106 protein-coding genes (2 of these 106 running past the window's edge) are annotated in these 112,820 nt (G+C 67.0%); 59 read left to right on the top strand and 47 right to left on the bottom strand.

The features are described from left to right. Positions 1 to 308, top strand: the end of a protein-coding gene (gene ubiA, locus DWA33_RS08120) for a 4-hydroxybenzoate octaprenyltransferase (protein WP_114357584.1). The gene continues 643 nt to the left of window position 1, outside the view; only the last 308 of its 951 coding nucleotides appear in the window; the start codon falls outside the window, past its left edge; it ends in the stop codon at positions 306 to 308. A gap of 37 nt (positions 309 to 345) precedes the next feature. On the opposite strand, the gene DWA33_RS08125 is transcribed toward ubiA, so the two are convergent. Further along, complete coding sequence (locus DWA33_RS08125; RefSeq protein ID WP_114357585.1) at positions 346 to 870, bottom strand: DUF6101 family protein; 525 nt, start codon at positions 868 to 870, stop codon at positions 346 to 348. 299 nt (positions 871 to 1,169) lie between these two features. On the opposite strand from DWA33_RS08125, the gene DWA33_RS08130 reads away from it, so the two are divergent. The 5 genes from DWA33_RS08130 to lpxK all read left to right on the top strand — a co-directional run bounded on the left by DWA33_RS08130 (position 1,170) and on the right by lpxK (position 6,044). Continuing rightward, complete coding sequence (locus DWA33_RS08130; protein WP_114357586.1) at positions 1,170 to 2,567, top strand: TldD/PmbA family protein; 1,398 nt, start codon at positions 1,170 to 1,172, stop codon at positions 2,565 to 2,567. Continuing rightward, the gene (locus DWA33_RS08135; protein ID WP_114357587.1) at positions 2,554 to 3,369 is read left to right on the top strand and encodes a 3'(2'),5'-bisphosphate nucleotidase CysQ; all 816 of its coding nucleotides are present in this window, start codon (positions 2,554 to 2,556) and stop codon (positions 3,367 to 3,369) included. Before DWA33_RS08130 ends, DWA33_RS08135 begins: the two co-directional genes overlap by 14 nt. 37 nt (positions 3,370 to 3,406) lie before the next feature. Beyond that, positions 3,407 to 3,655, top strand: a complete 249-nt coding sequence (locus tag DWA33_RS08140) for a DUF4170 domain-containing protein (protein ID WP_114357588.1) — start codon at positions 3,407 to 3,409, stop codon at positions 3,653 to 3,655. 69 nt (positions 3,656 to 3,724) lie between these two features. Further along, on the top strand, positions 3,725 to 5,029 hold the full coding sequence (locus DWA33_RS08145; protein WP_114357589.1) for a 3-deoxy-D-manno-octulosonic acid transferase: 1,305 nt from the start codon (positions 3,725 to 3,727) through the stop codon (positions 5,027 to 5,029). Beyond that, a complete protein-coding gene (gene lpxK / locus DWA33_RS08150; RefSeq protein ID WP_114357590.1) occupies positions 5,022 to 6,044 on the top strand; it encodes a tetraacyldisaccharide 4'-kinase in 1,023 nt (340 codons plus the stop codon). Before DWA33_RS08145 ends, lpxK begins: the two co-directional genes overlap by 8 nt. A 7-nt stretch (positions 6,045 to 6,051) precedes the next feature. On the opposite strand, the gene DWA33_RS08155 is transcribed toward lpxK, so the two are convergent. Both DWA33_RS08155 and xseA read right to left on the bottom strand, forming a co-directional pair. After that, on the bottom strand, positions 6,052 to 6,279 hold the full coding sequence (locus DWA33_RS08155; RefSeq protein WP_114357591.1) for a DUF2093 domain-containing protein: 228 nt from the start codon (positions 6,277 to 6,279) through the stop codon (positions 6,052 to 6,054). A gap of 147 nt (positions 6,280 to 6,426) precedes the next feature. Beyond that, positions 6,427 to 8,037 carry an exodeoxyribonuclease VII large subunit gene (gene xseA, locus DWA33_RS08160; protein WP_114357592.1) on the bottom strand — a complete coding sequence of 537 codons (1,611 nt, stop codon included), beginning with the start codon at positions 8,035 to 8,037 and terminating at the stop codon, positions 6,427 to 6,429. Positions 8,038 to 8,217: 180 nt separating this feature from the next. On the opposite strand from xseA, the gene purD reads away from it, so the two are divergent. Together purD and DWA33_RS08170 are read left to right on the top strand one after the other, a co-directional pair. After that, on the top strand, positions 8,218 to 9,501 hold the full coding sequence (purD, locus tag DWA33_RS08165) for a phosphoribosylamine--glycine ligase (protein WP_114357593.1): 1,284 nt from the start codon (positions 8,218 to 8,220) through the stop codon (positions 9,499 to 9,501). A 192-nt stretch (positions 9,502 to 9,693) separates the two neighbouring features. Next, the gene (locus DWA33_RS08170) at positions 9,694 to 10,602 is read left to right on the top strand and encodes an alpha/beta fold hydrolase (RefSeq protein ID WP_114357594.1); all 909 of its coding nucleotides are present in this window, start codon (positions 9,694 to 9,696) and stop codon (positions 10,600 to 10,602) included. Here DWA33_RS08170 and DWA33_RS08175 read toward each other — a convergent pair. Continuing rightward, positions 10,586 to 11,032: a nucleoside deaminase gene (locus tag DWA33_RS08175; protein ID WP_114357595.1), complete on the bottom strand. Its 447-nt coding sequence runs from the start codon at positions 11,030 to 11,032 to the stop codon at positions 10,586 to 10,588. The two genes, DWA33_RS08170 and DWA33_RS08175, sit on opposite strands and share 17 nt — an antisense overlap. 166 nt (positions 11,033 to 11,198) lie before the next feature. On the opposite strand from DWA33_RS08175, the gene DWA33_RS08180 reads away from it, so the two are divergent. Beyond that, positions 11,199 to 13,340: a pseudouridine synthase gene (locus DWA33_RS08180; protein ID WP_114357596.1), complete on the top strand. Its 2,142-nt coding sequence runs from the start codon at positions 11,199 to 11,201 to the stop codon at positions 13,338 to 13,340. A gap of 171 nt (positions 13,341 to 13,511) precedes the next feature. Further along, positions 13,512 to 14,093, top strand: a complete 582-nt coding sequence (gene rsmD, locus DWA33_RS08190) for a 16S rRNA (guanine(966)-N(2))-methyltransferase RsmD (protein WP_283808602.1) — start codon at positions 13,512 to 13,514, stop codon at positions 14,091 to 14,093. A 144-nt stretch (positions 14,094 to 14,237) separates the two neighbouring features. Here the strand turns inward: rsmD and prmB are convergent, their stop codons facing one another. The 5 genes from prmB to uvrC form a co-directional block, all read right to left on the bottom strand. Then, positions 14,238 to 15,260, bottom strand: coding sequence for a 50S ribosomal protein L3 N(5)-glutamine methyltransferase (gene prmB / locus DWA33_RS08195; protein WP_114357598.1), 1,023 nt, complete (start codon positions 15,258 to 15,260; stop codon positions 14,238 to 14,240). Next, entirely contained in the window at positions 15,260 to 15,730 is a 471-nt protein-coding gene (locus DWA33_RS08200) for a molybdenum cofactor biosynthesis protein MoaE (RefSeq protein WP_114357599.1), read from the bottom strand. The genes prmB and DWA33_RS08200 overlap by 1 nt, the downstream gene beginning before the upstream one ends. 26 nt (positions 15,731 to 15,756) lie before the next feature. Continuing rightward, complete coding sequence (gene moaD, locus DWA33_RS08205) at positions 15,757 to 16,008, bottom strand: molybdopterin converting factor subunit 1 (protein ID WP_114357600.1); 252 nt, start codon at positions 16,006 to 16,008, stop codon at positions 15,757 to 15,759. Then, a complete protein-coding gene (gene pgsA, locus DWA33_RS08210; RefSeq protein WP_110788075.1) occupies positions 16,005 to 16,631 on the bottom strand; it encodes a CDP-diacylglycerol--glycerol-3-phosphate 3-phosphatidyltransferase in 627 nt (208 codons plus the stop codon). Before pgsA ends, moaD begins: the two co-directional genes overlap by 4 nt. Before the next feature lie 137 nt (positions 16,632 to 16,768). Further along, positions 16,769 to 18,835 carry an excinuclease ABC subunit UvrC gene (gene uvrC / locus DWA33_RS08215; RefSeq protein ID WP_114357601.1) on the bottom strand — a complete coding sequence of 689 codons (2,067 nt, stop codon included), beginning with the start codon at positions 18,833 to 18,835 and terminating at the stop codon, positions 16,769 to 16,771. Positions 18,836 to 19,147: 312 nt separating this feature from the next. Here uvrC and DWA33_RS08220 point away from each other — a divergent pair, with 312 nt between their 5' ends. Continuing rightward, complete coding sequence (locus DWA33_RS08220; protein ID WP_114357602.1) at positions 19,148 to 19,771, top strand: outer membrane protein; 624 nt, start codon at positions 19,148 to 19,150, stop codon at positions 19,769 to 19,771. 284 nt (positions 19,772 to 20,055) lie between these two features. Here the strand turns inward: DWA33_RS08220 and DWA33_RS08225 are convergent, their stop codons facing one another. Together DWA33_RS08225 and DWA33_RS08230 are read right to left on the bottom strand one after the other, a co-directional pair. Further along, positions 20,056 to 20,268, bottom strand: a complete 213-nt coding sequence (locus tag DWA33_RS08225; RefSeq protein ID WP_013501119.1) for a cold-shock protein — start codon at positions 20,266 to 20,268, stop codon at positions 20,056 to 20,058. A gap of 272 nt (positions 20,269 to 20,540) precedes the next feature. Next, positions 20,541 to 21,398, bottom strand: coding sequence for a 23S rRNA (adenine(2030)-N(6))-methyltransferase RlmJ (locus DWA33_RS08230; protein WP_114357603.1), 858 nt, complete (start codon positions 21,396 to 21,398; stop codon positions 20,541 to 20,543). A gap of 431 nt (positions 21,399 to 21,829) precedes the next feature. On the opposite strand from DWA33_RS08230, the gene DWA33_RS08235 reads away from it, so the two are divergent. Beyond that, positions 21,830 to 22,225 (top strand): response regulator, encoded by a 396-nt coding sequence (locus DWA33_RS08235; RefSeq protein ID WP_011156739.1) that lies wholly within the window; start codon positions 21,830 to 21,832, stop codon positions 22,223 to 22,225. A gap of 81 nt (positions 22,226 to 22,306) precedes the next feature. On the opposite strand, the gene DWA33_RS08240 is transcribed toward DWA33_RS08235, so the two are convergent. The 3 genes from DWA33_RS08240 to hisS all read right to left on the bottom strand — a co-directional run bounded on the left by DWA33_RS08240 (position 22,307) and on the right by hisS (position 24,745). Further along, positions 22,307 to 22,702: a thioesterase family protein gene (locus DWA33_RS08240; RefSeq protein ID WP_114357604.1), complete on the bottom strand. Its 396-nt coding sequence runs from the start codon at positions 22,700 to 22,702 to the stop codon at positions 22,307 to 22,309. 170 nt (positions 22,703 to 22,872) lie between these two features. Then, positions 22,873 to 23,076, bottom strand: a complete 204-nt coding sequence (locus tag DWA33_RS08245) for a tautomerase family protein (RefSeq protein WP_114357605.1) — start codon at positions 23,074 to 23,076, stop codon at positions 22,873 to 22,875. A 139-nt stretch (positions 23,077 to 23,215) separates the two neighbouring features. After that, the gene (gene hisS, locus DWA33_RS08250; RefSeq protein WP_114357709.1) at positions 23,216 to 24,745 is read right to left on the bottom strand and encodes a histidine--tRNA ligase; all 1,530 of its coding nucleotides are present in this window, start codon (positions 24,743 to 24,745) and stop codon (positions 23,216 to 23,218) included. A 214-nt stretch (positions 24,746 to 24,959) separates the two neighbouring features. Here hisS and aptA point away from each other — a divergent pair, with 214 nt between their 5' ends. From aptA to DWA33_RS08265, 3 genes are all read left to right on the top strand, one after another. Further along, positions 24,960 to 26,306, top strand: coding sequence for an omega-aminotransferase AptA (gene aptA, locus DWA33_RS08255; protein ID WP_114357606.1), 1,347 nt, complete (start codon positions 24,960 to 24,962; stop codon positions 26,304 to 26,306). An 86-nt stretch (positions 26,307 to 26,392) separates the two neighbouring features. Then, entirely contained in the window at positions 26,393 to 27,913 is a 1,521-nt protein-coding gene (locus tag DWA33_RS08260) for an EAL domain-containing protein (protein ID WP_114357607.1), read from the top strand. A gap of 12 nt (positions 27,914 to 27,925) precedes the next feature. After that, complete coding sequence (locus DWA33_RS08265) at positions 27,926 to 28,780, top strand: TIGR01459 family HAD-type hydrolase (protein ID WP_114357608.1); 855 nt, start codon at positions 27,926 to 27,928, stop codon at positions 28,778 to 28,780. A 31-nt stretch (positions 28,781 to 28,811) separates the two neighbouring features. Here DWA33_RS08265 and DWA33_RS08270 read toward each other — a convergent pair whose 3' ends face one another. The 4 genes from DWA33_RS08270 to DWA33_RS08285 all read right to left on the bottom strand — a co-directional run bounded on the left by DWA33_RS08270 (position 28,812) and on the right by DWA33_RS08285 (position 35,841). Continuing rightward, entirely contained in the window at positions 28,812 to 30,875 is a 2,064-nt protein-coding gene (locus DWA33_RS08270) for a hypothetical protein (RefSeq protein WP_114357609.1), read from the bottom strand. A gap of 204 nt (positions 30,876 to 31,079) precedes the next feature. After that, on the bottom strand, positions 31,080 to 33,905 hold the full coding sequence (locus DWA33_RS08275; protein ID WP_114357610.1) for a DUF4159 domain-containing protein: 2,826 nt from the start codon (positions 33,903 to 33,905) through the stop codon (positions 31,080 to 31,082). After that, complete coding sequence (locus tag DWA33_RS08280; RefSeq protein WP_114357611.1) at positions 33,902 to 34,837, bottom strand: DUF58 domain-containing protein; 936 nt, start codon at positions 34,835 to 34,837, stop codon at positions 33,902 to 33,904. The genes DWA33_RS08275 and DWA33_RS08280 overlap by 4 nt, the downstream gene beginning before the upstream one ends. Further along, a complete protein-coding gene (locus tag DWA33_RS08285; RefSeq protein WP_114357710.1) occupies positions 34,837 to 35,841 on the bottom strand; it encodes an AAA family ATPase in 1,005 nt (334 codons plus the stop codon). The genes DWA33_RS08280 and DWA33_RS08285 overlap by 1 nt, the downstream gene beginning before the upstream one ends. A 244-nt stretch (positions 35,842 to 36,085) precedes the next feature. Between DWA33_RS08285 and DWA33_RS08290 the strand changes: the two genes are divergently transcribed. From DWA33_RS08290 to DWA33_RS08305, 4 genes are read left to right on the top strand one after another with little or no spacing between them, the layout of a single operon-like run. Next, the gene (locus tag DWA33_RS08290; RefSeq protein WP_114357612.1) at positions 36,086 to 36,697 is read left to right on the top strand and encodes a DUF1285 domain-containing protein; all 612 of its coding nucleotides are present in this window, start codon (positions 36,086 to 36,088) and stop codon (positions 36,695 to 36,697) included. Positions 36,698 to 36,705: 8 nt separating this feature from the next. Continuing rightward, positions 36,706 to 37,371 (top strand): CoA pyrophosphatase, encoded by a 666-nt coding sequence (locus tag DWA33_RS08295; protein WP_181902390.1) that lies wholly within the window; start codon positions 36,706 to 36,708, stop codon positions 37,369 to 37,371. Beyond that, a complete protein-coding gene (locus DWA33_RS08300) occupies positions 37,368 to 37,631 on the top strand; it encodes a DUF6111 family protein (RefSeq protein WP_114357614.1) in 264 nt (87 codons plus the stop codon). The genes DWA33_RS08295 and DWA33_RS08300 overlap by 4 nt, the downstream gene beginning before the upstream one ends. Beyond that, entirely contained in the window at positions 37,628 to 38,884 is a 1,257-nt protein-coding gene (locus DWA33_RS08305) for a CCA tRNA nucleotidyltransferase (RefSeq protein ID WP_114357615.1), read from the top strand. The genes DWA33_RS08300 and DWA33_RS08305 overlap by 4 nt, the downstream gene beginning before the upstream one ends. Positions 38,885 to 39,014: 130 nt before the next feature. On the opposite strand, the gene DWA33_RS08310 is transcribed toward DWA33_RS08305, so the two are convergent. The 3 genes from DWA33_RS08310 to DWA33_RS08320 form a co-directional block, all read right to left on the bottom strand. Then, positions 39,015 to 39,242 (bottom strand): YodC family protein, encoded by a 228-nt coding sequence (locus tag DWA33_RS08310; RefSeq protein ID WP_114357616.1) that lies wholly within the window; start codon positions 39,240 to 39,242, stop codon positions 39,015 to 39,017. Positions 39,243 to 39,330: 88 nt separating this feature from the next. Then, on the bottom strand, positions 39,331 to 39,963 hold the full coding sequence (gene queE / locus DWA33_RS08315) for a 7-carboxy-7-deazaguanine synthase (protein ID WP_114357617.1): 633 nt from the start codon (positions 39,961 to 39,963) through the stop codon (positions 39,331 to 39,333). Beyond that, on the bottom strand, positions 39,960 to 40,430 hold the full coding sequence (locus DWA33_RS08320) for a tRNA (cytidine(34)-2'-O)-methyltransferase (RefSeq protein WP_114357618.1): 471 nt from the start codon (positions 40,428 to 40,430) through the stop codon (positions 39,960 to 39,962). The genes queE and DWA33_RS08320 overlap by 4 nt, the downstream gene beginning before the upstream one ends. Before the next feature lie 274 nt (positions 40,431 to 40,704). On the opposite strand from DWA33_RS08320, the gene petA reads away from it, so the two are divergent. The 3 genes from petA to DWA33_RS08335 all read left to right on the top strand — a co-directional run bounded on the left by petA (position 40,705) and on the right by DWA33_RS08335 (position 44,171). Beyond that, complete coding sequence (gene petA / locus DWA33_RS08325) at positions 40,705 to 41,232, top strand: ubiquinol-cytochrome c reductase iron-sulfur subunit (RefSeq protein ID WP_114357711.1); 528 nt, start codon at positions 40,705 to 40,707, stop codon at positions 41,230 to 41,232. Positions 41,233 to 41,272: 40 nt separating this feature from the next. Further along, complete coding sequence (locus DWA33_RS08330; protein WP_114357619.1) at positions 41,273 to 43,342, top strand: cytochrome c1; 2,070 nt, start codon at positions 41,273 to 41,275, stop codon at positions 43,340 to 43,342. Between the two features lie 154 nt (positions 43,343 to 43,496). Then, complete coding sequence (locus DWA33_RS08335) at positions 43,497 to 44,171, top strand: dienelactone hydrolase family protein (RefSeq protein ID WP_114357620.1); 675 nt, start codon at positions 43,497 to 43,499, stop codon at positions 44,169 to 44,171. A 72-nt stretch (positions 44,172 to 44,243) separates the two neighbouring features. Here the strand turns inward: DWA33_RS08335 and DWA33_RS25125 are convergent, their stop codons facing one another. From DWA33_RS25125 to pdxH, 3 genes are read right to left on the bottom strand one after another with little or no spacing between them, the layout of a single operon-like run. Next, a complete protein-coding gene (locus DWA33_RS25125; RefSeq protein ID WP_167443151.1) occupies positions 44,244 to 44,603 on the bottom strand; it encodes a hypothetical protein in 360 nt (119 codons plus the stop codon). A 37-nt stretch (positions 44,604 to 44,640) separates the two neighbouring features. Further along, on the bottom strand, positions 44,641 to 45,417 hold the full coding sequence (locus DWA33_RS08345; RefSeq protein ID WP_114357622.1) for an SDR family NAD(P)-dependent oxidoreductase: 777 nt from the start codon (positions 45,415 to 45,417) through the stop codon (positions 44,641 to 44,643). Continuing rightward, the gene (pdxH, locus tag DWA33_RS08350; RefSeq protein ID WP_114357623.1) at positions 45,414 to 46,052 is read right to left on the bottom strand and encodes a pyridoxamine 5'-phosphate oxidase; all 639 of its coding nucleotides are present in this window, start codon (positions 46,050 to 46,052) and stop codon (positions 45,414 to 45,416) included. The genes DWA33_RS08345 and pdxH overlap by 4 nt, the downstream gene beginning before the upstream one ends. Positions 46,053 to 46,175: 123 nt before the next feature. Here pdxH and DWA33_RS08355 point away from each other — a divergent pair, with 123 nt between their 5' ends. From DWA33_RS08355 to DWA33_RS08385, 6 genes are all read left to right on the top strand, one after another. Continuing rightward, positions 46,176 to 46,586, top strand: coding sequence for an RT0821/Lpp0805 family surface protein (locus tag DWA33_RS08355; RefSeq protein WP_114357624.1), 411 nt, complete (start codon positions 46,176 to 46,178; stop codon positions 46,584 to 46,586). 116 nt (positions 46,587 to 46,702) lie between these two features. After that, complete coding sequence (locus DWA33_RS08360; protein ID WP_114357625.1) at positions 46,703 to 47,683, top strand: DnaJ C-terminal domain-containing protein; 981 nt, start codon at positions 46,703 to 46,705, stop codon at positions 47,681 to 47,683. A 387-nt stretch (positions 47,684 to 48,070) separates the two neighbouring features. After that, positions 48,071 to 48,892 carry an enoyl-ACP reductase FabI gene (gene fabI, locus DWA33_RS08370; protein WP_107343349.1) on the top strand — a complete coding sequence of 274 codons (822 nt, stop codon included), beginning with the start codon at positions 48,071 to 48,073 and terminating at the stop codon, positions 48,890 to 48,892. Between the two features lie 97 nt (positions 48,893 to 48,989). Next, positions 48,990 to 49,583: a histidine phosphatase family protein gene (locus tag DWA33_RS08375; protein WP_114357627.1), complete on the top strand. Its 594-nt coding sequence runs from the start codon at positions 48,990 to 48,992 to the stop codon at positions 49,581 to 49,583. Positions 49,584 to 49,693: 110 nt separating this feature from the next. Further along, complete coding sequence (gene aroC, locus DWA33_RS08380; protein ID WP_114357628.1) at positions 49,694 to 50,782, top strand: chorismate synthase; 1,089 nt, start codon at positions 49,694 to 49,696, stop codon at positions 50,780 to 50,782. Between the two features lie 109 nt (positions 50,783 to 50,891). After that, positions 50,892 to 52,091 carry an adenylate/guanylate cyclase domain-containing protein gene (locus DWA33_RS08385; RefSeq protein WP_114357629.1) on the top strand — a complete coding sequence of 400 codons (1,200 nt, stop codon included), beginning with the start codon at positions 50,892 to 50,894 and terminating at the stop codon, positions 52,089 to 52,091. A 176-nt stretch (positions 52,092 to 52,267) separates the two neighbouring features. Here DWA33_RS08385 and clpS read toward each other — a convergent pair whose 3' ends face one another. After that, the gene (gene clpS / locus DWA33_RS08390; RefSeq protein WP_114357630.1) at positions 52,268 to 52,573 is read right to left on the bottom strand and encodes an ATP-dependent Clp protease adapter ClpS; all 306 of its coding nucleotides are present in this window, start codon (positions 52,571 to 52,573) and stop codon (positions 52,268 to 52,270) included. A gap of 203 nt (positions 52,574 to 52,776) precedes the next feature. On the opposite strand from clpS, the gene DWA33_RS08395 reads away from it, so the two are divergent. Next, a complete protein-coding gene (locus tag DWA33_RS08395; protein WP_114357631.1) occupies positions 52,777 to 53,616 on the top strand; it encodes a DUF1194 domain-containing protein in 840 nt (279 codons plus the stop codon). 116 nt (positions 53,617 to 53,732) lie between these two features. On the opposite strand, the gene DWA33_RS08400 is transcribed toward DWA33_RS08395, so the two are convergent. The 10 genes from DWA33_RS08400 to DWA33_RS08445 all read right to left on the bottom strand — a co-directional run bounded on the left by DWA33_RS08400 (position 53,733) and on the right by DWA33_RS08445 (position 66,765). Continuing rightward, positions 53,733 to 55,136: a carotenoid oxygenase family protein gene (locus DWA33_RS08400; RefSeq protein ID WP_114357632.1), complete on the bottom strand. Its 1,404-nt coding sequence runs from the start codon at positions 55,134 to 55,136 to the stop codon at positions 53,733 to 53,735. Between the two features lie 37 nt (positions 55,137 to 55,173). After that, a complete protein-coding gene (locus tag DWA33_RS08405) occupies positions 55,174 to 56,550 on the bottom strand; it encodes a vWA domain-containing protein (protein WP_114357712.1) in 1,377 nt (458 codons plus the stop codon). Beyond that, complete coding sequence (locus DWA33_RS08410) at positions 56,543 to 57,652, bottom strand: AAA family ATPase (protein ID WP_114357633.1); 1,110 nt, start codon at positions 57,650 to 57,652, stop codon at positions 56,543 to 56,545. The genes DWA33_RS08405 and DWA33_RS08410 overlap by 8 nt, the downstream gene beginning before the upstream one ends. Before the next feature lie 18 nt (positions 57,653 to 57,670). Further along, complete coding sequence (locus tag DWA33_RS08415) at positions 57,671 to 58,714, bottom strand: hypothetical protein (protein ID WP_114357634.1); 1,044 nt, start codon at positions 58,712 to 58,714, stop codon at positions 57,671 to 57,673. A 174-nt stretch (positions 58,715 to 58,888) separates the two neighbouring features. Beyond that, complete coding sequence (locus DWA33_RS08420) at positions 58,889 to 59,884, bottom strand: alpha/beta fold hydrolase (RefSeq protein ID WP_114357635.1); 996 nt, start codon at positions 59,882 to 59,884, stop codon at positions 58,889 to 58,891. A 237-nt stretch (positions 59,885 to 60,121) separates the two neighbouring features. After that, complete coding sequence (locus DWA33_RS08425; RefSeq protein WP_114357636.1) at positions 60,122 to 61,627, bottom strand: M81 family metallopeptidase; 1,506 nt, start codon at positions 61,625 to 61,627, stop codon at positions 60,122 to 60,124. A 127-nt stretch (positions 61,628 to 61,754) separates the two neighbouring features. Continuing rightward, positions 61,755 to 63,407, bottom strand: coding sequence for an ABC transporter ATP-binding protein (locus DWA33_RS08430; RefSeq protein ID WP_114357637.1), 1,653 nt, complete (start codon positions 63,405 to 63,407; stop codon positions 61,755 to 61,757). A 223-nt stretch (positions 63,408 to 63,630) separates the two neighbouring features. Next, complete coding sequence (locus tag DWA33_RS08435) at positions 63,631 to 64,521, bottom strand: ABC transporter permease (protein ID WP_114357638.1); 891 nt, start codon at positions 64,519 to 64,521, stop codon at positions 63,631 to 63,633. Positions 64,522 to 64,534: 13 nt separating this feature from the next. Next, on the bottom strand, positions 64,535 to 65,476 hold the full coding sequence (locus tag DWA33_RS08440) for an ABC transporter permease (protein ID WP_114357639.1): 942 nt from the start codon (positions 65,474 to 65,476) through the stop codon (positions 64,535 to 64,537). Positions 65,477 to 65,634: 158 nt separating this feature from the next. Next, entirely contained in the window at positions 65,635 to 66,765 is a 1,131-nt protein-coding gene (locus DWA33_RS08445) for a M20/M25/M40 family metallo-hydrolase (protein ID WP_114357640.1), read from the bottom strand. A 252-nt stretch (positions 66,766 to 67,017) separates the two neighbouring features. Here DWA33_RS08445 and DWA33_RS08450 point away from each other — a divergent pair, with 252 nt between their 5' ends. Further along, entirely contained in the window at positions 67,018 to 68,631 is a 1,614-nt protein-coding gene (locus tag DWA33_RS08450; RefSeq protein WP_114357641.1) for an ABC transporter substrate-binding protein, read from the top strand. 222 nt (positions 68,632 to 68,853) lie between these two features. Here the strand turns inward: DWA33_RS08450 and DWA33_RS08455 are convergent, their stop codons facing one another. Next, positions 68,854 to 69,495, bottom strand: a complete 642-nt coding sequence (locus tag DWA33_RS08455) for a hypothetical protein (protein ID WP_114357642.1) — start codon at positions 69,493 to 69,495, stop codon at positions 68,854 to 68,856. A gap of 473 nt (positions 69,496 to 69,968) precedes the next feature. On the opposite strand from DWA33_RS08455, the gene DWA33_RS08460 reads away from it, so the two are divergent. Beyond that, on the top strand, positions 69,969 to 70,985 hold the full coding sequence (locus tag DWA33_RS08460) for a CBS domain-containing protein (protein ID WP_114357643.1): 1,017 nt from the start codon (positions 69,969 to 69,971) through the stop codon (positions 70,983 to 70,985). A gap of 19 nt (positions 70,986 to 71,004) precedes the next feature. On the opposite strand, the gene DWA33_RS08465 is transcribed toward DWA33_RS08460, so the two are convergent. The 3 genes from DWA33_RS08465 to DWA33_RS08475 form a co-directional block, all read right to left on the bottom strand. Continuing rightward, entirely contained in the window at positions 71,005 to 71,796 is a 792-nt protein-coding gene (locus DWA33_RS08465; protein ID WP_114357644.1) for a hypothetical protein, read from the bottom strand. Positions 71,797 to 71,824: 28 nt separating this feature from the next. Then, positions 71,825 to 72,760 carry a CHAD domain-containing protein gene (locus DWA33_RS08470; protein ID WP_244601230.1) on the bottom strand — a complete coding sequence of 312 codons (936 nt, stop codon included), beginning with the start codon at positions 72,758 to 72,760 and terminating at the stop codon, positions 71,825 to 71,827. Positions 72,761 to 72,873: 113 nt separating this feature from the next. Next, positions 72,874 to 73,197: an immunoglobulin domain-containing protein gene (locus DWA33_RS08475; RefSeq protein ID WP_167443152.1), complete on the bottom strand. Its 324-nt coding sequence runs from the start codon at positions 73,195 to 73,197 to the stop codon at positions 72,874 to 72,876. 260 nt (positions 73,198 to 73,457) lie between these two features. Here DWA33_RS08475 and iorA point away from each other — a divergent pair, with 260 nt between their 5' ends. From iorA to DWA33_RS08505, 6 genes are all read left to right on the top strand, one after another. Further along, a complete protein-coding gene (iorA, locus tag DWA33_RS08480; protein ID WP_114357645.1) occupies positions 73,458 to 75,281 on the top strand; it encodes an indolepyruvate ferredoxin oxidoreductase subunit alpha in 1,824 nt (607 codons plus the stop codon). Continuing rightward, a complete protein-coding gene (locus DWA33_RS08485) occupies positions 75,278 to 76,222 on the top strand; it encodes a 2-oxoacid:acceptor oxidoreductase family protein (protein WP_114357646.1) in 945 nt (314 codons plus the stop codon). Before iorA ends, DWA33_RS08485 begins: the two co-directional genes overlap by 4 nt. Further along, entirely contained in the window at positions 76,219 to 77,382 is a 1,164-nt protein-coding gene (locus tag DWA33_RS08490; protein WP_114357647.1) for a 2-oxoacid:acceptor oxidoreductase subunit alpha, read from the top strand. The genes DWA33_RS08485 and DWA33_RS08490 overlap by 4 nt, the downstream gene beginning before the upstream one ends. Position 77,383: 1 nt before the next feature. After that, a complete protein-coding gene (locus tag DWA33_RS08495) occupies positions 77,384 to 78,214 on the top strand; it encodes a 2-oxoacid:ferredoxin oxidoreductase subunit beta (RefSeq protein WP_114357648.1) in 831 nt (276 codons plus the stop codon). 14 nt (positions 78,215 to 78,228) lie between these two features. Then, on the top strand, positions 78,229 to 78,792 hold the full coding sequence (locus tag DWA33_RS08500) for a 2-oxoacid:acceptor oxidoreductase family protein (protein WP_114357649.1): 564 nt from the start codon (positions 78,229 to 78,231) through the stop codon (positions 78,790 to 78,792). Between the two features lie 275 nt (positions 78,793 to 79,067). Beyond that, entirely contained in the window at positions 79,068 to 80,402 is a 1,335-nt protein-coding gene (locus DWA33_RS08505; RefSeq protein WP_114357650.1) for a phenylacetate--CoA ligase family protein, read from the top strand. Positions 80,403 to 80,468: 66 nt separating this feature from the next. Here the strand turns inward: DWA33_RS08505 and DWA33_RS08510 are convergent, their stop codons facing one another. The 3 genes from DWA33_RS08510 to DWA33_RS08520 are packed head-to-tail and all read right to left on the bottom strand — an operon-like array spanning position 80,469 to position 83,672. Further along, entirely contained in the window at positions 80,469 to 81,665 is a 1,197-nt protein-coding gene (locus DWA33_RS08510) for an acyl-CoA dehydrogenase family protein (RefSeq protein ID WP_114357651.1), read from the bottom strand. 18 nt (positions 81,666 to 81,683) lie between these two features. Then, the gene (locus tag DWA33_RS08515; protein ID WP_114357652.1) at positions 81,684 to 82,820 is read right to left on the bottom strand and encodes an acyl-CoA dehydrogenase family protein; all 1,137 of its coding nucleotides are present in this window, start codon (positions 82,818 to 82,820) and stop codon (positions 81,684 to 81,686) included. Between the two features lie 3 nt (positions 82,821 to 82,823). After that, positions 82,824 to 83,672, bottom strand: a complete 849-nt coding sequence (locus DWA33_RS08520; protein ID WP_114357653.1) for an enoyl-CoA hydratase — start codon at positions 83,670 to 83,672, stop codon at positions 82,824 to 82,826. A 325-nt stretch (positions 83,673 to 83,997) separates the two neighbouring features. Here DWA33_RS08520 and exbB point away from each other — a divergent pair, with 325 nt between their 5' ends. From exbB to DWA33_RS08535, 3 genes are read left to right on the top strand one after another with little or no spacing between them, the layout of a single operon-like run. Further along, positions 83,998 to 84,798, top strand: coding sequence for a tonB-system energizer ExbB (exbB, locus tag DWA33_RS08525; protein WP_114357654.1), 801 nt, complete (start codon positions 83,998 to 84,000; stop codon positions 84,796 to 84,798). 4 nt (positions 84,799 to 84,802) lie between these two features. Then, complete coding sequence (exbD, locus tag DWA33_RS08530) at positions 84,803 to 85,240, top strand: TonB system transport protein ExbD (protein ID WP_114357655.1); 438 nt, start codon at positions 84,803 to 84,805, stop codon at positions 85,238 to 85,240. Next, a complete protein-coding gene (locus DWA33_RS08535) occupies positions 85,237 to 86,067 on the top strand; it encodes an energy transducer TonB family protein (RefSeq protein ID WP_114357656.1) in 831 nt (276 codons plus the stop codon). Before exbD ends, DWA33_RS08535 begins: the two co-directional genes overlap by 4 nt. 19 nt (positions 86,068 to 86,086) lie before the next feature. Here the strand turns inward: DWA33_RS08535 and DWA33_RS08540 are convergent, their stop codons facing one another. Next, positions 86,087 to 87,595, bottom strand: a complete 1,509-nt coding sequence (locus DWA33_RS08540) for an AMP-binding protein (protein ID WP_114357657.1) — start codon at positions 87,593 to 87,595, stop codon at positions 86,087 to 86,089. A gap of 320 nt (positions 87,596 to 87,915) precedes the next feature. On the opposite strand from DWA33_RS08540, the gene DWA33_RS08545 reads away from it, so the two are divergent. The 6 genes from DWA33_RS08545 (at position 87,916) to DWA33_RS08565 (ending at position 91,963) form a co-directional block, all read left to right on the top strand. Beyond that, positions 87,916 to 89,103: a hypothetical protein gene (locus tag DWA33_RS08545; protein WP_114357658.1), complete on the top strand. Its 1,188-nt coding sequence runs from the start codon at positions 87,916 to 87,918 to the stop codon at positions 89,101 to 89,103. 15 nt (positions 89,104 to 89,118) lie between these two features. Next, a complete protein-coding gene (locus DWA33_RS08550) occupies positions 89,119 to 89,730 on the top strand; it encodes a hypothetical protein (RefSeq protein WP_114357659.1) in 612 nt (203 codons plus the stop codon). Continuing rightward, positions 89,714 to 90,106: a phage holin family protein gene (locus DWA33_RS08555; RefSeq protein WP_114357660.1), complete on the top strand. Its 393-nt coding sequence runs from the start codon at positions 89,714 to 89,716 to the stop codon at positions 90,104 to 90,106. Before DWA33_RS08550 ends, DWA33_RS08555 begins: the two co-directional genes overlap by 17 nt. A 44-nt stretch (positions 90,107 to 90,150) precedes the next feature. Next, the gene (locus DWA33_RS08560) at positions 90,151 to 90,816 is read left to right on the top strand and encodes a hypothetical protein (protein WP_347337888.1); all 666 of its coding nucleotides are present in this window, start codon (positions 90,151 to 90,153) and stop codon (positions 90,814 to 90,816) included. 5 nt (positions 90,817 to 90,821) lie between these two features. Beyond that, a complete protein-coding gene (locus tag DWA33_RS25130; RefSeq protein WP_167443153.1) occupies positions 90,822 to 90,980 on the top strand; it encodes a hypothetical protein in 159 nt (52 codons plus the stop codon). 95 nt (positions 90,981 to 91,075) lie between these two features. Continuing rightward, positions 91,076 to 91,963, top strand: coding sequence for a YihY/virulence factor BrkB family protein (locus DWA33_RS08565; RefSeq protein ID WP_244601231.1), 888 nt, complete (start codon positions 91,076 to 91,078; stop codon positions 91,961 to 91,963). Here the strand turns inward: DWA33_RS08565 and DWA33_RS08570 are convergent. Together DWA33_RS08570 and DWA33_RS08575 are read right to left on the bottom strand one after the other, a co-directional pair. Continuing rightward, the gene (locus tag DWA33_RS08570) at positions 91,960 to 92,886 is read right to left on the bottom strand and encodes a response regulator transcription factor (protein WP_114357663.1); all 927 of its coding nucleotides are present in this window, start codon (positions 92,884 to 92,886) and stop codon (positions 91,960 to 91,962) included. The genes DWA33_RS08565 and DWA33_RS08570 overlap by 4 nt on opposite strands. Beyond that, entirely contained in the window at positions 92,876 to 96,244 is a 3,369-nt protein-coding gene (locus DWA33_RS08575; protein WP_114357664.1) for a hybrid sensor histidine kinase/response regulator, read from the bottom strand. Before DWA33_RS08575 ends, DWA33_RS08570 begins: the two co-directional genes overlap by 11 nt. A gap of 254 nt (positions 96,245 to 96,498) precedes the next feature. Between DWA33_RS08575 and urtA the strand changes: the two genes are divergently transcribed. From urtA to DWA33_RS08615, 7 genes are all read left to right on the top strand, one after another. Continuing rightward, the gene (gene urtA, locus DWA33_RS08580) at positions 96,499 to 97,761 is read left to right on the top strand and encodes an urea ABC transporter substrate-binding protein (RefSeq protein WP_114357665.1); all 1,263 of its coding nucleotides are present in this window, start codon (positions 96,499 to 96,501) and stop codon (positions 97,759 to 97,761) included. Between the two features lie 171 nt (positions 97,762 to 97,932). Next, positions 97,933 to 98,859 (top strand): urea ABC transporter permease subunit UrtB, encoded by a 927-nt coding sequence (urtB, locus tag DWA33_RS08585; protein WP_114357666.1) that lies wholly within the window; start codon positions 97,933 to 97,935, stop codon positions 98,857 to 98,859. Between the two features lie 14 nt (positions 98,860 to 98,873). Next, entirely contained in the window at positions 98,874 to 100,025 is a 1,152-nt protein-coding gene (gene urtC / locus DWA33_RS08590; protein WP_114357667.1) for an urea ABC transporter permease subunit UrtC, read from the top strand. A 10-nt stretch (positions 100,026 to 100,035) separates the two neighbouring features. Beyond that, the gene (urtD, locus tag DWA33_RS08595) at positions 100,036 to 100,791 is read left to right on the top strand and encodes an urea ABC transporter ATP-binding protein UrtD (RefSeq protein WP_114357668.1); all 756 of its coding nucleotides are present in this window, start codon (positions 100,036 to 100,038) and stop codon (positions 100,789 to 100,791) included. Between the two features lie 11 nt (positions 100,792 to 100,802). Then, the gene (gene urtE / locus DWA33_RS08600) at positions 100,803 to 101,492 is read left to right on the top strand and encodes an urea ABC transporter ATP-binding subunit UrtE (RefSeq protein WP_114357669.1); all 690 of its coding nucleotides are present in this window, start codon (positions 100,803 to 100,805) and stop codon (positions 101,490 to 101,492) included. A gap of 36 nt (positions 101,493 to 101,528) precedes the next feature. Continuing rightward, complete coding sequence (gene fmdA, locus DWA33_RS08605) at positions 101,529 to 102,758, top strand: formamidase (protein WP_114357670.1); 1,230 nt, start codon at positions 101,529 to 101,531, stop codon at positions 102,756 to 102,758. A gap of 280 nt (positions 102,759 to 103,038) precedes the next feature. Beyond that, complete coding sequence (locus DWA33_RS08615; RefSeq protein WP_114357671.1) at positions 103,039 to 103,383, top strand: FmdB family zinc ribbon protein; 345 nt, start codon at positions 103,039 to 103,041, stop codon at positions 103,381 to 103,383. Between the two features lie 150 nt (positions 103,384 to 103,533). On the opposite strand, the gene cobS is transcribed toward DWA33_RS08615, so the two are convergent. Continuing rightward, positions 103,534 to 104,331 carry an adenosylcobinamide-GDP ribazoletransferase gene (cobS, locus tag DWA33_RS08620; RefSeq protein WP_114357715.1) on the bottom strand — a complete coding sequence of 266 codons (798 nt, stop codon included), beginning with the start codon at positions 104,329 to 104,331 and terminating at the stop codon, positions 103,534 to 103,536. 243 nt (positions 104,332 to 104,574) lie between these two features. Between cobS and DWA33_RS08625 the strand changes: the two genes are divergently transcribed. From DWA33_RS08625 to DWA33_RS08640, 4 genes are all read left to right on the top strand, one after another. Next, the gene (locus tag DWA33_RS08625; protein WP_167443154.1) at positions 104,575 to 105,009 is read left to right on the top strand and encodes a hypothetical protein; all 435 of its coding nucleotides are present in this window, start codon (positions 104,575 to 104,577) and stop codon (positions 105,007 to 105,009) included. A 256-nt stretch (positions 105,010 to 105,265) separates the two neighbouring features. After that, on the top strand, positions 105,266 to 108,010 hold the full coding sequence (locus DWA33_RS08630) for a cation-transporting P-type ATPase (RefSeq protein WP_114357672.1): 2,745 nt from the start codon (positions 105,266 to 105,268) through the stop codon (positions 108,008 to 108,010). Positions 108,011 to 108,081: 71 nt separating this feature from the next. Further along, complete coding sequence (locus DWA33_RS08635; protein WP_114357673.1) at positions 108,082 to 108,987, top strand: universal stress protein; 906 nt, start codon at positions 108,082 to 108,084, stop codon at positions 108,985 to 108,987. A 91-nt stretch (positions 108,988 to 109,078) separates the two neighbouring features. Beyond that, positions 109,079 to 110,674 (top strand): FAD-binding oxidoreductase, encoded by a 1,596-nt coding sequence (locus tag DWA33_RS08640; RefSeq protein WP_114357674.1) that lies wholly within the window; start codon positions 109,079 to 109,081, stop codon positions 110,672 to 110,674. Here the strand turns inward: DWA33_RS08640 and DWA33_RS08645 are convergent. Further along, complete coding sequence (locus DWA33_RS08645; protein ID WP_114357675.1) at positions 110,646 to 111,110, bottom strand: hypothetical protein; 465 nt, start codon at positions 111,108 to 111,110, stop codon at positions 110,646 to 110,648. The two genes, DWA33_RS08640 and DWA33_RS08645, sit on opposite strands and share 29 nt — an antisense overlap. 230 nt (positions 111,111 to 111,340) lie before the next feature. On the opposite strand from DWA33_RS08645, the gene sciP reads away from it, so the two are divergent. Together sciP and fliF are read left to right on the top strand one after the other, a co-directional pair. After that, positions 111,341 to 111,616, top strand: coding sequence for a CtrA inhibitor SciP (gene sciP, locus DWA33_RS08650; protein ID WP_011156827.1), 276 nt, complete (start codon positions 111,341 to 111,343; stop codon positions 111,614 to 111,616). Between the two features lie 198 nt (positions 111,617 to 111,814). Next, positions 111,815 to 112,820 carry the 5' portion of a flagellar basal-body MS-ring/collar protein FliF gene (gene fliF / locus DWA33_RS08655; protein ID WP_114357676.1) on the top strand. The gene runs 608 nt beyond the window's last position, so 1,006 of the gene's 1,614 nt are visible here — the first part of the coding sequence; its start codon is at positions 111,815 to 111,817; the stop codon falls past the right edge of the window.

Consider the following 112,820-nt stretch of genomic DNA (forward strand, 5'->3'; position numbering starts at 1 on the left):
CCGAAGACGATCTGATGGTCGGCATCAAGTCGACGGCGCTGCTGTTCGGCGAAAACACCAGGCTGGCACTGGTGCTGCTGTTCGGCCTGGCGGTGAGCCTGGTCGGTGTGGCGCTGAAGCTCGCCGATGCCGGCTGGCTCGCCTGGATCGGTCTCGCCGCGTTTGCTGCGCATCTGGTGCAGCAGATCGTGCGGCTCGACATTCACGACAGCCCGCTGTGCCTGAAGCTGTTCAAGTCGAACCGCGACGCCGGCCTGCTGCTGTTCGGCGGCCTGGTGGCCGACGCCGTCTCCCGCAGCATGGCGTGAGGCCGGGCGGCGCCCGGCGCGGTCACCCGATGAATGATTAGTCCCGCGCGATGATCTCGCGTTCGCCGGCGAAGCTCTTCGGCGCATCGAGCAGACGGCCGCTCCTTCGACGCATCAGGAAGCGCGGACGCCGCTTGCTGATTACATGATGACGGCGGCGGCGCTGCGCGGGTTCGCGAAGCTTGTCTTCGGGAAGCTGCGGTAGTCCGAAGATTTCACTCCACAGTGCCCACATCCGTTCGATCTCCTCGGCATCGTCGCTGATCCCGAGCGGGATCGACAGCGACGGATCGCGGTGCACCAGCATCAGCATGCGACCGTCGTCGAGGCCGCGGCAGCCGATGCCGCGAAAGTCGCTGACGCTGACGTTCACCGCCATTCGCATGCCGGCGACGGCGCGGCGCAGCACCACCCGTTCGCGGTGTAGCTCGATTTGCCGGATGCCGCCGTCGGCCCGCACATCGTGCGCGTCGAAGCGGATTGGCAGTGAGAGAGGGTCGAGCCGCAGATCGCGGCTCGACCCGGCGAGGTTGGCCCCGCCTGTTGCTGTTTGACGCCTCACGGCTTTGATCTCCCCGCCGGAATTATGTTCCCGGTCGATGCGAGACAGCTTGCCAGAGCCCGGTCCGGATTCGCTTAAAAAGGCTGGTTAATCGAAACTGACCCGGCCTGCTTCGCAGCTCATGATTGACAGAACCTTGGCCGGCATGATTGACGCAATCTTGCGCCCGGCTCGGCGAACGATTTGTTGCGGTTCGGTGCAAAGTGCTTGAAGTCCGTGCCGAACAGGCACATCTGTGAGGTTCCCAGCGCGTGTCCGCTGCCCTCGCGTCGTTACTTCCAGCCTTAGGAATTGTATTTGTGAACTCTTCACCAAGCGCACGTTCGCCGGCTTCGTCCCCTGTGGATTCCGCTCTGCTCGATCAGTCGGCACTGAGCGATCTGGCGCAGCGGCTGGTGGAGGCTGCGCGTCGCGCCGGGGCCGATCAGGCAGACGCAGTGGCGGTGCGCGGCGTGTCGCACGGCGTCGAAGTGCGCGATGGCCGGATGCAGGAATCCGAGCGCAGCGAGGGCGACGACGTCGGCCTACGCGTGATCGTCGGCCGCCGCCAGGCGGTGGTCTCGACCAACGACATCAGCGGTGATGCGGTCACTAAGCTCGCCGAGCGGGCGGTGGCGATGGCTCGCGTCGCGCCGGACGACAAATATGTCGGCCTCGCCGATCCGGAGTTGTTGGCGCACGACTTCCCCGATCTCGATCTGCTCGATCCCAATACTCCGTCCACTGCCGAACTCGAGCAGCGCGCTCGCGCTGCGGAAGCGGCGGCGCTCGCTGTCCCGGGGATCACCAAATCGGGCGGCGCCTCGGCCTCGTCGGGGATCGGCGGTATGGTCCTGGTGACGTCGACCGGCTTCCACGGCGCCTTCCTGCGCTCCAGCCAGAGCATCTCGATGACCGCAATCGCGGGCGACGGCACCGGCATGGAGCGGGATTACGAATACACCACGGCGCCGCATGCCTCCGATCTGATGTCCCCCGAGCGGGTCGGCCGGGTCGCCGGCGAACGCACCGCGGCACGCCTCGGGCCGCGCAAGGTCGAGACCTGCAAAGTGCCGGTCGTATTCGATCCGCGTGTCGCCGGCTCGCTGGTCGGGCATCTGGTCGGCGCCGCCAACGGCGCCTCGATCGCCCGCAAGACCTCGTTCCTGAAAGACCGACTCGGCCAGAAGCTGTTCAAGGACGGCATCCGTATCGTCGATGATCCGCTGCGCACGCGCGGGCTGCGTTCGCAGGCCTTCGACGCCGAGGGCGTCGCGGTGAAGCCGCTGTCGATCGTCGACGACGGTGTGCTAACCTCGTGGCTGCTGGATTGCGCCACGGCACGCGAACTCGGCCTCGCCACCACCGGGCACGCGCATCGCGGGGTGTCGTCGTCGCCGTCGCCGGGGCCGTACAATCTGCATCTCGAAGCCGGCCCGCTCAGCCCGGGCGAGCTGATCGCCGACATCAAGCAGGGTTTCTACGTCACCGACCTGATCGGTTCCGGCGTCAACGGCGTGACCGGCGACTACAGCCGCGGTGCCGCCGGCTTCTGGATCGAAAACGGTGAACGAACCTACGCGGTCAGCGAAGTCACCATCGCCGGGCACCTGCTCGACATGTACAAGACGTTGACGCCGGCCAGCGACCTGACCTTCCGCTACGGCGTCAACGCGCCGACACTGCGGATCGAGGGACTGACGATTGCCGGACGCTAGTCCAGATACCACGCACATTGCCGTCGGGCCGCACGATGCGGCGCTGCTCGCCGACACGGTGCGCGAGGCCGGCGCTCTGGCGCTGTCGATGTTCCGCACCGAGCTGCGGACCTGGACCAAGGGCGCATCCTCGCCGGTGTCGGAAGCCGACATTGCCGTCGACCAACTGATCCGCCGCCGTCTGCAGGAGGCGACTCCGCGCTACGGCTGGCTGTCGGAAGAGAGCGCCGACGATCTGGTGCGGCTCGACAGGGAACAGGTCTGGATCGTCGACCCGATCGACGGCACCCGAGCTTATCTGGCCGGGCGCGAGGATTGGTGCGTATCGGTCGCGCTGGTCGCGGCTGCCAGACCGGTGCTCGCCGCGGTGTTCGCACCGGCGTCGGGTGAATTCTTCTTTGCGGTCCGCGGCGCGGGCGCCTCGCTTAACGGCGCTGCGCTGCGCGCCAGTGGCGGTGCCGCCCTCGAAGGCGCCAAGGTCGCCGGGCCGAAGCCACTGATCGAACGGCTGCGGCTGCCCGCGGGCGCGCTCATTATGCCGCGAATTGGATCGTTGGCGTTGCGCCTGTGCCGGGTTGCCGATCGCGGGGTCGACGTTGCGTTTGCCGGAGGGCAGAGCCGCGATTGGGATCTTGCGGCGGCCGATTTGATCGTGCACGAAGCGGATGGTACACTGACAACTCTCGCGGGCGAAACGGTCGTCTACAACCGCCCCGAGGTCACGCATGGCGTGCTGGTGGCTGCGGGACGCGAACGTCATGCTCACATCGTCGAGCATTTTCGCGATTCTCCGCGAAGCTGAGCGCGCGCGTGCCTGTTCGCCGCAATGAGGAAGTTTGATGTCGGACAATGCGCAGCAATTGCTCCACCTCGTAATCGGAGGAGAATTGACGGACCTCGAGAACGTGACATTTCGCGATCTCGACAAGGTCGACATCGTCGGGGTGTATCCGAACTACGCGGCAGCCTACGCGGCGTGGAAGGCCCGGGCGCATCAGACGGTCGATAATGCGCACATGCGGTACTTCATCGTTCATCTGCATCGGCTGCTCGACCCCGACAAAGAAGCCAGATCCGCGCAGCACTGACCGCGCAGGACTGACGATGCCGCTTCGCGACGATGCGCGTCACCTTCGCGGTGACAGACGGGGCCGTTGATGGTCGATCCGGTGCCGATGACGTTGCGCGCCTATCGCAGGCTGACCGCTGCCGCCGCGCCGCTGGCGTCGCTGTGGATCGGCCGGCGGTTGAAGCAGGGCAAGGAAGATCCGGCCCGCGTCGGCGAACGCCGCGGGATCAGCAAAGACGTCCGGCCGTACGGCCCGTTGGTGTGGATCCATGGCGCCAGCGTCGGCGAGGTGCTGGCCGCGGCCGGACTGATCGAGCGGCTGCGCGCCCTCAATCTGCGCATCCTGCTCACCTCCGGCACGCTGACCTCGGCCGAGGTGGTGGCGAGCCGGTTTCCGCCGGACATCATCCATCAGTTCATTCCCTACGACGCGCCGCGCTTCGTTGATCGCTTCCTCGATCATTGGCGCCCCAGCCTGGCGCTGTTCATCGAATCCGATCTGTGGCCGAACCTGATCCTCGCCGCCTCGGCGCGGCGGGTGCCGATGGTGCTGATCAACGGCCGGATGTCGCAGCGCTCGTTTCCGCGCTGGCAGCGTGCCTCCGCGACGATCGGTGCGCTGCTCGGCCGGTTCGACATCTGTCTGGCGCAGTCGCGGATCGATGCCGAGCGCTTCAGTGCGCTCGGTAGCCCGAGTGTGATCACCACCGGCAACCTGAAGATGGACGTCGCTCCGCCGCCGGCCGATCCGGCGCGGCTGGAGCGGCTGCTCGCCGTGACCCGCGGCCGTCCAGTGATCGTTGCAGCCTCGACCCACCCCGGCGAGGAGGAATTGCTGATCGACGCGCATCGCCGGCTGACCGCGAGCTTCCCGACACTGCTCTCGGTGATCGTGCCGCGGCATCCGCATCGCGGCGAGCAGGTCGCCGGTCTGGTCGAGGCTGCCGGCCTGCCGGTCGCGCTGCGCTCTCGCGAACAGCAACCGATGGCCGCGACCGCGATCTACGTCGCCGACACCATGGGTGAACTCGGGCTGTTCTATCGTCTGGCGCCGATCGTGTTCATGGGGGGCTCGCTGGTCGAGCACGGCGGCCAGAATCCGATCGAGCCGGTCAAGCTCGGCGCCGCGATCGTGCACGGTCCGCACGTCTCCAACTTCACCGACATCTACCGTGCACTCGACGATGAAGGCGGTGCGTTCGCCGTGCCCGATGTCGACGCGCTGGTGCTGCGGATCTCGTCGCTGCTGTCGAACCACGACGCGCGGCAGATCTCGATCACGGCGGCCACCAACGTGGTCGACCGTCTCGGCGGCGCGCTCGACCGCACCATCGCGGCGCTCGAGCCCTATCTGCTGCAATTGCAGATCGAACAGGGTGCTGCGAATGCGTGAGCCGGGCTTCTGGCACCGGCCTCCTTCCCTGGCATCGCGCCTGCTGCTGCCGATCGCCGCGATCTACGGCAACATCGCCGCCACCCGGATGCAAAAGGCCGGCACCGCGGTCGGCGTTCCGGTGCTGTGCGTCGGCAACTATCACATGGGCGGTGCCGGCAAGACGCCGACGACGCTTGCGCTGGTGGCGTTGCTACGCGAACTTGGCGAAACTCCTGTCGTGCTGAGCCGCGGCTATGGCGGCCAGCTGCACGGGCCCGTCGTGGTCGATCCCTCGCGCCACAGCGCCGCCGATGTCGGCGACGAACCGCTGATGATGGCGCGCCGCTTACCGGTGGTGGTAGCACGTAACCGCACCGAAGGCGCCGCGCTCGCGGCGTCGCAGGGTGCCACCGTGATCCTGATGGACGACGGCTTCCAGAATCCGGCGCTGATCAAGGACGCTGCGTTGGTCGTGATCGACAGCCGCCGCGGCGTCGGCAATGGCAGCGTGTTTCCCGCCGGCCCGCTGCGCGCGCCGCTTGCGCTGCAGATCGCGCGCACGGATGCGCTGGTCGTGGTCGGCGACGGCACCGCCGCCGACGTCATCGCCGCCCAGGTCGCGGAGCGAGGCGCGCCGGTGCTGCGGGCACGGCTGGTGCCCGAACCGGCCTCGGTCGAGGCGTTGCGCGGCCGCCGCGTGCTGGCGTTCGCCGGGATCGGCGACCCGGCGCGGTTCGTCGCGACGTTGCAGGCAAGCGGTATCGAGGTGGTGGAGCAGCGCGCGTATCCCGATCACCACCCATTCACCGCGGAGGAACTGGGCGGGCTCGCCGCTGCGGCCAAGCGCGATGGGCTGAGCTTGGTCACGACCGAAAAGGACCTGGCGCGGATCGGCAGCGCTCAGAACGCGCTCGGCGTGGACGTCGTGCCGTTTGCCGTGACGCTGGCGTTCGAAGACGAGGGGAAGCTGCGGTTGTTTCTGCTCGACCGGCTCAACGGCGCACGCGCCGCCAAGCTCGCGAAGCGGCGTTGAGGCGACCTCAGCCCTTGGGCTGAAACGCTTCGGGATGATGCCGCTTCAGCACGGCTTCCGGAGTCGCGTAGGGCTCCTTGAGATCGACGCTCCAATATTTCAGCTCGTCGAGCGGGATCTGCACCCCGGTGACGGCGCAGCGCACATAGGTGCCGGGCGAGATCACGCGGAAGTCGCCATCGAGATATTGCACCTGGGCTTCGCCAGAACCCGAGAAGCCAAATTTGTTCAGCACGGCCGATCTCCTGGAAAACCGCAGGTTGCGGAACGATGCAAAACCTGCGGGTCGATACCCCTGACAGATAGAACGGATGCGCCGCGTTGCAAACCGCCACGGCATCATGGCGGCGTCGTTTCCGCAGCAGGTAAGGCTACTCCAGTTCTAGAACAGCGATCCTTGACCGGCCGGCTTGGCCGGCCGCTTCGCCGCCTTCGCGGGTGCGGACGCCGGCTTTGCGGCGTCGGCCGGGCCGCTGCCGCCGTCGGCGGTGACGCCGACCCGGCCGTCGGCGAATTCGACGCTGAGCCGGGCACCTGCGGCGACCGATGCCGCAGCGTGGACCGAGCGGCCATCGGCGTCCCGCACCAGTGCGAAGCCGCGCGCCAGCACGCCGCGGTACGATAGTGCGGCCAGCAGCTTGCCGGTGGCATCGATCCGCGCCTGCCGATGTTCCAGAAGCGTGACCAGCGCCCGCCGCGCCCGCTCGGCGAGCCGCTGCAGCCGCTCCTGCTCGCGGGCGATCCGCATCCGCTGCGCCTGGGCGTTGGCGAGCTTCGAGGCCTGCAGCCGCACCGCCAGCCCCTCGAACCGCTCCCGGCGATGCCGCAGCGTGGCGCGGGCGCAGCGCTGCAATTGGGTGCCGGCGCTGTCGAGCCGATGCGCATTGTGCGCCACCTGGGCCCGCAGCACCTTGAGCGTCATGCCGGCCGCAGCAGCCGCAAAGCGGCGGTGATGCGCATGGGTGTTGGCGCGCAGGGCGCGCGGCAGGGCGGCGGCCGCGCCGTCGAGGCGCTGCCGCGGGATCGCCAGCAGGTCGGAAGCGCCCGGCAGGGCGCGCGCAGCGGCGCGCAGCTCGTTGCGGCGGAAATCCTGGCAGCGCTGCCAGCTCGACAGCATCCGCCGCGCCAGGCCGCCGACTTCGACGAACAGCTCGGCGCGCACCGGCACCGCCATTTCGGCCGCCGCGGTCGGGGTCGGCGCCCGCTTGTCGGATGCGAAGTCGATCAGGGTGACATCGGTCTCGTGGCCGACCGCCGAGATCAGCGGGATCATGCTGTCCGCTGCGGCGCGGACCACGATCTCCTCGTTGAACGACCACAGGTCCTCCAGCGAGCCGCCGCCGCGCGCGACGATCAACAGGTCCGGCCGCGGAATCGGGCCGTCTTCGGGCAGCGCGTTGAACCCATGGATAGCGGCGGCGATCTGCTCGGCCGAGCCTTCGCCCTGGACCCGCACCGGCCACACCAGCACCCGGCGGGGAAAGCGGTCTTCGAGCCGATGCAGGATGTCGCGGATCACCGCTCCGGTCGGCGAGGTGACGACGCCGATCACTTCCGGCAGCCACGGCAAGAGCTGCTTGCGCGCCTCGTCGAACAGGCCGTCGGCGGTGAGCTTCTTCTTGCGCTCTTCCATCAGCGCCATCAGGGCGCCGACGCCTGCGGGCTCGAGCGCCTCGATCACGATCTGATATTTCGACGAGCCGGGGTAGGTGGTGAGCTTGCCGGTGGCGATGACCTCGAGGCCTTCCTGCGGCTTGAACCGCATCCGCCCGGCGACGCCCTTCCAGATCACCGCCTCGATCTTGGCGCCCTCGTCCTTCAGCGCGAAATAGCAATGGCCGGACGAGTGCGGCCCGCGGAACCCGGTGATCTCGCCGCGCACCCGGACATGCCCATAGGTGTCCTCCACCGTCCGCTTCAGCGCCTGCGACAGCTCGGAAACGGTGAATTCGCCGACATTGGCAAGGGCTTGGGGAGTCTGCAGACGGGCCATGCGATTCGATCGGGGTTGAAGGATGCGGCGGAAAGTAGGGACTTTCGGCCCGGCCGCCAACCCGCGGCCGGGACGGAGCCTCTACTCGGACATATCCACATCCGCGCCGGCGTGCGTTGCCGGCCGCCTGCCGCGTGTTACACCTCGCGGACCATCCACGGGGCGTACGGTCAGGCTTTCATGAATATTCTCCTCCTCGGCTCGGGCGGGCGCGAACATGCGCTGGCCTGGAAGATCGCGGCCTCGCCGCTGGTCACCAAGCTGTGGTGCGCGCCGGGCAATGCCGGGATCGCCCGCGAGGCGACCTGCGTGGCGCTCGACATCGCCGACCATCCGGCCGTGATCGCGTTCTGCAAGGCCAATGCGGTCGACTTCGTGGTGGTCGGGCCGGAGGCGCCGCTTGCCGCCGGCATCGTCGACGATCTCGCCGCAGCCGGCATCAAGGCGTTCGGACCGAGCCGGAAGGCGTCACAGCTCGAAAGCTCCAAGGGCTTCACCAAGGATCTGTGCAAGGCGCACGACATTCCGACCGCCGCCTATGAGCGGTTCGGCGATCCGAACGAGGCCAAGGCCTATATCCGCGCCCAGGGCGCCCCGATCGTGATCAAGGCCGACGGTCTCGCCGCCGGCAAGGGCGTGGTGGTGGCGAGCACGCTGGTCGAGGCTGAGGCAGCGATCGACATGATGTTCGGCGGCGGCCTCGGCAATGCCGGCGTCGAAGTCGTGGTCGAGGACTTCCTGGTCGGCGAAGAGGCCTCGTTCTTCGTGCTGTGCGACGGCGAGCACGCGCTGCCGCTCGCCACCGCGCAGGATCACAAACGCGCCTATGACGGCGACAAGGGACCGAACACCGGCGGCATGGGGGCGTATTCGCCGGCGCCGGTGATGACGGACGCGATCTGCAAGCAGGCGATGGACCAGATCATCACCCCGACCCTGAAGGCGATGAAGGCGATGGGCGCGCCGTTCAAGGGCGTGCTGTTCGCAGGCCTGATGATCACCGAGGATGGTCCGCAACTGATCGAATACAACGTCCGGTTCGGCGACCCGGAGTGCCAGGTGCTGATGATGCGGATGATGTCCGACATCGTGCCGGCGCTGCTCGCCTGCGCCGACGGCCAGCTCGATCATTTCAGCCTGCGCTGGCACGACGATCCGGCGCTCACCGTGGTGATGGCCGCCAAGGGCTATCCGGGGCACTACGAGAAGGGCACCCGGATCGCCGGGCTGGAGCGCGCCGATGCGATTGCCGGCGTACAGATCTTCCACGCCGGCACAGTGGCCTCGGGCGACTGGGTTCTCGCCAATGGCGGCCGCGTGCTCGCCGTCACGGCCTCGGCCAAAACGGTCGCCGAAGCGCAGCGCCGCGCTTATGAGGCGATCGGCGTGATCAACTGGCCCGAAGGCTTCTGCCGCCGCGACATTGGCTGGCAGGCGGTGGCGCGGGAACGGCGGGGGAAGTAGGAGCGTTGCTCAGCCCTCACCCTGAGGAGCGCGCATCGCGCGCGTCTCGAAGGGCGAGGGCGGCCCATCCTTCGAGACGCGCTCCTACGGAGCGCTCCTCAGGATGAGGCTGTGCGTGTGGCTCGCGTCGTCATTGCTTCGTCGCTTCGCTCCTCGCAATGACGGCAACTAACGACAAGGGAGTATGCGCCGATGCCCGATCTCGCCGATTTGTTTCCGGGCTTCGGCTCGGAGTGGATCAACACGTCCTCGGGCCGGATCTTCGCCCGCACCGGCGGCGACGGGCCGCCGCTGCTGCTGTTGCACGGCTTCTCCGAAACCCATGTGATGTGGCATCGGGTGGCGCCCAAGCTCGCCGAGCGCTTCAAGCTGATCATCGCCGATCTGCCGGGCTACGGCTGGTCCGACATGCCGGAGAGCGACGCCGAGCACACGCCCTATACCAAGCGGGCGATGGCCAAGCAGTTGATCGAGGCAATGGAGCAGCTTGGCCACGTGCATTTCGGGCTCGCCGGCCACGACCGCGGCGGCCGGGTCAGTTACCGGATGGCGCTGGATTCGCCGGGACGGCTGTCGAAGCTGGCGGTGCTCGATATCCTGCCGACCTATGAGTACTGGCAGCGGATGGACCGGCGCTATGCGCTGAAGATCTATCACTGGAGCTTCCTGGCGCAGCCGGCGCCGTTGCCGGAAACGCTGATTGCCGCCGCGCCGGATTTCTTCCTCAAGAACAAGCTGGCGAGCTGGGCCAAGACGCACGATCTGTCGTGCTTCGATCCGCGCGCGCTGGAACATTATCTGGCGCCGTTCCGCGATCCGATGCGGCTGCACGCGATGTGCGAGGATTATCGCGCCGGCGCGTTCGCGGATTTCGAGCACGACAAGGCCGATGTCGAAGCCGGCAATAAGATCCCGGTGCCGATGCTGGCGCTGTGGGGTGATGCCGGCATCGCGCAGTCGGCGGCGACTCCGCTCGATACCTGGAAGACCTGGGCCAAAGACGTGCAGGGCGGGCCGGTCGATTCCGGTCACTTCCTCACCGAGGAGGCGCCGGATCAGACCGCCGAAGCGTTGGTGAAGTTCTTCACCGCCGCGCCTTGAAGAACTCGCGCAGCATCGTTGCGGCTTCACGCTCGCCGACCGCGGAATACACTTCCGGCGCGTGGTGACAGGTCGGCTGGCCGTAGAACCGCACGCCGGATTCCACCGCGCCGCCCTTCGGATCGAACGCCCCGAAATACAGCCGCCGGATCCGGGCGAACGAGATCGCGCCGGCGCACATCGTGCACGGCTCCAGCGTGACGTAGAGATCGCAATCGACCAGCCGCTCGCTGCCGAGCTTGGCCGCCGCCTCCCGGATCGCCAGCAGTTCGGCGTGGGCGGTGGGGTCGCGGTCGGTCAGGGTGCGGTTGCCGGCCTTGGCGATCACCACGCCGTCGCGGACGATCACGCAGCCGATCGGCACCTCGCCGGCGGCCCCCGCCGCGGCTGCCTCGGCCAGCGCCAATTCCATGAAAGTGGAAGCCGTCATCGTCGTTCTTGGCTCGTCTCGCCCCGAAAACTCTGCTAGGAGACCGACTTCAGCAAAAGTGGATGGCAGTTTTGCGTGACCATGCGCGTTTCATTCGGAGCGCGCGGCCTGCGAGCCGTTCCCGACTGCCTGTGCCCGATTTCGTGTTCCGATAGAAAGACCAGTCATGCCCCGCGACACCCGTAAAGACAACGATTCTGCGCGCGGCCGCCGCGACCGGCAGGGCAGCAAAGGCGGTTTCGGCGGCAAAGCCGGGGCCGGCGGCAAGGGAGCGTTCGGCGGCAAGGGCCGCTCGGGCGCGGCCCGGGGACCGGAGAAGAAGTTCGCCAAGCGCGCCGCCGAAGGCGCCGGCGAGGGGCGCGGCGAGAAGAGCTACGCCAAGAAGTCGTTCGGCGGTGACGCCAAGCGCTCGTCGTTCGGCGGCGAGGGCAAGCGGCCCTATGCCAAGCGCGATGGCGCCGCGCCGCGCCGCGACTTTTCCGATCGTCCGCGCCGCGATGACGGTGATGCGCCTCGTCCCCGTTTCAGCCGCGACGATAGGCCCGCGCGCAGCGGCGGCGATCGTGCCGAGCGGGGGCCGCGCAAAGAGTTTGGTGATCGGCCGAAGCGGGATTTCGGTGACCGCCCCAAGCGGGATTTCGGTGATCGGCCGAAGCGCGATTTCGGTGACCGCCCCAAGCGCGATTTTGCTGATCGGCCGAAGCGGCCGTTCCAGCGTGACGGCGAGGCCGGCCGTGACCGCGGCGACGAGAAGCCGTGGCGGGCCCGTGAGGATCGGCCGGCGCGTGCCGGCGGCGATCGTGACCGCAAGTTCGACAAGGGCGGTTTCGACAAGCCGCGGTTCTCGAAATCGCGTGACGACAAGCCGCGCTTCGATCGGGACCGGAGCGACAAGCCGCGCTTCGACAAGGCCCGCGGCGACAAGCCCAGGTTTGATCGTGGCGAGCGCTCGGACCGTCCGGAACGCGGCGGCGACCGTCCGAAATTTTCGCGCCCCCGCGACGGCGAGCGCGGCGAGCAGCGGCCGTTCCGCGAGCGCAGCTTCGATCGCCCACGTGAGGATCGTCCGCGCAGCGACCGTCCCCGCAGCGACCGTCCGCGTGAGGATCGCCCGCAGCGCGACCGCGCCGCCAAGCATGGCGACTGGCACGAGCATCCGAAGAGCGAAGGTCGCGGCTTCGATCGGCCGCGCCGCGACAATGAGGACGACAGCAGGATCTTCGCCAAGCGTCCGGCGTTCGGCGGCCGCGGCGCGTTTCGCAAGCAGGACCCGGCAGCTTCCAAGCGGAAGTCGGCAGCTCCCGCCAAGTCCGACAAGGCCGGCGAGCGCATCGCCAAGGTGGTGGCGCGCGCCGGGCTGTGCTCGCGCCGCGATGCCGAGGCGTGGATCACGGAAGGCCGTGTCACCGTCAACGGCAAGGTGATCGATTCGCCGGCGCTCGACGTCAAGGCGAGCGATGTCATCACCATCGACGGCAAGCCGTTGCCGGAGCGCGAGCGGACGCGTCTGTTCCTGTATCACAAGCCGCGCGGGCTGATGACGACGCACAGCGATCCGGAAGGCCGGCCGACGGTGTTCGAGCATCTGCCCGAAGGGCTGCCGCGGCTGATCTCGATCGGCCGACTCGACTTCAACACCGAGGGCCTGCTGCTGCTCACCAATGACGGCGGCCTCGCGCGTGCGCTCGAACTGCCCGAGACCGGCTGGCTGCGGCGCTACCGGGTTCGCGCCCATGGCGAGATCACTCAGGCGCAGCTCGACGAGCTGCAGAACGGCATCGAGGTCGACGGCGTCCAATACGGCCCGATCGAGGCCAGGCTCGAACGCGACCAGGGCGCCAATGTCTGGCTGGTGTTCGCGATCCGCGAGGGCAAGAACCGCGAAGTGCGTAACGTGCTGGCGCATCTCGGCCTCGAGGTGAACCGGCTGATCCGGGTCTCCTACGGCCCGTTCCAACTGCTCGAACTCGGCGAAGGCGAGGTCGAGGAAGTGAAGACCCGCGTGCTGCGCGATCAGCTCGGCGAGAAGGTGATCGCGCTCGCAGGCTGCGATTTCGCAGGGCCCTCGCCGAGCGAGACCAAGCCGAAGCCGCGCGCCGGCAAGGTCGTGTCGGCCGAGGAGTGGGCGGTGGCCGAGGCTGCACCGGCGCCGAAGAAGACGATTACCAAGCGCGCCGCGGTCGAGGATCGCAAGGGGCGCAGGGTCAAGGTCGAACGCACCGGCAGCGAAGGTGGCAATCGCCCGCTGTCGCGCGGCCCCGCCCGTCGCTACCACGGCAAACGCGACCTCGCGCCGCGGGACGAGTGAGTTTGGTTTCATGCTGATCGACGGCAGGGCGCTTGTGCTCCCTCCCCCCTTGCGGGGGAGGGTCGGGGTGGGGGGTAGCTACGAAGCAAGGTTTTGCTTGTGGACCCCCACCCCCGACCCCTCCCCGCAAGGGGGAGGGGAGCGCGCCTCGTTCGTTTCGAGCTACCTGCAATCTCTACGAGCACTCCCATGCGCGTGATCGGGGGGCGGCTGCGCGGGCGTAATCTGGTGGCGCTGTCGTCGCGGGAGATACGGCCGACGGCGGACCGGTTGCGCGAGTCGGTGTTCAACATTCTGATGCACGCCTACGAGAACCCGCTGCTCGATGCCCGGGTGCTCGACCTGTTCGCCGGCACCGGCGCGCTCGGCATCGAGGCATCGTCTCGCGGCGCCAAGTTCGTGCTGTTCGTCGACAACGGCGCCGAGGCACGGGCGTTGCTGCGCGCCAATGTCGAGGCGCTCGGGCTCGGCGGCGTCAGCAAGGTGTATCGCCGCGACGCCGCCAATCTCGGCCCGGCGCATCCGGTCGAGCCGTTCGGCGTCGCGTTCCTCGATCCGCCGTACCGCAAGCAGCTCGCCGAGGCTTCCCTCGCGTCACTGCGCGACGGCGGCTGGCTGCTGCCGGGCGCGCTGGTGATCGTCGAGGAAGCCAAGGACGCCGGTTTCAAGGCGCCGGCCGGCTACACCGAACTCGACCGCCGCGCCTATGACGACACCGAGTTCACGTTCCTGCGGTTCGGGGCGGGCGAGTAGTCCGTTTTTTTGACGTCATTCCGGGGCGCTCGCGAAGCGAGCGAACCCGGAATCCAGAGGTTGTTTCGCACGGCGCAGAACAGGTCGAGATTCCGGGGTCGCTTACTTCCGTGGGCGCCCCGGAATGACGGTGCGCGTCGGAAGCTACAAATCCGCTGCGGCGATCCAGAATACTTCGGCTTCGGAATCTTCGCTGTCGAGCCACAGCAGCGGGAGCTGCGGGAACTGGTCTTCGATCTGCGGGCGGCAGCGGCCGACTTCGCACAGCAGGCCGCCCTCCGGGTTGAGGTGATCCTTCGCCTCGGCGAGGATGCGGCGGATGATGGAAAGACCATCGTCGCCGCCGTCGAACGCCATCGCCGGCTCGGCGCGGCACTCAGCCGGCAGGCTGGCCATCCCGTCGGCATCGACATAAGGCGGGTTGGTGATGATCAGGTCGTAACGCTCCTCGCCGAGCGGACCGAACAGGTCGCCCTGATACAGGCTGACGCGATCGTCGAGCCGATGCTCGGCGACGTTGCGGGTCGCGACCGCGAGCGCATCGTTCGACAGATCGACGGCGTCGACCGTCGCGTTCGGGAAGGCGTAGGCCGCCAGGATCGCAAGGCAGCCCGAGCCGGTGCAGAGGTCGAGCACGCGCTCGACCGCCTCGGGCGCGTCGATCAGCGAAGTGTCGCCGCCGTCGAAATGCGAGTCGAGCAGTTCGCCGATGAAGGAGCGTGGCACGATCACCCGCTCGTCGACATAGAACGGCACGCCGCGCATATAGATCTTGTTCACCAGATACGCCGCGGGCAACCGCGTGGCGATGCGGCGCTCGATCAGGCCGAGGATCGCGGCGGCTTCGCGCGTGGTCACCCGGGCGGAGGCGAACATCTCGAACTGATCGGGATGCAGATGCAGCGTCTCGCCGATCAGGAACACCGCCTCGGCGATCGGATCGGTGGTGCCGTGCGCGAACACCACGCCGGCTTCGGCGAAGCGGCTGACGGCGTAGCGGACGAAATCGAGCAGCGTGACCAGTTCGCCCGGCGCCACCTTCGGCGGCTTGGCGGCCGCAGCCTTGGCCGCGACGCTTCGTTTGGCGGGCTTGGCCTTGGCGGATTTCGCCGTCGGTGCTTTCGATTTGCCTGCCTTCTTAGTTTTCGCGGTCGCCTTCTTCGCCATCAATCCTTGCTCCATCGCGCCAGCGCGGCGTCGTCGCGGCTGTGCGCCTCGACCCAGCGCGACTCGCCGGAGCGCTCCTCGCGCTTCCAGAACGGCGCGTTGGCCTTGAGATAGTCCATCAGGAATTCGGCCGCCGCGAACGCCGCCTGGCGATGCGCCGAGGCCGCCAGCACCAGCACGATGTTGTCGCCCGGCACCAGCCGGCCGACGCGGTGGACGATCGTCAGCGCGGTGACGGCGGGCCAGCGGCGCAGCGCTTCCTCGGCGTGGCGCTGGATTTCCTCCTCGGCCATGCCGGGATAATGCTCCAGCGTCAGCGCCGTGACGGTGTCGTCGCCTTCGATGCCGCGGCACAGGCCGGTGAACGACACCACCGCGCCGATGTCGGTGCGGCCCTTCGTCATCGCCGCAGTTTCGGCGGCGATATCGAAATCGGCGTCCTGAATGCGGATGGTCACCGGAACGGTCATCGGATCATCCCGTGCGTTGCGCCGGCTCAGCCGCCGGTCATCGGCGGGAAGAACGCGACCTCACGGGCGCCTTGGATCGGCGTCTCGGCGCGAACATGGGCGCGGTCGATCGCGGCGCGGATCACCCCGGGCTTCTCGAACGCCAGCGCATAGCCGTCGCCGCGCGCCGCCAGCCAGCCGATCAGGTCGGCCACGGTGGCGATGCCGGGCGGCGGCTCGACGGTTTCCTCGTCGAGCCCGATCCGCTCGCGCACCCAGGCGAAATACTTCACCTTCATGCCTGATCCTCTTCGATCAGATGGTGGATGCCGGCGCGGAAGTAATCATAGCCGGTGTACATCGTCAGCAGCGCCGACAGCCACAGCAGCGAGACGCCGATCTCGGTGGTGAAGGGCAGGATCTGGTTGCCGGCCTCGCCGGCGAGCAGGAAGCCGATCGCGACGAGTTGCGCGGTGGTCTTCCATTTCGCCAGCCGCGTCACCGGCACGCTGACGCGCAGCGCGGCGAGATATTCGCGCAGCCCCGACACCAGGATCTCCCGGCACAGGATCACGATCGCGGCCCACAGCGTCCAGCCATGGATGATGCTGTCGGCCGCGAGCATCAGCAGGCAGGATGCTACCAGCAGCTTGTCGGCAATCGGATCGAGCATCCGGCCGAATGCCGAATGCTGGTCCCAGATCCGCGCGAAATGGCCGTCGAGAAAGTCGGTGATCGCCGCCGCAATGAACACCGCCAGCGCCACCCAGCGAAGCGCCAGCGGGCCGCCGAGGATCGACTGCGCAAAGATGCAGCCGACCACCACCGGAATTGCAGCGATGCGCGCGTAGGTGAGGATGTTCGGAAGCGTCAGCGACGTCCTCGTTCCCCGCACCGGCGCTCTGGTCGAGACGTTGTTCATCGCAGCTTACCAATACTGCCCGCAGCGGAAGGTCAACCTCCGGTGCCGGCGTCTCCGTTCCGTATCAGGAAAAGGTGAAATCCGCATGGGGCGCGGCGGCTCCTGGCACCGCCGACTTTGGTCGGGGGCGCTGCGCATCATCCGGGCCGTGCATGGAAGAACTCAAAGATTCGCCGCGCGCTTTCGGCGCTGATTCCTGGAACCTTGCCGAGGTCGGCGATCGACGCCCGCTCGATCTCCTTCAGCGTGCCGAAATGCAGCAGCAGCGCGCGCTTGCGGGTCGGGCCGATGCCGGGGATCTCCTGCAGGCCGGCCTCGCGGATGTCCTTCTTGCGCAGCGTGCGGTGGGAGCCGATCACGAAGCGATGCGCCTCGTCGCGCAGCCGCTGGATGAAATACAGCACCGGGTCGCGCGGTTCGAGCTTGATGGCGTCGCGGTCCGGCAGGAACAGGGTCTCGCGCCCGGCGTCGCGGTCCGGGCCCTTGGCGACGCCGAGCAGGGTGACCTGGTCGGTCAGGCCGATGCCGGCCAGCGCCTCGCGCGCGGCGTTGAGCTGGCCGCGGCCGCCGTCGATGATCACGAGGTCCGGCCATTGCGGTACGTCGTCGTCCTTCGGCTTGGCGGGCGCATCGCCCTCCGCCGGCGGCGTCACCAGCCGCTTGAACCGCCGCTGCAGCACTTCGCGCATCATTGCGTAGTCGTCGCCCGGGGTGAGCCCTTCGGAGCGGATGTTGAACTTGCGGTACTGGTTCTTGATGAAGCCGTCCGGGCCGGCGACGATCATCGCGCCGACCGCGTTGGTGCCCTGGATGTGGCTGTTGTCGTACACCTCGATCCGCTGCGGCACCTTCGGCAGGCCCAGCGTGGCGGCGAGGTTCTCCAGCAGCCGGGCCTGGGTGGCGGTGTCGGCGAGCTTGCGGCCGAGCGCTTCGCGGGCGTTGGTCTGGGCGTGGGCGACCAGTTCCTTCTTCTCGCCGCGCTTCGGCACGGTGATCTCGACCTTGTGGCCGGCCTTGACGCACAGCGCGTCGGCCAGCAGCTCGGCCTCCTCGATCTCGTGCGACAGCAGGATCAGCTTCGGCGGCGGCTTGTCGTCGAAGAACTGCGCCACGAACGCGCCGAGCACCTCCTCGGGCGTGAAGGTCTTCTCCGCGCGCGGGAAATAGGCGCGGTTGCCCCAGTTCTGGCCGGTGCGGAAGAAGAACACCTCGACGCAGGAATAGCCGCCGTCCTGGTGGATCGCGAACACGTCGGCTTCCTCGACGGTGCGCGGATTGATGCCCTGCTGCGATTGGATCGCCGACAGCGCCGCCAGCCGGTCGCGGTACAGCGCCGCGGTCTCGAATTCGAGCTCGCCCGACGCCTTTTCCATCTCGGCCGCCAGCAATTGCTTCACCGCCCGGCTGCGGCCGGACAGGAAGTCGGTCGCCTCGCGGACCAGCTCGCTGTAGCCGGGAAAGTCGACCTCGCCGGTGCACGGGCCGGCGCAGCGGCGGATCTGGTAGAGCAGGCACGGCCGGGTGCGGCTTTCGAAGAACGAGTCGGTGCAGGACCGCACCAGGAACGCGCGCTGCAGCGCCGTGATGGTGCGGTTCACTGCCCCGGCCGAGGCGAACGGACCAAAATACCGCCCCGGACGGCTCTGCGCGCCGCGATGCTTGAGGATCTGCGGCGCCCAATGGTCGCCGGTGATCAGGATGTAGGGGAACGACTTGTCGTCGCGCAGCTGGACGTTGAAGCGCGGCCGGAGCTGCTTGATCAGGTTGGCTTCGAGCAGCAGCGCTTCGGTCTCGGTGGTGGTGGAGATCACCTCGACCTCGACGGTGAGGGCGATCATCCGGGCGATCCGCAGCACCTGGCCGGTCGGGCGGGCGTAGGACGCCAGCCGCTTCTTCACGTTCTTGGCCTTGCCGACATACAGCACGTCGCGCTCGGCATTCAGCATCCGGTAGACGCCGGGCGAGGTCGGCGCCAGCCGCACCGCGCGGGCGATCGCCGAGCGGCCGACCGCCATCGGCCCGGCGCCGGGCTGTGCGGCGGAGGAGTCGGGCTCGTCCTCGACCTCGGGCAGGCGCGGCTCGTCGTCCTCGTCGAGCGTGAGTGCCGCGGTGGCGGCGTCGATGTCCTGCGCCGCAGCGGCGGGACGGGCGTTAGCGGGCGGCTCGGCAGCCGCCGCGGGGGGCTCGGCGGGATCGTGAATCATGGCCGCCCCAACCTATGCGTTCGCCCCGGAAGGTGCCAGCGCGCGCCGCGCGGAGGAACTCCGCCGAGGTGAAATTCTCTTGCGTTGCCGTGGTGTTGCCGCGATCCCAGGAAAGTAAGATTTTGTTAACAATGCGCGCCGGATCGGTCCGCAGGTTAAGAACCGCTTAACTTAAAACTCTCGATAAATCTTACCGGAAAAGAATGGACATCCGTAACCATCCGGGACGCTTTTCCGATCGGCCGAGGCCGGCCGATCACTGGACGCTGATCGCGCCGCCGCTGGCGCGGCCGTGTCGTCGAGGAGAGTAAGATGCGTAAAGTTACACTGGCAGCGGCGGCCGTGATCGCCGCGGGCGTTTCGACGGCTCAGGCGGCCGACATGGGATACTACCGGTCGAACGCTCCCTATACCGTCAATCAGCCGCTGAATGCGTTCAGCTGGGCGGGCCCCTATCTCGGCGGCAACCTCGGTTACGCCTGGGGCAACGTCACCAACAACATCACCAAGCCGTCGGGCTTCTCCGGCGGCGTGCAGGGCGGCTACAACTGGCAGTCCGGCAACATTGTGTTCGGTCTCGAAGGCGACATTCAGTTCTCGACCGCCGAAGATACCTTCGCGCCGTACAAGTTCTCGAACCCCTGGTTCGGCACCGCGCGCGGCCGCGTCGGCTACGCTATGAACGACGTGCTGCTCTATGCGACCGGCGGTCTGGCGTTCGGCCAGCTCAAGGGGCAGAATCTGGCCGTCTCGGAAAGCCATTCCTCGGCCGGCTGGACGGTCGGCGCCGGCGCCGAATTCGCGTTCGCGCCGAAGCTGAGCGCCAAGGTCGAGTACCTGTATATGAGCCTGTCGACCAGCAACTTCTTCATCACCAACATGCCGAACGGCTACAATGCCGGGATGGTGCGTGCCGGCATCAACTATCACTTCTAAGCCGCGACAAGCCTTCGCGATCAAGAAACTCGTCGATCACAACTCCCGGCCGTTCGCGGCCGGGATTTTTATCTGGATGCCTCGGGTGCTGCCCCGATCATCAGGTTCAGTTCGGCTCTTTCTTTGGGCGCGAACCATTCCGTCTCGGGCACTGCTGCCCGACCTTTCCGTTTGTCCAATCCTCTCGCGCGTCGTCGTCCTGCGACCCCGCCCGGCCCGCGCCGCGACCGCCACGCCGCGCGGCAGCCATCGGCGCCGTCCGGCGTCGTTACGATCCGGCGTAGTTACGAAACGACCAGGTTCACCGCCTTGGGGCCCTTGCCCTTCTTGTCCGGTTCCACTTCGAACGAAATACGCTGCCCTTCGGTCAAGTCCTTCAAGCCGGCACGCTCGACTGCGGTGATGTGCACGAACACGTCGCGGCCACCGTCATCGGGCTTGATGAAGCCGTAGCCGCGTTCTCCGTTGAAGAACTTCACCGTTCCCGTCATTGCCATTCCGGAAACTCCTCCCAGCATGCTTTCCGTCGCGCGCCAGCGCCACGGTGCGACCTGGCAATTCGCTGCCGGATAGCTTGGCCGAGAGCGGGACCTGCTACTGACTGCGGGTCCAAACAAATACGCTTTGAGGCCTTGTCACTCCGCCGCCCCCATTCGCGGAAGCGGAACGTAAAGCCAGTCCAATGGAACTAGCATAATACGGATTTGCGCGAATTGCCTACCATCCAGATGCGACTTTTCGCACGCTGATCGGGGCAGCCGATGAGTAATCAGACCTTCGGGAATTCGAGGCGGTAACGTCCGACGCCGCCGAGGCCGAGCGGTCGCTCCAGTTCGGGCAGCACGGTTCTCAGCTCATCGGCGAGCGTCCAGGGTGGATTGACAATCAGCAGTCCGGTGGACGTCAGCGGCCCATCGGGCTGCTGCGGGGCGACGCTGAACTCCAGCCGCAGGCACTTGTCGTCGCCGCCGGCCGCGGCGGCCTCGGCCACCGCGGCAGCCAGGGTCTCGGTGGCGCGGCGATTCTTCACCGGGTACCACATCAGATACACGCCGGTCGGCCATTTGGCGTAGGCGGCGGCGAACTTGACCGCCATCTGGGCGAATTCGTCCTTGCGCTCGAACGGCGGGTCGATCAGCACCAGCCCGCGCCGTTCCTTCGGCGGCACGAAGGCGGTGAGCGCGGTCCAGCCGTCGAGATCGACCACCCGGCCCTGCGGATCGTGGCGCAGCGCGCTGATCAGCTGTTTGCGTGGAACCGGCGCCAGCTCGCAGGCGACCAGGCTGTCCTGCGGGCGGAGCAGGGCGCGGGCGACCAGCGGCGAGCCCGGATAGGCGGTCAGCTCGCGCTGCGGATTGAACGCCCGGACGATGTCGAGGTAGGGCGAGATCAGCGCGTAGGCCGCGTCCGAAAATCGCGCCTGCATCACCCGGGCGATTCCGGTCGCCCACTCGCCGCCGCGGCGGGCCTCGTCGCTGGTCAGATCGTAAAGCCCGGCGCCCGCATGGGTGTCGATCACCCGGAAGGCGGCCGGCTTGTCGTGCAGATAGGTCAGGATCCGGACCAGCACGAGATGCTTGAGGACGTCGGCGAAATTGCCGGCGTGGAAGGCGTGGCGATAATTCATGCCCCGACCCCTAGTGCATTTCCGTCTCCGATTGAATCAGAACCGGCGCTTCCGCCGCAATTCCATGCGGTTTCTTTGGGCGGACCGGCGTTTCCCGCCGGCCGAAGCGCCGGTCGCACCCGCGCTGTGCGGCCACGCCCGGGGTGCGCTGCGGCGCTCGAGGCCGCGGCGGCGTTCCCGCGGCCGCGTCCCAGTAGGAATACCGGGATCGCGGTGCGCTCCAGGCCGGACTACTTTCTAAATACCTTGAAGATCAACGGAATTCAGCTGCTGCCGAGGTCCGGCGCCGATTAACGCGCTGTTTAACCCCCGGTGCTAGTTCTGGTTCGTCGAAAGACCTGCAGTTGCACGCGCGGTCTTTCAGGAGAACCTGCGTTAGCCGGCCGAAAGGATGGCTCCGAGCCACCGTGCGGCGCCCTGGGGAGTTGAAGATGGCGGTTGATTTGTCGATGTCGGTTCTGGTGGTGGACGACTACAGCACCATGATCCGGATCATTCGTAATCTTCTCAAGCAGCTCGGTTTCGAGAATATCGACGATGCCAGCGACGGCTCGGCGGCGCTCGCCAAGATGCGCACCAAGAAGTACGGCCTGGTGATCTCCGACTGGAACATGGAGCCGATGACCGGCTACGATTTGCTCAAGGAAGTCCGCGCCGACCCCAATCTGTCGCAGACCCCGTTCATCATGATCACGGCGGAATCCAAGACCGAGAACGTGATCGCGGCGAAGAAGGCGGGCGTCAACAACTACATCGTCAAGCCGTTCAACGCGGCGACGCTGAAGACCAAGATCGAGGCGGTGTTCCCGGATCACGTCGCGGCGTAACCGCCGGCCGTCCTTTTCTCCGCAGAGCTGGCGACGCGCTCCTCATCGAGGGGCGCGTTTGTTTTTTTGGGCGGGAAGCGCTCAGCCCTCGGCGAAACGCCGGGTGAACAGCGCGACCTCGACCAGGCCGCGGGCGTGGCGGCCGTCGCCGATCTTGCGGGGGCCGACGAACGAGGCGACTTCGAACCGGACCAGCCGCCGCTCGACCGCACTCACCGTCGCCGTGGTCCGCACCGTCTGGCCGACGAACGCCGGCGCCAGATGCCGGATGTCGACCTCGCTGCCGACCGAAATCCAGCCGGCCGGCAAGACCGGATAGACCGCCTCGCCGGAAGCCATTTCCATCTCCAGAATCATCAACGGGGTGGCGAACACCGCCGGCATGTACGGCACGAAGTGCTGCACGGTGATGTCCTGCGTCACCGTGGTCAGCCGCTCGGCGCTCATGCCGACGGTGATGAAGTCGCGCGCGTCCATTCGCAGTCTTCCTTGCTAATTGCCCTGAAGCACCCTCGTCATTCCGGGGCGCCGCGCGAGCGGCGAACCTGGAAATCCCGAAGTGATCAGCCAACCATTCAACAGCGCGAGATTCCGGGTTCGCTCACTTCGTGAGCGCCCCGGAATGACGACGGATGGAACAGGATGACCTACTTCCCTCGCGCGGCCTTGCGCTCGACGAAGGTCTTGCCGCCCTTCATCTTGTTGGTCAGCGGCGCTTCGTTGATCTGGATCACCACGTCCTCGGCGGCGACGCCGAGGTGAGTCACCAGCGCCGTGGTGATGTCGCGCATCATCCCGGCCTTCTGCTCATCGGTGCGGCCCGCGGCCATGTTGACGGTGATCTCGGGCATCGGTGGTTTCTCCCTTTTTTGCTTGGTCTTTCTTGTTGTCATTCCGGGGTGCTCACGCAGTGAGCGAACGCGGAATCTCATGGTGCTTTGAACCGCGGGATTCCGGGTTCGCGCCTGACGGCGCGCCCCGGAATGACGACTAGCTCCAGTTCACTCCGTGCCGTGTCAGCACTTCGCGGACCTTGGCGACCAGTTCGTCTTCCTTGCAGGAGAACTGCGCCTCGGCCTGTTTCTTCAGATATTCGTCGCGGTCCTTTTCCAGCGAGGCGAGTTCGGCGCCGAGGATCAGGTCTTTGATCTGCACGATGCCCTGCTGCTTCTCGTCCGAGCCCTGGATGATGGCGCACGGCGAGTTGCGCTTGTCGGCGTATTTCATCTGCTGGCCGAGCGAGTGCTTGGGATTGCCGAGATACAGCTCGGCGCGGATGCCGGCTTGGCGCAGGCTCGCGACCATCTTCTGATAACCGGCGATGTCGCCGCCGAACACGGTGACGACCACGGGGCCGGGCTGCGGCTTGTTACCCAGCTGACCGATCAGCGTCAGCGCCGCCTGCAGCCGCGACACGCCGATCGAGAACCCGGTCGCCGGCACCGGCTCGCCGCGGAAGCGCGACACCAGGCCATCATAACGCCCGCCGCCGCCGACCGAGCCGAACCGCACCGGTCGACCCTTCTCGTCCTTGGTATCAAGCAGCAGTTCGACCTCGTAGACCGGGCCGGTGTAGTATTCGAGGCCGCGGACGACGGAGGGATCGATCTTCACGCAGTCGCCATAGCCGCCGGCGTCGGCCAGCTCAGCGATGGTGGCTAGTTCGGCGACGCCGTCGCTGCCGGTCTTCGAACCTTCGACGCGCGCCCGCATGTTCGCGACCGTCGACTGATTGTCAGCGCCCTGCATGCTGGCGCCCGCATCCTTGTCGCCGATGAAGCTGATGATCGCGTCGGTCTGGGTTTGATTGAGGCCGGCGCCTTTGGTGAAGTCGCCTTTGCCTTCCTCGCCGCCGTCCCAACGACCGGCACCAAGTAACTGAATGATGTCCTTGATCGGAAACTTATCGGCCTTGTCGATGGCGCGCATCACGGTGAGCCACTGCGCGTCGCTATCGATGCCCTGCGCTTCGCGGATGCCGTCCAGCACCTTGCGGTTATTCACCTTCACCACGTAGCTGCCGCGGGGAATGCCCAGCGCTTGCATGGTGTCCGCCGCCATCATGCACATTTCGGCGTCGGCGGCGGAGGTGGGGGCGCCAACGGTGTCGGCGTCGAACTGCATGAACTGGCGGAAGCGGCCGGGGCCGGGCTTCTCGTTGCGGAACACCCAGCCGAACCGGTAGCTGCGATACGGCTTCGGCAGTGCGTCAAAATTCTCGGCGACGTAGCGGGCGAGCGGGGCGGTGAGATCGTAGCGCAGGCTGATCCACTGCTCATCGTCGTCCTGCAGCGAGAACACGCCCTCGTTGGGGCGGTCCTGGTCGGGCAGGAACTTGCCGAGCGCGTCGGTGTATTCGAACGCCGGGGTCTCGACCGGCTCGAAGCCGTAGCGTTCGTACACCTCGCGGATCTTCTCCACCATTGCGCGCGTCGCCGCGATCTCGGCCGGGCCGCGATCGACGAGGCCGCGCGGCAGCCGGGCGCGCAGTTTCGAGGGTTTTTTCGGTTTCTCAGCCATCGTCGCCTTCCAAGTCAGGGCCGGGGTGGTATCAGCCGCTGTCCGCCGCAGCAAGGCGGGGTTGCATGATCCAGCGCAAATCCCTCGCCGGTGGCGTCCATTAACAGATGGAAGCCCCACGGAAATTTGCTGGCTGGCGGCGTTTCCGTCAGAGCGTGAAGCTGATACCGTGCCGCGCCTTTCACCCCCGGCCGCGCAGTGCATGAGGAGCCCCATGTTAGACAAGATCAAGCCCACGTCCGCCGTCAACGCGCCGAACGATCTCAACGCGTTCTGGATGCCGTTCACCGCGAACCGGGCCTTCAAGCGCGCGCCGAAAATGGTCGTGGGCGCCGAGGGCATGCACTACATCACCACCGACGGCCGCAAGATCATCGACGCCGCCTCCGGCATGTGGTGCACCAACGCCGGCCACGGCCGCAAGCAGATCGCCGAGGCGATCAAGGCGCAGGCCGATGCGCTCGACTTCTCGCCGCCGTTCCAGTTCGGCCAGCCGAAGGCGTTCGAGCTCGCCAGCCGGATCGCCGATCTGGCGCCGGAAGGGCTCGATCACGTGTTCTTCTGCAATTCCGGCTCGGAAGCCGCCGACACCGCGCTGAAGATCGCGGTGGCGCATCAGCAGCTCAAGGGCCAGGGCTCGCGCACCCGGCTGATCGGCCGCGAGCGCGGCTATCACGGCGTCGGCTTCGGCGGCACCGCGGTCGGCGGCATCGGCAACAACCGCAAGATGTTCGGCCCGCTGCTCAACGGCGTCGACCATCTGCCTGCGACCTATGATCGCGACAAGCAGGCCTTCACCAAGGGCGAGCCGGAGTACGGCGCGCACTTCGCCGACGCGCTCGAGGGCCTCGTCAACCTGCACGGCGCCAACACCATCGCGGCGGTGATCGTCGAGCCGATGGCCGGCTCCACCGGCGTGCTGCCGGCGCCGAAGGGCTACCTCAAGCGGCTGCGCGAGATCACCAAGAAGCACGGCATCCTGCTGATCTTCGACGAGGTGATCACCGGCTACGGCCGGCTCGGCTACGCCTTCGCGGCCGAGCGCTACGGCGTCACCCCGGACATGATTACCTTCGCCAAGGGCGTCACCAACGGCGCGGTGCCGATGGGCGGCGTCATCACCTCGGCCGAGATCCACGATGCGTTCATGACCGGCCCCGAGCACGCGGTCGAGTTGGCCCACGGCTACACCTATTCGGCGCATCCGCTGGCCTGCGCGGCCGGCATCGCAACCCTCGACATCTATCGCGACGAGAAGCTGTTCGAGCGCGCTCACGCGCTGGAGCCGAAATTCGCCGAGGCGGTGATGTCGCTGAAGGACGCACCGAACGTGGTCGACATCCGCACTGTCGGCCTGACCGCGGGCATCGATCTGGCTCCGATCGCCGATGCCCCCGGCAAACGCGGCTTCGAAGCGATGAACGCCGGCTTCCACGATCACGAGCTGATGCTGCGGATCGCCGGCGACACCCTGGCGCTGACCCCGCCGCTGATCCTCAGCGAGGCCGAGATCGGCGAGATCGTCGACAAGGTCGGCAAGGTGATCCGCGCCGTCGCCTGACATCCCCTTGGGACGGCGGACGAATCCAGTGGACTCGTCCGCCGAATCGACAAAGATGGCGGATCGGCAGGCAAGACCCGGCTTAAATGATCCGCATCTCGACCATTTTCATCGCCGTCTGCATGGTGCTGATCGCCGCCTCGCTCGGCATGGTGGTGTATGCGGCTGCCGGATTCAGCGCCGCACAGTCGGCGCTGGTCGGGCTGACCTCGCTCACTCTTTTCGCGCTGTACCAGGCGATGGCGATGCGGCAGCGCGACCGCTCCGAGGCCAATGAGCAGGTCGCCGATCTGTCGCGCGGCACGACCGATCTGGCCCGTCAGGTCGGCGAATTCGGCCGCCGGCTGGCGGTGGTCGAGGCCAAGCTGGTTTCGTCGCAGTCGGTTCAGAACGACCGGGTCAAACACGTCTCGGACGAAATCGGCGAACTGGGTACTCTGGTGCAGCAGCTCGCCGCATCGGTCGCCGCCCACGAAGAACTTCTGACCGCGGCCGCGCGCTCGGTGATCCGCGCGGAGGCGGCTCCGGCGCCGCTGGAGCTGGTCGAGCCGGTCGCGCCGCCGCCTGCCACGGTGGCGCTCGCTGCGCCGGTCGTGGTGGCCCCGGCTCCGGCGAGCGAAACCCCGCCGGAAGTGGTCTCAAATGCCGCGTTGACGGCGCCGGCCGCTGCGCCCGCCGCCTCTAGCGCCGGCCCGACCCCGCATCCGGATGCGGCGCGGCTGCTGCCGGCGGTGAAGAGTGCGGTCGAGGCGGAGCGCTTCGATCTCTATCTGCAGCCGATGGTGACGCTGCCGCAGCGCAAGGTGCGGGCCTACGAGGTGGTGACCCGACTGCGCGACCAGGCCGACCAGCCGATCGCCGCCGACGACTATCTTCCGATCGCCGACGCCGCCGGGCTGATGGGGCGGATCGACCTCGCCATTCTGCTGCGCGCCGTGCAGGTGGTGCGGCGCCTGCTGGTCCGCAACAAGGAAGTCGGGCTGTTCGTCAATATCGCCGCGTCGACGCTCGCCGACGGCGCCGCGTTTGCGCAGTGCCTGGATTTCCTCGAGGCCAACCGCGCGCTGGCGCCGTCGCTGTTGCTCGAATTCAAGCAGAGCACCTTCCGCAAGCTCGGCGCGATCGAGGCCGAGCATCTAGCCGCGCTGGCACAGCGCGGCTACCGGTTCTCGATCGACCACGTCACCGATCTGCGGTTCGAGCCGCGCGAGCTGGCGGACCGCGGCGTCCGCTTCATCAAGGTGCCGGCGGCACTGCTGCTGGCGGCGCACGACACCGCGTCGGCCGACATCCATCCGGTCGACCTGTCCGACCTGCTCGGCCGCTTCGGCATCGATCTGATCGCCGAGCGGATCGAGGGCGAGCGCGCGGTGGTCGATCTGCTTGACTACGATGTGCGGTTTGGGCAGGGATTCTTGTTCGCAGCGCCCCGTCCGCTGCGGCCAGAGACCGCCACCACCGCGGCCGCGCCGGTTCCCGCCGCCCCGGCCCCTCAGGACATCAATCTTGATCCAGGCAAGATTCCGCAGGGCTCGCTCGCCCGCATCGAGCCGGCACGCGTCACCGGCAATGCCGCGCTGGCGCGCCGCGCCGCCGGCCCATTCTGACCGACCAGGCCGATGACCACGTTGCGTTTCGTCGAGCATCTGCGCGAACTCGTCGGCTCGGTCGACGTCGTGCTCAGCGACATCTGGGGCGTGGTGCATAACGGCCTGGAATCGTTTCCCGACGCCTGCGCGGCGCTGAAGACCGCGCGCGACGAGGGCCGCACCGTGGTGCTGATCACCAATGCGCCGCGGCCAGCGGATTCGGTGCAGCGCCAGCTCCGCAAGCTCGACGTGCCGGATGATTGCTACGACGCGATCGTGTCGTCGGGCGATCTCACCCGCATCTATGTGGCCGAGCATCCGGGGCAGTCGGTGTTCTGGCTCGGCCCGGACCGCGACAATTCGATCTATCGCGGCCTCGACGCCAGGCTGACGCCGCTGGAGGCCGCCGACTACATCATCTGCACCGGTCCGTTCGACGACGAGACCGAGTCGGCCGAAGACTATCGCGACATGATGGGGCAGGCGCTGGCGCGCAAGCTGACGCTGGTCTGCGCCAATCCGGACATCGTGGTCGAGCGTGGCGACCGGCTGATCTACTGCGCCGGCGCGATCGCCGAACTGTATCGCGAACTCGGCGGCGAGGTGATCTTCTACGGCAAGCCGCACCGGCCGATCTACGACCGGGCGATGGCGCTGGCCCGCGACATCCGCGGCAGCGACACCCCGGCGCAGCGGGTGCTGGCGATCGGCGACTCGGTGCGGACCGATCTGGCCGGCGCCCAGGGCTACGGCATCGACCTGCTGTTCGTCACCCGCGGCATCCATGCCGATGCGTTCGAAGGCATCGACCGGCTCGACACCGCCGCGGTGACCGAGCTGTTCGGCCATCCGCCGCTGGCGCTGACCCGCGAACTGCGCTGGTAAGCGCGGCTCTGCGTCGATGTCCCGCGAGTGATCAGCGGCCTTCGCGCAGCCAGGTCGCGGCGAAGGCGCCGAGCAGCAGCAGGAGGCCGATCAGGCCGGTAAACACCGGCAGCACGCCGACGCCGGTGACGACGCTGGCGTCGCGCATCCGCACCCCGAGCCAACCGTCGCCGCGGAAGATCGTCGCCGAGGTCACCGGCACGATGCGGGGCAGCTCGACACTGCCGTTCTCGGCGATCCGCCGGGCGTCGCCGCCGGTGGCCTGCGCCAGCGGCTTCAGCGCCTCGGTGGTCGAGGTCACCTGCGAGAATTCCTTCGGGTTGACCGGGCCGACATTGATCAGCGCCTTCAGCGTGCCGTCGGTCGCCGACCACAGGCCGAGTTCGTCGGCCGGCAGGCTCGCCCGCCAGATTCCAGGATCGCCGGCGGCGAGCGTCAGCTGGCGGCTTTTTCCCGATGGCGAGGTGACGGTGACGGGCGGCACGCTGTCGCCCATGGTCTGCCGGATCACTTCGAGATTCTTGCCCTCGGCTTTGAGCCGCAGTGCTTCCTCGTCGAGGTCGGGCTGCTTCATCAGCCAGTGCGACATCCGCCTGAGCAGGTCGAGATGCGGGCCGCCGCCCTCGTAGCCGCGCGCCCACAGCCAGATGTGGTCGGAGAGCAGCAGCGCGACGCGGCCCTCGCCGAAATGCGACAGCAGCAGCAGCGGCATGTTGTCGGCGCCGGTCATCAGCGGCGACGCAGTGGTGTTGCGGGTGTCGACGGTGCGGAAGAAGCGGCTCCAACGCGGCGGCTCGGACGCTGAGCCCTCGAGGCCGCGCGTCACCGGATGGCGCCTGCCGGCGTCGGACAGCCGGGCGTGATACGGCTTCTCGGTGACGCCGACCGGCTCGGCCGGCAGCAGCGTGTCGAGCGGGGTGCGCCAGATCGAGGTGGTGGAGGCGTAGTCCGGCCCGGCCGACACCAGCACCGCACCGCCGTTCCGGACGTAGCGCGAGATGTTGTCGAAATACGCCATCGGCAGCACGCCCTGGCGGGCGTAGCGGTCGAAGATGATCAGCTGGAACTCGTTGATCTTCTGCTGGAACAGCTCGCGGGTTGGGAAGGCGATCAGCGACAATTCGTTGATCGGCGTGCCGTCCTGTTTCTCCGGCGGGCGCAGGATGGTGAAGTGCACGAGGTCGACGCTGGCGTCGGACTTCAGCAGGTTGCGCCAGGTGCGCTCGCCGGAATGCGGCTCGCCGGACACCAGCAGCACTCGCAGCTTGTCGCGGACGCCGTCGATCGACACCACGGCGCGGTTGTTGACCAGCGTCAGCTCGTTGTCGACCGGCGAGGCTTCGATCTCGACGATGTTCTGGCCGGCGTGCTTGATTTCGACATCGACGCTGACGGTCTGGCCGCTCAGCACGGTGCGCTGGTTCAGCAGTTCGGCGTCGCGCCGCACCGCGACGCGGGCGCGGTCGCCGGTGATGCCCTGGTCGTCGAGCCGGTAGGTGATGGTCTGGGTCTGGCCGACGATGCCGAACCGCGGCGCCGCGACAATCGCGATGCGGCGATCGCGTTCGTCCTTGCGGCCGGTGATCAGCGCCTGCACCGGGGCCTGGAAACCGAGCGCCTGGGCGTTGGCCGGGACGTCGTGGACGCGGCCGTCGGTGATCAGGAACGCGCCGGCGACGCGGTCGGTCGGCACGTCGGACAGCGCCGAGGTTACCGAGCCGAACAGCTTGGTGCCGTCGGTCTCGCCATCGGCCTGGCCGGCTTCGACGACGCGGACCTCGAGGCCCTTGATCTGCTTCAGCCGGTCGACCAGCGCCTGCCTGGTCTGCTCGGCCTCGGCGGCGCGGTTGCCGAAATCCTGGCTCGGACTCTTGTCGACCACCACAGCCGCCACCGACGACAGCGGCTCGCGCTCCTCGCGGGTGAACGACGGATTGGCGAGCGCCAGCACGATCAACGCCAGCGCCGCGATCCGCACCCAGGCGCCGCGCGACCGCCCGACCAGCAGCACCGCGGCGATCAGGACGATCGCGGCGATCGCGACCCACAGCACGAGGGTGGGCACGAGGGGAGCGAAGGCGATGCCGTAGTGCAACTCAAGCACCTCTCAATTTGAGCGCCGTCATCCTTCGAGGTTCGCTGCGCTCGCACCTCAGGATAACGGCTATGCTCCAAATGTCGTCATTCCGGGGCGCGCCGGCAGGCGCGAACCCGGAATCTCGAAGTTGTTGCGACGAGATTCCGGATCGATCCGCTCCGCGGATCGTCCGGACTGACTCGGAGCTAGCGTGGTGACGCATCACTGCCCCAGCCGTTCGATCAGCGCCGGGGCGTGGACCTGGTCGGCCTTGTAGTTGCCGGTCAGGGTGTACATCACGATGTTGACTCCGGCGCGGAAGGCGAATTCGCGCTGGCGCGGTTCGCCCGGCGTCAGCGGCAGCATCGGCTGGCCGTCGGGGCGCATCGCCCAGGCGCCGGCGAGATCGTTCGAGGTGATGATGATCGGCGACACGCCATCGCCGCCGCGCGCCGGGCGGGTGGTGTCGTCGTCGTCGGTCTCGCGCGGCAGCGCCTCGACCCAGGTCTGGCCGGCGGTGAAGCGGCCGGGGAAGTCGCGCAGCAAATAGAACGTTTTAGTCAGTACGTGTTCGCGCGGCACCGGCTCCAGCTCCGGCACGTCGAGCGACGACAGCACGCCGCGCAGCGTCACCATGCCGGGGGTCTGCGATGCGCCGTTGGCTTCGGGCGGCGCCTCGATCGCGTCGCGGGTGTCGAAGATCACGGTGCCGCCCTGCTTCATGTAGGCGTCGATCTTGTTGAGTGCGTCCTGCGGCGGCTTCGGGCTGCCGGCGACAACCGGCCAATAGATCAGCGGGAAGAACGACAATTCGTCGCGCGCCGGATCGACGCCGACCGGCTCGCCGGCTTCCAGCGCGGTGCGCTGCGCCAGGAATAGCGTCAGCCCGTTCATCCCGGCTTTGACGATGGCGTCGACATCGGCATTGCCAGTGATCACGTAGGCGAGGTGGGTTTGCGCCGTCGCCTTGATGGCGAAATCGTCCTGGGCGCCCTGGGCACGGAGCAAGGAGGGCATCGACGCCAGCGGCAGCGCCACGATCAGCGCCAGCGCGGCGGCGGCGGTGCGGCGGCGGCGCATCAGCAGCGCGGCCAGCCCGCCGCCGAGCACGGCGACGATCAGCGCGTCGAGCAGGAACAGGCCGAGTGACGAGGCCAGCAGCGCGCCGCGCAGGTCGCGCGGCTCGGCATTGCTGTAGGCGGCGCGGCGGGCGTTGATCGCCGAACTATCGAGCGGTGCGATCCGATCGGTCGCCGCCAGTGCGTTGACGGCGATCGGACCATCCGCCGGGCCGTAGAAGCCGGGCGGATGTTCCACCGTGCCGCGCTCGCGGTAGTCGGCCTGGATCGGCTTGGCGGAGGCCGGCGGTGGGCCGAACGCGCCGAAACCGTCGAGGTTTCGCAGCGGCGACACGGTTTCGGCGGCGTTGGGATCGGCGGCGACGCCGGCGCCGGGGGTCGAGGTGTAGCCGGACAGATCGACCAGCCGGCGCAGCATCTCGACGAAGGTGCCGGACATCGGCAGGTTCGACCAGCGCATGTCGGCGCTGATGTGGAACAGCGTCACCAGCCCCTTGCCGCGATGCTCGCCGGTGACCAGCGGCGTGCCGTCGGCGAGCGAGGCCCAGCTCTTGCCGGGCAGCGTCGCGTCCGGTTCGGCCAGCACCTGGCGGTTGACGGTGACGTCGTCCGGCACCGCGAGGCCGGCGAACGGGCCGTCGCCGGAGAACGCGGCGAGCTGCTGCGGCTTCTCCCAGGTCAGGCTGCCGCCGAGACTGCGGCCGCCTTTGCGCAGCTTCACCGGCACCAGATCGTCGTCGTCCTGGCGGGCGAGGCGGGGGCCGGCGAACCGCACCAGAACGCCGCCCTGCTCGATCCAGGCGTCGAGCCGCTGCCGGATCTCCGGCGACAGCGCGCCGACATCGGCGAGCACGATCATCGGCAGCTTCTGGTCGAGGAACTGCGCGATCACCTGCTGCGGCGCGCCGCGCTCGCCCTGGCGCAGATCGGCGAACGGCGACAGCGCCCGGGTCAGATAGAACGTCGCCGCCAGCAGCGGCTGCGCGGTGTCGCTGCTGGCGCCGGAGACGATGCCGACGGCGCGGCGGCGCCAGCGCTTGTCGAGCAGTTGCACGGCGCCCGCGGAGCGCTCGCCGGAGATCTCCAGCCGGGTGATGTCGTTGCGCAATTCGACCGGCAGTTCGAACGCGGCGTCGGCTTCCGAGGCGCCGGGGGCGAGGCTGTAGCGCGCCTCGGCGATCGGCAGGCCCTTGGCGTCGAGCGCCCGCACCGTGCCGGCGTCGAGGCCGCCGGTGGCCGCGCGCAGCACCTTGACGGTCATCCTGGCCGCGGCGTTCTCGGCGGCGGCCAGCGCGTGGGCGGGCGGGGCGCCGCCCTCGACGATGGTGACGCTGCGGTTCTGCACCAGCCGGTTCAGCCCGGCGACGAAATCGCCGCCGCGGCCGGTGTCGACGCCGTCGGTCAGCCAGACGATCTCGGCCTCGCCGGTGGCTTTGAGGAACCGCTCGATCCCGGGCAACGCCTCGACCCGCTCGACCGCATAGGGCTTCGGCGCGAGCTGGCGCAGCGACACCCGCGCGGTGCCGGCCGGCATCAGCGCCGGATCGCGGGTCGTTTCCGAGAGCGGTGCCAATGCGACGGCGCGGCGCGCGCTGTCGGCCTCGGCGATCAGCTCGTCGGCCGCCTTGACCCGCGCCTCCCAGTTCGACGCCGCGCTCCAGCCGTCGTCGAGCAGGATCAGCAGCGGCGCCCGGCTGGCGCCGGCGGCCGTCTGCGGATTCCAGATCGGGCCGGCGAGCGCGATGATCACCAGCGCCGCGGCGAGCATCCGCAGCGCGGTCAGCCACCACGGCGTCCGCGACGGCGTTTCTTCCTTCGGGGCGATGTCGAACAGCAGCCGGGTCGGCGGGAAATCGATCCGCCGCGGCCGCGGCGGCATCACCCGCAGCAGCCACCACAGCGCCGGCAGCGCCAGCAGCCCGAGCAGCAGCAGCGGTTGTGCGAACGACAGGGGCAGGGCGCCGATCATGCGCCACGTCCCGCTTTGCCGCGCTCGGCGCCCTTGGCGGTGGTCATCCCGGCGTGCAGGAACAGCAGCAGTTCGGCCGCCGACCGCGACGTGGTGTGGGTCGAGAACAGCCAGTCGAGCTTCGACGTCTCGAGCCGGATCGCGTCGCGATGCGCGGCGACCAGCGCGACGTAATCGCCGGCCCATTTCTCGGCCCGGCCGGCGGTGATCGCGCCGCCGCCTTCGGGCTCGACGAACTCGACCCGCCCCGCATACGGGAAGCTTTCTTCGGCGGGGTCGACGATCTGCACCAGCGCGCCGTGGGCGCCGGACGCGGACAGCCCGGCGAGCATCCGCCGGATCTCGTCGGTGGGCGACCAGAAGTCCGACAGCACCACGATCTCGGACAGTGACGACGGCACGAACGACGGCGGCAGGCTGTCGCGCGTGCGGGTATCGTGCAGGATCGCCTGCGCCATCTTGTCGACGACGTTATTGCTGGAGGTCGGATTCATCAGACCGGGAATACCGACCCGCTCGCCGCCAGCGACCAGCAGTTCGGCGAGCGCGAAGGTGACGATCAGGCCGCGCTCGAGCTTGCTGTCGCGCGCGCTCTTGGAGGCGAACGCCATCGACAGCGACCGGTCCGGCCACAGCCACACCGTATGCGCGGCTTCCCATTCCAGTTCGCGGACGTAGAGATGATCGTCACGCGCCGATCGACGCCAGTCGACGTTTTGCGCCGGCTCGCCGGAAACGAAGCGGCGGTACTGCCAGAAGTTCTCGCCGGCGCCGGCGCGGCGGCGGCCGTGCAGACCGTGGGTGACGTTGTTTGCGATCCGGCGGGCCTCGAGCATCAGCCGCGGCAGCGACGCCGCCAGCGTACGGCTTTCGCCGTCGGCGCGGCGGACCGCCAGCGTCTCCTGGGTGCGATGCTCGTCGGCCTGCGCCATCAGCCGATCCGGCTCTTGAGCTTCTGGATCACGTCCGGAATCGTGCGGCCTTCGGCGCGCGCCGAGAACGTCAGCGCCATACGATGCTTCAGCACCGGCTCGGCGAGATCGAGGACGTCGTCGATCGACGGCGCCAGTCGGCCGTCGAGCAGCGCGCGGGCGCGCACCGCCATCATCAGCGACTGGCTGGCGCGCGGCCCCGGGCCCCAGGCGATCAGCTTGCCGAGATCTCCTGCTTCCGGGCCCGGACGTGCCGAGCGCACCAGCGACAGGATCGCTTCCACCACCGAGTCGCCGACCGGCAGACGGCGCACCAGGCGCTGCGCCGAGACGAGCTGGTCGGCGCTCATCGCCGCCTTCGGGGTGTTCTGCTCGGCGCCGGTGGTGTCGAACAGGATGCGGCGCTCGGCGTCGCGATCCGGATAATCGACGTCGATCTCCATCAGGAAGCGGTCGAGCTGGGCTTCGGGCAGCGGATAGGTGCCTTCCTGCTCCAGCGGGTTCTGCGTCGCCAGCACATGGAACGGCTTCGGCAGATCGTGCCGGGCGCCGGCGACGGTGATGTGCTGCTCCTGCATCGCCTGCAGCAGCGCCGACTGGGTCCGCGGGCTGGCGCGGTTGATTTCGTCGGCCATCAACAGCTGCGCGAATACCGGGCCGGCAATGAAGCGGAACGACCGCTTGCCGGCCGCGGTCTCGTCGAGCACTTCGGCGCCGAGAATGTCGGACGGCATCAGGTCGGGGGTGAACTGCACACGCTTGGCGTCGAGTCCGAGGGTGACGCCGAGGGTTTCTACCAGCTTGGTCTTGGCAAGGCCCGGGACGCCGATCAGCAGCGCGTGGCCGCCGGACAGAATCGTCACCAGGGTGTTTTCGACGACGCGGTCCTGACCGAAGATCACGGTCGAGATCGCCTCCTTGGCGGCGCGCACTTCCCCCGCGACCTGTTCGGCCGAGCGGACGATGACGTCTTCGAGCTTCTCGACACTGTCTGCGCCGGCCATTCCGTCTCTCCTGTCCACACCGGCCGCCGCCGGGCTGCGGGTGTTCGCCGAGGTCATGTTAGGCTGTTCGCCGCAAGACAGCGAAGGCCCTGGTTTCATTCACCAAATCTTTCCCCACATTATGGGCATCGCGAGATTGGGCGGATCACGATGTGGAGAGTTAGAACAAGCTGGATGTCGGGACATGATGCTGCTTGCGGGTGCAGCTATCGTGCCAACTAGAAATCGAAGGTCAGGGTAAACAATGGCGAAGCAAGGGCAGAGTTCATCGCGCAATCTCGATGGTCTGGCCGAGGCCGCGCGCGATGCCGCCGCGAACGCAGCCGAGGGCAAGGGGCTGCCGCCCGTGCATCTGTGGAACCCGCCGTTCTGCGGCGATCTCGACATGCGAATCGGGTCCGACGGAACCTGGTTCTATCTCGGCACGCCGATCGGCCGCCCGGCGCTGGTGCGGCTGTTCTCGACGGTCCTGAAGCGCGAAGGCGACAAGCACTTCTTGGTGACACCGGTCGAGAAGGTCGGCATCACGGTCGACGATGCGCCGTTTCTCGCGGTCGAAATGGTGAAGGATCACGACGATCGGGGACAGCTGCTGCGCTTCCGCACCAATGTCGACGACTGGGTGACCTGCGATGCCGATCACCGGCTGCGCTTCGAGCTCTCCCCCGACGGCGGGGCGACACCGTACCTTCACGTACGCGCCGATCTGTGGGCCAAGGTGACGCGGGCGGTGTATTACGATCTGGTTGACATCGGCGAGGAGCGGGTGGTCGATGGTCGCTCGATGTTCGGCATCGCCTCCGGCGGCACGTTCTTCGCCATGGCCGATGCCGAGCTGATGAGGGAAGCGCATTGACCGGACCGATGACGGGAACGCAGGTCGCCAGCGGCAGTATCAGTTCGGCGGAGTTTTTCGATCGTGCCTTGCGGCGGCTGCGATTCGAGGTGCCAGCGGCGCTCACCGACGCCGCCGTGCTTCCGGCCACCGGCGATGCGGGCAACGACCAGATGCTGCGCACCATCGCGCAGGAGCGGCCGATCCGCCCCGCCGCGGTGCTGATCCCGGTGGTCGAGCACGCCGAGCCGACCGTGCTGCTGACGATGCGGGCGGCGCATCTCAACGATCATGCCGGCCAGATCGCGTTTCCCGGCGGCAAGATCGACGCTACCGACAATTCGCCGCTCGACGCGGCGCTGCGCGAAGCCGAAGAGGAGATCGGGCTCGATCGGTCCTTCGTCGAGCCGATCGGCTATCTCGACGTCTACGGCACCAGTTTCGGTTTCCGGATCTTGCCGACGGTGGCGCGGGTGCGGCCGGGGTTCGAACTCGCCATCAACAAATCGGAAGTCGACGACGCCTTCGAGGTGCCGCTGGCGTTCCTGATGGACCCCGGTAATCATCAATTGCACAGCAAGGAATTCCGCGGGGCGCAGCGCTCCTACTACGCGATGCCGTTCGCGGAGCGGTACATCTGGGGTGCGACCGCGGGCATCCTGCGCACGCTGTACGAACGGATCTGCCTGCCATGATCCGCGCGGTCCTCACCGAGGTCGGAATTTTCCTCATACCATTCGTGCTCTACGCGATCTTCCTGATCGCCACGCGGTCGGCGATGCTGCATCGTGCGTCCTGGCCGCTGCGGGTGGTCGGATGGCTGGTGGCGACGGCGCTGGTGCTGGTGATCGTCAGCTTGCTGCTGCTGGTGCACTATTCGGGCGCGCCGCCGGGATCGACTTATGTCCCGGCGCATCTGGAGAACGGCAGGCTGGTGCCTGGGGTGGAGAAATGACCGACGTGCCGGTGCGCAGCGATGCGCCGTGGCTGCACACGGGACCGGCAGCGCGGGTGCTGGCGCTGCTGAACGGAGACGGCGAGGAGGCGCGGGTGGTCGGCGGCGCGGTCCGCAACGCACTGCTCGGCCTGCCGATCGGCGACGTCGATATCGCCACCACCGCATTGCCGGAAGAGGTGGTGCGGCGGGCCAAGGCCGCCGGTATCAAGGCGGTCCCGACCGGGATCGAGCACGGCACGGTGACGCTGGTGCTCGAGGGTCACGGCTTCGAGATCACCACGCTGCGCGAAGACGTCGAGACGTTTGGCCGCAAGGCCAAGGTGGCGTTCGGCCGCGACTGGGCGCGCGACGCGGAGCGCCGCGATTTCACCGTCAACGGACTATCGATGTCGGCCGACGGCATGGTGCACGACTATGTCGGCGGGCTGTCCGACATCGCGGCGCGCCGGGTGCGCTTCATCGGCGATCCCGACCAGCGCATCGCCGAGGATTACTTGCGGGTCCTGCGGTTCTTCCGGATCCACGCCGCCTATGGCGCCGGCGCGCCGGACCGCGACGCGTATCTCGCCTGTATCCGCGGCCGCGGCGGCCTCGCGACGCTGTCGGCCGAACGGCTGCGGATGGAGATGTTGAAGCTGATGGTCGCCGACGGTGCCGAGGCGTCGGCGGTGGCGATGGCCGATGGCGGGCTGCTGCTCGCGGTGCTCGGCGGCGTCGCGTATCTCGGCGCGTTCGCTGCGATGATCAGCGCCGAACGCGCGCTCGGACTCGAGGCCGATCCGGTGCGACGGCTCGGCGCGCTGGCGGTCGCAGTGACCGAGGATGCCAAGCGGCTGGCGCAGCGGCTGCGGCTGTCGAATGCCGAAGCCAAGCGACTCGACTCGATGGGCCACCGCTGGTGGCGACTCTCCGGGATGGACGAGGCGACCGCGCGGCGGCGGCTGTACCGGCTTGGCGAAGCGCGGTTTCACGACCGCATGATGCTGGCCTGGGCGCGCGCCGGCCGCGACGCCGACCCGGCGCCGTGGCGCGAACTGATCGCGCTTCCGCAGCGCTGGCGGGCGCCGGCTTTTCCGCTCAAGGCCGCCGACTTCCTGGCCCGCGGCTTCGCCGCCGGGCCGGCACTCGGCCACGTCCTGACGCTGGCCGAAGACGCCTGGCTGGCCGCCGATTTTCCGCTCGACGCGGCCGCGCTACGCACCATCGCGGATCAGACCGCGGCGCGGTTCGCGCGCGATCATCTGCTGTAGCAACCAAGTGCTTGGCAACTCACGCAGCGCCGGCCCAACGCCGCGAGCAGCGACGGGCGCGCATCTCGTCCGGGCAGCCGGCGGCTGCGACGATCCGCGACCGCGCCGGTGAGGCAAGAAAGCCTGACGCTCAGGCGACCTTGATCTGTTCGTCCTCGTCGAGATCGTCGTCTTCGTCGTCCTCGTCCTCGTCCTCGACCGCGATCGCGTCGAGCACGGCGAGCGGCAGGGTCTCGCGGAACAGATCGCCTTCTTCGCCCATCCACAGGCAGGTCGCGTTGTCGCCGCTGGCTTCCGCCACCGTCATCGCCTGGCCGCCGGATTTCAGCATAACGATATCACCCGGTTTCAAATCCATGGTCGGCTCCCGTCTGTTGATTGACCCGCCGTCAGCCTAGCGATTCGTGATGACAGCCGGATCACGCGAGGCGCGGGCGGAACGCCGGCTATCTGATGCCGGTGACCTTGTGGGTTTGCAGGCTGAGCCGCCATTGCGGGTGCTGCAGGCAGTACGCGATTGCCCGGGTGGTATTGTCGTCGCGGTCGGGGCCGTCCATCGGCTGCAGGGAGAACCGCGCGAAGTCCAGGGCGGCGAACTGGTCCGGCATTGCGCCGGGCTGCGGATACACCAGCTTCAATTCGTCGCCGCGGCGAATGCGAAGCTCGGCGCCGGCCTTCGGGCTGACGCACAGCCAGTCGATGCCGGCGGGCGGCTCGATCGTGCCGTTGGTCTCGACGCCGATCTCGAAGCCGCGTGCGTGCAGTGCGTCAATCAGCTCGGCGTCGAGCTGCAGCAACGGTTCGCCGCCGGTGATCACCACGTAGCGGTCGCGCGCGCTGCCGGTCCATTGCGCCGCGATGACGTCGGCGAGCAGCGCGGCGTCGGCGTAGCGGCCGCCGAGCGTGCCGTCGGTGCCGACGAAGTCCGTATCGCAGAATTTGCAGGTCGCTTCGTCGCGATCCTGGTCGCGGCCGCTCCACAGATTGCAGCCGGCGAACCGGCAGAACACGGCGGCGCGGCCGGCGTGCGCGCCTTCGCCCTGCAGGGTCAGAAATATCTCCTTAACCGCGTAGCTCACCGCGTCGATTCCTCAGTGTCGAATTGGGTCTGGCGTAGCGCCTCGCCGGTCACCATCGCGGCCGCCATCGCGACGTTGAGCGAGCGCATTCCCGGCTGCATCGGGATTACTACCCGTGCGTCGGCCGCGGCCGCGACATGGCCCGGAACGCCGGCGCTTTCCCGGCCCAGCATCAGCACGTCAGTCGGCTGGTAACGCTGTTCGAAATAGGGCTTTTCGCCTTTCGTCGTAAGTAAAATCAGCCGATACTCCGCGTTTTGCCGCCATTGCTCGAATTTTAGCCAGGAATCGTGGCGGACGATGCTGACCTGATCCAGGTAGTCCATCCCGGCGCGGCGGAAATGCCGATCGGAGATCGGGAAACCGGCCGGCTCGATGATGTGCGCCTCGACGTTCAAACAGGCGCAAAACCGAAGAATAGTGCCGGTGTTCTGCGGAATGTCGGGTTGAAACAAGGCGATCCGCATCCCGTAATGCTCCCTATCAACTGAACGATAACGTGCGGCGTGTCATGACTGATCTTGGAATCGGTCGAGGCGCGCCCATTAGCCGTTCGCGGGCTTGCGCTCTACCGGCAAGGGTGCCAATAGAACGATTCTGGACTGTCTGTTCTACCCGACCGGCCATGACAAGCGGCCCGGGGCATCTGAAGGCCGCCGATCTCGCGACCTCCCCGGGCAATGATCTCGCAGATTTGCCGAGAGCGCTGTGCCGGTCGCAGAGATGAAAGGGCTTTGGATCGTGACGACAGAGGCTTCGGCGGAACCGACACGCCGTGATTTTCTCTACATCGCAACCGGCGCGGTTGCCGCGGTGGGCGCGGCGGCTGCGGTGTGGCCGTTCATTTCGCAGATGAACCCGGACGCGTCGACCATCGCGGCCGGCGCGCCGATCGAAGTCGATCTGACCCCGATCGCTCAGGGGCAGGACATCAAGGTGTTCTGGCGCGGTCAGCCGATCTACATCATGAACCGCACCCCGAAGCAGGTCGAAGAGGCGCGCAACACGCCGCTGTCCGATCTCAAGGATCCGCAGACCGATCAGGCGCGGACCAAGGAAGGCCACGAGAACTGGCTGGTCGTGGTCGGCATCTGCACCCATCTGGGCTGCATCCCGATCGCGCACGAGGGCAATTACGACGGCTTCTTCTGCCCGTGCCACGGTTCGCAGTACGACACCTCCGGTCGTATCCGCCAGGGGCCGGCCCCGCTCAACCTGCCCGTTCCCCCCTACCAATTCGTCTCCGACAGCAAAATCCAGATCGGCTGACGTTCCCGTGCGCCGTACCATTGCTTACTAGGATCGCATCATGAGCGGACCCTCGACCTATCAGCCACAAAGCCCCTTGATGAAGTGGCTGGAGCAACGCCTGCCGATCGCGGGCCTCGTTCATTCCTCCTTCATCGCCTATCCGACGCCGCGTAACCTGAACTACTGGTGGACGTTCGGCGCCATCCTGTCGATGATGCTGGCGGTGCAGATCGTGACCGGCATCGTGCTGGCGATGCACTACACCCCGCACGTCGATCTCGCCTTCGACTCGGTCGAGCGGATCGTGCGCGACGTGAATTACGGTTGGCTGCTGCGCAACATGCACGCTGCCGGCGCGTCGATGTTCTTCATCGCGGTCTATGTCCACATGCTTCGCGGCCTGTACTACGGTTCCTACAAGGCGCCGCGCGAGGTGTTGTGGATTCTCGGCGTCATCATCTACCTGCTGATGATGGCGACGGGCTTCATGGGCTATGTGCTGCCGTGGGGCCAGATGAGCTTCTGGGGCGCCACCGTGATCACCAACCTGTTCTCGGCGATCCCGTTCGTCGGCGACAGCATCGTGACGCTGCTGTGGGGCGGCTACTCGGTCGGCAACCCGACCCTGAACCGCTTCTTCTCGCTGCACTACCTGCTGCCCTTCGTGATCGCCGGCGTTGTCGTGCTGCACGTCTGGGCGTTGCACGTCACCGGCCAGAACAACCCGGCCGGCGTCGAGCCGAAGACCGAGAAGGACACCGTGGCATTCACGCCGTACGCGACCCTCAAGGACGTGTTCGGCATGTCGTGCTTCCTGGTGTTCTACTCCTGGTTCATCTTCTACATGCCGAACTACCTCGGCGACGCCGAGAACTACGTTCCGGCCAACCCAGGCGTGACCCCGCCGCACATCGTGCCGGAATGGTACTACCTGCCGTTCTACGCGATCCTGCGCTCGATTCCGAACAAGCTGCTCGGCGTCATCGCGATGTTCGGTGCGATCATCGTGCTGCTGTTCCTGCCCTGGCTGGACAGCTGCAAGGTGCGTTCGTCGCGCTATCGGCCGATCGCCAAGCGGTTCTTCTGGGCCTTCGTGGCGACCTGCCTGATGCTGGGCTGGCTCGGCTCGAAGCCGGCGGAAGGCATCTACACCACGCTGGCGCAGGTGTTCACGTTCTTCTACTTCGCCTACTTCCTGATCGTGCTCCCGGTGCTCGGTCGGATGGAGAAGACCTTGCCGCTTCCGAACTCGATCGCCGAAGACGTGTTGAACAAGGGCAAGGTCGCCGGCAAGGCGGTCGCGGCTCTGGTCGCAGCGCTGTTCGCCGGCGGCGTGATGCTCGGCGGCGTGCAGCCGGTCAAGGCGGCGGAGGGCGGCGAGAACCCGCCCTCGCTGGAGTGGAGCTTCTCCGGCCCGTTCGGCACCTATGATCGCGCCCAGTTGCAGCGCGGCTTCAAGATCTACAAGGAAGTCTGCGCCAACTGCCACTCGCTGAAGCTGTTGCAGTACCGCAACCTGGCCGAGCCGGGTGGCCCGGGCTTCACTGTCGAGCAGGCCAAGGCGATCGCCGCCGAAGCCCAGATCAAGGACGGCCCGAACGATGCCGGCGACATGTTCGAGCGCCCCGGCCGGCTCGCCGACACGTTCCACTCGCCGTTCCCCAACGAGCAGGCCGCGCGTGCCGCCAACGGCGGTGCCGCTCCGCCGGACATGTCGCTGCTCGCCAAGGCGCGCACCTATTCGCGTGGCTTCCCGCAGTTCATCTTCGACCTGTTCACCCAGTATCAGGAGCAGGGCCCGAACTACATCGCGGCGCTGCTGCAGGGCTACGAGGACACTCCGCCGGAAGGCTTCGCCCTGCCGGACGGGTCGTTCTACAACAAATGGTACCCGGGCCATTCGATCAAGATGCCGCCGCCGATCCAGGCCGGCATGGTGACCTACGACGACGGCACGCCGGAAACGCTCGAGCAGTACGCCAAGGACGTCACCGCGTTCCTGATGTGGGCCGCCGAGCCGCACATGGAGGCCCGCAAGCGCCTCGGCCTGCAGGTGATGATCTTCCTGATCATCCTGTCCGGCCTGCTGTACTTCACCAAGCGCAAGGTGTGGTCGAACGTCCACTGATCGGACGATCTCCATCGCAGCGAGACAGGAAAGCCCCTTCGGGGGCTTTTTTGTTGTCTGCATTTTGCCGCGCGATGCGTTGCAGCGATTGCATCCGGCGGCTGCTCCGGACAAAATAATCAAAAGCATTTGCAGGAGCGCAAAGGGAGAGGCCATGGGCACGCTGATTACTTTCAAACGTCCGGACGGCAAGGAGGCGGGCGGCTATCTCGCCAACGCCGCCAGTGGCAAGGCGCCGGGCGTGGTGGTGATCCAGGAATGGTGGGGCCTGTCCGAACAGATCAAGGGACTGACCGACCGCTTCGCGCAAGCCGGCTTCGATGCGCTGGCACCCGACCTCTACAACGGCACGGTGGTGCCGTATCACGACACGGACGCCGCCAACAAAGAGATGGGTTCGCTCGACTTCATCGACGCCACCACGCAGACGGTGCGCGGCGCGGTCAACTATCTGGCGCGCAACGGCGCCAAGGTCGGACTGACCGGTTTCTGCCTCGGCGGCGCAGTCACGGTGATCGGCGCCTGCAAGATTCCCGAACTGAGCGCCGCTGTGGTGTTCTACGGCATTCCGCCGGAACAGGCCGCCAAACCCTCGGAGGTGATGGTGCCGATGCAGGGCCACTTCGCCAATCGCGACGACTGGTGCACGCCGCAAGTGGTCGATGCGTTCGAGGCCGGACTGAAGGCTTCGGGCAAGTCGGCCGAGTTCTTCCGCTACGAGGCCGACCACGCCTTCGTCAACGAGCAGCGCGCTGCGGTGCACGATCGGACCGCGGCGGAACTCGCGTGGAGTCGTGCGACGCAGTTCTTTGGAAAGCATCTGACCTGACGGCCGGCGTCCGGTAAAATTCGAGCAATCGGCTGAAGACTTGGCAGATCAGTTTGCTGCGATAACGTCGGCCTACGCCACGAGGACAGCATGGTTGAAAAAGTCGTAAACCCGGATCTCCGAAACGTCGTCGATCTCGCGAGCTATCGCGCCGAGCCGCTGGGCTTCCGCGCTGCCGCGGGCGAGGGCCGCCGGTGCAAGCATTGCGGGGCGGCGCTGCTCGAGGACGAATCCGAAGATGATTGTTCGAGCGCCGGCATCGCGCTGCAGTCGCGGGCGCGGATGCGCGCGTTGCGGCGGTTTCGCGCGGATTGATCGACCACGACCGGCGTGGCCGAGCCGCCACGCCGCACGCACGACGTGATGCGACGTCTGCAGCGCCCCGTTTCCGATGCGATCGGAACGGGGCGTTGGTCTTTCCGGTCGTGCCAATCCGCTCGACCGACCGGCTTGGTAGCCGTCCGCCGGATCAGACGTGCTGGCCGCCGTTGATGTGGATCTCGGCGCCGTTCACGTAAGACGAGGTCTCGGTGCACAGCACGTAGATGATCTTGGCGACCTCGTCCGGAGTGCCGAGCCGACGCATCGGGATCTGTTCCTCGACGATCTTCTCGGTACCGGGCGAGAGAATCGAGGTGTCGATCTCGCCGGGCGCGATCGAATTCACCCGCACCCCGACCGGGCCGAAGTCCGCGGCCATTTCGCGGGTCAGTGCCGCGAGCGCCGCCTTCGAGGTGGCGTAGGCGGCGCCGGCGAACGGATGCACCCGCGAGCCGGCGATCGAGGTGACGTTGACCACCGAGCCCTTGACCGCCTTCAATTCCTCGATCAGCCCGCGCGCCATCAGAATCGGCGCGAAGAAATTCACCCGGAACACGTGTTCCCAGGTGTCGAGCTCGGTGTCGATCGAGCCGAGCCGGGCGCCGCCCGGCGCTTTCGGCGAGATCGCGGCATTGTTGACCAGCGCGTGCAGCGCGCCGCCGTCCAGCCGTTCGCGGATCTCGTCGACCGCGCGCAGGGTGTCGGCGCGGTCGCCGAGGTCGACCTGGATGTGATCCTCGGGACCGGCGCCCCACGGGCACTGCTCCGGAAACGGATGCCGCGAGCAAGTGATCACTCGCCAGCCGGCGCTGGAGAAGCGGATCACCGTGGCGTGGCCGATGCCTCGGCTGGCGCCGGTCAGAATCATGGTCCGGCGCGGCGCGTTGCTCTCGGGCGGGCGCGGCTTGAGGGAGTCGGGGCTCATGGATACAGCCTTGTCTTGGTCCAGGGGTGATCCGGGGTGTCCCGGCGAAATTCGATACGGTCGTGCAGGCGGAACGGTCGGTCGTGCCAGAACTCGATCCGGCTCGGCGTGATCCGCCAGCCGCTCCAGCCCGGCGGCCGCGGCACCTCACCGACCAGATGCCGTGCCGCCACCTTGGCGATCGCCTGCTCGAACGCGAACCGGCTTTCCAGCGGCTGCGACTGCCGGCTCGCCCAGGCGCCGATCTGCGCCTGTTTGGGGCGGGTGGCGAAATAGGCGTCGGCCTCGGCCTCGGTCACCGGCGTCACCGTGCCGCGAATCCGAACCTGCCGGCGCAGCGATTTCCAGTGAAACAGCAGCGCCGCCTTGGGATTGTCGGCCAGTTCGCGGCCCTTCTGGCTGGCGATGTGGCTGTAGAACACGAAGCCGTGCTCGTCATAGCCCTTCATTAGAACCATGCGGACGTCGGGCAGGCCGTCGGCGTCGACCGTGGCCAGCGCCATCGCGTTGGGATCGTTCGGCTCGGACCGGGTCGCTTCGGCAAGCCATTCGGCGAACAGCGCAAACGGATTCTGTGCGGCGGTGAAATCACCGGCCGTTAACTCACTCTGTGGTCTGATCGAAGGGTCGCTCATGCGAGGGAATCCGAGTTGTGCTTCACCGCGGTCCGAGACGCGCTGCAGGTCCTGTCTAGGCTCGACCTATATAGGGTACGGCAACGCATTGGCCTATCGGCGATCCTGCCGTCGTTTTCGGCAATGATAGCGATTCTAATCGGTGCCTCGCTCGGTGGCTGCGGCATGACCGGCCGCGACGGCCCGTTCGCGCAGATGGACAGCAGCGATTTCACCGGCTCGATCGCGGCGGTGCTGCCGGCCAGGGACGACGGCCCGACCGAGGCCGATCTGGCGCTGGCGCGGATCGCCGCCTCGGATGTTCTGACCAAAGGCGACAAGGATTCCAGCCAGCCCTGGGAGAATCCGGCGACCGGCGCGCGCGGCTCGGTGACGCCGCTGGCTGCCGCCTACAGCAACGACGGCCGCACCTGCCGGGATTTTCTCGCCTCCTACGTCAAGGACAGGACCGAGAGCTGGATGCAGGGCGCCGCCTGCCGCACAGCACGCGGTCATTGGGAAATCCGCGCGCTGAAGCCGTGGCGGCGCGGCTGAACCGGTGATTGCGCCGGTGATCGGGCCGATTCCGGTTGCAAAAAAGACATGAAACCCCCAGATGACAGGCGACGGGCGTTCGCCCACGGTTGGAATTCCTGAAGGAGACGAGACGGATGCGCGACCCCTATGAGGTCCTGGGGGTGCAGCGGGACGCCAGCGCTGCGGCGATCAAAAGCGCCTATCGCAAGCTGGCGAAGAAGCATCACCCCGACAGCAACAAGAACGATCCCAAAGCCGCCGCGCGTTTCGCTGAAATCAACTCCGCCAACGAAATCCTCGGCGACGAGACCAAGCGGAAGCAATACGATCGCGGCGAGATCGACGCCGAAGGCAAGCCGCGGTTTCAGGGCTTTCCGGGCGGCGGCGGTCGCGCCGGCGGCGCCGGCGGGTTCGAGCAGTATTCCTTCCGCAGCGGCGGGCCGGGTGCCGGTGCCGGCGCCGGCTTCGGCGGCGCGGCCGGGTTCGAGGACATCCTGAATTCGATGTTCGGCGGAGCGGCCGGTGCCCGAGGAGCCGGTGCGGGCGCGCGCGGCCGTGCCCAGGGCTTCGATTTCGACACCGGCTTTGCGCCCGATCTCGACCAGTCCGTCTCGATGACGGTGACGCTGGAAGAGGCGGTGCGCGGCACCGAAAAGCGGGTGCGGCTGCCGAGCGGCAAGGAGCTCAACGTCAAGATCCCGGCCGGCGTCAATGCCGGCCAGCAGATCCGGCTGAAGGGGCAGGGCGAGAGCGCTCCCGGCCATCGGGCGGGCGATCTGCTGATCACCGTCAACATCGCTCCGCATCCGCATTTCAAGGTCGACGGCAACGACCTGAAACTCGAACTGCCGCTGACGTTGTACGAGGCGGTGCTCGGCGCCAAGGTTCGGGTGCCGACGCTGACCGGTGCGATCGAACTGTCGATCCCCAAGAACACCTCGAGCGGGCGCATTTTCCGGCTCAAGGGCAAGGGGCTGCCGAAAGCCGGCGCGGCCGGCGATCTGTTCGTCACCACCCGCATCATTCTGCCCGACGGCCACGATGCCGAGCTCGAAAAGCTGATGCAGAAGTGGCGGGACAATCATCCCTACAATCCGCGTAGCGATCTCGGCTGACGCGGATCTCGGCTGCAGCGACGTGCGGCCTCGGTGCAGGGGATCAGCGCGCAACCCTGCCCGAGGCCGCGTGCGTCGATCGGCGGATCGGACGCGCCCGCGACGATGCGGACGCCACGGCGCGATTCTGCGGCGCGGCGGTGGCCCGATTGGCGATTATCGGTGTCGAAATTTCGATCGCTCACCGAGCGCGTATTGATAATGCTGCGCGATTTCGGATAGCGCCCCATTCTCCAACTAATTGCCGAGTGCCTCGATCACTCCTGCGGCGCTGCGCGGCACTCGATACTTCGCCCAAACGGCCGTCGTTGCACCCGGACATTGGGCTGTACCCGGCCCGGCCGGTGGTGTAGGTCGAAGGCCGATTGCAAGACGATAGGATCCTCCATGTCGACAGCTTCCGGCCTGATGCAGGGCAAGCGCGGTGTCATTCTCGGCGTCGCCAACAACCGTTCGATCGCCTACGGCATCGCCAAGGCTTGCCGAGCCCAGGGTGCCGAGATCGCGCTGACCTATCAGGGCGACGCGCTGAAGAAGCGGGTCGAGCCGCTCGCCGCCGAGCTCGGCGGCCTGGTGCTCGGGCACTGCGACGTCACCGACGGCGCCACCATCGATGCGGTGTTCGACGTGGTGAAGGAGAAGTGGGGCAAGATCGACTTCGTGGTCCACGCCATCGCGTTCGCCGACAAGGACGAACTCGACGGCCGCTATGTCGACACCTCGCCGGAGAACTTCTCCAAGTCGATGCTGATCTCGTGCTACTCGCTGACCGCGATCGCGCAGCGCGCCGAGAAGCTGATGACCGACGGCGGCTCGATCATCACCCTGACGTACTACGGCGCCGAGAAGTGGATGCCACACTACAACGTGATGGGCGTCGCCAAGGCCGCGTTGGAAGCCAGCGTGCGCTATCTCGCAGCCGACCTCGGCGAGAAGAACATCCGCGTCAATGCGATCTCCGCCGGCCCGATCAAGACGCTGGCCGCTTCCGGTATCGGCGACTTCCGCTACATCCTGAAGTGGAACGAGTACAACGCACCGCTGCGCCGCACGGTCACGATCGAGGAGGTCGGCGACAGCGCGTTGTACTTCCTGTCCGACCTGTCGCGCGGTGTCACCGGCGAAGTCCATCACGTCGATTCCGGCTACCATGTCGTCGGCATGAAGAACCCCGATGCGCCGGACATCTCGCTTGGCGGGAAGGACTGACAGTCTGGTCATGCGCGGGCTCGACCCGCGCATCCATCCTTCAAACCGACATGCTTGATGGATTGCCGGGCCAAGCCGGCAGTGACGCAAGAGCAAGATGCCCACCATCTACTTCATCCGCCACGGCGAGACCGATTGGAACGCGACCGGGCGATATCAGGGCATGCGGGACATTCCGCTCAACGACAAGGGCCGGTGGCAGGCGGTGTCGGCCGGCGGCGTGCTCGGCGGCCTGTTGCGGCGCGACGGCCGGCAGCCGGCGGATCTCGACTATATGGCGAGCCCGCTCGGCCGGGCCCGTGTCACCATGGAGCTGGTGCGCGGCGCGCTCGGCCTGCAGCCGCAGGACTACGCGGTCGACGACCGGCTGCGCGAGATCACTTACGGTGCCTGGGAAGGCTTCACCCTGCAGGAGATGCAGCGTTCGGACCCGGAGATTTACGCTGCGCGCCACGCCGACCGCTGGTCGGTCGCACCGCTGCGCGGCGAGAGCTACGCCCAGCGGCTGCCGTTCGTCGCCGATTGGGTCGGCTCGCTGACGCGCGACACCGTCGCGGTCGGCCACGTCGGCACCGGCCGCACCCTGTTCGTCGCGCTTGGCCTCAAGACACCCCGCGAGGCGCTGGAAGGCCCGATCCGGCAGGGCGCCGTTTACGTCTTCGGCGACGGCCGCTTCGAGATCGTGAGCTGAGCTTCGCTCGCTCCTCTCCCACCAGGGAGGAGAGGGGTGCATGGCCGGTTTGACCCTGTCCGGCCGGCGCGTTACCAAACCGGCGCAATCCAAAAGGGGCGGCCCGCGCCATGTCGTTCAATACCTTCGGCCATCTGTTTCGCGTCACCACCTACGGCGAGAGTCATGGGGTGGCGATCGGCTGCGTGGTCGACGGCTGTCCGCCGCTGATCCCGCTGACCGAGGCCGACATCCAGGGCGATCTCGATCGCCGCCGGCCGGGGCAGTCGCGCTTCACCACCCAGCGCCAGGAAGCCGACCAGGTGAAGATCCTGTCGGGCGTGATGGTGCACCCCGAGACCGGCGTGCAGGTGACGACCGGCACCCCGATCGCGCTGCAGATCGAGAACACCGACCAGCGCTCCAAGGACTATTCGGACATCCAGAACAAGTATCGCCCCGGCCATGCCGACTTCACCTACGAGGCGAAGTACGGCATTCGCGACTATCGCGGCGGCGGCCGCTCCTCGGCGCGCGAGACGGCGAGCCGGGTCGCGGCCGGCGCGGTCGCCCGCAAGGTGATCGCCGGCATGACGGTGCGCGGCGCCTTGGTGCAGATCGGCCCGCACAAGATCGACCGTGCCAAATGGGACTGGGACGAGATCGGCAACAACCCGTTGTTCTGCCCGGACAAGGACGCGGCGGCGTTGTTCGCGGATTATCTCGACGGCATCCGCAAGGCGGGCTCGTCGATCGGCGCGGTGATCGAGATCGTCGCCGAGGGCGTGCCGGCCGGGCTCGGAGCGCCGATCTACGGCAAGCTCGACGGCGATCTCGCCGCGGCGCTGATGAGCATCAACGCGGTCAAGGGCGTCGAGATCGGCGACGGCTTCGCCGCGGCGGAACTGACAGGCGAACAGAACGCCGACGAGATGCGGCACGGCAATGCCGGGCCGGCGTTCCTGTCCAACCACGCCGGCGGCATTTTGGGCGGCATCTCCACCGGCCAGCCGGTGGTGGCGCGGTTCGCCGTCAAGCCGACCTCGTCGATCCTCACCCCGCGCAAGACCGTCGACCGCGCCGGCGCCGACACCGAGATCCTGACCAAGGGTCGCCACGATCCCTGCGTCGGCATCCGCGCCGTGCCAGTCGGCGAGGCGATGGTCGCCTGCGTGCTGGCCGACCACCTGCTGCGCCACCGCGGCCAGGTCGGCGCATAGTCCCGTTGTCCGCGTTGTCGTGACGGCCAGACCGGCGCCGGCGCGGCGGATGACTGCCATGAGAACGATCCTGCTACAAATCGTCACGCGGGGCGGCTAAGCTGCCGCGATGCATCCTGAAAAAATCCGTGGCGTCATCGATTGGCTGAGCGACGGCGCGCGCTCGGAGTCCGATCCGCCCTTGAAGATGCAGCGGACCTGCGAGCGGCTGGTCGCCGCCGGGATGCCGCTGCACCGGGTCGGCGTGTTCGTCGAAACCCTGCACCCCGACATCTACGGCCATCGGTTCATCTGGCGGGCCGACGGCGAAGTCGAGGTCGGCTCCACCACCGAGGACGTCGAACAGTCCGAGGAATATCTGCGCAGTCCGCTGAAGATCCTGTACGACCACGGCGTCGAGGTTCGATTCCGGCTCGACGATCCGGAGAGCGCCCGCTTTCCGTTCCTCGACGATCTGCGCGCCGAGGCCGTCACCGACTACGTCGCGCTGCCGCTCCGGTTTCTCGACGGCAGCTATCACGCCGCGAGCTTCGCCACCAAACAGCCCGGCGGCTTCACCGACGAGCAACTGGCAGCGCTGCGGACCATGATGCCGCCATTGTCGCGGCTGGTCGAGGTGATCAGCCTGCGCGACATCGCCACCACGCTGCTCGACACCTATGTGGGCAACCGCGCCGGCGCCCGGATTCTCGCCGGCCAGATTCGCCGCGGCCACGCCGATCACCTCCGTGCCGCGATCTGGCTGTCCGATCTGCGCGGTTTCTCGGCGCTGTCCGACGGGCTTCCGCCGGAGACCATGGTCAAGGTGCTGAACGCCTATTTCGACTGTCAGGTCGAGGCGATCGCGCGCAACGGCGGCGAGGTGCTGAAGTTCATGGGCGACGGCCTGCTCGCGGTGTTTCCGATCGCCGACGACGGCGCCGACGCCGCCGACGTGTGCGGCCGGATGCTGACGGCCGCCAACGAGTGCCGCGCCAGCATCGCAGCGCTGAATTTCGTCGACGGCAACCACGTCATCGAGCACTTCCGCTTCGGGGTCGCGCTGCATGTCGGCCAGGTGCTGTACGGCAATATCGGCGGCGGCAACAGGCTCGACTTCACCTGCATCGGCCCGGCGGTGAATCTCGCCGCACGGCTGGAGCGGCTCGCCGCCCGGCTCGGCCGCACCGTGGTCGCCTCCAGCGATTTCGTCGGGCTGTGTTCGGAGGGCTGGAGCGACCTCGGCGAATTCCCGATGGCCGGCTTCTCCCATGCCGAACGGGTGCATGGCCTGACCGACGAGACGCCGCTCGCCGCCGAAGGGCTGTGAGACACTGAACCATCAAATTGCCGAGCGTCATCCGCGGGCTTGACCCGCGGATCCATCGTGCGCGTCAGCGCGCGTATGAAAGAGCTGTCTTGCAGAGGATGGATCGCCGGGTCGAGCCCGGCGATGACGCTTTTTTCGGTCAGCAAGCGCAATGGTTTTGATACTACGCGTCCGCACTACTCCTCCGGCTCAGTGGTGAACAGCAGCGGGTAGCCCTTGGCGCGGCCGGCGTCGGTTGCGCGGGTGGCCTTGGTTTCGGCGACGTCCTTGGTGAACACCCCGACCACGCAGACGCCGCGCTGATGCGCGGTCAGCATCACCTTGGTGGCCTGATCCTCGGTCATCCGGAACTCGGCCTTCAGCACCGACACAACGAATTCGCGCGGCGTGTAGTCGTCGTTGACCAAAATCACCTTGTGCAGTTTGGGCCGCTCGACCTTGATTTTGATCTTGGCCTTCGGCTTCAGGTCGATGTTGCTCATCCGGTGCCGACCCGCGGGCTCGCTCGGTTAAGTAGTTGTACGCAGACATTCTACATCGTCGCCGCCGGCGTTGAAACCGGCTGCCCCGGGTCACGAACGATGATCATCAGTGACCGGAAAGTGATCGGGATGGAACCGACTTCGCCGCTTTCCGTCACGTCGGTTGCATGTCACCATCGTGGTTGGTCGACCGGAGGGCTGCGATGCGCTGGTGGGTCTCGATCGGAATGCTCGCGGTCGCAATGGCGGCCGGTGTGGCCGCTGTCGCTGCGCCGAACCAGGCGCCGCAATCCGGCGCGGGCCGCGACGACGCCAAGCAGGTCGACGTCGAACTGGTGCTGGCGGTCGACGTCTCCTATTCGATGGACGTCGACGAACTCGCGGTGCAGCGCGAGGGCTACGCCCAGGCGCTGATGTCCGGTGAATTCCTCAAGACGCTGAAGAGCGGGCCGAACGGCCGCATCGCAGTGACCTATTTCGAATGGGCCGCCTCCGGCGACCAGAAGGTTATCCTGCCGTGGCACATCATCGACGGCCCGGAGTCGGCCGATGCCGTCGCCGCCGAGATCATGAAGGCACCGCTACGCCGCGCCTCGCGCACCTCGATTTCCGGCGCGATCAACTTCGCGCTGCCCCTGTTCGAGCAGAATCCGTATCATGGGCTGCGCCGGGTGATCGATATTTCCGGAGACGGCCCCAACAATAACGGCGAGCCGGTGACGATCGCCCGCGATGCCGCTGTCGCCAAGGGTATCGTCATCAACGGCCTGCCCATCATGGTCAAGGAGCCGTCCTACTCGATGATGGATATCGAGAATCTCGATTATTACTACGAAGATTGCGTGATCGGCGGCCCTGGCGCCTTCGTGGTGACGATCAAGGATCGCGCCAGATTCAAGGAAGCGATCCATACCAAACTGGTGATGGAAGTCGCAGGTCACACCCCGCCCGCGCGCGTCGTCCCGATCGCCGACGAGCAGCGTCCCGCGCGAGTGTCGTGCCTGATCGGCGAGAAGGTGTGGCAGGATCGGTGGGGGCGGTGAGATAGGGGTAGTTAGTCTCGCTCACACTCCGTCATTCCGGGTTCGCTCGCGCCCCGGAATGACGACGTGGGTGCCAGGAGTGATAGTGGACGACAGCGTTGCGGCAAGTGCGCGACCTAGCCCGCCGCCACCCAGTTGCCGTGAAAGCCGTCCGGGATGCGGTGGCCGAGCTGCACCAGGGCGACCGGGCCGGCGGCGATGTCGGCGGCGTTGAACACCGCGAGATCGCTGCGGTTCTCGCAGCCGCGCCACACCACCGCGAGCAGCCAGCCGTCGGCTTCGGCCGCGTCGGCAATGCGCGGCACGAACACCGGCTCGCCGATGGTGTCGCCGGTCGGCAGCAGATAGCGGGCGCGACGATGGCCATTGCCGTCGACATGGACCAGCCCGGTGAGCATACCGAGCATCGGCGTCTCCGGGCTGGCGCAGGCGTACCAGCCGTGCCGGCTGCGCAGCCCGGCGCGGCGTTCGTCGATCCGCGGAAATTCGCCGCTGATGTCGTCGAGATAGCTGCGCTTGAACGCGTTGGTGTTGCCGGCGAGGTCGAAGGTCCAGCGGCACAGCCGCGCGCGGCCCTTCTCCGGATCGGTGCGGCGGCCGTTCGGATGCGTGAACAACGGCGCTTCTTCGGACTGCATCACGTCGGCGACGATCCGGGTGCCGTCCTCCCAGGCGTTCATGACGTGGAACACGAAGCAAGCCTCGCCGCGGAACCAGCGGATGTCGCGGGTCGAGCCGGAGCGCTTCATCACTCCGACATAGGAGCCCTTGCGCGGATCCCAGGCGTAAGGGGGGCGGCCACGCACCGCGCGCCAGATGCTGCCGGTGAGTGGAAGGATCGGAAACAGCACGTAGTTCTCGGTGACGATGAAATCGTGCACCATGGCCCCATACGGCGCCTTGAAGTGCTCCAGCCGAGTGACGTTTCCCGCAGCGTCGACCGTGCCGAACGACATCGTCCGGGTCAGCGGTCCGCCGGCGTTGTAGCCGAAGAACAGCATCTCGCCGGTCACCGGGTCGATCTTCGGATGAGCGGTGAACGGCCCCTTCAGCGCGCCGCCGTAGTCGCAATAGCCGCGGGTCTCCAGCGTGCCCGGCTCGATCTGCATCGGCAGATGCGCCTCCTCCAGCGCCAGCAGCTTGCCGGCGTGGAACACGATGTTGGTGTTGGCGACGTTGCCGTCCTCCGGCACCGCGCGCGGCGCGTCCGGCAGCTTGAGGTTGAACTCGCCATACAGCGGCCGGCCGGCCTCGTGCTCGGCGAGCCATTTCGGCGTGCGGACCCAGCGGTTGCGATACGAGGCGCGGCCGTTTTCCAGCCGGAACGCGTGCAGCATGCCGTCGCCGAAGAACCAATGCGCGTTCGGGGAAACGAATTGCGGGTTGGCGCCGTTGCGATACAGCGTGCCGTTCAGTTCGCGCGGCAGTTCGCCCTTCACCGTGAGAAACGGGGCATCGCATTCCATCGGGATCGGCGCGAGATTGTCGCACGCGTCCGGAATTCCGGTCACCTGAAGCATGTCGTGCTCCTGAGCCTCTCTTGGTCGTGTACGCCGGTCAATCGAGTGCGAGCAGGCGGCCGAACGGCTGCACCGCATTCGCGTGTTGCTGTGGCACCGCCCAGATCACCGGCCAGCGCGGCTTGAATTCCGCCGGGCCCTCGAGGTCTGTCAGCACCACGGTGATGTCCGGCCTGTGCCGGTCGGCCTCGGCGAGCAGCGGCGTGAAGTTGGTGCCGCCGCCGCCGGCGAATTCAATCTCGCTGAGCACAAAGCGGCGGCCCGGTTCGAAGAACTCGACCTGCCGCACCCGCTCGTCGCCGATGATCAGCACCAGCCCGGCTTCCTGGCGCCGCGTGATGGTCTCGATCTCGGTGGCGAAGCGCTGCATCAACTGATCGTCGATCGAACCGGAGACGTCGATAATCAGCGCCAGCCGCGGCTCGTTCTTGGTCGGGCTGAAGCCGGGCTCGAACGGCATCCGGTGATTGCCGGCGCGGCCCTGATTGGCGATGTAGGAGCGGGTCGGGCGCGACCAGGTCAGCGCCGGCTTGCGGGCGAGGCCACGCGCGAGCTGCACCCGCAGCAGCTGGCTCCACGGCGTGCGGCTGCGCGGCAGATCGGCGATCAGCGCGCGCAGCATCGAGAACGCACCGTCGCCGGCATGGCCGCGCAGGATCCGCTCGCTCCATTCGCGCGCCAGCTCGGCCTCGTGTTCGGGGGCTGACTGAGCCTCCGGGTTCGGCACCAGATCTCGCGCGCCGCCGGCGCCGAGCGCCCGCACCTTGGCCGAACGGGCGCCGTCGCTGCGCTGGGCGGTCTCGCTCTCCGACGTGCCGGATTGGGATTGGGCCTGATCCTTGTCGCCGGAGCCGGAGGAGTCAGCCTTCGATCCCTGCTGCGATTGCCGGCCGGATTGCTGCTTGCCGCTGGTGCCCTCGTCGCGGTCGTCGATGGCGCGATACAGCTTCTCGACGTCCCATTCGAGAAGCGCCGATTCCGGCTGCTGTTCGCGGCCGAGCGCTTTGAACACGATCTGTTCGAGCATCACCGCATTGTCCGGCAGATGCAGCCAACTCAGATGCGCCAACGTGGTGTTGACGATGGCGTCGGCGCAGATGTTGAACAGCTCGAGGTCGACGTCACCGTGGGTGCGTTGCAGCTCGACGAAACGCTGCGAGTGGCGCAGCGCGATATGCAGCACTTCGTGCGCGACGAGGCCGACCTGGTCGGGTAGCGGCAGGCGTTCGAAGGCGGCGCTGTAGTACACCGTGGTGCCGTCGGTCACCGCCGCGGGCGTCTGCGCCGGTGTGTCGTCCGGAAGGTCGCGGTGCTGCACCCACAGCGCCAGACCGCCGGTCGACGGCGCAAATTCCACCATGCGCTGAATCGCGCGCGTGCCGCGATGGCTGTACGGCGCGCCCGGATCAGGCATCGGCGGCTTCCAATTGCCGGCGGTCGGCGTAGCGGGCATAGGCCGGGCTGTCCAGGATCGCGGCTTCGAGGCCGTTCTCGAGTCCGCGCTGCATCAGCAGCTCCATCGCCAGGGTCTGCGCTTCGCGGATCGGCAGCGGGGCGCTGCTGCGGACGTCGGGCAATTGCTCGACGATCTCCAATGCCCGCGCCAGCGTCGCCTTGTCGGTGCAGGCGGCCAGCAGCCCGTACAGCATGCCGTACAAGGCATCGAGCGACTTCGGCAGCAGCGCTGCGGTCTCCGGGCCCGGGCGCGCCGCGAGCAGCTTCAGCACGTCGGTGCCGGCCTGGATCTCGCGCAGCACGCCGAAGAACTCCGCTGCGTTGGCGGCACCGATCCGCCCCTGCACGAACAGCCGCTTGGCGTGATCGGACAAGCCCGATTTCAGCACGTTGGAGATGTCCTCCCAGCCGCGCGGGCTGGCGCCGATCAGGTGATCGCCGGCGAGCTGTGCCTGGGTGTCGTCGAGCTTGTCGGGCCGGATCTTCAAGTAAGCCATCACCTCCGGCGCGAAGTCGTGGCTCATGGCATGGCTGAGGAAGGCGTCGATCGCGGTCTGGACGTTGAAGTGGAACATGCGGTCGGCGAGCGCGGTGCCCATGTCGTGGCTGATCGCGCCGTGGAAGCTGGCGTTGCCGGCGGCCACCACCTGCCAACCATCGGGCAAATGATAATTACCGACGCGGCGATCGAGGATCAGCGAATAGGCCGAGATCTGCAGCCGCTGGTCGGCGGCCGTGAGTTCGTCGAGAAACAGCACGCCTTCGGGCTGGTCGCGCGACGGCAGGAACTCCGGCGGAAACCACACCGTCTTGGCCAAGTTCTCGTCCGCATAGATCGCACCGCGGATATCGACCGGCTCGATCGTGGTCAGCCTCAGATCGATCAGCGGCACGCGATAATGCGCGGCGACCTGGCGGACGATCGACGACTTGCCGACACCGCGCGTGCCCCACAGCATCGACGCCCGCCGCCGCAGCGTCGGGTCGGCGTATTGCTCGATCAGCGCGGCCTTGGCGGCAGCGATCGAGACCGGGGGGATGTTCATGGGGTTGCCTTGCATCGATCGTTCCCTCGCTCGTCAGGTCGTCTGTGCGTCCATGACTTGTTGCGCCGGCTCGGACTCCGGCAGCCATGTGGCGTTCCAGCGCCGCGGCAGCGGCGGAATTTCCAGGGAGGGCGTTTCCCGCATCCCGAATGCACCGAACATCAACAGCGGCGGCGCGCCCATCAGCAACAGGTTGAAGATCGAATCCTGCGGGACGTCGATCAGCGTCAGGCTGGCGGCGCCGGCGATCAGGCCGCCGAAGAACAGCGCCGGGATCGCGCGGCGGAAGGTTACCGTCCAGCGCGCGCCGCGCAGCTTCTCGTAGTAAGCGGCGGGCGGCCGGGTCAGCGTGCGGGCGAGATGCGCCACCGTCTTTTCCAGCGCGGCTTCGACCCGGCGGCTCAGCTCCGGCTCCTGGCCGCGCACCTTGATTTTGCCGGTGAAGCCGGCCTTGCTCTTGCGCAGCGGCGACCACGCCCAGCCGATCACCGCGAGCAGATCCTCCGGCAGCGCCACGCCCGGCGTGCGTGGGGTGATGTCGATTTCGGCCGGATAGCCGCGTACTTGCGCGCCGCGCAACACCACGCGGAAGCCGGCGATCTCGGCTTCGCCGCGCAGCAGCACGCGCTGCACCGCGCCCTCGGCGGCCTGCCGTGTGCCGACCGCGGTGAGACGGTAGCTCAGCGCCAGCAAGGCACCTTCGACGCTGCGGAATTGCTGTTGCGGCAACACATGCTCGATCCGCTGCAGCAGGATGTCGAGATCGTCGCCCTGGGTTTCGAGCGTCGCGGTCAGGCCGTCTTCCAGCGTCAGCGTGCGGGTGACCTGGTGCAGCCCGGGGCGAGGATTCTCGAGTTGCAGCAGCTCGGTCGCGTCGATGCCGCCGCGGCCGGCTTCGTCGTGCGCCACCGGTTTGAACAGCAGCCGCCGCGCTAGGCGATCGCTGGCGGCGAGGTCGACCTGATAGCCGCGTCGCGTGAACGGCTGCACCAGCCCGAGGATTTCGTGGTGGGTGAACGGGTGAGCCGGCGCCGTCTCGATCGCTGCCGATCCGGTGAGAAGCTGTGCGTAGTTCATTCCGTCAGCAACCTCCGCAACTGAAGCCCTCGCGGCGCAGCTTCGAGGGTCGGCTGCGCCGCGAGTCGCGCGGTCAAATCGATCACGCTTGGTCTAGTTTCTTCAACTGCGAGGCGAACGCAACTCACGCTGTTGTTGATCGAGGTTCGTGGAGTTGCGTGGCGCCCTCGCAGATCACGCCGAGTGAGCGAGCGTCGGCTTGTCGACGCCGCTCGGTTGCAGCTTGGCGAGAAACGCGCCATACGAAGATACCACCTGATCCAGCACTTCGAAGTGCGGGAACGCACCGGTATCGAACTGCACGATGGTCCAATTCGAGCGGCCGGCGACGCGGCTCTTGTGGCGGTAATCGACGAAGTCGCCGCGCACGCCGTGCGCCATCCAAACCGGCAGCCGGAGCTGTTCGTAGACGTTGAGAATGTCGGTGCTGAACATGAAGCCGGCCACGAAGTAGTACGGCGCATGGCGGGCGCCGGGCTGATGCGTGGTGGCGTAGTCGTAGTCGACCATCGGCTCGTCGATATTCTTCGAGCCCCACGCCTTCTCCAGGAATTTGCGGATCACCGGTCGCGCGGTGAGCATCTTGAAGAAGCCGCGGTCCCACAGCTTGACGCGCAGCACGTCGATGATCCAGGCGCGGCCGCGGGTGCCGGGCGTGCGCGCGTCGCGCGCTTTGCCTTCGAAGCCGGTCGGACTGATCAGGCCGAGCGAGCGAAACGCCTGCGGCGTCTCGGTCGCGGCGCGGGCGAGGAATTCGCTGGCCAGCGACAGCGCCAGCGCGTCGATCGGCTGATCGCCGTGGATGCGACGGATCTGCTCGACGGCGGCGTGCACCGCATCGGTCATCATCCGTGCGGTGTATTCGCGATCGTCGCGGTCGGACTGGCCGAAGCCCGGCAGGTCGATCGCGTAGACCGGGCGACGCTGTGCGTAGTAATCGTACAGCGGCTTGACTTCGTAAGCGGAGCCGGCGGCGTTGATGCTGTGGATCAGCAGCAGCGGCGTGGCGTTGCCATCCGGCTGCGCGCTGCCCGCCGCATAGATCGCCAGCCGGCCGACCACGCTGGTGAGATCGGTGCGCGCGCCGGCCACCGGGTTGGCGAGACCCGTCCGCGCATGATGCTGCGCGATGCTACCTGTGTTGATTGTCTGCCCGCTGGTCATCGGCATCTGCGACCTCTCTTGAATTTGAGCGAACCATCGAGCCAATGGCGTGAAACGGGGAAGGTTCCAAACCGCGCGCGGTTCGGACCGATCCAGCGCAAGAATGGTATCTACATACATTGCGCGCGACGTCGACTCGTGCGCGCATGATAGTCCCACTGCTGACTGGTGTGATCACGAGGCCGAGCTTCGGCTCCCGATCAAACCGTCAGTACAGCTTGACGTCAGTGTCGGTGCGAGTTGTTAGTTGGATGCGACGAACGACTGTCCATTCGGCCTGACACGGATGCCGGGACGCAGCCTCGTCCACGGCAATGTCGCGGTGTCGGCCGGCATCGCGCCCGGCGCGGCGCAGATCAGCAGCCGCTCCGCGATCGGCTGAAAATCGGCGCGGAAATGCACCGAACTCTTCACCACCAGAACGGCCTGCGCGGTCGGCTCGATGCCGACATAGCGGTACATCGCCTGATCGGCGAGCTGCGCCTTGTGCGATGCGACCACCACGCGGACGCCGCCGATCCGCAGACAGGCGGACGGTCCCATCTCCATCTCGCGCCCGCCGAAATACGGGCCGGGTGCGACGAATCGTCCGTCGGACAACTGCTCGACGACGAAGATTTCCTCGAACGGCGCGTCGCCGGGAATCCCCGACCTGCCGCCGAGCGCCAGCGAGATCACCGCGCCGGCGCCCGCAGCGTGCGCGGCCTCGGCCGCCTCCGGGTCGTAGATCACACCGATCGCGGCCCGCTGGGCATTGTTGCGCACCAGCGCCCGCAGCATTCCGGTGGTGTCGGAATCGCCGCCGGCGCCGGGATTGTCCTGGGTGTCGGCGATGATGATCGGCTTGGCGGCGGTGCGCGACAGCTCGATCGCGAGCTTCACACCCTCGTCGGGCGAGTAGATCTTGCCGTCGAAATCATCCTCGTGACCGATCACCAGCGCGGCCACTGCATCGGCCGCCGCGTCGGCATCCGCCTGGGTGTGGCCATAGGCGAACACCGAAGGGCCGCAGTCCGGAAAGTCGGCGGCCGGAAAGCCCGGCGCGAACGACAGCGTCGGCACCTGATCGCTCTCCAGCGCCGCGAGCTTGTCGTAGATCCCCTTGGTCGGCTCGTCGAACGTGCACTGCCACGAGATCGGAATCAGGAACGGGAGTTGCCGGAACGCTTTGGCGAACTTCTGGCCGCTGCTCAGCAACAGCTCCAGGTGCCGAGCGGAGGCGCGTCCGGTGTCGGCCATGTCGACATGCGGATAGGTGCGGTAGGCGATCAACGCATCGGCATGCTCGATCATCTGCGGCGTGACGTTGGCGTGCAGATCGATACTCACCACCAGCGGCAGATCCGGGCCGATCACTTCGCGGACTCGCGCCAGGATCTCGCCTTCGCCGTCGTCGAGATGTTCGGTGACCATCGCGCCGTGCAGGTCGAGATACACCGCATCCAGCTTGCCGGCGTTCTTGATGCCGTCGACCATGATCTTCACGACGCGCTCGAACGCGTCCTCGGTGACGTGCGCCGATGGGCTGGCGCCGCAGGCGATGGTCGGGATCAGTTCCCAGCCCCTGGCCTCGGCGTCGTCCACAAAGCCGGCGAGCCCGACATTGATGCCGCGCATCACCTTCAGCACGTCGGCTCCGATCGTCATCGCCGGCCAGCCGCCGCCATGCACGAACGCCTCCCAGGTCGCCTTGGTGGGCGCAAAGGTGTTGGTCTCGTGCAGGAAGCCGCCGACGGCGATGCGGGTCATGGTGTTTCTCTTGATTCGTCATTCCGGGGCGCGCGAAGCGCGAACCCGGAATCCCGAGGTTGTTAGGAAGGAGATTCCGGGTTCGCGAGCTGCGCTCGCGCCCCGGAATGAGTGCGGAAGGGATGTTTCAACTCACCGCCGCCTGCCGCGCTTCGTTGACGGGACGGAAATTGGCGAAGTCCCAGTCGCGGCCGGGGGCGGCTTCGAGCAGTTGGCGGGTGTAGGCCTGTTTCGGATGGGTCAGCACTTCGGCGGCCGGGCCCTGTTCGACGACACGGCCTTTCTCCATCACCGCGACATCGTCGCAGATCTGCGCGGCGACCCGCAGGTCGTGGGTGATGAACAGCAGTGCGATGCCGAGCCGGGTCTGGATTTCGTCGAGCAGCTTCAGCACCTGCGCCTGCACCGAGACGTCGAGCGCCGACACCGCCTCATCCGCCACCAGCACGTCGGGATCGAGCGCCAGGGCGCGGGCGATCGCGATGCGCTGGCGCTGGCCGCCGGAGAACTGATGCGGGAAGCGGTCGATCGCGTCCGCAGGCAGATGCACCAGTTCGAGTAGCTGCCGCGCTTTCGCCAGAGCCTCGGCGCGGGGCATGCCGTAGTTGATCGGCCCCTCGGCGATGCTCTCGCCGACGCTGACGCGCGGATTGAGCGAGCGATACGGATCCTGGAACACGATCTGAATCTTCTTGCGGTGGGGCCGCAGCAGCCGTCGCGACAGCTCGGAGATCTCGCGTCCGGCGAGCCGGATGCCGCCCGAGGTCGGGTCGATCAGGCGCACGATACAGCGCGCGACGGTGGACTTGCCGGAGCCGCTTTCGCCGACGATGCCGAGCGTGCGGCCCTTGTGCAGCGTCAGCGTCACATCCTTCGCGGCGACCACCTCGCGGGCTTTGCCGAGGAACGAGCGCTCGCGATACACCTTACCGAGCTCGTTGGCCTCCAGCACCACCGGGGTGCCCTTGTGCTCACGCGGTGGCCGCGGCACCAGGCTCGGCACCGCCGAGAGAAGATTGCGGGTATAGTCCATCTGCGGCCGACGCAGCACGGCCTCGAGCGGCCCGGTTTCGACCAGCCGGCCGTGGCGCATCACCGCGACCCGGTCGGCGATCTCGGCCACCACGCCCATGTCGTGGGTGATGAACATCACCGCGGTGCCGTGCGCCTGCTGCAATTCGCGGATCAAGGTCAGGATCTGCTTTTGGGTGGTGACGTCGAGCGCGGTGGTCGGCTCGTCGGCGATCAGCAGCTTCGGCTCCAGCACCAGCGCCATCGCGATCATGATGCGCTGGCGCTGTCCGCCGGACAGGCGATGCGGATACGACGCGAAGATCCGCTCGACTTCGGGTAGCCGCACCTGGTTCATCATGTCGAGGATGCGGCGGCGCCGTTCGCGCGCCGGCAGGTCGGTGTGGAAGCGCAGCACCTCGTCGATCTGCTTGCCGACCGGCACCACCGGGTTCAGCGCGGTCATCGGCTCTTGAAAAATCATCGCCATCCGCGAGGCGCGGAGCTGGCGCAGCCGGCGCTCGCTGGCGGCCAGCACGTTCTCGCCGGCGAGCCGGATTTCGCCGCCGCTGGCGTGCAGCGCGCCCTTCGGCAGCAGCCCCATGGTGGCGAGCGATGTGACCGATTTGCCCGAACCGCTCTCGCCGACCAAGCACATCGTCTCGCCGGCGCCGACGCTGAGCGAAATGCCGTCGATCACCTTGTCGCCGTTGCCGGTTTTGCCGAGCCGGACCACGAGATTTTCGATTTCGAGGACGTTGTCGGTCATGTCGGGCTCCGCAGTCGGGCACGGCGTGCTCCCTCTCCCCGCTTGGGGGGAGAGGGTTGGGGTGAGGGGGCGTGTCCGCGAGTCAGAGCGGCTCGGCCGCGTGGCGGCACCCTCTCACCCGGATCGCATCTGGCGATGCGATCCGGCCTCTCCCCGCGCGCGGGGAGAGGTAAGGTCGGTGTGCGTTGTGGGGCAGAGAGAGCAGACATGATGAGCGGCCTCTTCATCGGCTGCCCTCGCGCTGTTTCATCCGCGGGTCGAGGGCGTCGCGGGCGGCGTCGCCGATCAGGTTGACCGACAGGATCGCGATCGACAGCAGCAGGCCCGGCCAGAAGATCAGCATCGGCTTGATCTGAAACACCGCGCGGCCTTCGGCCATGATGTTGCCCCAGGTCGGGGTCTCCGGGCTGATACCGGCGCCGAGGAACGACAGGATCGCTTCGGTAAGGATCGCGGAGGCCGCGATATAGGTGCCCTGCACGATCAGCGGTGCCACCGTGTTGGGCATCAGGTGCCGCCACATGATCTTCGGCAGGCTGGAGCCGAGCGAGATCGCCGCTTCGACGTAAGGCTCTTCGCGCGCCGACAGCACGACCGAGCGCACCAGCCGCGCGACGCGGGGGATTTCCGGGATGGTGATGGCGATCAGCACCGTGGTCAGGCTGGCACCGGACAGCGACACCACGGCGATCGCCAGCAGAATGCTGGGGATCGCCATCAGGCCGTCCATCACCCGCATCATCACCGCGTCGACCCATTTGAAGAAGCCGGTGACGAGGCCGATGACGAGGCCGATCGCGATCGACACGATCGCGGCGCCGACGCCGATCAGCAGCGACACCCGGCCGCCATAGATGATGCGCGACAGCAGGTCACGGCCGTAGGCGTCGGTGCCGAGCAGAAACTCGGCACTCGGCGGCTTCAGACGTTGCGCCGGCGCCAGCGTTATCGGATCGTGCGGCGCCAGCCACGGCGCGAAGATCGCCATCAGCACGATCAGCGTCAGGCAGACCGTCGCCGCGGCGATGATCGGGGTCGACAGCAGGAAGCCGAGGCGGGGACGCAGCGGCCGCGGCACCGGCAGGGTCGGTTCGGACATGGTGTCGATCGCCATGATGCGTGCGCCCTCAGTACCGGATTCGCGGATCGAGCAGCGTGTAGGCCAGGTCGATCAACAGATTGACGCCGACATAGATGCCGCTCGTCAGCAGGATCATGCCCTGGATCACCGGATAGTCGCGCGCCAGCACCGCATCGACGGTGAGGCGGCCGATGCCGGGCAGATTGAACACGCTCTCGGTGACGACGACGCCGGAGATCAGCAGCGCGAATCCGGTGCCGATCACGGTGATCACCGGCACCGCGGCGTTGCGCAGCGCATGGCGCAGCAGCACCCGGCTTTCCGTGATGCCCTTGGCGCGCGCGGTGCGGACATAGTCTTCGCCGAGCACGTCGAGCATCGCCGCCCGGGTCATCCGCGCGATCAGCGCGACATAGATGAACGACAGCGTCAGCGTCGGCAGCACCAGCCGTTCGAAGAACGGCCCGAACCCGCGCGACAGTGAGCGGAAGCCCTGCACCGGAAACCAGCGCAGCTCGATCGCGAACACCTGGATCAGCACGTAGCCGATCACGAACACCGGCACCGAGAAGCCGATCACCGACAGACCCATCACGAAGCGGTCGATCCAGGTTCCGTGCTTCCAGGCGGCAACGACGCCGAGCGGCACCGCGACGATCACCGAAACCACGATCGTGGCCAGCGCGACGGTGATGGTCGGCTCGATGCGCTGCCCGATCATCTGCAGCACCGGCACCTGCGAGATCAGCGAGACGCCGAGGTCGCCGTGCAGCAGACGGCCGACCCAAGTGAAGAACTGCACGTAGAGCGGCTCGTTGAGGCCGAGCGTGGCGCGGATGCGCATCAGTTGTTCAGGGGTGGCGCTGTCACCGGCAATGATCGCGGCGGGATCGCCAGGCGTCAGGCGCAGCAGCAGGAACACGAACAGCGCGACCACACCCATCACGGGAATGGCCGCCAGCAGGCGGCGGATCAGATAGCCGAGCATCGGCACTCCACGGATTGGAATCGACGATTAGCGAAACTTATCCAGAAGATGCGGTTCGTCATGATCACCTGCGCTGCGGTCGTCGAACGTCACCACGAAGTTGAGCAAGTCCCGTGCCAGCGCCGCACCGCGATGCCATCAGATCTGCGCAGACTTGCTCAGTCGAGCGTCGCGAGCAGTCCCGCCATCAACCGGCCGCGCTCGGCGAGGCTGTCGACCTCGATATGCTCGTTCAGCGTGTGCGCGTCGGCGCCGCGGACGCCGAGGCCGTCGAGCGTCGGAATGCCCATCGCGCCGGTGAAATTGCCGTCGGAGCCGCCGCCGGCGCTGCCGTGCGGCAGGCTGGCGCCGAGCTGGGCGGCGACCGCCCGGGCCTTCTCGTACAGCGCCATGGTGCCGGCGTCGGGCTCCCACACCGGACGGGTGACGCCGCGCGTCACCTTGAAGGTGACGTCGTTGCTGCTGCCGGACAGCGCCAGCATTCGCTCGACGCCGCGGTCGAGATCGGCTTGGCGCTTGGCCATGCTGAGCGCTTCGCCGGTGCAGGTGGTGGCGACGCAGTTGACCCATTGACCGCCGTGGACGATGCCGACGCTGAAGGTGCAGTCCTCACCTGTCATCGCGTCGATCGCGAGAATCTGCTTGGCCATTTCCCGTATCGCGGAACGCCCCGACGACAGCGTCGCGCCGGCGTGGCTCGGCTTGCCGATCGCTTCGAGATTGAAACGCGCGATCGCATAGCGGCCGGTCACGACCCCATTGTCGGGGCGACCGGGCTCCGGCACCAGCACGTATTTGTTGCGGGCAGCTTCGGCCTCGATGATGTCTCGGGTCGATGGCGTACCGACTTCCTCGTCCGGCGTGAACAGCACGGTAATCGGCAGCGGCGTCGTGAACGAGGCGCGGGCGAGTTGACGGATCGCTTCCAGCGTCAGGTAGTTGCCGCCCTTCATGTCGAAGATGCCCGGGCCGTAGGCCTTGTTGCCTTCGCGGCGGAACGACAGTTTCTCGATCGTGCCGACCGGGTGTACGGTATCGAGATGGCCGGCGATCAGGATGCCGGGCTCGCCTTGCTTGGGATGCGGAAACCGCGCGCGGACGCAGCCGGCGAAACCCTGCCGGCCCGCGATGCGCTCGATCGTCGCGCCCATGATCGCCATCTCCCGCGCTGCGAGATCGAGCATGCGCTCGACCGCGGCGGTGTCCCAGGTCGGACTTTCGCACTCAACCCACGCGCGTAGACCTTGCAGCATCGTGTCGGAATCGAAGGGAAGATTTTCCGGGTTCATTGCGCGCTCTCGGTTGAAGGTCGCTTACGAGACTGACTGCCGGCGCATTTGTAAAGCGAAAGATTCGTCGTCGACTACGCGAGGCGGCGCATGCGGCGCCCTCGCCGCATGATTGACGCTTGGCACGCTTGGTGCAAGTCTCGACTATCAGGATGCGGCAACGCGCTGATCGCGCGGCGTCGCGCCCGGATGCCTATCGCCCTGCACAAGCAATCATCTGTGATTGATCAGTTTCAAGTCAGGAGAACTCGAATGTTCCATCCACCGCGTTGGATGCGCTCGGTCGCCGCGTCGAAATTCGCCGTGCCTGCGCTCGCGCTTGCAGCATCGCTGACGCTGCCTGCGGCCGTCGATGCCAAGACGATCCGGGCCGTCATGCATTCCGATCTGCGCATCATCGATCCCGGCCTGACTACCGCGTACATCACCCGCGATCACGGCTACATGGTGTACGACACGCTGCTGGCGATGGACTCCAGCTTCAAGGTCCAGCCGCAGATGGCCGAGTACAAGGTCTCCGACGACAAGCTGACCTACACCTTCACGCTGCGCGACGGCTTGAAGTGGCACGACGGCGCGCCGGTCACCGCGGAGGACTGCGTCGCCTCGCTGCAGCGCTGGGGCAAGAAGGACGGCATGGGCCAGAAGCTGATGCAGTTCACCGCCAGCCTCGAAGCACCCGACGCCAAGACCATCGTGCTGAAGCTGAAGGAGCCCTACGCGCTGGTGCTGGAATCGATCGCCAAGCCGTCGTCGATCGTGCCGTTCATGATGCCGAAGCGGATCGCCGAGACGCCGCCGGACAAAGCGATCCCCGAGCAGATCGGCTCCGGTCCGTTCAAGTTCGTCGCGTCCGAATTCCAGCCGGGTGTCAAGGCGGTGTACGTCAAGAACTCCGACTACGTGCCGCGCAAGGAGCCGCCGAGCTGGACCTCGGGCGGCAAGGTGGTCAAGGTCGACCGCGTCGAGTGGATCACCATGCCGGACGCGCAGACCGCGGTGAACGCGCTGCAGTCGGGTGATATCGACTTCGTCGAGAACCCGTCGTTCGACATCCTGCCGGTGCTGCAGCAGGACAAGGAACTGAAGATCGAGACGCTCAACAAGCTCGGCTACGTCACCATCGGCCGGATGAACTTCCTGTATCCGCCGTTCGACAATCCGAAGGTGCGGCGCGCCGCGCTGCTGGCGATGAACCAGAAGCCGATCCTCGACGCGCTGGTCGGTAATCCCGATTACTACCAGATCTGCGGCGCGATCTTCGGCTGCGGCACGCCGCTCGCCACCGACGTCGACTCCGCGCCGGTGACCAAGGGCGACGACATGGCGGAAGCCAAGAAGGCGCTCGCCGAGTCCGGCTACGACGGCACGCCGGTGGTGCTGATGGCGCCCGGCGACGTCGTCACCCTCAAGGCGCAGCCGATCGTCGCTGCGCAGCTGTTGCGCGAGGCCGGCTTCAAGGTCGACCTGCAGGCCACCGACTGGCAGACTGTGGTGTCGCGCCGCGCCAGCCAGAAGCCGCCGGCCGAAGGCGGCTGGAATATCTTCTTCACCAACTGGGTGGTGCCGGACGTCATGAACCCGGTCGCCAACGTCATGCTCAATGGCAAGGGCAAGAACGGCGGCTGGTTCGGTTGGCCGCAGGACGACAAGATGGAGGAACTGCTCGACAAGTTCGTCCGCGCAACCTCGCTTGACGACCAGAAGAAAATCGCCACCGACATCCAGAAGCGGGTCTACGAAGAGGTGACCTATCTGCACGTCGGCCAGTACAAGACCCCGACGGTGTGGCGCACCGAGTTGACTGGCGTGCTCGACGGCCCGGCGACCCCGGTGTTCTGGAACATGGACAAGAAGGGGGATTGAGCGCCGCCGCGGCTCGATCGGATCCGTCCCATCATTGCGCCGTCCTGCGACAGCAGGGCGGCGCTTTGCTTTGCGACGCGAACGAATCGAGCAGCAGTCCGGATTGCTGCGCCGACGGCCGACGGGGGCGGTCGATTCAGCGCGGCACAAAAAAGCCCGGCGGCGGCCGGGCTCGGTCGACTGCAATGTCGGCGGCGGCGGTGGTCGGCCGTCACCAAAGCGTCACTTGCGGGCGCAGGCAACCTTGATGGCGCTGGCGCTCGGGCTGCATTTCGCCGTGACCGAGCCGTCCTTCACCGTGAGCTGATCGGCGAGCCGGCCGGCGCCGCCGTTGACGCAGTAGGCCGAGGTCAGCGTCTCGTTGTCGGCACAGGTCACCGGGCAGCCGTCCGAAGCGCAGCTCGTCGAGGTCACGTTGCGGACGGAAGCGATCGTCGTCGGCGCAGCGACCGCGGTCTGCTTGTCGGCGGCGGGCGCGGTCTTGGCTGCGGGGGCGGGGGCCGGAGCTGCCTTGGCAGCCGGCTCGGGAGCGGCTGCTGCAGGTGCTGCAGCTGGCGCGGCGGTTTCGATCGCGGGCGCGCTGGCGGTGGTCGCCTCGGTGGCGGGCCGTGCATAGTAGCCGCTCGCCGACACCAGATAGATAAACAGCACTGCCGCCGCTACGGCACCGATCATGATCAGCGTGGTGGTGGGCAGAGCCCGGATCCGTTCGACCGTGTTGCGGATCGATGCGACGAAGGCTGCGGTGTCGAACGAACCGCCACGGGATCGCATATCATCGAACGTCAGATATGCAGCGATCACGAGGCCACCACCGAACAACATGAGTATCAGCAGTGGACCGAGCGCGGAGAGATACTCCATGTTACGTCTTTCCATTCATGGCAGGCCGGCGCGAGGTGTATAGGTTTCGCCCGCCGCGAGCTGCATTGTCGAAAATCAAATGAACACGCATCCGCACTGGCGCGTTGAGGTATGTCAAAACCGTCCGGCGCCGTCAGTCGAGATGTAGCACGATCGGCCCGGCGTCGTCATCGCGGCCGAAAGTTTTGCAATTCGTTAGGGTTGATGAACATCGCCCCGGCATTCGCCGAGTGCATTGGCCGCCGGCGCTGTGATCTAACGAACCAGTCGGTGGGGCCGTGTTTTCTGCGTCGACCGAGGGTCGACGTTGCCGAATCCGTGATGTTCGAATGCCAGGCAGTGGCGGAGCACCGCGGGTTGCGCCAAGTGAGCAAGCCGCGGCGCCGCGGCACACCCGTTCCGCGCCCAGCGCACATCTGACCGCCATACATACCGCCTATCATGCGCCGGGTATAACCATCGAAGAGTCTCCCATGAAGGCAGCAGACGTGATGACCACCGCCATCGTGACGGTGCAACCCGACACGCCCGTCCACACGATCGCCGAAACCCTGCTCAAGAACGGTATCAGCGCCGTGCCGGTAGTCGACGACGCCGGCGTGCCGCTCGGCATTGTCAGCGAGGGCGACTTGATGCCGCGCGACGACACCGAGCGCGAGGCGCGTCACGATTGGTGGCTGCAAATCCTGTCTGAAGGCGAAGCGGTGAATCCCGACTACCTGCGCTTTCTGAAATCCGACACCCGCACCGCCAGGGACGTGATGGTCGGCCCGGTGGTGACGGTCGAAGAAACGACGGCGGTGGCCGATGTCGCAGACCTGCTGGTCGAGAAACGGATCAAGCGCGTTCCGGTTCTGCGCGGCGGCCGCATCGTCGGCATCGTCAGCCGGGCCGACCTGCTCAAGACCATGACCGGGACCAATCATGCCGGGCGCGATCCGGTGCATGACGACCCCAATGCCTGGCCGGCGCCGTCCGACAAGCTGGCAGCGTTGACGCGGCCCAGCGCTCCGCCGCCGCCTTCGCCGCACGATCCGGCGGCGGACGATCTGTCGGCGGCGGCGTTCCGCGCTCTCGAGCTCGAGCACGAGCACGAGGAGGACGAAAAGCGCAAGCACGCCAAGGAGCTCGCCGACGAGAAGCACCATCGCCTGGCGAGCGAAATGCTGGCGTCGCACCTGTCCGACGAGACTTGGCAGAAGCTGCTGCGCAATGCCCGCGCCGCTGCCAAGAAGGGCGAACAGGAAAGCCTGCTGCTGCGTTTTCCGGCCGAGCTGTGCACCGATCATGGCCGCGCCGTGAACGCCCCCGATCCGGAATGGCCGTCGACGCTGCGCGGCATGGCGGCCGACATCTATCTGCGCTGGAAGGCCGAGCTGCGGCCGCACGGTTTCGTCCTGCAGGCCCGCGTGGTCGATTTCCCCGACGGCATCCCGGGTGACATCGGCCTGTTTCTGAGCTGGGGCAAGAGCGAGGCGGCGCACCATTGAGGCGCCGCGTGTCGCGGCCTCAGATCTTGAGATTGCGATACACCGAGACCTCGCGTTCGCGCGCCAGGCGGGCGTCGTCGCCGGCGCGGATGCCGCGCCAGCCGTCGAAGAACACCACGATGGTGGTGATCAGGCCGGTGATCTTGCCGACCAGGAATCCGAACGGGAAGATCAGCCGTTCCGCCGGCAGGATGAACTGCGAGCCGAGAAAGATCACCGCGGCGTTGGCGAAATACGCGGTGCGGTACAGCGTCTGCTCCTTCCAGGCGCTGCGCGCGTAGGGCCTGGAGCTCTTCTTCACCGCCTTGTTGTAGCGCGGGTTGCGGAGCAGCCCGAGCAGCCGGCGCTTTTTCGGCAATTGCCGCGGCCCGGCGAGCAGCGTGTGATAATTCTCGCGCATCTGAAAATGTGCTGTCAGCGCCAGCAGCAGGTTGGCGGCGACGAGCGCCGCTTTCAATTCCCACAGCGACAGCAACAGCTGCGCGGCGAGGTCGACGAACAGCAGATGCGTCGCCGCGTTGAGCACGAAGGCCGAGCGGTGGAACGCGGCGCGGTTGATGTTGGCGACCTTCTCGTCGATGAACGCCGCCCCCGGCTTGGTTTCGCCGAGCTGCAGCAGGAATGCGCGCTGCGCCTCGGTCAGGGGCCAGCTCTTACCGAGTTCGGCGATCGTCACCGCCGGGGTGCCCCGCTTGATCCGGAACGTCGCTTTTGCCGACCACTCGGAGACCCGCGCCAACCAGCGCCGCGTCACCGCGAAACGCGAGGTGCTGGTTGCTGCCTCGACGAGAGGGTGGGGATCTGGCTGCATCGTGTCCTTCAGCGCGGCTCGGTCGGCGTCAATCGCCGAAAAGCGGATCCTCCGCAAGCTTGCCGGCGGCCTTGATGGCCGTCTTCATCTGTTGCCGGATCTCGGCATCATCAAGGTCGGCGAGCTGGCGGGCGGCGTCCGGATCGAGCTTGGCACGCGCCCGGCGGGTGAACGTACCGGCCAGCTTGCGGTGTACCGCGACGTCGTTCAGCGCGCCGAGCGCGTCGAGCAGCTTCTTCAGGTGCTTCCTGAACCGCTTCAGCCGCTTGCCGGGCTTGCCCTCGAACAGGCTCTCGAAGAAACCGATCGCGTAGTTCAGCTTCTTCGCGGCGATCCGGACCTGATGACGCTCGTCGTCGTCGAGCTGTTCCAGCTCCGTCAGCCGCTTGTTGAGCTTGCGGGCCCGTCGCGTCAGCACGTCCCGGGCGAAGTCCTCGGCCGACGGCCGGTCGGCGGCCGCCGCCGCCCTGGTCCACTCGCCGGCGTCGATCCAATGCTGCAGATCGGTCAGCAACTTGCGGAAGCGCTGCAGTTCGACCGTCGCCCTGGCGTTGTCGAAAGCGGTACCGCGATCGGTGCCGAGCCGTTTCAGGAACGCCGGGGAGGCTGCCCTGAGTTTGGCGCCTTTGATTTTCACTTCCAGCAGATGCAGATCGCGGGCCGGGGCCAGCCGTCCGGCCAGCCATTTCAGCTCCCGCTTCAAGCGCTGGGTATCGCGACCGTCGACCAGATCGCCGAACACCGAGATTGCGGCGCGCATGCGCCGCAGCGCGATTCGCATCTGGTGCACGCCGGCCGGATCGCGGCGCCGCACCCGCGGCTGCTGGGCGACGATCAGCCGCAGCAACTCGCTGGCAATGGCACGGAATGCCTCGCCGCTGCCAGGGGTTCGCGACAGATCGATGTCATGGGCCGGGGCCGTGCCCGGTTTGGCCGAAGGCTTATCGAGAGATCGACTCATCATGTCCCACACGGGCAGAAGTTGACCGCCCGCGGTATCCTAGCAGATTTACGCGCCGATGACGCGCCCCCGCGGCGCGATCGGCAGGCGCTGAACCCGCGTCGTGCGACGGCGGGTCAGGCCCGCTTGAGCACTTCCAGCGGATAGCCGATCAGCTTGGCCGCCGCATAGGCGATGCCGGTGCCGATCAGCGCCGCTAGCACTTGGCCACCGTAGAACCAGGCCATCGAATTCGGATTGGGATTGATCCGTACGGCGAAATCGAGGCACCAGAGGATGGCGACGACGCCGACCACCATGACAATGAAAAGCTGCATGCGCTGCACGGCCGCCTCGATCCGGGCCATCCGTGCCTCGACGTGTTTGTCCGGGCCGCGCTCCGGCGCCGGTTTGGTCGGAGCCGGGGTGTTCAGGACGTCGTCCGCAGGCGTAGTCGTCATACCGTCCTCACTCTTCGCCTAAAGTCCAACTAACCGCGGGCCGCGATCCGCTTCTGCGTAGCAGTAATCGTCGCTGCGCTGCACAGAATTGACACAGCACAAAAGCGCTGTGCCAAACGTCGCGCGTAGTGATCGTGCGGATCGATAACTGAGTGTCCCGTTGACTTAGCGCAAATACGACGGAAGGTAAATTTGGGAAAGAGAGCCCCTTTACAGCAGTTCTAAACGCCGCAGCGGCGTGCGCTTGGGGGGAGCTCGTGATGCATACACCTTGGCAAGCCGCCACTGCGTTGAAGAGCGACGTCAAAGAGTTGCGTCCGCTCACCGGCAACGAGGCGATCGCCCGTGCCGCCTGGGAAGCCGGGGTTCGTGTCGCCGCCGCTTATCCTGGTACGCCCAGCACCGAGATTCTCGAAAATCTCGCGACCTATCCGGCCGAGGATCTGCACGCGCAGTGGTCGACCAACGAGAAGGTCGCGCTGGACGTCGCGATGGGCGCGTCGTTCGCCGGGTCCCGTGCGCTGTGCGCGATGAAGCATGTCGGCCTCAACGTCGCCGCCGACGCGTTCATGACCGCGACCTATATCGGCGTCAACGGCGGCCTGGTGCTGATCGTCTGCGATGACCCCGGCATTCACTCCTCGCAGAACGAGCAGGACAGCCGGATCTACGGCCAGCTCGCCAGCATCCCGGTGCTGGAGCCGAGCGACGCGCAGGAAGCCTACGACTTCACCAAGCTGGCTTTCGAGATCTCCGAGCAGTTCGACACCCCCGTGATCGTGCGCAGCACCACACGTCTGTCGCACACTCGCAGCACTGTGTCGGTCGGCCTGCGCTGCGAGGTGCCGCCGCGCGTGTTCCTGGAGCGGCCGTCGAAGAACGTGATGATCCCGGCGCACGCCCGCGGCCGTCATCTGTTCGTGCTCGAGCGCGAGGCCAGGCTGAAGGATTATCTCGGCACCGCGGAGGTCAGCCGGATCGAGAAGGGTCAGACCAGCTTCGGCGTGGTCACCGCCGGCACCTGCTACCCTTACGTCCGCGAAGTGCTGCCGGATGCCACCGTGCTGAAGCTCGCCGCGTCCTGGCCGCTGCCCGAACCGTTGTTGCGCGAGTTCTGCGCCTCGGTCGATCAGGTATTCGTGGTCGAGGAGCTGGAGCCGATCATCGAGAAGGAGATCGCCGCGCTCGGCATCAAGGTCGAGGGCAAGCGGCTGTTTCCGCGCGCCGGCGAGTTCTCGCCCGAGGTGGTCCGCGCCGGTTTCGTCAAGGCCGGCCTGTTGCCGGCGCCGCCGTCCTACAACGCCTGGGTGCCGGAGCCGGTGGTGCGGCCGCCGGTGCTGTGCGCCGGTTGTCCGCACACCTCGAGCTTCATGGCGGTGCGCGCCTCCGGCGCCCGCGTCGCCGGCGACATCGGCTGCTACACGCTGGCGGTGCTCGATCCCTTGCGCGGCATCGACACCTGCGTGGCGATGGGCTCGTCGATCGGCAATGCCATCGGCATGGCGAAGGCCGGCGAGACCAAGCCGGTGGTCGCCACCATCGGCGACTCCACCTTCCTGCACGCAGGCCTGCCGGCGCTGATCGACGCGGTCTACAACCAGGCCAACATCGCGGTGATGCTGCTCGACAATCACATCACGGCGATGACCGGCGGCCAGGAACATCCCGGCACGGGCAAGACCCTGCGCGGCGAGCCGGCGCCGCAGGTCGACTACGAGGCGCTGATCAAGGCGTGCGGCGTCAAATGGGTGAAGAAGGTCGACAGTTACGACCTCGCAGCCACCCATCAGGCGCTGCGCGAGGCGATCAATTATCGTGGTGTCGCGGTGCTGATCTCCAACCGGCCGTGCGTGCTCGATCCGATCAAGATCAAGGGGCCGCCGCTGGAAGTGATCACCAGCCAGTGCACCGCCTGTCAGTCCTGCATGAATCTCGGCTGCCCGGCGCTGACCTGGAGCGACGAGTGGTTCGAGGGCCGGCACCGGGTGAAGATCGATCCGGCGCTGTGCATCGGCTGCACGCTGTGCGCCCAAGTCTGCACCATCGACTGTATCAAGATCGCGAGCCCGGCGGTGACGCAATGAACGAGCAGAGCAGCATCGCAGTGAATGCGGACAGCGAGCCGGTGGCGTTCAACGCAGCATTGGCCGAGCCCACCAACGTGCTGATCGTCGGCGTCGGCGGCCAGGGTGTGATCCTGGTGTCCAAGGTGCTGGCGTCGCTGGCGCAGGCGCATGGCTACGAGGTCAAGCAGAGCGAAGTCCACGGCATGGCCAAGCGCGGCGGCACCGTGTTCAGCCACGTCCGGTTCGGGCCGCGGGTGTGGTCACCGACCATCGCCAAGGGCGAGGCCGACGTGCTGATCGCGCTGGAATGGGCAGAGGGGTTGCGCTGGCTGCCGCATCTGAAGCGCGACACCGGCGTGTTCATCTGCGACACCAAGCGGATCGTGCCGCCGTTCGCCTGCCTCAGCCGCCGCCCCGGCGCGCCGATGCGTTACTCGACCGAGACCGCCGAGCAGGTTGCCGCCTACGTCTCGGAGGCCTACGCGATCGACGCCACCAAGATGGCCGAAGAGCTCGGTAACGAGCGCGCCGCCAACGTAGTGCTGCTCGGCGCGCTGTCGACCGTGCTGGAATTCGCGCTGCCGGAATGGGAAAGAACCGTCACGGCGTTCGTGCCGAAAAAGACCATCGCGGTGAATTCGGCCGCGTTCGAGCTCGGCCGCAACTGGATCGCCGAGGCCAAGAGCGGGCCGGCGACCGCGGATGCGGCGCCTGCGCCGATGCCGGCGCACACCCCATATCAGCCGCGGCTCGAGATCACCGACGCCTGGTGCAAGAGCTGCGAAATCTGCGTCAAGCTGTGCCCCGAGCGCTGCCTGACGCTGAACGCCGATCGCATCGCCACCCTGGTGGCGCCGGAGAAATGCACCGGCTGCCGGCTGTGCGAATGGCTGTGCCCGGACTTTGCGATCCGCGTCCATCTCGACCCTGAAGCGCCCGCGATGGAGGCCGCGCAATGAACGCGCCGGATCGTCACGTTCCCAAAGCCGCCGCCGCCAAGCTGCTGTCCGGCAACGCCGCCTGCGCTCAAGGCGCGATCGACGCCGGCTGCAAGTTCTTCGCCGGCTATCCGATCACGCCGTCCTCGGAAATCGCCGAGCGTCTATCGACCATGCTGCCCGCCGCCGGCGGCGTGTTCATCCAGATGGAAGACGAGATCGCCGCGATGGCCGCGGTGGTTGGCGCCTCGATGGGCGGCGTCAAGGCGCTGACTGCGACCTCTGGCCCCGGCTTCTCGCTGAAGCAGGAGAACATCGGCTACGCCGCCGGCGCCGAGATTCCCTGCGTCATCGTCAACGTGATGCGCGGCGGGCCGTCGACCGGCATGCCGACCCGGCCATCGCAGGCGGACATCTTCCAGACCCGCTACGGCAGCCACGGCGACTATCCGATGATCGTGCTGGCACCGGCCTCGGCGCGCGAGATCTACGACGAGACCATCCGCGCTTTCGATCTCGCCGAGCTGTGCCGCACCCCGGTGATCCTGCTGTACGATCAAGTGATCGCGCAATCGTCGGAGACCGTGGCGCTCGGCGGCCGGCCGCCGGTGCACGCCACCCGCAAATGGGCGAGCGGCCCGCGCGAGTCTTACAAGCCGTATGCGGCCGATGCCGATCTGGTGCCGCCGATGCCGCGTCCCGGCGACGGCTATCGTACCCACACCACCGGCCTGACGCACAGCGAGAGCGGCTTTCCTTCGCAGGACCCGGAAACGGTGACCCGCAATCTCGGCCGGCTTTACGCCAAGCTCGATCGCCATCGAGACTTGATCGACTCCTACGAGGCGGTGCGCTGCGAAGACGCCGAGGTGGTGATCGTCGCAATCGGCATCAGCGCCCGCGCCGCCCGCCGCGCCGTCGACGCCTGCCGCGCCGAGGGCCACAAGGTCGGCCTGTTTCGCCCGGTCACGCTGTGGCCGTTTCCGGAAATCGCGCTGCGCGAAGCGACCCGAAACGCCAAGGCGATCCTGGTGCCGGAACTCAACATCGGCCAGCTGCGGCTCGAGATCGAGCGTCAGCTTCGCGACCGCCGCGTCGAAGGCCTGCATCTGATCAGCGGTGAGCCGATCACGCCGGCGCAGATTGCAGCCGCTGCTACCAAGCTCGCTTCGGAGGTCTGAGATGTTCCGCGACGCGCCGCATTTCGACGTCCGCGATTATCTCCGCAAGGAGATGATGCCGCACTTCCTGTGTCCCGGCTGCGGCCACGGCATGGCGCTGCGCGCGCTGCTGTGGGCGATCCACGAACTCAAGATCGATCGCGACAAGCTCGCGGTGGTGTCGGGCATCGGCTGCGCCGGCCGGCTGTCGGCCTATATCGACGCCAACACCTTCCACACCACGCATGGCCGGCCGCTGGCCTATGCCACCGGCTTGGCGCTGGCGCGGCCCGATCTGCACGTCGTGGTGATCACCGGCGACGGCGATTGCCTGGCGATCGGCGGCAATCATCTGATTCATGCCTGCCGGCGAAATCTCAAGCTCACCTGCCTGATGCTCAACAACGAGATCTACGGCATGACCGGCGGCCAGGTGTCGCCGACCACCTCGGAGACCCGGCTCACCACCACCACGCCGCACGGCAATTCCGAACCGAACTTCGACGCCTGCGCGCTGGCGACCGCCGCCGGCGCAGGCTTTGTCGGGCGCGAAGTCACCCGGCACGTGCCGAAGCTGAAAGAGCTGATCAAGGCCGGGCTGCAGCATCCGGGCTTCGCCTTCGTCGAAGTGGTTTCGGACTGCACCGAGGTCTACGGCCGCAAGAACGACATGGGCTCGTCGGCCGAGATGGTGATGCGGCAGAAGAGCGAGATGCGCCCCTCGGCGTATCGCGACAGCGTCGACGAGCCGTTCCGCTCGACCGATTTGCCGACTGGCATTCTGGCCCAGAACAATCGGCCGGAATACGGCGCGGCGTTGCGCGCCGCCGCCGCGGCACGCGCCGGCAAGTGACGGGGAGATCAGCCATGTCGACATCCCGCATCGAACTGCGCTTCGGCGGCACCGGCGGCCAGGGCCTGTTGCTCAGCGCTAAGCTGCTCGCCGACGCGCTGGCGCTGGAAGGCTGCCACGTCGCGCAATCGCAGACCTACGAGCCGACCTCGCGCGGCGGCTTCTGCAACGCCGATCTCGTCGTCGCCCGCGGCGAAGTCGACTATCCGCTGCCGATTGAATTCGATCATCTGGTGCTGCTCGACAAGATCGCCATCAGGCCGTCGTGGCCGAAGCTGAAAGCCGGCGCGCTGGTGGTCTCCGACGTTCGGCTATGCCCGGAGCTGCCCGACGGCTGCCGCTTCAAGCGCTACCCGCTGCCGCTCAGCCGCACCGCGATCGAACTCGGCAGCGAGCGCGTCACCAACATCGTGGCGCTCGGCGTGCTGATCGAGCTGTCGGGCATCTGCAAGCACAAATCGGTCGAGCAGGTGGTGCGGGCATCCTCGCCGCGCGGTTTCCTCGATCTCAATATGGACGCGCTGGCCGCCGGCACCGCGCTGGCCAAGGCGCCTGCCGTCGCGGCGGCGGCATCGTGATCGCAAGCTGTCACCAGGCACTGCGCGAACCTCTCCCCGCGCGCGGGGAGAGGTCGCCGCGCTCTGGCGCGGCGGGTGAGGGGGCGTCTCCACGCGGCCGAGACGTCGTGCTCGTGTCGCCCCTCACCCCAACCCTCTCCCCGCAAAGAGCGGGGCGAGGGAGTTCGCCGAGCGTGGGGCGGATTCATCGTTCTGCATTCACCCGTGACGTGCGTCTCCACCTCTCTCCGCGCGAGCGTAGAGAGGCCGTCGGCACCTGACCAAAGGTTACTTCCATGACCGCGCTGCCTGCCTTTCGCGAACCGACGGTTCACATGCACGACCGCGCCATCGAGACGATGCCGCGGCCGCAACTCGCGGCATTGCAGTTCGAGCGGCTGCGCAAAATCGTCGAGCGGGCGTATCGTGACGTTCCGCACTATCGCAACAGCTTCGACCAAGCCGGCGTCAAGCCGGCCGACCTGGCCTCGCTCGCCGACATCGCGAAGTTTCCTTTCACCAAGAAGACCGACCTGCGTGACAACTACCCGTTCGGGATGTTCGCGGTGCCACGCAATCAGATGCCGCGGATTCACGCCTCGTCGGGTACCACCGGCAAGCCGACCGTGGTCGGCTACACCAGAACCGATCTCGACAACTGGGCCGACCTGATGGCGCGGTCGATGGTCGGCGCCGGGATCTCGCCGGACGACATCGTCCACAACGCCTATGGCTACGGCCTGTTCACCGGCGGTCTCGGGGCGCATTACGGCGCCGAGCGGCTCGGCTGTACGGTCGTGCCGGCCTCCGGTGGCGGCACCGAACGGCAGGTGCAATTGATCACCGATTTCGGCGCCAACGCGCTGTGCTCGACGCCGTCCTACGCGCTCAACATCGCCGAGGTCGCCGAGCAGATGGGCGTCAATCTGCGCGATGCGCCGCTGCGGGTCGGCCTGTTCGGCGCCGAGCCGTGGAGCGACGCGATGCGTCGCGACCTCGAAACGCGGCTCGGCATCAAGGCGGTCGACGTCTACGGCCTGTCGGAGATCATGGGGCCCGGCGTCGCGTGCGAATGCCATGTCGCGCAAAATGGTCTGCACGGCTGGGAGGACCACTTCCTGTTCGAGACCATCGATCCGGAAACGCTTCAAGTGCTGCCGATGGGCTCGGTCGGCGAGCTGGTGATCACCACGCTCACCAAGGAAGCGCTGCCGATGATCCGGTATCGCACCCGCGACATCACCAGCCTCAACACCGAACCCTGCGCTTGCGGCCGCACCCATCTGCGCATCATGCGTGTGACCGGCCGCGACGACGACATGCTAATTATCCGCGGCGTCAACGTCTATCCGTCGCAGGTGGAGTCGGTGTTGGTCGGCTTCCCCGGCATCGCGCCGCACTACCAGATCGTGCTGACCCGCGAGAAAGCGCTCGACGCCATGACGGTCGAAGTCGAGATCGCCCCCGACGCCCCGCGCGACGAGGCCGCGCTCGCCAAGAAGGCGGCCGAAGTCACCCACCACATCAAGTCGCTGATCGGCGTGACGTGCAAGGTGGTGGTGAAGTCCCCGGGCGAAGTCCCGCGCTCGCAGGGCAAGGCGGTGCGGGTCAAGGACCAGCGGAATATTTAAGTTGTACGAATAGACTCGTCATGGCCGGGACGAAGCCCGGCCATGACGGATAGAAGGCAGGGCGGCCTACAACCCCAGCACCAGCTTGCTGATGATGTCGCGCTGGATTTCCGAGGTGCCGCCGAAGATGGTGTAGGCGCGGCCGTTGAGATGCGTCGGCATCACGGCGAGTTCGTCCTCCGGAATCGCCGACGGGGCGTTGAGGCGGTGCAGCGGGCGGGTCGGCTCGACATAGAGGCCGTCATTACCGATCACGTCGACCGCGAGCCGGCTCACTGCCTGGTAGATCTCGCTGGTGCGCAGCTTCAGGATCGACGACACCGCGCCGGGGTTCTGTCCGCTCTGCAGCGCCGACAGCACTCGCAGCTCGGTCATTTCCAGCGCGTCGATATCGACCTCGGCCTCCGACATTCGGATCGCGATGTCCGGATCCTCGACCGCCCGGCCGGTCGCCTCCGACTCGGCGAACGCCGCCGCCCGGTGCAGCGCCTTGCGGAGCTTGGCCGAGGCGATGCCGGAGCCGCGCTCGAACTCCAGCAGATACTTGCCGTAGGTCCATCCCTTGCCTTCCTCGCCGACCAGGTTCGACGCCGGAATCCGGACGTCGTCGAAGAACACCTGATTGACCTCGTGGTCGCCGCCGATGGTCAGGATCGGCCGGATGGTGATGCCGGGGCTCTTCATGTCGATCAGCACGAAGCTGATGCCGTCCTGCTGCCGCGGCTCGTCGCTGGTGCGCACCAGCGCGAACATCATGTTGGCGTTGTGCGCGTGGGTGGTCCAGATCTTGGTGCCGTTGATGACGTACTCGTCGCCGTCGCGCACCGCACGGGTCTTCAGCGACGACAGGTCCGAGCCCGAGCCCGGCTCCGAATAACCCTGGCACCAGTAATCCTCGCAGGACAGTATCCGCGGCAGAAAGTAGTTCTTCTGCTCCGGCGAGCCGAAGCCGATGATCACCGGGCCGACCATCTTGACGCCCATCGGCGTCGGGGAGGGGACGCCCGCATGCGCGCACTCGGTCTCGAAGATCCAGCGCTGCGCCGGCGTCCAACCGGGGCCGCCATATTCGACCGGCCAGCCCGGCGCGCCCCAGCCCTTGGCGTTGAGGGCGCGCTGCCACGGCACGCCGGTCTCCGGCTCGGAGAACACCGAAGCGTTGAGCGATTCGGCGCGCTTCATGTCGGGCGTCAGATTGGCCGCGATGAAGTCGCGGACTTCCTGCTGGAAGGCGAGCTCGGCTTCGCCGAAGGTCATGTCCATGTCGATGCCTCGCTTTGCTTAAACAGGCCGGCCGCTGAGCGCGGCGTGGCGGCGATAGTGATGGGGGCTGCCGCCGAACAGCGTCTCGAACGCCAAGAGGCGTTTGAAATACGCGCCGACGTCGAGCTCCTCGGTGACGCCCATGCCGCCGTGAAGCTGCACAGACTGCTCGGCGACGAAGCGCGCGCCCTTGCCGATCTTGGCCTTGGCGCCGGATGCGGCGCGGCCGCGCTCGGCGGCGTCGGCGTCCGCCTTCAGCGCCGCACGCAGCGCCATCGAGCGGGCCTCGTCGACCTGCACCGACATGTCGGTGAGGCGATGCCGCACCACCTGGTTGGCGGCCAGCGGCCGGCCGAATTGCTTGCGCACCTTGGTGTAGTCCAGCGTCTTGTCGGTCAGCGTCTGCATCATGCCGACGGCTTCGGCGGACATCGCGGCAAGGGCGCGATCGACCACCGCCTCGACGGCAGGATAGGCATCGCCGTCGGCGCCGAGCATCGCATCGGCGGGGACGCGCACATTGTCGAGCGTCAGATTGCAGGCGCGGCCGCCGCCGAGCCGGGGATAGTCCGCAAGCGTCAGCCCGGCCGCGTCGCGCCGCACCAGGAACAGTCGCAGCGAGCCGCTGCCGTTGTTCGCCAGCCGCGCCGAGACGATGAGCTGATCGGCCGACGCACCGTCCAGAACCGCGACCTTGGAACCGTCCAGCACATAGCCGTCGCCGTCCTTGCGCGCGGTGGTGTCGACGCGGGCGAGATCTGCGCGGGCTGCGCGTTCGGCATGGGCGAAGGCGAGCCGCAGCGTGCCGTCGGCGACGCTCGGCAGCAGCGCCGCCTTCTGCTCGTCGCGGCCGTGTTCGGCGACGAGGCCGGCGCCGAGCACCACGGTGGACAGATACGGCTCGCTGACCAGGCCGCGGCCGAACGCTTCCATCAGGATGCCGACTTCGATCGCACCGCCGCCGATGCCGCCATGGGCCTCGGGCAGCGGCAGCGCCAGCCAACCGAGCTCGGCGAACTGCTTCCAGATTCCTTCGCTGAAGCCGAACGGCTCCTTGGCGTTCTGCTCGCGCAGCTTCGTCGTGTAGGTCTCGGCGATGAAGCGGTCGGCGCTTTCGCGCAGCAGCCGCTGTTCGTCACTCGGCGTGAGATCCATCGCTTACACCTTCACCTGTTTGCGCACCGACGGATGCAGCCCCGACGGATCGACGATCATTCCAAACTCCTGCAGATTGTGAGCGTGACAAAGCTGATGCAGCGCGAACGCCTGATCGATCGCGGCCGACTGACCCTGAATGTCCACCGAGCGGTTGACCGCTTCCTTGGTCATCTTCAGCGCAAAGCTCGGCTTGGCGGCGATGCGCTGTGCGAGTGCGAGGGTGAAGGGAGTTAGCTCGGCGGCGGGCACGACGTGATTGACCATGCCGAGCTGGTGGGCTTCTTGCGCGCTCCAGCTGTCGGCGGTGAACAGTAGCTCCTTTGCCTTGCGCGGCCCGAGCTCCCACGGATGCACGAACCATTCGACGCCGCACACGCCCATCGTCACCACCGGATCGCAGAACTCGGCGTTGTCGGCGGCTACAATCAGGTCGCAGGCCCAGGCCAGCATCAGCCCGCCGGCGATGCACTTGCCGTGCACTTCGGCGATCGTCGGCTTGGCGAGATTGCGCCAGCGCCTTGTGATCTGCAGATAGATCTCCTGTTCGCGCGCCATCCTTCCGTGGGCGCCGGGCTCGCGAAAGCCGCCCCAATGGCCGACCGGCGGGAAGTCGATGCCGGCTTCGTTCTTGGTATGCGCGCGCAGATCGTGGCCGGCGGAGAAGTGCGGACCGGCACCGGCGAGGATGATGACCTTCACAGAATCGTCCCGCACCGCGTCATCGAACGCGGCGTTGAGGTCGTAGGTCATCTGCAGGTTTTGCGCGTTGCGCGCATCGGGACGGTTCATCACGATTCGCGCGACCGCCGGATCCGGCCGCTCGACCAGGATCGTCTCGTAGGAGCTCATCCATCCTCCCGTTTCTTGTTGTCTCGGCTTATGGCGCCGGTTGTGTTCCGCGGAGTGTGGCAGGTCGCGCGCGCGACTGCAAACGGCATCTCTGCCGCAGTTGCCGGATGGAATTCCGCACCACGGAGCGCTGCGAGAAAGGGGCCGGCACAATCCGCCGAGGTTCCGGATAACAGCCGCTTTGAGCCAGAACAAACCGCGTCCGCCGCGATTATGCGATGGCCTCGGGCATGGGAGCGGAAGGGCCAGAATTGATTTCGGGCGGTCGGCGATCCATGCGATAGCTCGCGGCCCCGCGCCGAGCGCCTTTGCCTGTCGAAAGTGGATGATGCCGCCGTTTCGCGTCACGCCGATGATCCGCAATCTCGTCTGTGCCGGCGCGCTCGGCGCCGCGGCTGCGCTGCTGCTCGGCAGCGCCGCGCACGCCGCCGCCGATATCGCAAGTCTGCCGCGAGATCTGTCGCCGTGGGGCATGTTCAGAAACGCCGACATCGTCGTGAAGGTGGTGATGGCCGGGCTCGCGATCGCTTCACTTGCGACCTGGACGGTGTGGCTGTCGAAGACCATCGAGCTGCGGCGCGAGACTGCACGCGCCCGCGACGGTCTGGCCAAGCTCGAAACCGATACCACGTTGGCCGAGCTTGGCCGCGACGCCGAGGGCGCGCATGACGCAGTGTCGCAACTGATTCAGACCGCTGCGCGCGAAGGCAGCCTGTCGGGCTGGACGTTCGATGCCGACTTCAAGGACCGCGTCGCGCTGCGGCTGGAGCGGGTCGAAGCCGCGATGGCGCGCAAGATCACGAGCGGCACCGGCATTCTCGCCACCATCGGCGCGGTGGCGCCGTTCGTCGGCCTGTTCGGCACGGTGTGGGGCATCATGAACGCCTTCATCGGCATCTCCGAGGCGCATACCACCAATCTTGCGGTGGTGGCGCCGGGCATCGCCGAGGCGCTGCTCGCCACCGCGCTTGGTCTCGTCGCCGCGGTGCCGGCGGTGGTGATCTACAACTACCTGGTTCGCGCCATCGCGAGCTATCGCGCGCTGCTCGGCGACGCCTCGGCGCAGGTGCTGCTGCTGGTCAGCCGCGACCGCGGCCGCTCGGCGCGGCAGATGCGGGCAGGGTGAGTCGATGGGCGTGCGGCTCGGCGGACGACGGCTTGCGGCGGAGGACGATCTCGAGGTCGCCCACGAGATCAACGTCACACCGTTCATCGACGTGATGCTGGTGTTGCTGATCATCTTCATGGTCGCAGCCCCGCTCGCCACCGTCGATACCGGCGTCGATCTGCCAGCCTCGACCGCAGCGCCGCAGCCGCGCCCGGACAAGCCGGTGTATCTGTCGGTGCAGCCGGATCTGACGCTGGCAGTCGGTGAGGCCGTCGTGGCGCGCGACGCGCTCGGTGCGGCGCTGCAGAGCGCGACGAACGGCAACAAGGACGAGCGGATCTTCCTGCGCGCCGACAAGGCGGTCAGCTACGGCGAGCTGATGGCGGTGATGAACCTGCTGCGTGATGCCGGCTACTTGAAGGTCGCGCTGGTCGGGCTCGACGGCCGGGATCAGCCATGAACGACTACGCGCTGCACGAGACGCCCGGCCGCGGCCGCAGCCAGTGGCTGCTGTCGGCGGCCGCGATCGTGGTGGCGCATTTCGGGCTGATCGCCGCGGCCGTTGCCTGGTATCAGCAGGCGCCGGCACCGGGCGTCGCGATGCCGGTCATCATGGTCGATATGGCGCCGGATCCCGCCGTGCCGGCGCCGCAGCCTCAGGATTTGGCGCCGGGGCCGGAGATGCAGGAAGCACCGGCTCCGCACGAGGAGGCAACGCCTCAGCGGCCCGAAGCCCCGCAGCAGCTCGCCGAGCAACTGCCGGAGTCGCCGGCGCCGGTGCTGCCGACACCCGAAGTGGTGCTGCCGCAGCAACGTCAGCCGGCTGAGCCGGAGCCGGTTAAGCGCGAGCCCGCCAAACCGAAGCGCGATCACGCCAAGCGCGAGGAGACCAAGCCTAAGTCGCAGGCGCCCGCGCCGCGTAGCACGGCCCCGCCCAAGGCCGAGCGTCAGGCCGCGCTCGCCGCTGCGGCGCGGGCAGGGCAGGCGGCTGCCGCTGCGGCACTGCCGTCGTATCGTGACCGGCTCGCCGCACATCTGGTCCGTTATCGGCAGTATCCGGCCGGCTCCCGGGCTGCGCGCGAGCAGGGCACCGCGATGCTGTCGTTCACAGTCGGCCGCGGCGGTCAGGTGCTCGGCAGCCGGCTTGCCCGCAGCTCCGGCCACGCGGCGCTCGATGCCGAGACCATGGCGATGATCCGCCGCGCCCAGCCGCTGCCGCCGTTCCCGAGCGAGATCACCCAGTCATCGCTCAGCTTCACCGTCCCGGTGCGGTTTTCGCTGCAGTGAAGCGTGAAGCCAATCGGCGTTACGCCTGACCGTGCGCCGCCTTCACCGCAGTCCGGTCGATCGCGCCCTTGGCGTCCTTCGGCAGCGCTTCGACGAACACCACGTGCTTCGGCTTCTTGTAGCGCGCGATCAGCGAGGCGACGAATTCGGCCAGCGCATCGGCGTCGATGCTCTGGTCCGGCTTGCAGACGCACACCGCCTTGATGGCTTCGCTCCATTGCGGGTCGGGTACGCCGATCACCACCGCCTCGGCGATCGCCGGATGCTGCTTCAGCGCGCCTTCGACCTCGGCCGGATAGACATTCTCGCCGCCGGTCTTGATCAGTTCCTTCTCCGGTGCGCGGCCGGCGTAGAACAGGTAGCCGTCGGCGTCGAACCGGCCCATGTCGCCGGTGTGGTGCCAGCCGTTGCGGAACGCGTGCTGGGTGGCGGCGGCGTTGTTCCAATAGCCTTTGAACACGGTCGGGCCGCGCAGCACGATCTCGCCGATTTCGCCCGGCGGCAGCGGCCGGTCTTCGGCGTCGACCACCGCGACAGTGCGCCAGAACAGTGGCCGTCCGGCGGATTTCGGCCGGTCGCGATACGGCGCGAACGTCGACAGGCCCGAGGTCTCGGACTGGCCGAACGTCGCCCAGAACGTCGCGTCGGGGCAGGCGGCTTCGAACCGCTCGATCGTCTCCGGCGTGTCGAGCCCCGTCACGGCGCGCAGGCTTTTGAGTTGCGCCGGCTGCGCCTGGTCGAGAATGTTGCCGAGCATCGGGGCGAACTCGGCCATCACCGTCACCTTGTGGGCTTCGATGTCGCGCGCCGCCTGCGCCGGGTCGAACTTCGCGGCGATCACGTTCATCCCGCCGGCCTGCTGCAGCGTCAGCATCAGGCCGAGCCCGGTGACGTGAAACAGCGGCAGCATGCCGAGATTGACGTCGGCTTCGGTCAGACGCCACGCCTCGACCAGCGAGCTTTGCGCGATCAACAGATTGCCCTGCGAGATCAGCGCGCCGCGCGGCCGGCCGCCGACCGCCGCAGTGTGGATGATGACGAAGCCGTCGGCGGCGCCGAATTCCGGCGGGCTGAACGGCGCGTCGCAGGCGAGGTCGGAGAACGGCGCGAACGGACCGCTGCCGCCCCCGATCGCGTAGGCTTTCCTCACACCGCCGAGGGAGGGCAGCATGCCGGCGACGATGTCGCGATAGTCGGTGCCGGCCACCACCACGCTGGGCGCGCCGTCGCCGAGCACGAAGGCGATCTCGTCGGCATTGAGCCGGTAGTTCACCGGCAGCAGGATCGCGCCGATCATCGCCACCGCGCCGATCAGCTCGACCATCTCGACGCAGTTCTGCGACAGGATCGCCACCCGGTCGCCGGTCTGCACGCCATCGCGCAGCAGGCCGCTCGCCAACCGCTCGGTCCGCGCCAGATAGTCGCGGTGGGTCAGGCGGATGTCGTCGACCACGAACGCGGTGCGCTCGGGAAACAGCACCGCGTTGCGGCGGTAGACGTCGGCCAGCGTGAAGTCGTGAAGCGCCATCGTGTCCCCCCTGGTGCCGGCCGCAACCGCTCGTGCACGGCGGGCCCGAATTGTCGCGCCGCCGGTTGGCCGGCGTCCGCGCTTGGCTTTGTAGCGAACATCGTCAGGCGGCGAAAAGCATGATTCCGCATCGTCGACCAAACCAGACCGCGTTACCGCCGGATTGGGGCCAGCCTCGGCCCGACGATGAATCTAAGGGCCTCGGCACGGCTTTCGGCTTCCCCTGCGGTTCCCGAAACCCCATCTTGGTGAATGGATTGAGCAAGGAACAGAGCCGACCCGGCTGAGTTGGGGACGCAGACAAGGATTGGAGGCATCACATGGCCAACGACACGCGCAGCCTGGACGAGATCCGCCGCGACACCGAGCGCGCCCGGGCCGGCCTGACCGAGACCGTGGGCCAGTTGCGTGCCACGGTGACCGACACCGCTCACGAGGTGCGCGAGAAATACTCGCCGTCGGCAATCAAGGCGGAGGTCAGCAGTTACATCAAGTCGCGTGGCGAAGAATTGACGGACGGCGTCCGCGACTCGATCCGCAACAATCCGGTGCAGGCGGTCGCGGTCGGCGCGACGCTGGCCTATCCGCTGTGGAAGATCGTTCGGGCGATTCCGACACCGGTGCTGATGATCGGCGCCGGCCTGTATCTCGCCGGTACCCGGTCCGGTACCGAGCTGACGCAGCGCGCTTCCGACAAGGCGCGCGACCTCGCCGACGACCTCGAACGGCGCGCGCGTGAATTCTCGGCAGATGCTGCCGACACTGCGGTTGCGGCGCGCGAATACGCCGCCGGTGCGATCGGCGCCGCCAGCGAGGCGGTGAACAGTCGCGCCGAAGAATTTCGTCAGGCTGCTGCAGCGACCGCGGCCGATCTCAAGCACAAGGGCGACGACCTCAGCCGCAGCGTCGCGCATAGCGGCGAGGACCTGCGCCGTCGTGCCACGGCGACCGGCGAGGCGTTCGCCGGTGAAGCAGATCAACTCGCGGTCCGCGGCGCCGGCCTCGCCAACGCGGTGGCCGATTCCGTGCGCGAAGCCGCCGGCCAAGTGCGCGATCGCGCCGCCGATGCGGCCACCAAGGTGCGGGAGACGATCCACGACACCCGCGACGCCGGCATGCACGCGGCCGAGCGGCTACGCGATCAGGCCACTGACTTCGGCCAGCGCGCCAGCAAGACCGCCAAGCAGACGCTGACCGATCATCCGCTGCTGGTCGCGGGCGCGGGACTTCTGATCGGCGGATTGATCGCCAGCGCTTTCCCACGCGTCCGCGCCGGCGGCAAGCGGATCGGCCGGCAGGTCGGGGAGCGCGCCCGGGAAGCTGCGGCCCGCGGCGCCGAGAAAGGTCGCGCCGCCTATGAAGGCGCGGCGCGCGAAGCCGAGCGGCAGGGACTGACGGGCGACAATCTCACCGAGGACGTCCGCGAACTTGGTCAGCGCGTCCGCAAGGTGGCCGAAGCCGCCGCCGCCTCGTTCGAGGCGCCATCGCCGTCACAGAACAAGCATTGATCGGAGACACCGGACATGGCTGAGCAGATCGTGAAGACCCCCGGCGCCACGGGCGGGAGCAATGGCGGGCGTCAACAGCCGCCGAAATCGACCAAGAAGGAGCCGCAGGACATGTCCGCAGACGCGACCGGAGCCGGCGCCGAGCCGGAGCGTGATCTGAAAGAGCGGATCGTCGGGCTGGCCAGCGAGTCCGCGGAAGCCGCCCGCGCCAAGGCCGAAGAGTTCGCAGAGACCGCGAAGGATTTCGCCAGCGAGGCCGGCGAGTCGTTGAAGCGCCGCGCTTACGAAGAGAAACAGGCCGGCGCCGACTACGTCGCCAACATCGCCGACGCGATCCGCCGCGCCTCGCACGAGTTCGACGACGATCTGCCGATCGCAGGCGTGTACATGCGCAAGGCGGCCAACAAGGTCGAGGACATCTCCGACACCGTGCAGCGCGGCGACCTGTCCGATCTGGTCCACGGCGTGCAGGACTTCGCGCGGCGTCAACCGACGGTGTTTCTCGGTCTGGCGGTGCTCGCCGGCTTCGGCGCGGTTCGCTTTCTGAAGAGTTCGGCGGCGTCGCGCGACGGCCGCGTGGTCGATGCCGAGCCCAACCGGAGCTTTGACAATGACCCCGCCGAATAACCGCTCGATTCCCGATCTGGTCGGCGACGCCTTCACGCAGTTCGCCAAGCTCGTCAGCAACGAGTTCGAGTTGGCGCGCGCAGAGATGTCGGACAAGCTCGGTCAGATCGGCCGCGCTGCGATGATGATCGGTGCCGGCGCCGTGATCCTGATCCCGGGCCTGGTAGTGCTGCTGATGGCGGCCGCCGCCGCGCTGGTCGAAAACGGCTTTACCACGTCGGTGGCCTATCTGATCGTCGGCGCCTGCACCACCGGTATCGCTGCGACGCTGATCGGCTTCGGCGCAAACCGAATGTCGCCGGAGGCGTTGAAGCCGGAGATGACGATCGAGCAACTGCAGCGCGACAAGGAAGCGGCCGGGGAGATGATGCGATGAACAAGAGGGATGGCTTGCCTCTAATTGGCGATCTCGGAGCCGCGATGCGGCGCAATCCTGTGTCCACTGCACTGATCGGCATGGGCTTGTTGTGGCTATTCACTGGTGACCGGGCGAGGGCCCGTGCGTCGCGCTTCGCGCACGACACCGGCCTCGACCGCGTCCCGGACGTTGCCTCCGATGCGATCGACCGCGTCGGCGAACGTTTCGCCGACGTCGGCGACCGGCTGGCCGAGGTTCGCCACTCTGCCGCGACCGCCGCGACGGAGACGATGCGCGCGGCGCGCGACCGCGGTGCCGAAGCGATCGATCGTGCTGCCGAGTTCGGCCGAGCGATTCCGGAATCCAGCGCCGACCTGTTCGACAGCGCCAAGACCACGCTCGGCGAATTGTTCAACGAGCAGCCGCTGCTGCTGGGAGCGATCGGCGTTGCGATCGGCGCCGGCATCGCAGCGTCGCTGCCGGCGACCGAGACCGAGCGCGAAATGTTCGGCGATACCAGCGATGAACTCAAGGCACAGGCGCGCGACTACGCGCGACAGCAGGCGGCGCGGGCCAGCGAGATGGCCCGGGACGTTGCCGGCGCGGCGGCCGAAGAGGCCCGCCGGCAAGGGCTGACGCCGGAAGCCGCAATGGCGGCGGTGCGCGAAGCCGGCGACAAGGCCAAGCGGGTCGCGGAAGCGGCCGAAGACAACGTTCGGCTGGAGTGAGGGCGATGGCAGACGACAAGGCGCCCGACGACCGTCCCAGTGACGCGATGAAGAGCGGCACCCGCGAGCCTTGGAAGAAGCCGGGGCAGAGCTCTCAGGTCGACGACCAGAATCCGCCTGACAAGCCGGATCTGGAGCGCTGGCAACAGTCCGAGACTCACTAGACGTCGACCTACGCAATTGCCGGGATCAGATGACCGCTGCGGAGCCGAGCCTTCACGCGCGCCGAGTCCGGCGCGCACCCCAACGTCGCCCGGCGGTGACTCGCAGGGAGTCCGACTCACCGTGGCAGGTGCTGCGCGGCGACTGGAGGACGATCGCGACCGGCACCTACACGCGAATGAACGACGACCGGCTGTTGCTGGTCGCGGCCGGCGTGGTGTTCTACTGGCTGCTCGGATTGTTTCCTGCCATCACCGCGCTGGTGTCGTCCTATGCGCTGTTCAACGACCCGGCGACCATCAACGGACACCTCGCGCAAGTGTCGGGGATGGTGCCGGCCGGCACCTATTCGGTGATCGAGGACCAGGTCGGCCGGGTGCTGGCCAACGGGCAGACGAGACTCGGCTTCGCCTTCCTGATCAGCTTGGCGTTGGCGCTGTGGAGCGCCAACGGCGGCGTCAAGGCGGTGATCGACGCGCTCAACGTGGTGTACGACGTTGAGGAGCAGCGCGGGTTCTTCAAGCTCAGTGCGTTTTCGCTGTTGTTCACGCTCGGCGCCCTTTGCGCGGTACTGGCGGCGATCGGCCTGGTAATCGCGGCGCCGATCGTGCTCGCTCGGATCGGGCTCGGCAACCTGGTGGCGGTGGCGATCGACTACGGCCGCTGGCCGGCGTTGGCACTGATGACGTTCGGCGGGCTGGCCGTCCTGTATCGGATCGCGGCCAACCGGCCGGCGCCGCCGTGGCGCTGGGTGGTACCGGGCAGCGTCCTGGCGGCGCTGAGCTGGCTCGTCGGTTCTGCGGCACTGTCGTATTATCTCGCCAACTTCGCCGACTACAATGCGACCTACGGCTCGCTCGGCGCGGCGATCGGCCTGATGATCTGGATGTGGATGACCGCGATCGTGGTGCTGGTCGGCGGCGAGTTCAACGCTGAGATCGAAGCCCGCGCCGGCCGGCTCGCGCGCACCGAGGCAGGCAGTTAGTCACGCCGGCTGGCGTTGGTGGCGATCGCCGCGGCGGCCGTGCGGTTCTCGACACCGAGCTTGGCGTAGATCTGCTCGAGGTGCTTGTCGACGGTGCGCGGGCTGAGGCCGAGGATCTGCGCGATATCGCGATTGGTCTTGCCCTTGCTGAGCCAGGCCAGCACCTCGCTCTCGCGGCTGGTCAGCCCGAACTCTGCGGAGAACTGCGCCGGCGCATCCGCGGCGGTGTCGCGCGCCAGCCGCAGCAGGAATTCGTTGGGGCCGAGCTTGCCCATGTATTGCAGCCGCAGCTCGTCGTTACGCAGCATCGACGCCTTCATCGGCATCTTCGGCTGGGCAAGACCGGTATGGACCTGCTCCAGCCATTCCAGCCACGGCTTCGGCAGGTCGAGCCGCAGGCCATCCTCCGGCGTATCGTCGGCGGCGAGCAGCTTCTGCGCCTGCGGCGTCGCCCACAGCACCTTGCCGAGTCGGTCGACCGCCAGCAGGAAACGCCCCGACACATCCAGCGCGGCGCGCGCGCTCTGGCTGACGCGGGCGTTGTTGAGATGCACCCGGATCCGCGCCAGCATCTCGACGATCGCGATCGGCTTGGTGACGTAGTCGACGCCGCCGGCTTCCAGGCCGCGGACGATGTGTTCGGACTCCGACAGCCCGGTCATGAAGATCACCGGCACGTCCGAAAGGCCGGCGCTGCGCTTCAGCCGCCGGCAGGTTTCGAAGCCGTCCATGCCGGGCATCACCGCGTCGAGCAGAATAATGTCGGGCGTGATCTGCTCAACGATCCGCATCGCCGCGGCGCCGTCGAGCGCGACCATCACGGTCATGCCGGCGCCGTCGAGCGCGTCGGTCAGCATCCGCAGCGTCTCCGGAGAGTCGTCGACGACGAGGGCGATATCGCGCTTCTTCAGATCATTGTTCATGGCGATACAGCGTGTTCAGCGTCTTCATGTAGGAATCGAGATCGAACTGCTCGACCAGCGTTCGCATCTGCGCCACGAACGCCCAGGTTTCCGGATAATCGGTGTGGATCTGATCGAGCTTCGACTCGATGCCGCGGATGTAGCCGATCTTGCCGAGTTCGATCAATTCCTCGACATGCTGCATCGGCGGGTGCTGGATGTCGGTCGTATCGTCCAAGGTGGTCGCCGCTTCGCCCTTGTAGATCCAGTCGATCTTGAGCAACTGGCCGATCAGTTCGAGCAGCCGCGGGATATCGACCGGCTTCATCAGATAGGCGTCGTGGAACGGCTGCGACAGCAGCGTGCCGTGCGCCTCCAGCGCGCTGGCCGACAGCATCAGGATGCGCGCGTGATGATGGCCGTGGGTGCGTAGCGTCTCGGCCACCGTCCAGCCGTCCATCCCCGGCATCGAGATGTCGAGCAGGAACAGGTCGGGCTGGCAGTGCTCGGCGAGATCGATGCAGGAGTAGCCGTCGGTCGCCACCAGCACGATGAAGCCGAGCGGCGCCAGCGTGTCCTGCAGCAGGCCGCGTTGCGCCGGATCGTCGTCGGTGACCAGAATGGTCTTGCGGGCGCCGTGATAGCCGAGCACCGGGGCGCGGATCGAGCGGGTGCGGGTCGGGTTGGTGACTTCCGACAGCAGCAGCTTGACGCGGAAGGTCGAGCCTTTGTCCGGCGTCGAGGTGACGGTGAGGTCGCCACCCATCACGCCCGCCAGCAGCTTGCTGATGGTGAGGCCGAGGCCGGTGCCGCTGTGGGGTTGCGCGGCGCCGAGCGCGCCGCGCTCGAACGGCGCGAAGATCCGCTCCAGATCGTCGGCATGGATGCCCGGCCCGGTGTCGCGGACTTCGAGCTCGGCGACCGGGTTGCGGTAGTGCACGATAAACTGCACGCTTCCTTGCTGGGTGAACTTGATGGCGTTCGACAAGAGGTTGATCAGCACCTGGCGCAGCCGCTTCTCGTCGGCATAGACCATCGGCGGCAGATATTGCGGCCGCTTGAACACGAACTCGATGTCCTTGGCGGCGGCCTGCAGACGGAACATGCCGACGAGCTGATCGAGAAATTCGCCGAACCTCACCTCGTCGCGCGACAGATACAGCCGGCCGGCTTCGATTTTCGAGATATCCAGCAGGCCGTCGATCAGGCCGGACAGATGATCGGCGCTGCGCCGCATCAGCCGGATCTGGTCGCGCGGCCGTGGCGGCAGCGTACTGTCCTGCTCCAGCAACTGCGCGTAGCCGCTGATCGCGTTCAGCGGCGAGCGAAGCTCGTGGCTGAGACCGACGACGTAGCGGCTCTTGGCGAGGTTGGCGGATTCGGCGGCTTCCTTGGCGCGCTGCAGCTCGATGTCGGTCTTGCGGTGAGCGTCGATCTCCTGCATCAGCAACTGGGTCTGACGCCGCGTCTCTGCCTCGGCTGCCTGCCGGCTCAACCGCGCCAGCACGAACAGCCAGCTCACCACCCCGACGATGATGGTGAGCGCGAAGAACAGCTTCCACAGCACTTCGGCGAGTTCGATCTGCTGGGCTTCATTGGCGGTCGCAGCCTGCAGATAGATCAGGAACAGCGACAGGCCGATCAGCCCGGTCGAGACCGCGAATACGCTGAGATAATGCCCGAGCTGCGAGTTCAGCAGTGCGTAGGCGCGCTGCGGCAGAACCTTGCCGAGTGCTTCGGTGAACTGGGCATCGATCCGCGCGTGCGGCTTGCACAGATCGTGGCATCTGGCGTCGAGCGAACAGCACAGCGAACAGATCGGCCCGGCATAGGCCGGGCAATAGGCCATGTCTTCTGGCTCGAACGAGTGCTCGCAGATGCAGCACTTGATCGCCTCCACGCCCTGCCACGCCCGCTTCGGCTTGCGCGCCAGGTAGAATCGGCCACCGGTGGCGAAGGCGATCACCGGGGCGGTGACGAAGGCGACCACCAGCGCGACAAACGGTGCGAGCGCGTTGGCGGTCGGCCCGAACACGCCGTAGAATGCGCTGATCGACACCACGGTAGCGATCGTCATCGAGCCGACGCCGACCGGATTGATGTCGTACAGATGCGCGCGCTTGAACTCCATGTGCCGCGGCCGCAGCCCGAGCGGCCGGTTGACGACCAGATCCGACACCAGCGCGCCGACCCAGGCGATCGCGATGTTGGAGTACAGCGCCAGCGTGTGCTCCAGCGCCTTGTAGACGCCGATCTCCATCAGCAGCAGCGCCACCAGCACGTTGAACACCAGCCAGACGACGCGTCCCGGATGGCTGTGGGTCAGCCGCGAGAAGAAGTTCGACCAGGCGATCGAGCCCGCATAGGCATTGGTGACGTTGATCTTGATCTGCGACAGGATCACGAACGCGCCGGTCAGCGCCAGCACCAAGCCGGGCTGTTCCAGCACGGTGCGGAACGCCTCGAGATACATGTGCGCCGGCTCCGCCGCCTGGTCGGGTGGTGCGCCGCGGCTGAGCGCGAAATAGGCCAGGAACGATCCGGCCAGCAATTTCAACGCGCCCGGCACGATCCAGCCCGGGCCGGCGCTGATCATCGCGAACCACCACGCGCCGCGCGAGGCGCGGCGGTCGCGCGGCAGGAAGCGCAGGAAGTCGACCTGCTCGCCGATCTGCGCCACCAGCGCGAACACCACCGAGGCGGCGGTGCCGAACAGCAGCAAATCGAGCTTGCCGTCCGGGCTGCCGTGCTCGCCGGCAAACTGGGTCCAGCCGACGAAGGATTCCGGACTTTTGATCGCGATTGCCGCGAACGGCAGGATGTGCAGCAGCACCCAGAACGGTTGGGTCCAAAGCTGGAACCGGCTGATCAGCGTAATGCCGTAGGTCACCACCGGGATGATCACCACGGCGCTGAAGAAGTAGCCGATCGGCAGCGGCAGACCGAAGCACAGTTCCAGCGCGTTGGCGAGGATCACCGCCTCGATCGCGAAGAAGATGAAGGTGAACGAGGCGTAGATCAGCGACGTGACGGTCGAGCCGATGTAACCGAACCCGGCCCCGCGGGTCAGCAGGTCGATATCCACGCCGCATTTCGCCGCGTGATAGGCGATCGGCAGGCCGCAGCAGAAGATGATCACGCCGACCACCAGGATCGCCGCGGTGGCGTTGGTGACGCCGTAGTTCAGCGTGATGGTGCCGCCGATCGCTTCCAGCGCCAGGAACGAGATCGCGCCGAGCGCGGTGTTGGCGACGCGTGCTGCGGACCAGCGGCGAGAGCTCTTGGCTGTGAAACGAAGCGCGTAGTCCTCCAGGGTCTGGTTGGCGACCCACTGATTGTACTGGCGCCGGACGCGATCTATACGCTGCCGCCCCGCCACGCGCTTCTCCTCACATCCTGATCGACTCTAGCGCCTGCCCCGCGTCGGCGATGCCGGTTTTCCGATCACGACACGCGCAATTTGTCGGCCTCGAGCCCGTTGTTTCGGCACCGCGACCGTAGGTCCGGCGCCTGAAAAACTACGTCGCGATCTTGCGATGCAACATACGTGATCTTGCGTATCGGTCCATCCGCCGAATTCGCCGATCGTTTCCCCGACTGCACTCGCGTCCACGAACCACGAAGGGGTAGTTAATGTCAGACGAAAACAAGCTGGGCCTGAATTCGCCGCTCCGGCGCAAACTGCTGATGGGGATGGCGGCCATTCCCGCCCTCACGATGTTGCCGCGCACGTCGTTCGCTCAGGCGCCTGCAACTTCCGCGGTCAATACGACCGGACTCGCGGTCACGGATACTGAGGTCACGGTCGGCATCCTGCACTCTGTCACCGGCACCATGGCGATCTCCGAGACCGGCTCGGTGCAGGCCGAGAAGCTGGCGATCGAGCAGATCAACGCCGCAGGCGGCGTGCTGGGCCGCAAGATCAAGTACATCCAGGAAGACGGCGCCTCCGACTGGCCGACCTTCGCCGAGAAGGCCAAGAAGCTGCTGGTCAACGACAAGTGCGCCGCGGTGATGGGCTGCTGGACCTCGGCGTCGCGCAAGGCGGTGCTGCCGGTGTTCGAACAGTATAACGGCATGCTGTACTACCCGACCTTCTACGAAGGCCTCGAGCAGTCCAAGAATGTCATCTACACCGGCCAGGAGGCCACCCAGCAGATCATCGCCGGCCTCGACTGGGTCAACAAGACCAAGAACGCCAAGAGCTTCTATCTGCTCGGCTCCGACTACATCTGGCCGCGTACCTCGAACAAGATCGCCCGCAAGCACATCGAGAACCATCTGCAGGGCTGCAAGGTGGTGGGCGAAGAATACTTCCCGCTCGGCCACACCCAGTTCAACTCGGTGATCAACAAGATCAAGCTGACCAAGCCGGACGTGATCTACGCGATCATCGTCGGCGGCTCCAACGTGGCGTTCTACAAGCAGCTCAAGGCGGCCGGAATCGACCTGTCGAAGCAGACCCTGCTGACGATCTCGGTCACCGAGGACGAAATCGACGGCATCGGCGGCGAGAACATCGCCGGCGCCTACGCCTGCATGAAGTATTTCCAGTCGCTCGATAACCCGAACAACAAGAAGTTCGTCGAGGAATTCCACAAGATGTGGGGCCCGAAGACGGTGATCGGAGACGTCACCCAGGCTGCCTATCTCGGCCCGTGGCTGTGGAAATTGACGGTCGAGAAGGCCGGCTCGTTCGACATCGACAAGGTTGCGGCGGCCTCGCCCGGCGTCGAGTTCAAGGGCGCGCCGGAAGGCTACGTCCGGATCCACGAGAACCACCACCTGTGGTCGAAGACTCGCGTCGGACGCGCCAAGGCGGACGGTCAGTACGAGCTGATCTACGAGACCGCCGACCTGGTCGAGCCCGATCCGTTCCCGAAGGGCTACCAGTAAGCGTCGGCGAAAGCTTCCACGCACTCAGTGTCATGCGCGGGCTCGACCCGCGCATCCATCTCCTTCGCTGAAGATGGATCGCCGGGTCAAGCCCGGCGATGACGCTGGGAGTGTGGCAGCGCGCCGCCGCCCACCACCGAGTCCAGATCCATTCCATCCAGGGGCAGCCTCATGTTCGGCGACTATTCGATTGGCGATCTCGGCGCGATCTTCGCGATGCAGGGCTTCGCGGGGCTCATTCTGTTTTCCGTCTACGTGCTGATGGCGCTTGGATTGGCGATCATCTTCGGCCAGATGGGCGTGATCAACATGGCCCACGGCGAGTTCATGATCCTGGGCGCCTACGTCACCTGGATGACGTCGAACTTCTTCCAATCCTATCTGCCGTCACTGTTCTCCGGCTACTTCTTCATTGCGATGATCCTGGCATTCATCGCCTCCGGGGCGCTCGGCATGCTGGTGGAGTGGGGGCTGATCCGCCACCTCTACAAGCGGCCGCTCGACACTCTGCTGGCGACCTGGGGCCTGTCGCTGATCCTGCAGCAGGCGTACCGCTCGATCTTCGGTGCGCGCGAGGTCGGCGTCGAGCTGCCGCAGTGGATGCTCGGCTCCAAGCAGGTCACCGACACCATCGAGATTCCGATCAACGGCATGTTCGTGATGGCGCTCACCGTGCTGATCACCGCGGCGGTCTCCTATGTGCTGTTCTGGTCGCGCTGGGGCCGCCAGGTCCGCGCCGTGGTGCAGAACCGGGTGATGGCGGGCGCCGTCGGCATCAACACCGAGAAGGTCGACCGCTACACCTTCGGGCTCGGTTGCGGCATCGCCGGCATCGCCGGCAGTGCCTTCACCATGATCGGCTCGACCGGGCCGACCTCCGGCCAGCTCTACATCGTCGACACCTTCCTGGTCGTGGTGTTCGGCGGCGCCGCCAGCCTGTTCGGCACCATCGCGTCCGCCTTCAGCATCTCCCAGGCGCAGTCGACCATGGAATTCTTCATGTCCGGCTCGATGGCCAAGGTGCTGACGCTGCTCGCCATCGTGGCGATCCTGATGGTGCGGCCGCAAGGTCTGTTCGCCCTCAAGGTCCGCAAATAACAGGAGCCACCGTCATGGAAAGCCCGCGCTTTCTCAGTCGCACCGATCTGCTCGGTCTCGCCGTCCTCGCTCTGCTCCTGGTGGTGATCCTGCCGCTGTCGCTCGACGTGTTCCGGCTCAACCTGGTCGCCAAATATCTGACCTACGCCTTCGTGGCGATCGGCCTGGTGCTGTGCTGGGGCTTCGGCGGCATCCTCAGTCTCGGCCAGGGCGTGTTCTTCGGCCTCGGCGGCTACTGCATGGCGATGTATCTCAAGCTGGAAGCCTCCAGCGTCGAGAACACCAAGATCCAGTCGACCCCCGGCATTCCGGACTTCATGGACTGGAACCAGATCACCCAGATCCCGTGGTTCTGGCAGCCGTTCCACAGCCTGACGCTGACGATCGTCGCGATCCTGGTGGTGCCGGCGGTGTTCGCGTTCCTGATCGGCGCCGCGATGTTCAAGCGCCGGGTCGGCGGCGTGTACTTCGCCATCATCACCCAGGCGATCGCCGCGATCATGACCATCCTGATCATCGGCCAGCAGGGCTACACCGGCGGCATCAACGGCATCACCGACCTGCGCACCCTGAAGGGCTGGGACATCCGTCCCGACCACGCCAAGGTGGTGCTGTATTTCGTCGAGGTCGCGTTCCTTTTCGGCGCGATCCTGCTGGCGTTGTTCGTGCGCCACTCCAAGCTCGGCCGTATCCTGGTGGCGATGCGCGAGAAGGAGGACCGGGTGCGGTTCTCCGGCTACAGCGTCGCCAACTTCAAGATCTTCGCGTTCTGTCTCGCTGCGATGTTCGCGGCGGTCGGCGGCGCGATGTTCACCCTCAACGTCGGCTTCATGTCGCCGTCCTTCGTCGGCATCGTGCCGTCGATCGAGATGGTGATCTACACCGCGGTCGGCGGCCGGCTGTCGATCTTCGGCGCGATCTACGGCACGCTGCTCGTCAACTTCGCCAAGACCTCGCTGTCGGAATCCTTCCCGCAGCTCTGGCTGTTCGGCCTCGGCGCCTTGTTCATCGCGGTGGTGCTGATCTTCCCGAACGGTCTCGCCGGCATCTGGCGCGACTACGTCCAGCCGCTGTTCGACAGGCTGATCAGCAAGCGCAAGCCCGGTTCGGATCGTACCGGCGGCAAGCCGTTCGGCCAGGTGGCCGACGGCGCCCCGGCGGAATGAGGAGGACATCATGCTGATCGGCCATCAACCGCCCGACTTCCTGCTTGCAGTAGAAGGTCTCACGGTCTCGTTCGACGGCTTCAAGGCGGTCAACGATCTGTCGTTCTACGTCGAGGAAAACGAGATCCGCGTCATCATCGGCCCCAACGGCGCCGGCAAGACCACGGTGCTCGATCTGATCTGCGGCAAAACCAAAGCCACCTCGGGTGCGATCCATTTCCGCGGCAAGGATCTCACCAAGATGAAGGAGAACCAGATCGTGCAGGCGGGGGTGGGGCGCAAGTTCCAGACGCCGTCGATCTACGAAGACCTCACGGTGTTCGAGAATTTGGAGATCTCCTATCCGCAGGGCCGCTCGGTGTTCGGCGCGCTGGCGTTCCAGCGCACCGCGGCGGTGCGCGAGCGCGTCGAGGAGGTCGCCGAGGCGATCTTTCTGAAGGACAAGCTCGGGATGAGCGCCGATCTGCTCAGCCACGGCCAGAAGCAGTGGCTGGAGATCGGCATGCTTCTGATCCAGGACCCCGACCTGTTGATGCTCGACGAGCCGGTCGCCGGCATGAGCGTGTCCGAGCGCGTCAAGACCGCGGAATTGCTGCACACCATCATCAAGGACCGCTCGGTGCTGGTGATCGAGCACGACATGAAGTTCGTCGAAGACATCGCCCACAAGGTCACCGTGCTGCACCAGGGCCAGATCCTGTCCGAGGGCTCGATGGACACGGTCAAGAACGATCCGAAGGTCATCGAAGTCTATCTCGGCCATTAAAGGAGGCGGACATGCTCGCTATCAACGATCTGCACGTCGCCTATGGCCAGAGCGAGGTGCTGCACGGGCTCAATATCGACGTCGCGCCGAATGAGATCGTCGCGATCATGGGCCGCAACGGCATGGGCAAGACCACGCTGATGAAGTCGCTGATGGGCATCATCCCGCAGCGCAAGGGCTCGATCGCGATGAACGGCATCGAGCTCGGCGGCCTCAAGAGCTACGAGCGCGTCGCCAAGGGACTCGCTTACGTGCCGCAGGGCCGGATGATCTTCTCCACCATGACGGTGAAGGAGAACATCGAGACCGGCCTCGCGGCCTCCGGCGACAGCGAAGTGCCGGCCGACATTTACGAGCTGTTCCCGGTGCTGCTCGAAATGAAGGGGCGGCGCGGCGGCAACCTGTCGGGCGGCCAGCAACAGCAATTGGCGATCGCCCGCGCGCTCGCCACCAAGCCGAAGGTGCTGCTGCTCGACGAGCCGACCGAGGGCATCCAGCCGTCGATCATTCGTGAGATGGCACGCACCCTGAAGCGCATCCGCGACAGCCGCGGGCTTTCGATCATCGTCTCCGAGCAGGTGCTGAGCTTCGCGCTCGACGTCGCCGACCGGGTACTTGTGATCGAGAACGGCGAAATCGTTCGCGACGAGCCGCGCGCCGGCGTCGATGAGGCGCAGGTCGCGAAATATCTGTCCGTCTAGTTTTCCACCGTCCACTGGTAACAAGGGGAGCTTCCGATGCCAGAGACATTGATCAAGGTCGATCTCACACAGTCGGCCTACGACAACGAGATGGTCCACAACCGCTGGCATCCGGACATTCCGATGGCCGCGTGGGTCAATCCCGGCGACGACTTCATCGTCGAGACCTACGACTGGACCGGCGGGTTCATCAAGAACAACGACTCGGCTGACGACGTTCGCGACATCGATCTGTCGATCGTGCACTTCCTGTCCGGCCCGATCGGCGTCAAGGGTGCCGAACCCGGCGACCTGCTGGTCGTCGATCTGCTCGACGTCGGCCCGGTCAAGGACAGCCTGTGGGGCTTCAACGGCTTCTTCTCCAAGCAGAACGGCGGCGGTTTCCTCACCGACCACTTCCCGCTGGCGCAGAAGTCGATCTGGGACTTCAAGGGGATGTACACGTCGTCGCGCCACATCCCGGGCGTCAGCTTCGCCGGCCTGATCCATCCCGGCCTGATCGGCTGTCTGCCCGATCCGAAGCTGCTGTCGGCGTGGAACGAGCGTGAGACCGCGCTGATCGCCACCAACCCGACCCGCGTGCCCGGCCTTGCCAACCCGCCGTTCGGGCCGACCGCCCACATGGGCAAGCTCAAGGGCGACGACAAGGCCAAGGCCGCGGCCGAAGGCGCCCGCACCGTGCCGCCGCGCGAACACGGCGGCAACTGCGACATCAAGGATCTGTCGCGCGGTTCGAAGATCTACTTCCCGGTCTATGTGCCGGGCGGCGGCCTGTCGATGGGCGATCTGCACTTCAGCCAGGGCGACGGCGAGATCACCTTCTGCGGCGCGATCGAGATGGCCGGCTGGCTGCACATCAAGGTCGACGTCATCAAGGACGGCGTGTCGAAATACGGCATCAAGAACCCGATCTTCAAGCCGTCGCCGGTGACGCCGAACTACAAGGACTATCTGATTTTCGAGGGCATTTCGGTCGACGAGCAGGGCCAGCAGCACTACCTCGACGTGACCGTGGCGTATCGCCAGGCGTGCTTGAACGCCATCGAGTATCTGAAGAAGTTCGGCTACTCCGGCGCCCAGGCCTATTCGATCCTCGGCACCGCGCCGGTGCAGGGCCACATCTCCGGCGTCGTCGACGTTCCGAACGCCTGCGCTACGCTGTGGCTGCCGACCGAGATCTTCGACTTCGACATGATGCCGTCCTCGGCCGGCCCGGTGAAGGCGATCAAGGGCGACATCGACATGCCGATCTCGCCGGACAAGTAACACACCATCGTCGTCATGGCCGGGCGTAGCCGTTCGAAGAACGGCGTTCTAAGGATCGCCTATGTCCTGGCCATCCACGTCGTACTTGCCGAGCCGCATCAAGACGTGGATGCCGGGGACAAGCCCGGGCATGACGGGAACAACGTGGCAACCGCCGAGCAGTCATCACGGCGGCTAGTCGCCAAGACTTCCCTGCGCGACGGGGAGCGGGACGGTGCGTATATGCCGCCCCGCTCCCATCGCGGGGAAAGTCGCAATCGTCAGCGCAAGGGAAACGACGATGCCTGTTTATGAATATCTATGCGACGCCTGCGGGCCGTTCACCGATCTGCGGCCGATGGCGGAATGTGACGATCCGCAGCTCTGCCCGAGCTGCGAGACTTCGTCACCGCGGGTGATCCTCACCGCGCCGAATTTCTCCTGCATGCCGTCCTCGCAGCGCGCCGCCCACGCCACCAACGAGAAGAGCCGCAACGCGCCGATGACGGTCGGGGAATACAAGGCCAAGCATGCCCCCGGCTGCAGCTGCTGTTCGGGCATCAAGAAGCCGGCGCGGTTGCAGACCCGCACCAAGAGCGGCGCCAAGGGCTTCCCCACCGCGCGGCCGTGGATGATCAGCCACTGACTACGTCGTCGTCATTGCGAGCGAAGCGAAGCAATCCGGGAGTCGGGTGCACCGAGCTTCTGGATTGCTTCGTCGCGGAGCCTGTACTCGGACGACGCGAAGCGTCGATCCGGGTGCTCCCCGCAATGACGCAGGACTCGAGCGGCCGACCTATCCGGCGATCACCGCGGCGACGCCGAGCAGAAAACCGATCTCGAACAATTGCTCGCTGGCGCCGAGTACGTCGCCGGTGTAGCCGCCGATCAGGCGCTTGGCCCAGCCGGCCATCGCGGCGGCAAGCGCACTGCCGGCCGCAAGTCCGATCACCACCGCGATCGGCGATACAAGGAGGAGCGGCAGCGCGCCGAGCCCTACCGCGATTGCGCTGAGCACCAGCTCGTCCTTGCGCAGCGTGGTGTCTGCGTAGCTCGCTTTCATCGCCGCGGTGTTGCCGGCGTAGCTCATCCGATGCGCGACGAGGCACGAGGCACCGCGCGATGCGGCGTGGCAGGCGACCAGCGCGGCGAGCGCTGCCCACAGCGGCAGCAGCGACAGTGCCGCGACCCGCAATGCGACACCGATGCCGAGCGCCAGCGCGCCATAGGTGCCGATCCGGCTGTCCTTCATGATCTCCAGCCGGCGCTCGACCGTCCAGCCGCCGCCGAACGCATCGAAGGTGTCGGCGAGACCGTCTTCGTGGAAGGCGCCTGTCAGCGCGATCGAGGCGGTTACCGCGAGGAGCGCGCCGAGCATTGGTCCGAACAGCGAGGTGCCGACGATCATCGCCGCCGCCGACACCACGCCGATGCCGACTCCGACCACCGGAAAGAACGTCATCGCCCGCATCAGCCAGTCCGGCTCCGGCGCCCGATCGGCGCTCGGCACCGGCAGAATGGTCAGGAAGCGCACCGCGTCGAGCAATTGCGCCAGCGTCGGCGTCGGTCGCGAGAGTTGGGGAGAGTCGGTCATGAAGATGCCTTTGCGGAAGCCGCCGTACTGCGCGCGAGCGAGGGCGCGGTCAAGCGCCGGCTTGCGTTGCCGGTCGGCGGATGTGCGGCGGGTAGCTGCCATGCTGCGGCGACCCCACAGCCAGGCCGCTGTGACTTCCCGCCGCAGCCAAATGGCTAACCCCTTGATAGAGGTCAATGTGACGGTTGTGGGCGGGCGGCTAACCTTGTTCGACGTAATCGAGATGAGGCAATTTCCGCGACGATGCGGTGCAAACGAAACAGCGACGACCGGACCATCTCCGCTGCATTGCGCCTGTGGCTTGAGGCGGCGATCTGCGTCTGCCTATTTGTCGTGATCGTTGTCGCCACCATCCCGGTCGCTTCGGCCGAGGCTGTTTCTCAGCGTGCCGTCTCGGTTGATGTCGCGCCGGCTCAAGCCGTGCCGGCTGTTGCTCTGTGGGCGGCCGACCAGGCGCCGCAGCCCCAGCTCGCCTTCGTCAGGACGCCGCCTTCGCTCCCGCCGCTGAATCTCAGCGACGATCCGGAGATCATGACCACTGACGGCGCCCATGCGCTGACCCCGGTGTCGCTCAGAAGCGCCGGCTGCGATCAGTCCACCCGCGTCCACTTGCCGCTGGCCGAACCGATGCTGGATCGCAGCGAGCCGCCCCAGCTTCGTCCGCCAATCGCCGCGTAGTCCCGCGCCGCGACTCCGTCTGCCGCCGTAAATTCGATCGAGCGAGCCGTCGTCTGACGGCCCGAGGAACTGTGCCTCGGATCGCCTGACCGCCGCAGCGACGCCCCCGGCACTTCAACCGAGTCCTTTCATCGCGCTGTGCGGCCGATTCCATGTGCTGGGTCGGACCGAGCCGGGGCCATGGACGCATCCTTGGGACGCGCCCCGTCTCCGAACCGCAGCGTTCCTGCCGAGCCCAAGACGTCGAGATCCAACCATGACCGAACTGCTGCAAACCGACATCAAGGGTCCGAACGACCAGGCTTCCGGCGAGATGTGGCACGCGACCGATGCCGACCGGGTGCTGGCCGGCCTCGCCACCAGCCGCGGCGGCCTCAGCGCCGAGGAGGCCAAGCGCCGGCTGCAGAGCTGCGGTCCGAACGCGCTGCCGGAGCCGCCGCGCCGCTCGGCGATGCTGCGGTTCCTGTCGCAGTTCAACAACACACTGATCTACTTCCTGCTGGCGGCCGCGGTCGCGGCCGCGTTCCTCGGTCACCAGATCGACGCCGCCGTGATCGTCGCGGTGGTGACGATCAACGCCATCGTCGGCTTCATTCAGGAGGACAAGGCCGAGAAGGCGCTGGCGGCGATCAAGAAGATGATCTCGCCGCGCGCCCACGCCTGGCGCGACGGCCACCGCGTCGTCGTGCCGGCCGAACAATTGGTGCCCGGCGACGTGGTGATGATCGAAGCCGGTGACCGGGTGCCGGCCGATCTGCGGCTCACACGCGCCCGCGGCCTGTTGATCGACGAGGCGATGCTGACCGGCGAGTCGGTCGCCTCCGAAAAGCACGACCAGCCGGCAGCGCCCGACGCGCCGCTCGGCGACCGGCTGTGCATGGCGTTCTCCGGCACGCTGGTATCGGCCGGGCAGGGCTTCGGCGTCGTGGTCGCGACCGGCGCCCGCACCGAGATCGGCCGCATCAGCACGATGATCCAGGGGGTCGAGCAACTGGCGACGCCGCTGCTGGCGCAGATCAACAAGTTCGGCGAACGCTTCACCTGGGTGGCGATTTCGGCGGCTGCGGCGATCTTCGCTTTCGCCGTGCTGGTGCGCGACTATGCCTGGCCGGATGCGCTGATCGCCGTGGTGGCGCTCGCGGTCGGCGTGGTGCCTGAAGGCTTGCCGGCGGTGATCACCATCACGCTGGCGATCGGCGTGCAGCGGATGGCGAGGCGCAATGCCATCATCCGCCGGTTGCCGGCGGTGGAAACCCTCGGTGCCACCTCAGTGATCTGCTCCGACAAGACCGGCACGCTGACTCGAAACGAGATGACGGCGCGCCGGATCGTCACCGCCGATCACACCATCCTGGTCGGCGGCTCCGGCTACGTGCCGATGGGCGAGTTCACCGTCGATGGTCGGGACAATCCCGAAGCGGTCGCCTCCGCGGAGCAACTGATCCGCTCGGCGCTGCTGTGCAACGACGCGCAACTTCGTCACGTCGACGGCCATTACGTCGTCGATGGCGATCCGATGGAGGGGGCGCTGGTCGCGCTGGCGATCAAGGCGGGGCTCGATCCCGAAGGCGAGCGTGCGGCCTGGAAGCGCTCCGACGAAATCCCGTTCGACGCGCAGCATCGGTTCATGGCGACCCGCCACGCCACCGAGTCCGGCGCCCAGGTGATCTTCGTCAAGGGCGCGCCGGAGCGGCTGCTGGCGATGTGCACCACCCAGGTCGGCCCCGGCGGCACGCTGCATCCGGTCGATCCCGAATTCTGGACCGCGCAGGTCGCGCGCGCAGCGGCCGAAGGCGAGCGCGTGCTCGGCTTCGCGTTGCGCTCGCCGGCGCGCCCGTCCGATCAGCTCGGCTTCGCCGATCTCGACGAAGGGCTGGCGTTCATGGGGCTGGTCGGTTTCATCGATCCGCCGCGCGACGAGGTGATTCAGGCGATCGCCGAGTGCCGTTCCGCCGGCATCGTCGTCAAGATGATCACCGGCGACCACGCCGCCACCGCGGAGGCGATCGCCCGGCAACTCGATCTGACCGATCACGCGGATGTCGTCACCGGCACCGAACTCGACCGCACCCCGGATGCCGGCTTCGTCCGGCTGGCGCGCCGCACCGACGTGTTCGCCCGCACCAATCCGGAGCACAAGCTGCGCATCGTCCAGGCGCTGCAGTCGACAGGCGCGGTGGTGGCGATGACCGGCGACGGCGTCAACGACGCGCCGGCTTTGAAGCAAGCCGATGTCGGCATCGCGATGGGCCACAAGGGCACCGAGACCGCCAAGGAGGCCTCCGAGGTCGTGCTGCTCGACGACAATTTCGTCTCGATCGTCGCCGCCGTGCAGGAAGGACGCACCGTCTACGACAACATCCGCAAGGTGATCGCCTGGACGATTCCGACCAATGGCGGCGAAGTGCTCACCGTGATCATGGCGATCCTGGTCGGCTTCACCATGCCGATGACCCCGGTGCAGATCCTGTGGATCAATCTGATCCTCACCGTCACGCTCGGTCTGGTGCTGGCGTTCGAGCCACCGGAGCCCGGCGTGATGAAGCGCCCGCCACGGCTGGCGCATGCGCCACTGCTGTCGCGATTCCTGGTGTGGCGGATCCTCTTTGTCTCGTTGCTGTTCACCGTCGGCGCATTGGCGATCTTCTTCTTCGCGCTCGGCAAGGGGCTGCCGCTCGAAACCGCGCGCACCATGGTGGTCAACGTGATCGTGGTGTTCGAGATCTTCTATCTGTTCAACGTCCGCTATCTGCACACCAGTTCGATCTCGCTGCGCGGCGCGCTCGGCACCATGCCGGTGCTGGCGGCGCTGGTCGTGGTGATTGCCGCGCAGCTCGCCTTCACCTACGCGCCGTTCATGCACAGCCTGTTCGCCACCACGCCGATCTCGCTGATCGACGGCGCCGTGGTGATCGGCGCCGGCGTCGTGCTGATGATCGTGCTCGAGTTGGAGAAGCTGGTGATGCGCAAGATCGGCGCATTGCACGGCCTCGAGCCCTAAACGGCCCCGCCGCGGCGTACGCGCCGTGCTGATCGCGCCGATCCGCGCCCACACCAACGACGAGGTCCATCATGAACGAACTCCATCGTCCCGATAAGACGTCCGGCCTGAATGTGGTGCTCGCCGCCACGGACTTCTCGGCGCGCTCCGATCGCGCGGTTCGCCGCGCCGCGGCGCTGGCCCGCGACAGCGGCGCCCGCCTGGTGATCGCCCACGTGGTCGACGACGATCAGCCGGAGCACATCGTTGCCGCCGAAGTCGAACTCGCCGAATCCGCGCTCGCCGACGCGATCCGCGAACACGGTTATCTGGCGAGCCTCGACTGTACGCCGCTGGTGCTGCTGGGCACGCCATTCGACGCCATCGTCCGCGCCGCGCAGCAGCAGGGCGCGGATCTGTGCGTGGTCGGCAGTCATCGCCGCGCCTTCCTGCGTGACATCTTCGTCGGCACAACCGCCGAACGGGTGATTCGCAACAGCGCGGTGCCGGTGCTGATGGCCAATCTCGATCCGACGTTGCCCTATGCGAAGAGTCTGGCGCCGGTCGATCTGACCGACTGCTCGGCCCAGGCGCTGTGCACTGCTCGCAGGCTCGGCCTGCTGCAGCGGACCAAGCTGATCGTGATGCACGTCTACGACGCGGCGGCGGCCGGCATGCTGAACTACGCCGGCGTTGATAGGACCAGCCTTGACGACTATCTGGTCGACACGCGTACCGATGCGGTGCGCGATCTGGTGCGCTTCCTCGAACCGCTGCGACTCGACGACGTCGACTACTCGACCGTAGTCAAAGAAGGCGCTGGCCCGGCCACCGATATCATCGAGGCCGCCGCCGAGCTGCGGCCGGATCTGGTGGTGATCGGCACCCACGCGCGCATTGGTGCAGTGCGGCTGTTGCTCAGCAGCGTGACCGAAGAGGTCTTGCGCCGCCTGCAGCGCGATATCCTGGTGGTACCCGTGCGCGACGCCGCGAGCTGAGCCGGCTTGCCGGCCTCGGTATTGCCCGTCACACTACCCGTCGATCGGCGCGGCATCGGTACCTCGCCGGCGAACAACGGGGAGGTCGACGATGGGCGCGCGGCTGAAGCATTACGGCTGGGGGCGGGAAGGCGAGGGGATGACCGAGGCCGAGCAGGCCTTCGTGCTCGGCCGGTATCAGGCGAAGTTCAGCCGCGACGGGTTCGAGACCATCGAGGTCGCCAGGCTCGACGATATCAAGCTGCGCGAACCGCGGATCGTACCGCCGAAGTCGCTGTCCGAAATCTGTGCGGTCGACGTCTATCACCGTGCCGCACACGCCTACGGCAAATCCTATCCGGACTATGTCCGCGGCATGCTCGGCGACTACGACGCGGCGCCCGACGTGGTCGCCTATCCGCGCGACGAGGCCGAGATCGCCGCGGTGATGGATTGGGCCGGCGGCGCCGGCGCGGCCCTGACGCCGTTCGGCGGTGGCTCGTCGGTGTGCGGCGGTGTCGAATGCCGGGTCGAGGGCAGCCGTTACAATGCGGCCGTGACGCTGGATCTGCGCCACCTCGGGAAGGTGCTGGAAGTCGACGCCACCTCGCGCGCGGCGCTGATCCAGGGCGGCGCCTACGGCCCGGCGCTGGAGGCGCAGCTCAAGCCGCACAACTTTACGCTGCGGCATTTCCCCCAGAGCTTCGAATATTCCACCCTCGGCGGCTGGATCGCGACCCGCTCCGGCGGTCATTTCGCCAGCCTCTATACCCATATCGACGATTTCGTCGAAAGCCTCCGCGTGGTGACGCCGCGCGGCGTTGTCGAGACCAGGCGGCTGCCGGGCTCCGGCGCTGGGCCAAGCCCCGATCGGATGTTCATCGGCTCCGAAGGCACCCTGGGCGTGATCTCTGCGGCGTGGATGCGGTTGCAGGCGCGGCCCACTTTTCGCGCTGGCGCCTCGGTGCGCTTCCCGAGCTTCTTCGCCGCGGCGCGCGCGGTCCGGGCTGTGGCGCAGGCCGGCCTCTATCCGTCGAACTGCCGCATCCTGGATCCGCAGGAGGCGTACAACACCGGCGCTGCCGACGGCAGCGTCGCGATCATGGTGTTGGCGTTCGAGAGCGGCGATCATCCGGTCGAGCCTTGGATGGCGCGGGCGCTGCAATGCTGCGCCGATCACGGCGGTACCAAAGAGGAGGCCGAAGCGTCGTCGGCGCATCTCGAAGGCGCCGCCGGGCTGTGGCGCAACGCTTTCATCCGGATGCCCTACGCGCGCGAATTCCTCACACCCGCCGGCCTGATCAACGACACCTTCGAGACATCGATCACCTGGGAAAGATTCGAAAGTTCCCACGACAGGGTCAAGGCAGCGACCGAGCAGGCGATCCTGGATGCGACCGGGATCGAGGGCGAAGTCACCTGCCGCTTCACCCATGTCTATCCGGACGGACCGGCGCCGTACTTCTCGTTTCACGCGCTCGGCCGGCACGGCGCGCTGCTCGAGCAATGGCAGGCGATCAAGGATGCGGCCAGCGACGCACTGATCGCGGCCGGCGGCACCATCACCCACCACCACGCCGTCGGGCGCGATCATCGCAAATGGTACGACCGCCAGCGTCCCGAATTGTTCGCCGCCGCGCTGCGGGCCGCCAAGCGCGAGCTCGATCCTCAGGCGATGCTCAATCCGGGCGTGCTGATCGATCCGTAGCGCGGCGCTGCGGCGTGCCCGGTGCAGGCGGCGACAGCGCGGGGTCGCCGGGCGGCAGACGATCGGTGGCGCGGCGGCGTGGCAGGTCGACCCGCGCTTCGACGAATTCCGGCGGGCCTTCGACCAACCGTGCGATCCGCCGGTCGCGTTCTTCCAGCGGTGCGTCCTGATCGATCAGCGCGTGAATCTGTGATGCGGCGAGTTCGACCGCGCGGTCCGGTGCCACCATGAGGGGCGGCCGCGGTCCGGATGCGATGCCGAGTCCGAGCTGCACCAATCGGGCGAGCGCTACGCTGCGGGGCAGTTGCAGGCGTGTCGCCCATTGATCGACCGCAGTCAGCGTCGCGTCGTCGAGTACGATTGCGAGCGCGCCGTCGCTGCCAGCGACAGGTGAATTGCTCGTGGGCTTCGTTGCCGGCGCGCTGTCATCACTCATACGTTAAGCACTAGTCGATCGCGTGCCGCTTCGAAAGCCGAACCTGACGGTTAGCGGCTCGACCACGTAATCGCATCAGGTCGCGGCGTCGACACCCTTTGGGGCCGGCTATTCGTTACCGGTTTGCTAACATCGACACGCACAATCCTGCAGCCTGCTTAGGCAAATTTTAAGCCGGGGCGCTTAGGTTAATCGTGTGAGTTGAGTGCTTTGCGAGTTGTGAGTACGCCATGACAGAGCCCCACCGCCCGAGGGTAAAATACGTGATCGGGCCCGATGGAAGCCCCTTGACGATCGCCGACCTGCCTGCACCCGGCACCAAGCGCTGGGTCATCCGCCGGAAGGCTGAAGTCGTCGCTGCCGTCCGCGGCGGTCTGCTCTCGCTCGAAGAGGCGTGCAGCCGGTACACCCTGACCGTGGACGAATTCCTGTCCTGGCAGTTCTCAATCGACCATCATGGTCTCGCTGGCCTGCGCACCACCCGAATCCAGCAGTATCGCCAGTAAACGAATCCTTCCAGGTTCTGACGATTTGACGAAAGCCGGCCCCATTTCGGGAAGCCGGCTTTCAGCATTTTCAGCGGTTTTTGCGGTCCGTTAAGATTCGTTAACCATATGGAAACCATCCCATAGGCAAGATTTGCCTAGCCGTGCGGGAGGCTGAGCCCGCCGGTCGGTCGCGTCGCGCATCCGAGGGGCTGGTCCTTGCAGAATCTGTTGAGTTTTCTCAAAGGCTTGGGAGCCGCGCGGCTGATGGCGATGATCGCCGTCTCGGTCGCTCTGCTCGGCTTCTTCGCCTTCGTCATCATGCGGGTGTCGCAGCCGCAGATGACGACTCTTTATACGGATCTCAGCGTCGAGGACTCGTCCAGCATCATCAAGGAGCTGGAGCGCCAGGGCATTCCGTTCGAGATGCGCAATGACGGCGCGATTCTGCTGGTGCCGAAGGACAAGGTGACGCGGCTGCGGATGAAGCTCGCCGAAGGCGGCCTGCCGAAGGGCGGCGGCGTCGGTTACGAGATCTTCGACAAGTCGGACGCGCTCGGCACCACCAGCTTCGTCCAGAACATCAATCATCTGCGCGCGCTCGAAGGCGAGCTGTCGCGCACCATCCGGGCGATCGACCGGGTGCAGGCGGCGCGGGTGCATCTGGTGTTGCCGGAGCGGCCGCTGTTCTCGCGCGAGGCGCCGGAGCCGTCGGCCTCGATCGTGCTGCGGGTGCGCGGCGCGCTGGAGCCGCAGCAGGTCCGCGCCATCCGCCATCTGGTGGCTTCCGCCGTCAACGGCCTCAAGCCGCAGCGGGTGTCGATCGTCGACGAGGCCGGCCAGCTGCTCGCCGACGGCTCGGCCAGCGGCGAGCAGATGGAAGGCGCCACCAGCGACGAGCGCCGCGCCGCGTTCGAAAAGCGGATGCGTAACCAGATCGAGGGCATCGTTTCGTCGGTGGTCGGCTCCGGCCGCGCCCGGGTCCAGGTTTCGGCGGATTTCGACTACAACAAGATCACCCAGACCTCCGACCAGTTCGACCCGGAAGGCCGGGTGCTGAGGTCGAGCCAGACCCGCGAAGAATCCGCCGCGACCTCGGCCGCCGATGGTCAGGTCACCGTCAACAACGAGCTGCCCGGCGCCAACCAGGGGCAGGGCGCCGGCGCACGCGACGTCAGCAAGAAGTCCGAAGAGACCAACAATTACGAGATCTCGCGCGTCACCA

The organism is Rhodopseudomonas pentothenatexigens (assembly GCF_900218015.1).
GTDB classification, from domain to species: Bacteria; Pseudomonadota; Alphaproteobacteria; order Rhizobiales; family Xanthobacteraceae; genus Rhodopseudomonas; species Rhodopseudomonas pentothenatexigens.

Bases quoted from the DNA above. Each gene is read 5' to 3' on its own strand.
- DWA33_RS08485 (WP_114357646.1), top strand. From the start codon at position 75,278: ATGAACGAGCAGAGCAGCATCGCAGTGAATGCGGACAGCGAGCCGGTG.
- uvrC (WP_114357601.1), bottom strand. From the start codon at position 18,835: ATGATTCACGATCCCGCCGAGCCCCCCGCGGCGGCTGCCGAGCCGCCC.
- clpS (WP_114357630.1), bottom strand. From the start codon at position 52,573: ATGAGCAACATCGACCTGAAGCCGAAGGCCAAGATCAAAATCAAGGTC.
- DWA33_RS08180 (WP_114357596.1), top strand. From the start codon at position 11,199: ATGCCCCGCGACACCCGTAAAGACAACGATTCTGCGCGCGGCCGCCGC.
- DWA33_RS08245 (WP_114357605.1), bottom strand. From the start codon at position 23,076: ATGCCCGAGATCACCGTCAACATGGCCGCGGGCCGCACCGATGAGCAG.
- DWA33_RS08495 (WP_114357648.1), top strand. From the start codon at position 77,384: ATGTTCCGCGACGCGCCGCATTTCGACGTCCGCGATTATCTCCGCAAG.
- DWA33_RS08430 (WP_114357637.1), bottom strand. From the start codon at position 63,407: ATGACCGACAACGTCCTCGAAATCGAAAATCTCGTGGTCCGGCTCGGC.
- cobS (WP_114357715.1), bottom strand. From the start codon at position 104,331: ATGACCGACTCTCCCCAACTCTCGCGACCGACGCCGACGCTGGCGCAA.
- DWA33_RS08535 (WP_114357656.1), top strand. From the start codon at position 85,237: ATGAACGACTACGCGCTGCACGAGACGCCCGGCCGCGGCCGCAGCCAG.
- DWA33_RS08615 (WP_114357671.1), top strand. From the start codon at position 103,039: ATGCCTGTTTATGAATATCTATGCGACGCCTGCGGGCCGTTCACCGAT.
- DWA33_RS08425 (WP_114357636.1), bottom strand. From the start codon at position 61,627: ATGACCCGCATCGCCGTCGGCGGCTTCCTGCACGAGACCAACACCTTT.
- DWA33_RS08170 (WP_114357594.1), top strand. From the start codon at position 9,694: ATGCCCGATCTCGCCGATTTGTTTCCGGGCTTCGGCTCGGAGTGGATC.
- exbB (WP_114357654.1), top strand. From the start codon at position 83,998: ATGATGCCGCCGTTTCGCGTCACGCCGATGATCCGCAATCTCGTCTGT.
- lpxK (WP_114357590.1), top strand. From the start codon at position 5,022: ATGCGTGAGCCGGGCTTCTGGCACCGGCCTCCTTCCCTGGCATCGCGC.
- DWA33_RS08400 (WP_114357632.1), bottom strand. From the start codon at position 55,136: ATGCTTCAGGTGACCGGAATTCCGGACGCGTGCGACAATCTCGCGCCG.
- DWA33_RS08625 (WP_167443154.1), top strand. From the start codon at position 104,575: ATGCGGTGCAAACGAAACAGCGACGACCGGACCATCTCCGCTGCATTG.
- xseA (WP_114357592.1), bottom strand. From the start codon at position 8,037: ATGGCCCGTCTGCAGACTCCCCAAGCCCTTGCCAATGTCGGCGAATTC.
- DWA33_RS08570 (WP_114357663.1), bottom strand. From the start codon at position 92,886: ATGAACAATGATCTGAAGAAGCGCGATATCGCCCTCGTCGTCGACGAC.
- DWA33_RS08230 (WP_114357603.1), bottom strand. From the start codon at position 21,398: ATGAATTATCGCCACGCCTTCCACGCCGGCAATTTCGCCGACGTCCTC.
- DWA33_RS08550 (WP_114357659.1), top strand. From the start codon at position 89,119: ATGGCTGAGCAGATCGTGAAGACCCCCGGCGCCACGGGCGGGAGCAAT.
- DWA33_RS08295 (WP_181902390.1), top strand. From the start codon at position 36,706: ATGACGGGAACGCAGGTCGCCAGCGGCAGTATCAGTTCGGCGGAGTTT.
- pgsA (WP_110788075.1), bottom strand. From the start codon at position 16,631: ATGAACAACGTCTCGACCAGAGCGCCGGTGCGGGGAACGAGGACGTCG.
- DWA33_RS08200 (WP_114357599.1), bottom strand. From the start codon at position 15,730: ATGACCGTTCCGGTGACCATCCGCATTCAGGACGCCGATTTCGATATC.
- DWA33_RS08300 (WP_114357614.1), top strand. From the start codon at position 37,368: ATGATCCGCGCGGTCCTCACCGAGGTCGGAATTTTCCTCATACCATTC.
- DWA33_RS08640 (WP_114357674.1), top strand. From the start codon at position 109,079: ATGGGCGCGCGGCTGAAGCATTACGGCTGGGGGCGGGAAGGCGAGGGG.
- DWA33_RS08290 (WP_114357612.1), top strand. From the start codon at position 36,086: ATGGCGAAGCAAGGGCAGAGTTCATCGCGCAATCTCGATGGTCTGGCC.
- moaD (WP_114357600.1), bottom strand. From the start codon at position 16,008: ATGAAGGTGAAGTATTTCGCCTGGGTGCGCGAGCGGATCGGGCTCGAC.
- DWA33_RS08235 (WP_011156739.1), top strand. From the start codon at position 21,830: ATGGCGGTTGATTTGTCGATGTCGGTTCTGGTGGTGGACGACTACAGC.
- DWA33_RS08435 (WP_114357638.1), bottom strand. From the start codon at position 64,521: ATGGCGATCGACACCATGTCCGAACCGACCCTGCCGGTGCCGCGGCCG.
- DWA33_RS08410 (WP_114357633.1), bottom strand. From the start codon at position 57,652: ATGCAAGGCAACCCCATGAACATCCCCCCGGTCTCGATCGCTGCCGCC.
- pdxH (WP_114357623.1), bottom strand. From the start codon at position 46,052: ATGAGCGACCCTTCGATCAGACCACAGAGTGAGTTAACGGCCGGTGAT.
- sciP (WP_011156827.1), top strand. From the start codon at position 111,341: ATGACAGAGCCCCACCGCCCGAGGGTAAAATACGTGATCGGGCCCGAT.
- aptA (WP_114357606.1), top strand. From the start codon at position 24,960: ATGTTAGACAAGATCAAGCCCACGTCCGCCGTCAACGCGCCGAACGAT.
- DWA33_RS08455 (WP_114357642.1), bottom strand. From the start codon at position 69,495: ATGGAGTATCTCTCCGCGCTCGGTCCACTGCTGATACTCATGTTGTTC.
- DWA33_RS08540 (WP_114357657.1), bottom strand. From the start codon at position 87,595: ATGGCGCTTCACGACTTCACGCTGGCCGACGTCTACCGCCGCAACGCG.
- DWA33_RS08220 (WP_114357602.1), top strand. From the start codon at position 19,148: ATGCGTAAAGTTACACTGGCAGCGGCGGCCGTGATCGCCGCGGGCGTT.
- DWA33_RS08345 (WP_114357622.1), bottom strand. From the start codon at position 45,417: ATGAGCCCCGACTCCCTCAAGCCGCGCCCGCCCGAGAGCAACGCGCCG.
- DWA33_RS08420 (WP_114357635.1), bottom strand. From the start codon at position 59,884: ATGCCGATGACCAGCGGGCAGACAATCAACACAGGTAGCATCGCGCAG.
- fabI (WP_107343349.1), top strand. From the start codon at position 48,071: ATGTCGACAGCTTCCGGCCTGATGCAGGGCAAGCGCGGTGTCATTCTC.
- aroC (WP_114357628.1), top strand. From the start codon at position 49,694: ATGTCGTTCAATACCTTCGGCCATCTGTTTCGCGTCACCACCTACGGC.
- DWA33_RS08360 (WP_114357625.1), top strand. From the start codon at position 46,703: ATGCGCGACCCCTATGAGGTCCTGGGGGTGCAGCGGGACGCCAGCGCT.
- DWA33_RS08225 (WP_013501119.1), bottom strand. From the start codon at position 20,268: ATGGCAATGACGGGAACGGTGAAGTTCTTCAACGGAGAACGCGGCTAC.
- DWA33_RS08635 (WP_114357673.1), top strand. From the start codon at position 108,082: ATGAACGAACTCCATCGTCCCGATAAGACGTCCGGCCTGAATGTGGTG.
- iorA (WP_114357645.1), top strand. From the start codon at position 73,458: ATGCATACACCTTGGCAAGCCGCCACTGCGTTGAAGAGCGACGTCAAA.
- DWA33_RS08470 (WP_244601230.1), bottom strand. From the start codon at position 72,760: ATGATGAGTCGATCTCTCGATAAGCCTTCGGCCAAACCGGGCACGGCC.
- DWA33_RS08375 (WP_114357627.1), top strand. From the start codon at position 48,990: ATGCCCACCATCTACTTCATCCGCCACGGCGAGACCGATTGGAACGCG.
- DWA33_RS08520 (WP_114357653.1), bottom strand. From the start codon at position 83,672: ATGAGCTCCTACGAGACGATCCTGGTCGAGCGGCCGGATCCGGCGGTC.
- DWA33_RS08445 (WP_114357640.1), bottom strand. From the start codon at position 66,765: ATGAACCCGGAAAATCTTCCCTTCGATTCCGACACGATGCTGCAAGGT.
- DWA33_RS08560 (WP_347337888.1), top strand. From the start codon at position 90,151: ATGCGGCGCAATCCTGTGTCCACTGCACTGATCGGCATGGGCTTGTTG.
- DWA33_RS08240 (WP_114357604.1), bottom strand. From the start codon at position 22,702: ATGGACGCGCGCGACTTCATCACCGTCGGCATGAGCGCCGAGCGGCTG.
- DWA33_RS08545 (WP_114357658.1), top strand. From the start codon at position 87,916: ATGGCCAACGACACGCGCAGCCTGGACGAGATCCGCCGCGACACCGAG.
- DWA33_RS08335 (WP_114357620.1), top strand. From the start codon at position 43,497: ATGGGCACGCTGATTACTTTCAAACGTCCGGACGGCAAGGAGGCGGGC.
- urtC (WP_114357667.1), top strand. From the start codon at position 98,874: ATGGAAAGCCCGCGCTTTCTCAGTCGCACCGATCTGCTCGGTCTCGCC.
- DWA33_RS08630 (WP_114357672.1), top strand. From the start codon at position 105,266: ATGACCGAACTGCTGCAAACCGACATCAAGGGTCCGAACGACCAGGCT.
- DWA33_RS08260 (WP_114357607.1), top strand. From the start codon at position 26,393: ATGATCCGCATCTCGACCATTTTCATCGCCGTCTGCATGGTGCTGATC.
- DWA33_RS08500 (WP_114357649.1), top strand. From the start codon at position 78,229: ATGTCGACATCCCGCATCGAACTGCGCTTCGGCGGCACCGGCGGCCAG.
- DWA33_RS08505 (WP_114357650.1), top strand. From the start codon at position 79,068: ATGACCGCGCTGCCTGCCTTTCGCGAACCGACGGTTCACATGCACGAC.
- DWA33_RS08140 (WP_114357588.1), top strand. From the start codon at position 3,407: ATGTCGGACAATGCGCAGCAATTGCTCCACCTCGTAATCGGAGGAGAA.
- DWA33_RS08145 (WP_114357589.1), top strand. From the start codon at position 3,725: ATGGTCGATCCGGTGCCGATGACGTTGCGCGCCTATCGCAGGCTGACC.
- exbD (WP_114357655.1), top strand. From the start codon at position 84,803: ATGGGCGTGCGGCTCGGCGGACGACGGCTTGCGGCGGAGGACGATCTC.
- DWA33_RS08515 (WP_114357652.1), bottom strand. From the start codon at position 82,820: ATGGATCTCACGCCGAGTGACGAACAGCGGCTGCTGCGCGAAAGCGCC.
- DWA33_RS08465 (WP_114357644.1), bottom strand. From the start codon at position 71,796: ATGCAGCCAGATCCCCACCCTCTCGTCGAGGCAGCAACCAGCACCTCG.
- DWA33_RS08405 (WP_114357712.1), bottom strand. From the start codon at position 56,550: ATGCCTGATCCGGGCGCGCCGTACAGCCATCGCGGCACGCGCGCGATT.
- hisS (WP_114357709.1), bottom strand. From the start codon at position 24,745: ATGGCTGAGAAACCGAAAAAACCCTCGAAACTGCGCGCCCGGCTGCCG.
- DWA33_RS08310 (WP_114357616.1), bottom strand. From the start codon at position 39,242: ATGGATTTGAAACCGGGTGATATCGTTATGCTGAAATCCGGCGGCCAG.
- DWA33_RS08330 (WP_114357619.1), top strand. From the start codon at position 41,273: ATGAGCGGACCCTCGACCTATCAGCCACAAAGCCCCTTGATGAAGTGG.
- urtB (WP_114357666.1), top strand. From the start codon at position 97,933: ATGTTCGGCGACTATTCGATTGGCGATCTCGGCGCGATCTTCGCGATG.
- DWA33_RS08460 (WP_114357643.1), top strand. From the start codon at position 69,969: ATGAAGGCAGCAGACGTGATGACCACCGCCATCGTGACGGTGCAACCC.
- urtE (WP_114357669.1), top strand. From the start codon at position 100,803: ATGCTCGCTATCAACGATCTGCACGTCGCCTATGGCCAGAGCGAGGTG.
- DWA33_RS08555 (WP_114357660.1), top strand. From the start codon at position 89,714: ATGACCCCGCCGAATAACCGCTCGATTCCCGATCTGGTCGGCGACGCC.
- DWA33_RS08415 (WP_114357634.1), bottom strand. From the start codon at position 58,714: ATGAACTACGCACAGCTTCTCACCGGATCGGCAGCGATCGAGACGGCG.
- DWA33_RS08395 (WP_114357631.1), top strand. From the start codon at position 52,777: ATGCGCTGGTGGGTCTCGATCGGAATGCTCGCGGTCGCAATGGCGGCC.
- DWA33_RS08265 (WP_114357608.1), top strand. From the start codon at position 27,926: ATGACCACGTTGCGTTTCGTCGAGCATCTGCGCGAACTCGTCGGCTCG.
- DWA33_RS08510 (WP_114357651.1), bottom strand. From the start codon at position 81,665: ATGGACATGACCTTCGGCGAAGCCGAGCTCGCCTTCCAGCAGGAAGTC.
- DWA33_RS08475 (WP_167443152.1), bottom strand. From the start codon at position 73,197: ATGACGACTACGCCTGCGGACGACGTCCTGAACACCCCGGCTCCGACC.
- DWA33_RS08305 (WP_114357615.1), top strand. From the start codon at position 37,628: ATGACCGACGTGCCGGTGCGCAGCGATGCGCCGTGGCTGCACACGGGA.
- prmB (WP_114357598.1), bottom strand. From the start codon at position 15,260: ATGGCGAAGAAGGCGACCGCGAAAACTAAGAAGGCAGGCAAATCGAAA.
- DWA33_RS08450 (WP_114357641.1), top strand. From the start codon at position 67,018: ATGTTCCATCCACCGCGTTGGATGCGCTCGGTCGCCGCGTCGAAATTC.
- DWA33_RS08280 (WP_114357611.1), bottom strand. From the start codon at position 34,837: ATGGCGCAGGCCGACGAGCATCGCACCCAGGAGACGCTGGCGGTCCGC.
- DWA33_RS08385 (WP_114357629.1), top strand. From the start codon at position 50,892: ATGCATCCTGAAAAAATCCGTGGCGTCATCGATTGGCTGAGCGACGGC.
- urtA (WP_114357665.1), top strand. From the start codon at position 96,499: ATGTCAGACGAAAACAAGCTGGGCCTGAATTCGCCGCTCCGGCGCAAA.
- urtD (WP_114357668.1), top strand. From the start codon at position 100,036: ATGCTGATCGGCCATCAACCGCCCGACTTCCTGCTTGCAGTAGAAGGT.
- DWA33_RS08320 (WP_114357618.1), bottom strand. From the start codon at position 40,430: ATGCGGATCGCCTTGTTTCAACCCGACATTCCGCAGAACACCGGCACT.
- purD (WP_114357593.1), top strand. From the start codon at position 8,218: ATGAATATTCTCCTCCTCGGCTCGGGCGGGCGCGAACATGCGCTGGCC.
- DWA33_RS08285 (WP_114357710.1), bottom strand. From the start codon at position 35,841: ATGGCCGGCGCAGACAGTGTCGAGAAGCTCGAAGACGTCATCGTCCGC.
- DWA33_RS08645 (WP_114357675.1), bottom strand. From the start codon at position 111,110: ATGAGTGATGACAGCGCGCCGGCAACGAAGCCCACGAGCAATTCACCT.
- DWA33_RS08175 (WP_114357595.1), bottom strand. From the start codon at position 11,032: ATGACGGCTTCCACTTTCATGGAATTGGCGCTGGCCGAGGCAGCCGCG.
- DWA33_RS08355 (WP_114357624.1), top strand. From the start codon at position 46,176: ATGATAGCGATTCTAATCGGTGCCTCGCTCGGTGGCTGCGGCATGACC.
- DWA33_RS08275 (WP_114357610.1), bottom strand. From the start codon at position 33,905: ATGATCGGCGCCCTGCCCCTGTCGTTCGCACAACCGCTGCTGCTGCTC.
- DWA33_RS08490 (WP_114357647.1), top strand. From the start codon at position 76,219: ATGAACGCGCCGGATCGTCACGTTCCCAAAGCCGCCGCCGCCAAGCTG.
- DWA33_RS25130 (WP_167443153.1), top strand. From the start codon at position 90,822: ATGGCAGACGACAAGGCGCCCGACGACCGTCCCAGTGACGCGATGAAG.
- fmdA (WP_114357670.1), top strand. From the start codon at position 101,529: ATGCCAGAGACATTGATCAAGGTCGATCTCACACAGTCGGCCTACGAC.
- DWA33_RS08440 (WP_114357639.1), bottom strand. From the start codon at position 65,476: ATGCTCGGCTATCTGATCCGCCGCCTGCTGGCGGCCATTCCCGTGATG.